The 115,343-nt window shown below is 71.0% G+C and carries 98 protein-coding genes and 1 riboswitch (2 of these 99 running past the window's edge); of the genes, 61 read left to right on the forward strand and 37 right to left on the reverse strand.

Translation table 11 applies throughout. From position 1 onward, the window contains the following. Positions 1 to 4,252, reverse strand: the 5' portion of a protein-coding gene (locus OHU35_RS31190; protein ID WP_405507622.1) for an ATP-dependent helicase. It extends 674 nt beyond the left edge of the window; the window shows 4,252 of its 4,926 coding nt (coding positions 1-4,252); it begins with the start codon at positions 4,250 to 4,252; its stop codon lies off the left edge, out of view. A gap of 125 nt (positions 4,253 to 4,377) precedes the next feature. Between OHU35_RS31190 and OHU35_RS31195 the strand changes: the two genes are divergently transcribed. The 3 genes from OHU35_RS31195 to OHU35_RS31205 are packed head-to-tail and all read left to right on the forward strand — an operon-like array spanning position 4,378 to position 6,274. Further along, positions 4,378 to 5,208, forward strand: a complete 831-nt coding sequence (locus tag OHU35_RS31195) for an AraC family transcriptional regulator (RefSeq protein WP_189721880.1) — start codon at positions 4,378 to 4,380, stop codon at positions 5,206 to 5,208. Between the two features lie 23 nt (positions 5,209 to 5,231). Then, positions 5,232 to 5,966, forward strand: coding sequence for an AzlC family ABC transporter permease (locus OHU35_RS31200; RefSeq protein WP_189721879.1), 735 nt, complete (start codon positions 5,232 to 5,234; stop codon positions 5,964 to 5,966). Further along, positions 5,963 to 6,274, forward strand: a complete 312-nt coding sequence (locus OHU35_RS31205; RefSeq protein ID WP_189721878.1) for an AzlD domain-containing protein — start codon at positions 5,963 to 5,965, stop codon at positions 6,272 to 6,274. Before OHU35_RS31200 ends, OHU35_RS31205 begins: the two co-directional genes overlap by 4 nt. Here the strand turns inward: OHU35_RS31205 and OHU35_RS31210 are convergent, their stop codons facing one another. Then, positions 6,275 to 7,219 carry a hypothetical protein gene (locus OHU35_RS31210; protein WP_359889027.1) on the reverse strand — a complete coding sequence of 315 codons (945 nt, stop codon included), beginning with the start codon at positions 7,217 to 7,219 and terminating at the stop codon, positions 6,275 to 6,277. Positions 7,220 to 7,299: 80 nt separating this feature from the next. On the opposite strand from OHU35_RS31210, the gene OHU35_RS31215 reads away from it, so the two are divergent. The 4 genes from OHU35_RS31215 (at position 7,300) to recX (ending at position 11,108) form a co-directional block, all read left to right on the forward strand. Beyond that, positions 7,300 to 7,494: a DUF3046 domain-containing protein gene (locus OHU35_RS31215; RefSeq protein ID WP_189721876.1), complete on the forward strand. Its 195-nt coding sequence runs from the start codon at positions 7,300 to 7,302 to the stop codon at positions 7,492 to 7,494. A 123-nt stretch (positions 7,495 to 7,617) separates the two neighbouring features. Next, positions 7,618 to 8,889, forward strand: a complete 1,272-nt coding sequence (locus OHU35_RS31220) for an AI-2E family transporter (RefSeq protein ID WP_359889024.1) — start codon at positions 7,618 to 7,620, stop codon at positions 8,887 to 8,889. A 236-nt stretch (positions 8,890 to 9,125) separates the two neighbouring features. Beyond that, positions 9,126 to 10,253, forward strand: a complete 1,128-nt coding sequence (recA, locus tag OHU35_RS31225) for a recombinase RecA (RefSeq protein WP_189721874.1) — start codon at positions 9,126 to 9,128, stop codon at positions 10,251 to 10,253. Positions 10,254 to 10,256: 3 nt separating this feature from the next. Beyond that, the gene (gene recX, locus OHU35_RS31230) at positions 10,257 to 11,108 is read left to right on the forward strand and encodes a recombination regulator RecX (protein ID WP_405507623.1); all 852 of its coding nucleotides are present in this window, start codon (positions 10,257 to 10,259) and stop codon (positions 11,106 to 11,108) included. Positions 11,109 to 11,151: 43 nt separating this feature from the next. On the opposite strand, the gene OHU35_RS31235 is transcribed toward recX, so the two are convergent. From OHU35_RS31235 to OHU35_RS31270, 8 genes are all read right to left on the reverse strand, one after another. Further along, on the reverse strand, positions 11,152 to 11,583 hold the full coding sequence (locus OHU35_RS31235) for a rhodanese-like domain-containing protein (protein WP_189721872.1): 432 nt from the start codon (positions 11,581 to 11,583) through the stop codon (positions 11,152 to 11,154). Beyond that, positions 11,580 to 12,134: a cysteine dioxygenase gene (locus tag OHU35_RS31240; RefSeq protein ID WP_405507625.1), complete on the reverse strand. Its 555-nt coding sequence runs from the start codon at positions 12,132 to 12,134 to the stop codon at positions 11,580 to 11,582. The genes OHU35_RS31235 and OHU35_RS31240 overlap by 4 nt, the downstream gene beginning before the upstream one ends. Before the next feature lie 96 nt (positions 12,135 to 12,230). Further along, on the reverse strand, positions 12,231 to 12,392 hold the full coding sequence (locus tag OHU35_RS31245; RefSeq protein ID WP_373307148.1) for a putative leader peptide: 162 nt from the start codon (positions 12,390 to 12,392) through the stop codon (positions 12,231 to 12,233). Positions 12,393 to 12,412: 20 nt separating this feature from the next. Further along, positions 12,413 to 14,020 carry an FAD-dependent monooxygenase gene (locus OHU35_RS31250; protein WP_359889107.1) on the reverse strand — a complete coding sequence of 536 codons (1,608 nt, stop codon included), beginning with the start codon at positions 14,018 to 14,020 and terminating at the stop codon, positions 12,413 to 12,415. A gap of 176 nt (positions 14,021 to 14,196) precedes the next feature. Beyond that, positions 14,197 to 15,093 (reverse strand): amino acid ABC transporter permease, encoded by an 897-nt coding sequence (locus OHU35_RS31255; protein WP_405507627.1) that lies wholly within the window; start codon positions 15,091 to 15,093, stop codon positions 14,197 to 14,199. Further along, complete coding sequence (locus OHU35_RS31260; protein WP_189721869.1) at positions 15,090 to 15,755, reverse strand: amino acid ABC transporter permease; 666 nt, start codon at positions 15,753 to 15,755, stop codon at positions 15,090 to 15,092. The genes OHU35_RS31255 and OHU35_RS31260 overlap by 4 nt, the downstream gene beginning before the upstream one ends. A 75-nt stretch (positions 15,756 to 15,830) precedes the next feature. After that, complete coding sequence (locus tag OHU35_RS31265; protein ID WP_189721868.1) at positions 15,831 to 16,670, reverse strand: glutamate ABC transporter substrate-binding protein; 840 nt, start codon at positions 16,668 to 16,670, stop codon at positions 15,831 to 15,833. Between the two features lie 79 nt (positions 16,671 to 16,749). Next, entirely contained in the window at positions 16,750 to 17,526 is a 777-nt protein-coding gene (locus tag OHU35_RS31270; protein ID WP_189721867.1) for an amino acid ABC transporter ATP-binding protein, read from the reverse strand. Positions 17,527 to 17,815: 289 nt separating this feature from the next. Between OHU35_RS31270 and OHU35_RS31275 the strand changes: the two genes are divergently transcribed. Beyond that, complete coding sequence (locus OHU35_RS31275) at positions 17,816 to 18,502, forward strand: response regulator transcription factor (RefSeq protein WP_189721866.1); 687 nt, start codon at positions 17,816 to 17,818, stop codon at positions 18,500 to 18,502. A 9-nt stretch (positions 18,503 to 18,511) separates the two neighbouring features. Beyond that, on the forward strand, positions 18,512 to 19,918 hold the full coding sequence (locus tag OHU35_RS31280) for a HAMP domain-containing sensor histidine kinase (protein ID WP_189721865.1): 1,407 nt from the start codon (positions 18,512 to 18,514) through the stop codon (positions 19,916 to 19,918). Here OHU35_RS31280 and OHU35_RS31285 read toward each other — a convergent pair. Then, on the reverse strand, positions 19,908 to 20,909 hold the full coding sequence (locus OHU35_RS31285) for a TAXI family TRAP transporter solute-binding subunit (RefSeq protein WP_189721864.1): 1,002 nt from the start codon (positions 20,907 to 20,909) through the stop codon (positions 19,908 to 19,910). The genes OHU35_RS31280 and OHU35_RS31285 overlap by 11 nt on opposite strands. A 98-nt stretch (positions 20,910 to 21,007) precedes the next feature. On the opposite strand from OHU35_RS31285, the gene OHU35_RS31290 reads away from it, so the two are divergent. Beyond that, entirely contained in the window at positions 21,008 to 21,412 is a 405-nt protein-coding gene (locus OHU35_RS31290) for a MazG nucleotide pyrophosphohydrolase domain-containing protein (RefSeq protein ID WP_189721863.1), read from the forward strand. A 26-nt stretch (positions 21,413 to 21,438) separates the two neighbouring features. On the opposite strand, the gene OHU35_RS31295 is transcribed toward OHU35_RS31290, so the two are convergent. After that, on the reverse strand, positions 21,439 to 22,662 hold the full coding sequence (locus OHU35_RS31295; RefSeq protein ID WP_405507631.1) for a cation:proton antiporter: 1,224 nt from the start codon (positions 22,660 to 22,662) through the stop codon (positions 21,439 to 21,441). Between the two features lie 4 nt (positions 22,663 to 22,666). Beyond that, positions 22,667 to 23,152, reverse strand: coding sequence for a cation:proton antiporter regulatory subunit (locus OHU35_RS31300; protein ID WP_189721861.1), 486 nt, complete (start codon positions 23,150 to 23,152; stop codon positions 22,667 to 22,669). A 128-nt stretch (positions 23,153 to 23,280) separates the two neighbouring features. Between OHU35_RS31300 and OHU35_RS31305 the strand changes: the two genes are divergently transcribed. Further along, on the forward strand, positions 23,281 to 24,324 hold the full coding sequence (locus tag OHU35_RS31305; protein WP_405507633.1) for a sensor histidine kinase: 1,044 nt from the start codon (positions 23,281 to 23,283) through the stop codon (positions 24,322 to 24,324). A gap of 69 nt (positions 24,325 to 24,393) precedes the next feature. Continuing rightward, complete coding sequence (locus OHU35_RS31310; protein WP_189721860.1) at positions 24,394 to 25,053, forward strand: response regulator transcription factor; 660 nt, start codon at positions 24,394 to 24,396, stop codon at positions 25,051 to 25,053. Here the strand turns inward: OHU35_RS31310 and OHU35_RS31315 are convergent. The 3 genes from OHU35_RS31315 to OHU35_RS31325 all read right to left on the reverse strand — a co-directional run bounded on the left by OHU35_RS31315 (position 25,040) and on the right by OHU35_RS31325 (position 27,707). Continuing rightward, positions 25,040 to 25,657: an ATP-binding protein gene (locus OHU35_RS31315; RefSeq protein ID WP_189721859.1), complete on the reverse strand. Its 618-nt coding sequence runs from the start codon at positions 25,655 to 25,657 to the stop codon at positions 25,040 to 25,042. The two genes, OHU35_RS31310 and OHU35_RS31315, sit on opposite strands and share 14 nt — an antisense overlap. Beyond that, on the reverse strand, positions 25,654 to 26,964 hold the full coding sequence (locus OHU35_RS31320; protein ID WP_405507634.1) for an MFS transporter: 1,311 nt from the start codon (positions 26,962 to 26,964) through the stop codon (positions 25,654 to 25,656). The genes OHU35_RS31315 and OHU35_RS31320 overlap by 4 nt, the downstream gene beginning before the upstream one ends. 95 nt (positions 26,965 to 27,059) lie before the next feature. Further along, positions 27,060 to 27,707, reverse strand: coding sequence for a bifunctional 4-hydroxy-2-oxoglutarate aldolase/2-dehydro-3-deoxy-phosphogluconate aldolase (locus tag OHU35_RS31325; RefSeq protein ID WP_405507636.1), 648 nt, complete (start codon positions 27,705 to 27,707; stop codon positions 27,060 to 27,062). Between the two features lie 93 nt (positions 27,708 to 27,800). Between OHU35_RS31325 and OHU35_RS31330 the strand changes: the two genes are divergently transcribed. The 3 genes from OHU35_RS31330 (at position 27,801) to OHU35_RS31340 (ending at position 30,965) form a co-directional block, all read left to right on the forward strand. Then, complete coding sequence (locus tag OHU35_RS31330; RefSeq protein WP_359888993.1) at positions 27,801 to 28,586, forward strand: DeoR/GlpR family DNA-binding transcription regulator; 786 nt, start codon at positions 27,801 to 27,803, stop codon at positions 28,584 to 28,586. Between the two features lie 46 nt (positions 28,587 to 28,632). Next, positions 28,633 to 30,168, forward strand: a complete 1,536-nt coding sequence (miaB, locus tag OHU35_RS31335; RefSeq protein WP_405507638.1) for a tRNA (N6-isopentenyl adenosine(37)-C2)-methylthiotransferase MiaB — start codon at positions 28,633 to 28,635, stop codon at positions 30,166 to 30,168. Positions 30,169 to 30,251: 83 nt separating this feature from the next. Beyond that, the gene (locus OHU35_RS31340; RefSeq protein ID WP_189721854.1) at positions 30,252 to 30,965 is read left to right on the forward strand and encodes a class III extradiol dioxygenase subunit B-like domain-containing protein; all 714 of its coding nucleotides are present in this window, start codon (positions 30,252 to 30,254) and stop codon (positions 30,963 to 30,965) included. Positions 30,966 to 31,079: 114 nt separating this feature from the next. Here the strand turns inward: OHU35_RS31340 and OHU35_RS31345 are convergent, their stop codons facing one another. Both OHU35_RS31345 and OHU35_RS31350 read right to left on the reverse strand, forming a co-directional pair. Then, positions 31,080 to 31,376 carry an antitoxin gene (locus OHU35_RS31345; protein ID WP_189721853.1) on the reverse strand — a complete coding sequence of 99 codons (297 nt, stop codon included), beginning with the start codon at positions 31,374 to 31,376 and terminating at the stop codon, positions 31,080 to 31,082. Between the two features lie 29 nt (positions 31,377 to 31,405). Next, entirely contained in the window at positions 31,406 to 31,678 is a 273-nt protein-coding gene (locus OHU35_RS31350; RefSeq protein WP_405507640.1) for a hypothetical protein, read from the reverse strand. A 182-nt stretch (positions 31,679 to 31,860) separates the two neighbouring features. Between OHU35_RS31350 and miaA the strand changes: the two genes are divergently transcribed. From miaA to hflX, 6 genes are all read left to right on the forward strand, one after another. Continuing rightward, a complete protein-coding gene (miaA, locus tag OHU35_RS31355) occupies positions 31,861 to 32,799 on the forward strand; it encodes a tRNA (adenosine(37)-N6)-dimethylallyltransferase MiaA (protein ID WP_189721851.1) in 939 nt (312 codons plus the stop codon). Positions 32,800 to 32,906: 107 nt separating this feature from the next. Then, positions 32,907 to 33,440, forward strand: coding sequence for a hypothetical protein (locus tag OHU35_RS31360; protein WP_189721936.1), 534 nt, complete (start codon positions 32,907 to 32,909; stop codon positions 33,438 to 33,440). Positions 33,441 to 33,492: 52 nt separating this feature from the next. Further along, positions 33,493 to 34,365 carry a diaminopimelate epimerase gene (dapF, locus tag OHU35_RS31365; RefSeq protein WP_405507642.1) on the forward strand — a complete coding sequence of 291 codons (873 nt, stop codon included), beginning with the start codon at positions 33,493 to 33,495 and terminating at the stop codon, positions 34,363 to 34,365. Positions 34,366 to 34,660: 295 nt separating this feature from the next. After that, positions 34,661 to 36,856, forward strand: a complete 2,196-nt coding sequence (locus OHU35_RS31370) for a RelA/SpoT family protein (protein WP_405507644.1) — start codon at positions 34,661 to 34,663, stop codon at positions 36,854 to 36,856. 91 nt (positions 36,857 to 36,947) lie between these two features. Next, complete coding sequence (locus OHU35_RS31375; protein ID WP_189721848.1) at positions 36,948 to 38,456, forward strand: M1 family metallopeptidase; 1,509 nt, start codon at positions 36,948 to 36,950, stop codon at positions 38,454 to 38,456. 126 nt (positions 38,457 to 38,582) lie between these two features. Continuing rightward, positions 38,583 to 40,076, forward strand: a complete 1,494-nt coding sequence (gene hflX, locus OHU35_RS31380; RefSeq protein ID WP_359888979.1) for a GTPase HflX — start codon at positions 38,583 to 38,585, stop codon at positions 40,074 to 40,076. A gap of 70 nt (positions 40,077 to 40,146) precedes the next feature. Here the strand turns inward: hflX and OHU35_RS31385 are convergent, their stop codons facing one another. Then, the gene (locus tag OHU35_RS31385; protein ID WP_189721846.1) at positions 40,147 to 41,349 is read right to left on the reverse strand and encodes a serine protease; all 1,203 of its coding nucleotides are present in this window, start codon (positions 41,347 to 41,349) and stop codon (positions 40,147 to 40,149) included. Between the two features lie 192 nt (positions 41,350 to 41,541). Beyond that, positions 41,542 to 42,765: a serine protease gene (locus OHU35_RS31390; RefSeq protein ID WP_189721845.1), complete on the reverse strand. Its 1,224-nt coding sequence runs from the start codon at positions 42,763 to 42,765 to the stop codon at positions 41,542 to 41,544. A gap of 346 nt (positions 42,766 to 43,111) precedes the next feature. Here OHU35_RS31390 and OHU35_RS31395 point away from each other — a divergent pair, with 346 nt between their 5' ends. The 5 genes from OHU35_RS31395 to OHU35_RS31415 all read left to right on the forward strand — a co-directional run bounded on the left by OHU35_RS31395 (position 43,112) and on the right by OHU35_RS31415 (position 50,141). Further along, positions 43,112 to 44,632: an aminotransferase class III-fold pyridoxal phosphate-dependent enzyme gene (locus tag OHU35_RS31395; RefSeq protein WP_405509367.1), complete on the forward strand. Its 1,521-nt coding sequence runs from the start codon at positions 43,112 to 43,114 to the stop codon at positions 44,630 to 44,632. Positions 44,633 to 44,848: 216 nt separating this feature from the next. Beyond that, on the forward strand, positions 44,849 to 46,837 hold the full coding sequence (locus OHU35_RS31400) for an IucA/IucC family protein (protein WP_405509369.1): 1,989 nt from the start codon (positions 44,849 to 44,851) through the stop codon (positions 46,835 to 46,837). A gap of 80 nt (positions 46,838 to 46,917) precedes the next feature. Then, positions 46,918 to 47,853 (forward strand): GNAT family N-acetyltransferase, encoded by a 936-nt coding sequence (locus OHU35_RS31405; protein ID WP_372498782.1) that lies wholly within the window; start codon positions 46,918 to 46,920, stop codon positions 47,851 to 47,853. A 25-nt stretch (positions 47,854 to 47,878) separates the two neighbouring features. Continuing rightward, positions 47,879 to 48,055: a hypothetical protein gene (locus OHU35_RS31410; protein ID WP_405507647.1), complete on the forward strand. Its 177-nt coding sequence runs from the start codon at positions 47,879 to 47,881 to the stop codon at positions 48,053 to 48,055. A gap of 109 nt (positions 48,056 to 48,164) precedes the next feature. Continuing rightward, positions 48,165 to 50,141, forward strand: a complete 1,977-nt coding sequence (locus tag OHU35_RS31415; RefSeq protein ID WP_189721843.1) for an ATP-dependent DNA helicase — start codon at positions 48,165 to 48,167, stop codon at positions 50,139 to 50,141. Between the two features lie 173 nt (positions 50,142 to 50,314). On the opposite strand, the gene lexA is transcribed toward OHU35_RS31415, so the two are convergent. Then, a complete protein-coding gene (gene lexA / locus OHU35_RS31420; RefSeq protein ID WP_184589888.1) occupies positions 50,315 to 51,094 on the reverse strand; it encodes a transcriptional repressor LexA in 780 nt (259 codons plus the stop codon). Positions 51,095 to 51,725: 631 nt separating this feature from the next. Here lexA and nrdR point away from each other — a divergent pair. Together nrdR and OHU35_RS31430 are read left to right on the forward strand one after the other, a co-directional pair. Beyond that, positions 51,726 to 52,286 carry a transcriptional regulator NrdR gene (gene nrdR, locus OHU35_RS31425; RefSeq protein WP_189721842.1) on the forward strand — a complete coding sequence of 187 codons (561 nt, stop codon included), beginning with the start codon at positions 51,726 to 51,728 and terminating at the stop codon, positions 52,284 to 52,286. A 164-nt stretch (positions 52,287 to 52,450) separates the two neighbouring features. Further along, the gene (locus tag OHU35_RS31430) at positions 52,451 to 55,336 is read left to right on the forward strand and encodes a vitamin B12-dependent ribonucleotide reductase (protein ID WP_189721841.1); all 2,886 of its coding nucleotides are present in this window, start codon (positions 52,451 to 52,453) and stop codon (positions 55,334 to 55,336) included. A gap of 90 nt (positions 55,337 to 55,426) precedes the next feature. On the opposite strand, the gene OHU35_RS31435 is transcribed toward OHU35_RS31430, so the two are convergent. After that, entirely contained in the window at positions 55,427 to 55,960 is a 534-nt protein-coding gene (locus OHU35_RS31435; protein ID WP_405507651.1) for a TerD family protein, read from the reverse strand. 155 nt (positions 55,961 to 56,115) lie between these two features. Between OHU35_RS31435 and OHU35_RS31440 the strand changes: the two genes are divergently transcribed. The 3 genes from OHU35_RS31440 to OHU35_RS31450 all read left to right on the forward strand — a co-directional run bounded on the left by OHU35_RS31440 (position 56,116) and on the right by OHU35_RS31450 (position 58,510). Then, the gene (locus OHU35_RS31440; RefSeq protein WP_189721839.1) at positions 56,116 to 56,721 is read left to right on the forward strand and encodes a YdbC family protein; all 606 of its coding nucleotides are present in this window, start codon (positions 56,116 to 56,118) and stop codon (positions 56,719 to 56,721) included. Between the two features lie 211 nt (positions 56,722 to 56,932). Further along, the gene (locus OHU35_RS31445; protein WP_405507653.1) at positions 56,933 to 57,592 is read left to right on the forward strand and encodes a histidine phosphatase family protein; all 660 of its coding nucleotides are present in this window, start codon (positions 56,933 to 56,935) and stop codon (positions 57,590 to 57,592) included. Positions 57,593 to 57,604: 12 nt separating this feature from the next. Further along, positions 57,605 to 58,510 carry an ADP-ribosylglycohydrolase family protein gene (locus OHU35_RS31450; RefSeq protein WP_359888950.1) on the forward strand — a complete coding sequence of 302 codons (906 nt, stop codon included), beginning with the start codon at positions 57,605 to 57,607 and terminating at the stop codon, positions 58,508 to 58,510. A 290-nt stretch (positions 58,511 to 58,800) separates the two neighbouring features. On the opposite strand, the gene OHU35_RS31455 is transcribed toward OHU35_RS31450, so the two are convergent. Continuing rightward, positions 58,801 to 60,348, reverse strand: coding sequence for an MFS transporter (locus tag OHU35_RS31455; protein ID WP_405507655.1), 1,548 nt, complete (start codon positions 60,346 to 60,348; stop codon positions 58,801 to 58,803). A gap of 187 nt (positions 60,349 to 60,535) precedes the next feature. On the opposite strand from OHU35_RS31455, the gene OHU35_RS31460 reads away from it, so the two are divergent. From OHU35_RS31460 to OHU35_RS31470, 3 genes are all read left to right on the forward strand, one after another. Next, a complete protein-coding gene (locus tag OHU35_RS31460) occupies positions 60,536 to 61,156 on the forward strand; it encodes a TetR/AcrR family transcriptional regulator (RefSeq protein ID WP_359888947.1) in 621 nt (206 codons plus the stop codon). A gap of 82 nt (positions 61,157 to 61,238) precedes the next feature. Then, on the forward strand, positions 61,239 to 61,940 hold the full coding sequence (locus OHU35_RS31465; protein WP_189721834.1) for a ribonuclease HII: 702 nt from the start codon (positions 61,239 to 61,241) through the stop codon (positions 61,938 to 61,940). A gap of 68 nt (positions 61,941 to 62,008) precedes the next feature. After that, positions 62,009 to 62,638, forward strand: coding sequence for a hypothetical protein (locus OHU35_RS31470; protein ID WP_189721833.1), 630 nt, complete (start codon positions 62,009 to 62,011; stop codon positions 62,636 to 62,638). A 233-nt stretch (positions 62,639 to 62,871) separates the two neighbouring features. On the opposite strand, the gene OHU35_RS31475 is transcribed toward OHU35_RS31470, so the two are convergent. Together OHU35_RS31475 and OHU35_RS31480 are read right to left on the reverse strand one after the other, a co-directional pair. After that, positions 62,872 to 63,486: a hypothetical protein gene (locus tag OHU35_RS31475; RefSeq protein ID WP_233878702.1), complete on the reverse strand. Its 615-nt coding sequence runs from the start codon at positions 63,484 to 63,486 to the stop codon at positions 62,872 to 62,874. 345 nt (positions 63,487 to 63,831) lie between these two features. Next, a complete protein-coding gene (locus OHU35_RS31480) occupies positions 63,832 to 65,997 on the reverse strand; it encodes a RecQ family ATP-dependent DNA helicase (RefSeq protein WP_405507658.1) in 2,166 nt (721 codons plus the stop codon). Positions 65,998 to 66,140: 143 nt separating this feature from the next. On the opposite strand from OHU35_RS31480, the gene OHU35_RS31485 reads away from it, so the two are divergent. From OHU35_RS31485 to OHU35_RS31515, 7 genes are all read left to right on the forward strand, one after another. Beyond that, a complete protein-coding gene (locus OHU35_RS31485) occupies positions 66,141 to 67,817 on the forward strand; it encodes a DUF4192 domain-containing protein (protein ID WP_405507659.1) in 1,677 nt (558 codons plus the stop codon). 680 nt (positions 67,818 to 68,497) lie between these two features. Then, the gene (locus OHU35_RS31490) at positions 68,498 to 70,366 is read left to right on the forward strand and encodes a glycogen debranching N-terminal domain-containing protein (RefSeq protein WP_405507661.1); all 1,869 of its coding nucleotides are present in this window, start codon (positions 68,498 to 68,500) and stop codon (positions 70,364 to 70,366) included. A 131-nt stretch (positions 70,367 to 70,497) separates the two neighbouring features. Then, a complete protein-coding gene (locus OHU35_RS31495) occupies positions 70,498 to 71,256 on the forward strand; it encodes an NUDIX domain-containing protein (RefSeq protein WP_184589838.1) in 759 nt (252 codons plus the stop codon). A gap of 110 nt (positions 71,257 to 71,366) precedes the next feature. After that, a complete protein-coding gene (locus OHU35_RS31500) occupies positions 71,367 to 73,727 on the forward strand; it encodes an ATP-binding cassette domain-containing protein (RefSeq protein ID WP_405507663.1) in 2,361 nt (786 codons plus the stop codon). Positions 73,728 to 73,888: 161 nt separating this feature from the next. Continuing rightward, a complete protein-coding gene (locus OHU35_RS31505; protein WP_189721827.1) occupies positions 73,889 to 74,776 on the forward strand; it encodes a FadR/GntR family transcriptional regulator in 888 nt (295 codons plus the stop codon). A gap of 429 nt (positions 74,777 to 75,205) precedes the next feature. Further along, positions 75,206 to 76,747: an RNA polymerase sigma factor gene (locus OHU35_RS31510; RefSeq protein WP_359888929.1), complete on the forward strand. Its 1,542-nt coding sequence runs from the start codon at positions 75,206 to 75,208 to the stop codon at positions 76,745 to 76,747. Positions 76,748 to 76,887: 140 nt separating this feature from the next. Next, positions 76,888 to 77,724 carry a S1 family serine peptidase gene (locus OHU35_RS31515; protein WP_405507665.1) on the forward strand — a complete coding sequence of 279 codons (837 nt, stop codon included), beginning with the start codon at positions 76,888 to 76,890 and terminating at the stop codon, positions 77,722 to 77,724. 135 nt (positions 77,725 to 77,859) lie between these two features. On the opposite strand, the gene OHU35_RS31520 is transcribed toward OHU35_RS31515, so the two are convergent. Next, complete coding sequence (locus OHU35_RS31520; protein WP_184589764.1) at positions 77,860 to 78,090, reverse strand: hypothetical protein; 231 nt, start codon at positions 78,088 to 78,090, stop codon at positions 77,860 to 77,862. A gap of 441 nt (positions 78,091 to 78,531) precedes the next feature. Between OHU35_RS31520 and OHU35_RS31525 the strand changes: the two genes are divergently transcribed. The 6 genes from OHU35_RS31525 to OHU35_RS31550 all read left to right on the forward strand — a co-directional run bounded on the left by OHU35_RS31525 (position 78,532) and on the right by OHU35_RS31550 (position 85,517). After that, entirely contained in the window at positions 78,532 to 80,655 is a 2,124-nt protein-coding gene (locus OHU35_RS31525; RefSeq protein WP_189721824.1) for a type IIA DNA topoisomerase subunit B, read from the forward strand. A gap of 299 nt (positions 80,656 to 80,954) precedes the next feature. Further along, positions 80,955 to 81,476, forward strand: a complete 522-nt coding sequence (locus tag OHU35_RS31530) for a DUF1453 domain-containing protein (protein WP_405507666.1) — start codon at positions 80,955 to 80,957, stop codon at positions 81,474 to 81,476. Beyond that, a complete protein-coding gene (locus OHU35_RS31535) occupies positions 81,473 to 82,624 on the forward strand; it encodes a sensor histidine kinase (protein ID WP_189721822.1) in 1,152 nt (383 codons plus the stop codon). The genes OHU35_RS31530 and OHU35_RS31535 overlap by 4 nt, the downstream gene beginning before the upstream one ends. Next, positions 82,621 to 83,298 carry a response regulator transcription factor gene (locus tag OHU35_RS31540; protein WP_189721821.1) on the forward strand — a complete coding sequence of 226 codons (678 nt, stop codon included), beginning with the start codon at positions 82,621 to 82,623 and terminating at the stop codon, positions 83,296 to 83,298. The genes OHU35_RS31535 and OHU35_RS31540 overlap by 4 nt, the downstream gene beginning before the upstream one ends. Before the next feature lie 69 nt (positions 83,299 to 83,367). Then, complete coding sequence (locus OHU35_RS31545; protein WP_405507668.1) at positions 83,368 to 83,928, forward strand: DUF485 domain-containing protein; 561 nt, start codon at positions 83,368 to 83,370, stop codon at positions 83,926 to 83,928. Beyond that, entirely contained in the window at positions 83,925 to 85,517 is a 1,593-nt protein-coding gene (locus OHU35_RS31550) for a cation acetate symporter (RefSeq protein WP_405507670.1), read from the forward strand. Before OHU35_RS31545 ends, OHU35_RS31550 begins: the two co-directional genes overlap by 4 nt. Before the next feature lie 36 nt (positions 85,518 to 85,553). Here OHU35_RS31550 and OHU35_RS31555 read toward each other — a convergent pair whose 3' ends face one another. The 4 genes from OHU35_RS31555 to OHU35_RS31570 form a co-directional block, all read right to left on the reverse strand. Beyond that, complete coding sequence (locus OHU35_RS31555) at positions 85,554 to 86,234, reverse strand: response regulator (RefSeq protein ID WP_189721818.1); 681 nt, start codon at positions 86,232 to 86,234, stop codon at positions 85,554 to 85,556. Then, positions 86,234 to 87,904, reverse strand: coding sequence for a sensor histidine kinase (locus OHU35_RS31560; RefSeq protein ID WP_359888913.1), 1,671 nt, complete (start codon positions 87,902 to 87,904; stop codon positions 86,234 to 86,236). Before OHU35_RS31560 ends, OHU35_RS31555 begins: the two co-directional genes overlap by 1 nt. Positions 87,905 to 88,039: 135 nt before the next feature. Further along, a complete protein-coding gene (locus OHU35_RS31565; protein ID WP_405507671.1) occupies positions 88,040 to 88,984 on the reverse strand; it encodes a sucrase ferredoxin in 945 nt (314 codons plus the stop codon). A gap of 53 nt (positions 88,985 to 89,037) precedes the next feature. Further along, a complete protein-coding gene (locus OHU35_RS31570) occupies positions 89,038 to 90,294 on the reverse strand; it encodes a citrate synthase (RefSeq protein WP_189721815.1) in 1,257 nt (418 codons plus the stop codon). Positions 90,295 to 90,404: 110 nt separating this feature from the next. Between OHU35_RS31570 and OHU35_RS31575 the strand changes: the two genes are divergently transcribed. Next, entirely contained in the window at positions 90,405 to 91,568 is a 1,164-nt protein-coding gene (locus OHU35_RS31575) for a citrate synthase (protein ID WP_405507673.1), read from the forward strand. A 260-nt stretch (positions 91,569 to 91,828) separates the two neighbouring features. Next, positions 91,829 to 92,068, forward strand: a complete 240-nt coding sequence (locus OHU35_RS31580; protein ID WP_031105624.1) for a hypothetical protein — start codon at positions 91,829 to 91,831, stop codon at positions 92,066 to 92,068. Between the two features lie 63 nt (positions 92,069 to 92,131). Here the strand turns inward: OHU35_RS31580 and OHU35_RS31585 are convergent, their stop codons facing one another. After that, the gene (locus OHU35_RS31585) at positions 92,132 to 92,689 is read right to left on the reverse strand and encodes a DUF6082 family protein (protein ID WP_189721813.1); all 558 of its coding nucleotides are present in this window, start codon (positions 92,687 to 92,689) and stop codon (positions 92,132 to 92,134) included. A 319-nt stretch (positions 92,690 to 93,008) separates the two neighbouring features. Here OHU35_RS31585 and OHU35_RS31590 point away from each other — a divergent pair, with 319 nt between their 5' ends. Continuing rightward, a complete protein-coding gene (locus OHU35_RS31590; protein WP_405507674.1) occupies positions 93,009 to 94,067 on the forward strand; it encodes a CobW family GTP-binding protein in 1,059 nt (352 codons plus the stop codon). A gap of 76 nt (positions 94,068 to 94,143) precedes the next feature. On the opposite strand, the gene OHU35_RS31595 is transcribed toward OHU35_RS31590, so the two are convergent. Beyond that, positions 94,144 to 96,600: a DNA topoisomerase (ATP-hydrolyzing) subunit A gene (locus tag OHU35_RS31595; protein WP_189721811.1), complete on the reverse strand. Its 2,457-nt coding sequence runs from the start codon at positions 96,598 to 96,600 to the stop codon at positions 94,144 to 94,146. A gap of 251 nt (positions 96,601 to 96,851) precedes the next feature. Here OHU35_RS31595 and OHU35_RS31600 point away from each other — a divergent pair, with 251 nt between their 5' ends. From OHU35_RS31600 to OHU35_RS31615, 4 genes are all read left to right on the forward strand, one after another. Then, positions 96,852 to 98,234: a pitrilysin family protein gene (locus OHU35_RS31600; protein ID WP_189721810.1), complete on the forward strand. Its 1,383-nt coding sequence runs from the start codon at positions 96,852 to 96,854 to the stop codon at positions 98,232 to 98,234. Continuing rightward, the gene (locus tag OHU35_RS31605) at positions 98,231 to 99,619 is read left to right on the forward strand and encodes a pitrilysin family protein (protein ID WP_189721809.1); all 1,389 of its coding nucleotides are present in this window, start codon (positions 98,231 to 98,233) and stop codon (positions 99,617 to 99,619) included. Before OHU35_RS31600 ends, OHU35_RS31605 begins: the two co-directional genes overlap by 4 nt. Positions 99,620 to 99,822: 203 nt before the next feature. Then, a riboswitch (cyclic di-AMP (ydaO/yuaA leader) is annotated at positions 99,823 to 99,987 on the forward strand. 12 nt (positions 99,988 to 99,999) lie between these two features. After that, positions 100,000 to 100,785, forward strand: coding sequence for a M23 family metallopeptidase (locus tag OHU35_RS31610; RefSeq protein WP_189721808.1), 786 nt, complete (start codon positions 100,000 to 100,002; stop codon positions 100,783 to 100,785). Between the two features lie 192 nt (positions 100,786 to 100,977). Continuing rightward, positions 100,978 to 101,673, forward strand: a complete 696-nt coding sequence (locus tag OHU35_RS31615; protein ID WP_189721807.1) for a GntR family transcriptional regulator — start codon at positions 100,978 to 100,980, stop codon at positions 101,671 to 101,673. A gap of 147 nt (positions 101,674 to 101,820) precedes the next feature. Here the strand turns inward: OHU35_RS31615 and OHU35_RS31620 are convergent, their stop codons facing one another. Continuing rightward, a complete protein-coding gene (locus tag OHU35_RS31620; RefSeq protein ID WP_184565564.1) occupies positions 101,821 to 102,102 on the reverse strand; it encodes an HPr family phosphocarrier protein in 282 nt (93 codons plus the stop codon). A 179-nt stretch (positions 102,103 to 102,281) separates the two neighbouring features. Here OHU35_RS31620 and OHU35_RS31625 point away from each other — a divergent pair, with 179 nt between their 5' ends. Genes OHU35_RS31625 through OHU35_RS31640 form a run of 4 tightly spaced genes read left to right on the forward strand, consistent with a single transcriptional unit; the run spans position 102,282 to position 107,634 of the window. After that, positions 102,282 to 105,104, forward strand: coding sequence for a GNAT family N-acetyltransferase (locus tag OHU35_RS31625; RefSeq protein WP_405507677.1), 2,823 nt, complete (start codon positions 102,282 to 102,284; stop codon positions 105,102 to 105,104). 51 nt (positions 105,105 to 105,155) lie between these two features. Then, positions 105,156 to 105,743, forward strand: coding sequence for a DUF5998 family protein (locus tag OHU35_RS31630; protein WP_189721805.1), 588 nt, complete (start codon positions 105,156 to 105,158; stop codon positions 105,741 to 105,743). After that, positions 105,743 to 106,939 carry an alkaline phosphatase family protein gene (locus tag OHU35_RS31635; RefSeq protein WP_189721804.1) on the forward strand — a complete coding sequence of 399 codons (1,197 nt, stop codon included), beginning with the start codon at positions 105,743 to 105,745 and terminating at the stop codon, positions 106,937 to 106,939. The genes OHU35_RS31630 and OHU35_RS31635 overlap by 1 nt, the downstream gene beginning before the upstream one ends. A gap of 44 nt (positions 106,940 to 106,983) precedes the next feature. Beyond that, positions 106,984 to 107,634: a thymidine kinase gene (locus OHU35_RS31640; RefSeq protein ID WP_189721803.1), complete on the forward strand. Its 651-nt coding sequence runs from the start codon at positions 106,984 to 106,986 to the stop codon at positions 107,632 to 107,634. Between the two features lie 16 nt (positions 107,635 to 107,650). On the opposite strand, the gene OHU35_RS31645 is transcribed toward OHU35_RS31640, so the two are convergent. Beyond that, positions 107,651 to 108,454, reverse strand: a complete 804-nt coding sequence (locus tag OHU35_RS31645; protein WP_359888891.1) for a VOC family protein — start codon at positions 108,452 to 108,454, stop codon at positions 107,651 to 107,653. A gap of 252 nt (positions 108,455 to 108,706) precedes the next feature. On the opposite strand from OHU35_RS31645, the gene OHU35_RS31650 reads away from it, so the two are divergent. Continuing rightward, the gene (locus OHU35_RS31650; RefSeq protein ID WP_359888888.1) at positions 108,707 to 109,555 is read left to right on the forward strand and encodes a sulfurtransferase; all 849 of its coding nucleotides are present in this window, start codon (positions 108,707 to 108,709) and stop codon (positions 109,553 to 109,555) included. An 89-nt stretch (positions 109,556 to 109,644) separates the two neighbouring features. Here OHU35_RS31650 and sepH read toward each other — a convergent pair whose 3' ends face one another. Then, positions 109,645 to 110,694: a septation protein SepH gene (sepH, locus tag OHU35_RS31655; protein ID WP_405507680.1), complete on the reverse strand. Its 1,050-nt coding sequence runs from the start codon at positions 110,692 to 110,694 to the stop codon at positions 109,645 to 109,647. Between the two features lie 496 nt (positions 110,695 to 111,190). Here sepH and OHU35_RS31660 point away from each other — a divergent pair, with 496 nt between their 5' ends. Then, a complete protein-coding gene (locus tag OHU35_RS31660) occupies positions 111,191 to 111,931 on the forward strand; it encodes a hypothetical protein (protein WP_405507682.1) in 741 nt (246 codons plus the stop codon). Here OHU35_RS31660 and OHU35_RS31665 read toward each other — a convergent pair. Together OHU35_RS31665 and OHU35_RS31670 are read right to left on the reverse strand one after the other, a co-directional pair. Further along, the gene (locus OHU35_RS31665) at positions 111,855 to 113,174 is read right to left on the reverse strand and encodes a D-arabinono-1,4-lactone oxidase (RefSeq protein ID WP_405507683.1); all 1,320 of its coding nucleotides are present in this window, start codon (positions 113,172 to 113,174) and stop codon (positions 111,855 to 111,857) included. The two genes, OHU35_RS31660 and OHU35_RS31665, sit on opposite strands and share 77 nt — an antisense overlap. Continuing rightward, positions 113,134 to 114,372: an MFS transporter gene (locus OHU35_RS31670; protein WP_189721797.1), complete on the reverse strand. Its 1,239-nt coding sequence runs from the start codon at positions 114,370 to 114,372 to the stop codon at positions 113,134 to 113,136. The genes OHU35_RS31665 and OHU35_RS31670 overlap by 41 nt, the downstream gene beginning before the upstream one ends. Before the next feature lie 164 nt (positions 114,373 to 114,536). Between OHU35_RS31670 and OHU35_RS31675 the strand changes: the two genes are divergently transcribed. Further along, on the forward strand, positions 114,537 to 115,343 hold the 5' portion of the coding sequence (locus OHU35_RS31675) for a ferrochelatase (protein WP_405507685.1). It continues 321 nt past the right edge of the window; 807 of the gene's 1,128 nt are visible here — the first part of the coding sequence; the start codon lies at positions 114,537 to 114,539; the stop codon falls past the right edge of the window.

A 115,343-nucleotide genomic window follows, 5' to 3' on the forward strand; every position in this document is an offset into this window, starting at 1 on the left:
CCTCGCCGCGGTCGCGGGCGTTGGACACCGCGCGCAGGCGGTCCACGGCGCCGTCCATCGCGAACTGTGCGGCACCGAGCCCCTCCACCACATAGCCGCGGCGGGCCTGGCCGCTCTCCTCGAAGACGGACAGGACGCGGTACGTCGCCGAGAACCCGCCCTCGACGCCCTCCGCCGAGACCGCGCCCCTGGTCACCACGCCGTGCCGGTCGAGCAGGGTGCGGGCGAGGGCATGGGCGCGCACCGTGGGGTCCGGCTCGTGGGACGGGAGCAGGGACCAGCGGCCGGCGACGGTCGGCGGACCGGAGCGGGACGCGGCGGGACGGGCCGCGGCCGTCAGGGAGCCGTACCGGCCGCGCGGGACCGCGCGCTTGGCGCGGTGGGCGGTGGAACCGGCCGTGCGGCCCGAGCCGAGCAGGGAGCGCATGGGGGTGAGCGTGTCGTTCGTCAGGCGGCCGGACCAGGCCAGGTCCCAGAGCACGTCGGCCAGCTGGGGATCGGTGGCGTCGGGGTGGGTGGTGGCGCGGACCTGGTCGGCGATCTGGCGGAAGAACAGGCCGTAGCCGCCGGAGAGGGTGTCCAGGACGGACTGGTGGAGGGCGGTCAGCTCCAAGGGGTGCGGGGGCGGCAGGAGCAGGGGGGCCGCGTCCGCCAGGTAGAGGGAGACCCAGCCGTCCTTGCCGGGGAGCGAGCCGGCCCCGGCCCACACCACTTCGCCCGCGGCGGTGAGCTCGTCCAGCATCCCCGGGGTGTAGTTCACGACCCGGGAGGGCAGGACGAGCCTCTCCAGGGCGGAGGCCGGCACGGAGGCGCCCTGCACCTGCTCGATGGCGCGCACCAACCCGTCGATGCCGCGCAGGGAGTGGCTCTTGCCGATGTGCTGCCACTGCGGGAGGAACTGGGCGAGCGCGGCGGGCGCCACCGGCTCCAGCTCGTGCCGCAGGGCGGCCAGGGAACGGCGGCGCAGTCGGCGCAGCACGGCCGCGTCGCACCACTCCTGGCCGATCCCGGCCGGGTGGAACTCGCCCTGGACGATCCGGCCCGCCGCGGCGAGCCGCTGGAGGGCGCCCTCGGTGACGGCCGCACCCAGGCCGAAGCGAGCCGCCGCGGTGGCGGAGGTGAACGGGCCGTGGGTGCGGGCGTAGCGCGCGAGGAGGTCGCCGAGCGGGTCCTTGACGGGTTCCGTGAACGCTTCCGGGACACCGACCGGCAGGGCTGTGCCCAGGGCGTCGCGCAGCCGGCCCGCGTCCTCGATCGCCGCCCAGTGGTCTCTGCCCGCGATCCGGACCCGGATGGCACGGCGGGCACCGGCCAGTTCCTGAGCCCACTGGGGTTCGGCGCCCCGCTCGGTCAGTTCCGTATCCGTGAGCGGGCCGAGGAGGCGGAGGAGGTCCGCGACGCTTTCGGCGTCCTTGGCGCGGCGGTCCTCGGTGAGCCACTGCAGCTCGCGCTCCAGCTCGGTCAGCACCTCCGCGTCGAGCAGCTCACGCAGCTCCGCCTGGCCCAGCAGCTCGGCCAGCAGCCGGGAGTCCAGCGACAGGGCGGCGGCGCGGCGCTCGGCGAGCGGGGAGTCGCCCTCGTACAGGAACTGGGCGACGTAGCCGAAGAGGAGGGAACGCGCGAAGGGAGACGGCTCGGCGGTCGTGACCTCGACGAGGCGCACCTTGCGAGACTCCAGGTCGCCCATCAGTTCGACGAGCCCGGGGACGTCGAAGACATCCTGGAGGCACTCGCGGACCGCCTCCAGGACGATCGGGAACGAGCCGAACTCGCTGGCCACCTGCAAAAGCTGGGAGGCGCGCTGCCGCTGCTGCCACAGGGGCGTGCGCTTGCCGGGGTTGCGGCGCGGCAGGAGCAGCGCGCGGGCGGCGCACTCGCGGAAGCGGGACGCGAACAGGGCCGAGCTGCCCACCTGGTCGGTGACGACCTGGTCGACCTCGCCCTTGTCGAAGACGACGTCGGCCGCGCCCACGGGGGCCTGTTCGGCGTCGTACTCCCGGCCCATCTTGACCGGTTCCTGGTCCAGCAGGTCCAGGCTCATCAGGTCGGCGTCCGGCAGGCGCAGCACGATGCCGTCGTCGGCGTGCATGACCTGCGCGTCCATGCCGTACCGCTCGGAGAGCTTGGCGCCGAGCGCGAGCGCCCACGGGGCGTGCACCTGGGCGCCGAAGGGGGAGTGCACCACCACCCGCCAGTCGCCGAGCTCGTCGCGGAAGCGCTCCACGACGATCGTCCGGTCGTCCGGGACATGGCCGCAGGCCTCCCGCTGCTCCTCCAGGTACGAGAGCACGTTGTCCGCCGCCCAGGCGTCCAGGCCCGCGGCGAGGAGGCGGAGGCGGGCGTCGTCCCTGGGCAGCGAACCGACCTCGCGCAGGAAGGTGCCCAGCGCCCGGCCCAGTTCGAGCGGGCGGCCCAGCTGGTCGCCCTTCCAGAAGGGCAGCCGGCCCGGCACACCCGGGGCGGGGGAGACCAGGACGCGGTCGCGGGTGATGTCCTCGATGCGCCAGGAACTCGTGCCCAGCGTGAAGACGTCGCCGACGCGGGACTCGTAGACCATCTCCTCGTCGAGCTCGCCGACCCGGCCGCCGCCCTTCTTGGGGTCGGCGCCCGCGAGGAAGACACCGAAGAGGCCTCGGTCGGGGATCGTGCCGCCGGAGGTGACGGCGAGCCGCTGGGCGCCGGGGCGGCCGGTGATCTCGCCGGTGACGCGGTCCCACACCACGCGCGGGCGCAGCTCGGCGAAGGCGTCGGACGGGTAGCGGCCGGCGAGCATGTCGAGCACCGCCGTGAAGGCGGACTCGGGCAGTGAGGCGAAGGGTGCGGCCCGGCGGACGGCTGCCAGCAGGTCGTCGAACTGCCAGGTGTCCAGAGCCGTCATGGCGACGACCTGCTGGGCCAGGACGTCCAGGGGGTTGGCGGGGACCCTGAGGGACTCGATGGCGCCGGTGCGCATGCGCTCGGTGACCACCGCCGCCTGGACCAGATCGCCTCGGTACTTGGGGAAGACGACGCCGGTGGAGACCGCGCCCACCTGGTGGCCCGCGCGGCCCACGCGCTGGAGGCCGGAGGCGACCGAGGGCGGGGATTCGACCTGGACGACCAGGTCCACCGCGCCCATGTCGATGCCCAGCTCCAGGCTGGATGTGGCGACCACCGCGGGCAGCCGGCCCGCCTTGAGGTCCTCCTCGACCAGGGCGCGCTGTTCCTTGGAGACCGAGCCGTGGTGGGCGCGGGCGATGACCTGGGGCGCGCCCTGGGCGGCTCCCGAGCCGCCCATCAGCTCGGCGGGGGAGTGGTGCTCGTCGAGAGGCTCGCCGGTGGCCCGCTCGTACGCGATCTCGTTCAGGCGGTTGCACAGGCGCTCCGCGAGGCGGCGGGAGTTCGCGAAGACGATGGTGGAGCGGTGGGACTGGACGAGGTCGGCGATCCGCTCCTCCACGTGCGGCCAGATCGACGGGCGCTCGGCGCCCTCCGAGCCGTCCGCCACCGGGGAGCCGCCCAGCTCGCCCAGGTCCTCGACCGGGACGACCACGGACAGGTCGAACTCCTTGCCCGACTCCGGCTGGACGATCTCCACCTTGCGCTGGGGCGAGAGGAAGCGGGCCACCTCGTCGACCGGGCGGACCGTCGCCGAGAGGCCGATGCGGCGGGCCGGCTTCGGCAGGAGGCCGTCCAGCCGCTCCAGGGAGAGTGCCAGGTGGGCGCCGCGCTTGGTGCCGGCGACCGCGTGCACCTCGTCGAGGATCACCGTCTCGATACCGGTCAGCGCGTCGCGCGTGGCCGAGGTCAGCATCAGGAACAGCGACTCGGGGGTCGTGATCAGGATGTCCGGCGGGCGGGTGGCCAGGGAGCGGCGCTCGGCGGCGGGCGTGTCTCCCGAGCGGATGCCCACCTTGACCTCGGGCTCGGGCAGGCCCATCCGCACCGATTCCTGGCGGATGCCGGTGAGGGGGCTGCGGAGGTTGCGCTCGACGTCCACGGCCAGGGCCTTGAGGGGCGAGACGTACAGGACCCGGCAGCGCTTCTTGGGATCGGCGGGGGGAGGGGTCGAGGCGAGCTGGTCCAGGGCGGCCAGGAAGGCGGCCAGGGTCTTGCCGGAACCGGTGGGGGCGACCACCAGCACGTCCGAGCCCTCGTGGATGGCCTGCCACGCGCCGGCCTGGGCGGTGGTGGGCGCGGGGAAGGCACCCGTGAACCAGGCGCGGGTCGCGGGGGAGAAGCCGTCCAGGGCTCGGTGCGCATTGCTGGGCATGCGTCCATCGTGCACCTCGGCACTGACAACGGGGCCCTGCGGCGGTTTGGCCTGGGCGTCTGAGCGTTGCGGGCACCGGAGACGGGTGCCCGGGTGCCTCGGGCGGGGCGGCGGACAATGGCGGTATGACAGAGCGCGCGCGGCACTGGCGGTACGACGAGCTGCCCGGGGTGGATCTGCTGCGGGCCCGGTACGTGCGGAAGACGTTCGTCCGGCATACGCACGAGAACTTCGTGATCGCGGCCATCGCCGACGGGGTGGAGGTGTTCCACCACGGTGGAGGTGACCAGTTCGCCGGGGCAGGGGCTCTCGCGCTGGTGAATCCCGACACTCCGCACACCGGGCGGGCCGGTGTGCCCGAGGGGTGGCGGTACGGGGCCGTCTATCCGTCGGTCGACGTGGTGGCGGAGATCGCGGCCGAGACGACGGCGCTGCGGGGGACGCCGGGTTTCGTCAGTCCGGTGGTGGACGATCCGTACGCCGTCGGTCTGGTGCACCAGGTGCTGCGGGCCGCCGACGAGGGCAACGCCCTGGCCGCGGACACGCTGCTGCGGGTCGCCGTGACCAGGTTGCTGCGGCTGAACGGTGGGCCCATGCCTCGGCGGGAGGTGCGGACGGCCGGGACCCGGATCGCGGCACGCGCGCGTGGGGTGCTGGAGGAGCGGATGGCGCAGCCGCCGACTCTGGAACAGCTGGCGGCTGGTCTCGGAACCAGTCCGTTCGCTCTGCTGCGGGCCTTTCGGGACGCCTACGGGATGCCCCCGCACGCGTGGCTCACGGACGCGCGAGTCCGGCGGGCGCGGCGGCTGCTGGACCTCGGGACGGCGCCCTCCGAGGTCGCCGTGGCCGTGGGGTTCACCGATCAGCCGCATCTCAACCGGCACTTCAGCCGGATGGTCGGGGTGCCTCCGGGGGCGTACCAGCGGGAGCGCAAGAACGTACAAGACCCGCGGTAGCCGCTGCTCGTAGCGTGCGGGACGTGGTGGATCGGACAGTTCTCAGAGATACAGGGACCGGTGGGAAAGCGGACCGGGCCGTCGTACGGGACGCGCTGGGCGTCGGAGTGGCCGTCGGGCTGTCCGGATTCGCCTTCGGAGTGACGTCGGCCGGCAGCGGACTCACGCTGATGCAGACGTGTGCGCTCAGTCTTCTGGTGTTCACCGGGGCGTCCCAGTTCGCCCTGGTGGGCGCGCTCGCGGCAGGAGGCAGCCCGTTCACGGCGGCCGCCGGGGCCTTCTTCCTGGGCGTGCGGAACGCCTTCTACGGCCTGCGGCTGTCGCAGTTGCTGGCCCTCCCGCGCGCGGTGCGGCCGTTCGCCGCCCATTGGGTGATCGACGAGACGGCCGCCGTCGCGCTGGCTCAGCCCACGCGGCGCGGTGCGCGGATCGGGTTCGTCGTGACCGGGCTGACCCTGTACGTCCTGTGGAATCTCACCACGCTGCTCGGCGCCCTGGGCGCCGAGGCCATCGGAGACACCGACGCGTGGGGGCTGGACGCCGCGGGGCCCGCGGTCTTCCTGGCCCTGCTCGCGCCGATGCTGAGGACCGGCACCGAGCGGGCCGTCGCCGGGCTGGCCGTGCTGCTGGGGCTCGGGCTGCTGCCCGTACTGCCCGCCGGGGTGCCGGTGCTGCTGGCCGCGCTGGCGGCGCCGGTCGTCCTCTGGGCGGACGGCCGGCGCCGGGGTGCGCCTGCTTCCGGGGAGGACGAGGCGTGAACGTCTGGATCGCCATCGGTGTGACCGTCCTCGGGTGCTACGCCGTCAAGCTGGCCGGGCTGCTGGTGCCGGCCGGAGCCCTGGAGCGGCCCGTCGTCAAACGTCTTGCCGCGTTGCTGCCCGTCGCGCTGCTCGCGGCCCTCACGGCCCAGCAGACCTTCGCCGACGGGCAGGCGCTGGTGCTGGACGCGCGGGCCGCCGGGCTCGGAGCGGCAGCCGTGGCGCTGATGCTGCGCGCCCCGTTCCTGCTCGTCGTCGCGGCGGCCGTGCTGGTGACCGCGGGGGTGCGGGCCATAGGGGCGTGGTGATCAGTCGATGGTGCGGCCGTAGGCGCTGAGGGTGCGCAGGGCCTCGATCGTCACGACCGGGCGGGCCTCCAGGGCGGGGGCCGGGGCCCAGTGACGCCATCGGACGGGCCAGCCGCCGTCCTCCTGCTGCCGGGCCATGAGGTGGTCCAGGGAGCGGGTCATCTCGTCGTCCGTGAACCACGCGCGCGCCAGGGAGCGCGGCGTCCTCGCGTAGTCGTACGGGAAGTGGTGCTCGCCGGAGGCATAGCCGGGGGAGACCGGATGCGCGTCCAGGTCGTCGGGGTCCAGGGCCACGAGGCCGTGTGCGCGTACCAGGCGGCCCAGACGGTCGGCGGCCGCCTCCGCGCGCGGGCGGTCGGGGGCGGAGTCCAGGAAGGTCACGGCTGCCTCGATCTCGTACGGGTGCGACTTCTCCAGGGACTCGACCGCCTGCCAGCAGAAGTCCGTGGCCCGGAACAGCCAGGCGTGCCACACCTCGTTGCGGTGCAGCAGCCCCACCACCGGCCCGGTGGCGAGGAGGTCGCTGGGCGGGTCGGCCATGTCCGGCACGAAGGGAGCTGTCGGATACTCGGGCCGGCCGGGAGGGATCGCCGGGAGCGCGCCGTCCGGCGTGGAGACGGACGTCAGGTAGCGGCACACGCGTTCCACGCGCTGGCCGGCGCAGCGCGCCACGGCGTCCAGGACGCGCAGGGCGTGGGCGGTGTGCAGCGGCCGGCTGACCGGGCCGCGCAGATCGGGCTCCAGCGCGTGCCCGTACCCGCCGTCCTCGTTGCGGTAGGCGTCCAGCGCCGTCTCCACCGGGTCGGCGGCGGCGCCACGGAAGTGGTGGGCGAAGAGGCGCTGCTCCAGCACGCGCGCGGTGAGCCAGACGAAGCGCTCCGCGCGCGTGACAGGGCTGTGCGGCGGGGGCGTCGGGGGGAGTGTGGAAGCTCCTGTTTCGGCCATGGGTCAGACCGTAGGGCGGAATGCGGGGCCGGCAGGCGGTCCTGGCTCAGGCCCACCCTCAGGGGCGGGATACTGGAGTCATGCGGTTGACGGTCTTCTGGCAGCGGATGGCGGAGCACTTCGGTCCGGGCTACGCCGACACCTTCGCGCGCGATCACGTGATGACGGATCTCGGCGGGCGCACCGTGCACGAGGCGCTGGACGCCGGCTGGGACGCCAAGGACGTCTGGCAGGTGGTCTGCTCGGTGATGGACGTGCCCCGGGAGAGGCGCTGACCGACCCGGCGCGGAGAGCGTCGACCGGTCGCGGCAGACGGCCGACCGCGCGCGGATCGCTGACGGGTCACGAAGATCGCAGGCGGGCAGACGGCTGTCGGTGGCGTGGGTGAGACTTGGTCCGTGGCACCCATTGACGAGACCGGGCAGGCAGCCCAGCAGTCCTCCCCCTTCGGTACGACGCCGCCGACCGGGCCCCCCGCCGCCGGCGGAACCACCGGGCCGAACGGCCGCATGCCGCGCTGGCTACCGCGCGCCATGGTGCTCGCGCTCGCCCTCGTCGCCGCGTTCCAGCTGGGCAGCTGGGCCTTTCACCAGGTCACCGGACTGCTGACCAACATCCTCATCGCGTTCTTCCTGGCGCTCGCCATCGAACCGGCGGTGAGCTGGATGGCCTCGCGCGGCATGCGCAGAGGACTGGCCGCGTTCGTCGTCTTCATCGGTGTGGTGATCGTGTCGGCGGGCTTCGTCACGCTGCTCGGTTCCATCCTCGCGGACCAGATCATCAAGATGATCGAGGGCTTCCCGGCGTACCTCGACTCCGTCATCCACTGGATCAACACACACTTCAAGACCGACCTGAAGCGCGTGGACATCCAGGAGGGTGTGCTCCGCTCCGACTGGCTGCGCAACTACGTGCAGAACAGCGCCACAGGCGTCCTGGACGTGTCCGCCCAGGTCCTCGGGGGCCTCTTCCAGATGCTGACGATCGGGCTGTTCTCGTTCTACTTCGCCGCGGACGGCCCGCGACTGCGCCGCGCGCTCTGCTCCGTCCTGCCCCCCGCCCGGCAGGCCGAGGTGCTGCGCGCCTGGGAGATCGCCGTGAACAAGACCGGCGGCTACATCTACTCGCGCGGCCTGATGGCGCTGATCTCCGGCGCGGCACACTTCGTCCTGCTGCAGATGCTGGACGTGCCCTACGCGCCCGTGCTCGCTGTGTGGGTGGGACTGGTGTCGCAGTTCATCCCCACCATCGGCACGTATCTCGCGGGCGCCCTGCCCATGCTGATCGCGTTCACGGTGGATCCCTGGTACGCGCTGTGGGTGCTGATCTTCGTCGTGGTCTACCAGCAGTTCGAGAACTACGTGCTGCAGCCCAAGCTGACCTCGAAGACCGTCGACATCCACCCTGCGGTCGCCTTCGGCTCGGTCATCGCGGGCACCGCGCTCCTCGGCGCCGTCGGCGCGCTGATCGCCATCCCCGCCATCGCCACGCTCCAGGCCTTCCTGGGGGCGTACGTGAAGCGCTACGACGTCACGGACGACCCGCGCGTGCACGGCCATCGCTGGCGGGGGGCGGGGCCGGGTCTGATAGCGCGCACGAGGCAGCTGTGGGCGCGGCGGCCAGGTGCGGAACGGCCGGAGGACGGAGGGCCCGGGCAGGGCTCCGCCTGATCTCGTCGCCGGGCCGGCCCGGTCCGGGTGTGCCGTGTGGTGCGCTTGACACCAAAATCGAACATCCATTCTTATGGAGTCTCCGGCATGGCTCAACGACGAGCATTTCGACGTACTTTGGGTGGAGAAGTGCCCGAGTTATCCACAGGCCAAACGTGCGTCGGGGCGCATTGTCAGTGGCAGGCGTTAGCGTCTTTGACGTGAAGCGATCGACTCAAGCAAATCGGGTGGAACCCATGGCAGGAACCGACCGCGAGAAGGCCCTGGATGCCGCGCTCGCACAGATTGAACGGCAATTCGGCAAGGGCGCGGTCATGCGCATGGGCGACCGGGTGAACGAGCCCATCGAGGTCATCCCGACCGGGTCCACCGCCCTCGACGTTGCCCTCGGAGTGGGCGGCCTGCCGCGCGGCCGCGTCGTCGAGGTCTACGGACCGGAGTCCTCCGGTAAGACCACCCTGACCCTGCACGCGGTGGCGAACGCGCAGAAGGCCGGAGGTCAGGTCGCCTTCGTCGACGCGGAGCACGCCCTCGACCCCGAGTACGCGAAGAAGCTCGGCGTCGACATCGACAACCTCATCCTGTCCCAGCCGGACAACGGCGAGCAGGCCCTGGAGATCGTGGACATGCTGGTCCGCTCCGGTGCCCTCGACCTCATCGTCATCGACTCCGTCGCCGCGCTCGTCCCGCGCGCGGAGATCGAGGGCGAGATGGGCGACAGCCACGTCGGTCTGCAGGCCCGCCTGATGAGCCAGGCCCTGCGGAAGATCACGAGCGCGCTCAACCAGTCCAAGACCACCGCGATCTTCATCAACCAGCTCCGCGAGAAGATCGGCGTGATGTTCGGCTCCCCGGAGACCACCACCGGTGGCCGGGCGCTGAAGTTCTACGCCTCGGTGCGCATCGACATCCGCCGCATCGAGACCCTGAAGGACGGCACGGACGCGGTCGGCAACCGCACCCGCTGCAAGGTCGTCAAGAACAAGGTCGCGCCGCCCTTCAAGCAGGCCGAGTTCGACATCCTCTACGGCCAGGGCATCAGCCGCGAGGGCGGCCTGATCGACATGGGCGTGGAGCACGGCTTCGTCCGCAAGGCCGGCGCCTGGTACACGTACGAGGGCGACCAGCTCGGCCAGGGCAAGGAGAACGCGCGCAACTTCCTGAAGGACAACCCCGACCTGGCCAACGAGATCGAGAAGAAGATCAAGGAGAAGCTGGGCGTCGGCGTGCGTCCCGAGGAGCCGGCCGCCGAGCCGGGCACGGACGCCGCGGTCTCCGCCGCTCCGGCCGACGCCGCGCCCGCGGTGCCCGCCCCGGCAGCGGCCAAGACCGCCAAGTCCAAGGCCGCCGCAGCCAAGAGCTGACCCGTGACACGACGAACCGACTGGGCGGAGTACGAGTACGCCGCCTCCGGTGCCCCACGGGGGAGGGGCACCGGAGACGACGCGGGCTCGGCCGTGGCCGGTGACGGCGAGTACGGGACCGACGGGCCGTACGGGGAGGACGAGGGACCGTACGGGGGCGGCTCCCAAGGAAGCGGCTCCCAAGGCAGCGATTCACCCGGCACAGGCTCACGCGGAGGCGGCTCACGCAGGGACGGCTCGCGTGACGGCGGGGCACGTCGTGGGCGTGGACGTCGCCGGCAGGGCTTCGGTGAGGTGATTACCGAAGACGGAGGCTCCCCCTCCTCGTCGAGGGCCGAGCAGGAGGAGCCTCCAGGGGACCCGGTCGAGCAGGCTCGGGCGATCTGCCTGCGCCTGCTCACCGGGACCCCGCGGACCCGCAAGCAACTCGCCGACGCCCTGCGCAAGCGGCAGATCCCGGACGACGCCGCCGAGGAGGTGCTGTCGAGGTTCGAAGAGGTCGGCCTCATCAACGACAGCGCCTTCGCCGACGCCTGGGTGGAGTCCCGCCACCGCGGCCGGGGGCTGGCGCGGCGTGCGCTCGCCCGGGAGCTGCGGACCAAGGGCGTCGACTCCACGCTGATCGACGAGGCCGTCTCCCAGCTCGAGCCCGAGCAGGAAGAGGAGACCGCGCGTGACCTCGTCGCGCGCAAGCTCCGCTCCACCCGTGGGCTCGACCGTGACAAGCGACTCCGCCGCCTCGCGGGCATGCTCGCCCGCAAGGGCTACTCCGAGGGCATGGCCCTGCGCGTGGTCCGGCAGGCGCTGGAGGAGGAGGGCGAGGACGTGGACTTCCTCGGGGACGAGCAGTTCTGAGATCTGCGCTGCCGGGGCGAGCCGTTCGGATGCTCCGGCGTGATCACACGACCGGAAGCCCGGACGCCTTCCACGCCTGGAACCCGCCGACCAGGTCGGTGGCCCGGTGCAGGCCCAGCTGGTGCAGGGACTGAGCCGCCAGGCTGGAGGCGTAGCCCTCGTTGCAGATCACGACGACACGCAGGGAGTGGCTCGTGGCCTCGGCGGCTCGGTGGCTGCCCTGCGGGTCGAGACGCCACTCCAGCTCGTTGCGCTCGACGACGAGCGCGCCGGGGATGAGGCCGTCGCGCTCGCGCAGCGCCGCGTAGCGGATGTCCACCAGCAGCGCGTCACCGGCCTCGGCGGCCTCGTACGCCTGCCGCGGCTCGATCCGCTCGTAGCCCGCGCGTACGCGCTCCAGCAACTCGTCGATGCCGACGGGAGGTTGGACAGCGCCGCTGCCACTGCTGCTCACCGGCTCGTGTAGGGCGCTCACTGCCAGTCCTCCGGCCGCTCGACCTGCTCGAGCCGGAGGATCGGCCCGCTGCGGCTGTAGCGGCGGATCTGCGGCAGGGGTGGGTAGTAGGCGTGGACGGAGATCGCGTGCCGCTCGAGGGACTCGTTGAGCACCTCGTGGACGTGGTGCCGGCCGAAGGCACGGCCCTGGCCGGACGACAGCCGGCGTTCCCGGTCCACACCGTCGGAGAGCTCCAGGGTCTTCCAGCCGTCGGTGGGCAGCCGCGCGGCGAGCGAGTTCTCCTTGAGCTCGCCCGACGCGGTCAGGAAGGCGCCGACGGAATCGGCGTGGTCGTGCCAGCCGGTACCCGTGCCGGGCGGCCAGCCGATCAGCCAGGCCTCGCTGCCGCCGGGCCCCTCCAGCCGCACCCAGGTGCGGCCTTCCGGGTCGAGCGGAAGGGAGTCGATCAGCTCGGTGTCGGCGGCCGTACGCCGGACGAAGTCGAAGAGATCGGCCTGCGTGGGCCCGGAAGAGGCGGAGGAGACGGACGAAGAGACAGGGGAAGGGGATGCGGAGGGGGATACAGACACGGGTGCCGTCCTGGAGGTCCTGATGCGGGTTCGCACGGAAGGCGCGTCGGCCGGCGTGGAGAGCGCGGCGCGCGCGGAGGAAAGAAGGATGCGAAGTCAGCAGGACGGGCGACACACGCAGCCCGCATAGCGGAGGAGGTCCATATGGACCCTCCGCCACAGGCGCACACAGGTGTCGGTCACGCACCGGAGTACACCACGGCCGTCCGGGCCGGTCAACTCACTGTCACCATGCGGACGCACTGTGACAGAGAGCACGTCCCCTCCGGTACCTGAGATCAGCGCGAACCGGCCGATGCACCGGCCTCTGCCTGTGCCTTCGCCGGCCCGCCCACCGCGGCCTCGGCCGCCGTGTACAGATCGGCCGGGCGCACTCCGCCCAGCGCGGTCACGAGATGCCCGTCGGGGCGTACCAGGAGCACCGTGTGCGCGGCAGCGCCCGGATAGCTCTCGGCGACCAGCAGCTCGGCGTGGTGCGGCAGTGCCATGACCGCGGCGGCGAGCTGGGGCATGATGCCGGCGCTCACCCAGTGCCTGCGCTCCCACACGCCCGTGCCAGGGGCGATCAGCACGACGAGCAGCGCGCCGCGGCCGAGCCGGTCCCGCAGCCGCACGAAGGTGCCGTCCTCCGCGGTGACCCGTACGTCGATGACCGACGAGCCGGGCGATGTCCGGACCGGGACCTCTCCTTCGAGGGGTGGGGGTGCGAGCGGCGAGTCGGCGTACGCCCCCGGCGCGCCCAGTTGGCCGTGCCCCAAGTGGCCGTCCGTGAGGAGCGAGTCGTGGCCCCGGGCCGAGCCGGGGACGTAGGAGCGCAGGCCTCCGCCGCCGCGCAGCAGGGGCAGGGCCTGGTCGGCCGCGCGGAGCCGGGCCGCCACGATCGCCCGGCGTTCGGTCTGGTAGCTGTCGAGGAGCGCCTCGTGCGGTCCGTGGTGCCAGGCCAGGGCCAGTTTCCAGGCGAGGTTGTCGGCGTCCCGCAGGCCCTCGTCCAGCCCGTGCGTGCCCAGTGAGCCGTGGAGGTGCGCCGCGTCCCCGGCGAGGAAGACGCGGTCGGCGCGCCAGCGGCGGGCCAGCCGGTGGTGGACGGTGTGCACACCGGTGTCCAGGAGCTCGTACGGCGGGGTCGTGCCGCCCGACCAACCCGCCAGGGTCTCCCGGATGCGGGTCAGCAGCAGCTCGGGGGTGACCAGGTCCTTTCCGGGCGGCAGGAGCCAGTCCAGACGCCAGACGCCGTCCGGCAGGGGGCGCGCGGTGACCTCGCCGGCCGAGGGGCCCGACATGCGCCACGGCGGCATGCGGTGCAGCAACGCCTCGTTGTACCAGGGCAGTTCCGTCCGCAGGGCCGCGACGGCGTGACGTTCCACCGCCGTACGGCCGGGGAAGCGGATGTCCTGGAGCTTGCGCACGGTCGAGCGGGGGCCGTCGCAGCCGACCAGGTAACTGCCGCGCCACCATGTGCCCTTGGGGCCGCGTGTGTGGGCCGTGACGCCCGAGGACTCCTGCTCCATGCCGTCGAGGCGGCTTTCCACCGCGATCTTGACGAGCGGTTCGCCCGCGAGGGCCGTGCGCAGGGCGTCGGTCAGCACGTGCTGGGCGATGTGCAGCGGGACGGGCTCGGTGCCGTCGAAAAAGACCTCGCGCATCACCTGCTTGCGCCGCACCGACCGCCATCCGGCCCAGTGGGCGCCGACCCGGTCCATGGGAACGCCGGTCAGCCGTTCGATGAGGGCGGTGGTGTCCTCGCGCAGTACCACGGTGCGCGACGCACGGGGCTCGTCCTTGCCCGGCCCCTCGTCGAGGACGACGCACGGCACCTCCTGACGCGCCAGCGCCAGGGCGAGCGTGAGCCCGACGGGCCCCGCTCCGACGACGATCACCGGATCCACGGCGCGGCGCCCCCTGCCCGTGGTGACGTCCTGAGGGACGTAGGTGAACACGAAGTTGGAGCAGGGTGCACGATCACAGAACGTATGCAACCCATTGCCGGTGCTTGCGTCAAGTGACCAGGGGCAGTGGCGATCATGCCACTGCCCCTGAGTATGTCATCCGGGTTGACCGAGTGTCAGATGGTGCCTCCGGTGCCGGTCCCGGTGGTGCCGGCGATCTGTGCGTCGTTCGCGCCCACGACCGCTCCCGTCGACTTCTTGGCCTGCCGCAGCCGGCGCTCGAGCCAGCTCGCGAAGGACGTGAGGGCGAAGTTGAGCGCGATGAAGATGACGGCCACGACCGTGAAGCTGGCGATGACGTTCGCGCCGTAGTAGCCGCTCATCGTGTTCGCAGAGGAGAGCAGCTCGGAGTAGGTGAGGACGGCGCCGCCGAGCGCGGTGTCCTTCACGATGACGACGAGCTGGCTCACGATGGCCGGGAGCATCGCGGTGACCGCCTGCGGGAGGAGGATCAGGCGCATCAGCTGGCCCTTGCGCAGGCCGATCGCCTGCGCCGCCTCGGACTGGCCCTTGGGCAGGGCCAGGATGCCCGCCCGGACGATCTCGGCGAGGACGGACGCGTTGTACAGCACCAGGCCGGTGACGACCGCGTAGAGCGGACGGTCGTCGGAGCTGACGTTGGTGTACTCGGCGAACAGGGCGAGGCCGAAGATCATCAGGACCAGCACGGGGATGGACCGGAAGAACTCGACCACGACCGCTGCCGGAACCCGGACCCACACGTGGTCCGAGAGGCGGGCGATGCCGAGAACCGCGCCGAGCGGCATCGCGATGATCACCGCCAGGGCGGCGGCCTTCAGCGTGTTCAGCAGACCCGGCCAGATGTAGGTGGACCAGGCCTCGGTGCCGGAGAAGAACGGTTCCCACAGGGCCCACTCCAGCTGACCCTTGTCCTTGAGGGTGCCGAACACCCACCACAGCAGGGCCGCGGCGGCGGCCACGAAGACCACCGTGAGGACGGCGTTGCGCCGCTTGGCGCGAGGGCCCTGGGCGTCGTACAGAACGGAACTCATCGCTTCACCGCCACCTTCTTGCCCACCCAACCGAGGATCAGACCGGTCGGCAGCGTCAGAACCACGAAGCCGAACGCGATGATCGCCGCGATCAGCAGCAGCTGGGCCTCGTTCTCGATCATCTCCTTCATCAGTACCGCCGCCTCGGCGACACCGATGGCGGCCGCGACCGTGGTGTTCTTGATGAGGGCGATCAGCACGTTGGCCAGCGGGACGACCGACGAACGGAACGCCTGCGGCAGCACGACCAGACCCAGCACCTGGCGGAAGCTGAGACCGATCGCCCGAGCCGCCTCCGCCTGCCCGACCGGCACCGTGTTGATGCCGGAGCGCAGCGCCTCGCACACGAAGGACGAGGTGTAGAAGATCAGGCCCAGGACGGCCAGCCGGAAGTTGATCGTCTCGACGTCATCGGCGCCGAGGGAGACACCCAGCGTCTGGTTCAGGCCCAGCGACGTGAACAGGATGATGACGGTCAGCGGGATGTTCCGCACGGTGTTCACGTACGCGGTCCCGAAACCGCGCATCAGCGGCACCGGGCCCACGCGCATGGCGGCCAGCATGGTGCCCCAGATGAGAGAGCCGACGGCGGACAGCGCAGCGAGTTGCACTGTCGTCCAGAAGGCTCCCAGCAGGTCGTAATCCTTGAGAAAGTCGAACACGATCTCCCGCGCTTCCGCGTATAGGGATGCCCCGGTGCGCCGCCCCGCAGGGCGGCGCACCCGTCAGGCGCTGCCTCAGCTCTTGATGTCGCCGATCTTCGGCGCGGGCTCGTTCTTGTAGTCGGCCGGGCCGAGGTTCTTGTCCACGGCCTTCTGCCAGGCGCCGTCGGCGACCATGGCCTCGAGGGCCTTGTTGATGTCGGCCTTGAGGTCGCTGCCCTTCTTGACGCCGATGCCGTAGTTCTCGTTGGTCAGCTTGAAGCCGCCGAGCTTGAACTTGCCCTTGAACTGCGACTGGGCGGCGTAACCGGCGAGGATGGAGTCGTCGGTGGTCAGCGCGTCGACGGCACCGTTCTGCAGACCCGGCAGACAGGCGGAGTACGTCGGGTACGGCTGCAGCTGAGCCTTCGGCGCCAGCTTGTCCTTCACGTTCTGCGCGGAGGTGGAGCCGGTCACCGAGCAGAGCTTGGCGTTGTTCAGGTCCTTCGGCGACTTGATCTTGTTGTCGTCGGACCGGACCAGCACATCCTGGTGGGCCAGCAGGTACGGGCCGGCGAAGTCGACCTTCTCCTGGCGCTCCGGGGTGATCGAGTAGGTCGCGGCGATGAAGTCGACGTCACCACGCTGCAGCATGGTCTCGCGGTCGGCGCTCTTCGCTTCCTTCCACTCGATCTGGTCCGCGTTGTACCCGAGCTTCTTCGCGACGTACGTGGCGACGTCGACGTCGAAGCCGGCGTAGCCCTGCGGCGTCTTCTGGCCGAGGCCGGGCTGGTCGAACTTGATGCCGACGGTGATCGTCTTGCCACCACCGGAGCCGGAGTCGCCGCCCGTGCTGTTGTCGCCGCCGCAGGCGGTGGCGGTGAGGGCGAGGGCGAACACGGTGGCCGAGGCGGCGGAGACCTTGCGGAGCTTCATGATGAACATCCTTTGGCTGGTGAAGAGATGCGGGCCGGCAGGGCGGCGACGCCGGTCGCGTCGCGCGCGGAGTGCGCCGTCAGTGGTGCAGGATCTTCGACAGGAAGTCCTTGGCACGGTCACTACGCGGGTTGCTGAAGAACTGGTCGGGCGCAGCCTCTTCGACGATTCGGCCGTCCGCCATGAACACCACGCGGTTTGCAGCCGATCGTGCGAAGCCCATCTCGTGGGTGACGACGATCATGGTCATGCCGTCGCGGGCGAGCTGCTGCATGACCTCCAGCACCTCGTTGATCATCTCGGGGTCGAGCGCGGAGGTCGGCTCGTCGAAGAGCATGACCTTCGGCTCCATGGCCAGCGCCCGCGCGATCGCGACGCGCTGCTGCTGGCCGCCGGAGAGCTGTGCGGGGTACTTCTCGGCCTGCGCGCCCACGCCGACCCGGTCGAGCAGGGCCCGAGCCCGCTCCTCGGCCGCCTTCTTGTCCTTCTTGCGGACCTTGATCTGGCCGAGCATCACGTTCTCGAGCACGGTCTTGTGCGCGAAGAGGTTGAAGGACTGGAAGACCATTCCGACGTCGGCCCGCAGCCGGGCCAGCTCCTTGCCCTCGTGGGGCAGCGGCTTGCCGTCGATCGTGATCGAGCCGGAGTCGGTCGTCTCCAGGCGGTTGATGGTGCGGCACAGGGTGGACTTGCCGGACCCGGAGGGTCCGATCACCACGACGACTTCACCGCGGGCGATCGTCAGGTCGATGTCCTGGAGTACGTGCAACGCGCCGAAATGCTTGTTGACGCTCTTCAGGACGACCAGTTCGCCGGTCGCGGCCAGATCTTCCTTGGCCACCGATACTTCGGTCATCGCTCTCAGGCTCCGTCCTCCTCGGTTTCGGAGGACAGTAGTAACCCTCTACGACCTGCGTCATTACATCTGAGGGGAATCTGAGCATCACGATCCGATAGCAATCGGACACGTGTCGTAGCACTTGTGAGCAGCGCTCATATCGGCCGGGTAACGGAAGCTCTCCGCAACCGGAACCCTCTTGACGCCGTCCTCATCCATCAGCGTGACTGCAATGCGTGCACGCGCGCGGGCACGCATTTCTTGTACACAGATAGATCGTACGGCCAGTGAACCGAAGGGGGACCGGATGAGACTGCTGCTCGTCGAGGACGACAACCACGTCGCCGCAGCCCTGTCGGCTGTCCTGGCACGGCACGGGTTCGACGTCACGCACGCACGCAGCGGTGAGGAGGCCCTCCAGGCACTCGTCCCCGAGAGCGACTGCTTCGGCGTCGTCCTCCTCGACCTCGGCCTGCCCGACCAGGACGGATACGAGGTCTGCGGCAAGATCCGCAAACGCACCGCCACCCCGGTGATCATGGTCACCGCGCGCTCCGACGTCCGCTCCCGCATCCACGGCCTCAACCTCGGCGCCGACGACTACGTGGTGAAGCCGTACGACACCGGGGAACTCCTCGCCCGTATCCACGCCGTGAGCCGGCGCACCTCCCACGAGGACACCTCCAGCGGCATCGAGACCGAGCTGCGCCTCGGGCCCGTGCACATAGAGCTGCCCACACGCCGGGTCAGCGTCGACGGGTCGGTGGTCCAGCTGACCCGCAAGGAGTTCGACCTGCTGGCCCTGCTCGCGCAGCGGCCCGGGGTGGTCTTCCGCCGGGAGCAGATCATCAGCGAGGTCTGGCGGACCAGCTGGGAGGGGACCGGGCGCACACTGGAGGTGCATGTCGCGTCCCTGCGCGCCAAGCTGCGCATGCCTGCCCTCATCGAGACCGTACGCGGAGTCGGCTACCGGCTCGTCGCGCCTGCCGGATAGCGGGGCCGGGTGCGCACTCGTCTGCTCCCGCTGCTGATCATCCTGATGGCGGCCGTGCTGCTCGCGCTCGGGGTCCCGCTCGCCGTCAGCCTGGCCGGGGCCCAGCAGCAGAAGGTCGTCGTCGACCGGATCGACGACACCGCGCGCTTCGCAGCCCTCGCCCAGTTCGTCACCGACTCGCCCGACGGGACCACCGGCGCGTTCGAGAACGAGCGGCTGGCCACGCTCAGCAGCGAACTCGACAGCTACTACGACGTCTACGGCATCCGCGCCGGTGTCTTCTACCGCAGCGGCAGTGCCATGGCTCATGCACCGGCCAGGTGGTCCCTGCCGGAAGAGGGCGAGGTGCGTGACGCCTTCGACGAGGCGCTGCTCAGCCGACGCAGCCACGACCCGAAGCAGGTCTGGCCCTGGCAGCGCAACAACCTCGTGGTCGCCTCGCCGGTCATCCGGGACGGTGACGTCGTCGCGGTCGTGGTGACCGACTCGCCCACCGGGCAGATGCGCTCGCGCACGCTGCACGGCTGGCTGGTCATCGGCGCGGGCGAGGGCGCCGCGATGCTGCTGGCCGTCGGCGCCGCCCTGCGGCTGACCGGCTGGGTCCTGCGGCCGGTGCGCGTCCTCGACGCCACCACCCACGACATCGCCACCGGACGGCTCAAGTCCCGGGTCGCGGCCGCCGGCGGACCGCCGGAACTCAGGCGTCTGGCCCGGTCGTTCAACGAGATGGCGGACAACGTCGAGGACGTGCTGGAGCAGCAGCGCGCCTTCGTCGCCGACGCCTCGCACCAGCTGCGCAACCCGCTCGCGGCACTGCTGCTGCGCATCGAGCTGCTCTCCTTCGAACTGCCCGAGGGCAACAAGGAGATCGCCTCCGTCCAGGCCGAGGGCAAGCGCCTCGCGCAGGTCCTGGACGACCTGCTGGACCTGGCGCTGGCCGAGCACACCGAGGCGGACCTGAGGATCACCGACATCGGCGAGCTCGCCTCCGAACGCCTCGCTGCCTGGGCCCCGACCGCCGAGGCCAAGGGCGTACACCTGGTCGGCGACTGCCCGCCCACGACCGCGTGGGCCGACCCGGTCGCGCTGTCCAGCGCGCTGGACGCGGTCATCGACAACGCGGTGAAGTTCACGCCCGAGGACCAGACCGTCGAGGTGACCGTCGCCTCCAACGGCGACACCTCCACCATCGTCGTCACCGATCACGGCCCCGGCCTCACCGACGAGGAACTGGCCCGCATCGGCGACCGTTTCTGGCGCAGCAGCCGCCACCAGAACATCAGGGGTTCGGGCCTCGGACTGTCCATCTCGCGGGCGCTGCTCACGGCGGGTGGCGGTTCGATCGCGTACGACCGTCACGAGCCGCACGGGCTGCGGGTGACGGTGAGAGTGCCGAGATCAGGCCCTACGGCTTGACGGACTGGTAGTAGCGCTGGGCGCCGCGGTGCAGCTGGAGCGGGTCGGTGTAGATCGCGGTGCGGACGTCGACCAGCTGGGCGGAGTGGACGGTCGCGCCGATGCCGTCCCGGCTGTCGATCACCGTACGGGTCAGCCACTCGGTGAGCCGGGGGTTCATGTCGCTGCGGGTGACCAGCAGGTTGGACACCGCCAGGGTCGGCACCGGGTCACCACGCTGGATGGTGGGGTAGGCCGACTCCGGCATCTTGGTGGCGCGGTAGTATCGCGTGGCACCGCCCTGGTCGTGCAGCTTGGCGACGAGCCCGGCGTCGATCGGCACGAACCGGAAGGCCGATGCCGATTTCTTGGCCAGGCGGCTGAGCCCGTCCGTGGGCAGACCGCCCGACCAGAAGAACGCGTCGAGGCCGTGCCCCAGCCGCCTGGGCCCGGTGTCGATGCCGTCCGACGAGGGCTTGATGTCCTTCTCCGGGTCGATCCCGGCGGCCTTGAGCACCCCGTTCGCGATCAGCCGCACACCGGAGTTCGGCAGTCCTATGGCCACGCGCTTGCCCCGCAGGTCCGCGACGGAGCGGATGTCCGAGTCGGGCGGTACGACGAGCTGCAGGTAGTCGTCGTACAGGCGGGCCATACCGCGCAGCCGGTCGGCGCCCGCACCGTGGTCGAGCCTGTACGTGGCGACCGCGTCCGCCGCCGCGATCGCGAAGTCGGCCTTGCCCGTCGCCACGTCCGAGACGTTCTCCTGCGAACCGGCGCTGGTCAGCAGGCGCACCCTCAGGTCCGGCATGTCCTGGTCGATCTCGGCACGCAGGAGTTCGCCGTACTCGTGGTAGACCCCGGCGCGTGTGCCCGTGCTGAAGGTGATCGCCCCGCCCGGAGGCTCCTCGGCCCAGGGGCGCAGCCACCACAGCAGCAGCCCGAGGACCAGAAGGGAGGCGGTGCCGCCCTGCAGGGCCCGGCGCCTGCCGATACGGGGGAACATCTTGGACATGCGCGAGATCCTGCCAGCCTTGGTGCCCCGCTGACCAGGGGCGGGGTCCGGCACCGGGGCGGGGAGGGGTGTCAGTGGCGGCCGCTACTGTCGTCCCCATGAGCTCCTCGCCCGCTGACCTGGTCCGTGAATTCCACCTCGCCTTCGGCCTGGACGCCCGCAGTACCCCGACGGAGGTCTCCCCGGAACTCGCCGCCCACCGCGGCGAACTCCTCGCGGAGGAGGCCGCGGAGGTCGCCGAGGTGTCGGTCCGGGGCCCGCTCGACCGGCTCGCCCACGAACTGGCGGACGTCGTCTACGTCGCCTACGGCACCGCCCTCGTCCACGGCATCGACCTCGACGCGGTACTGACCGAGATCCACCGCTCCAACATGACCAAGATCGGCCCTGACGGCAGGGTCTCCCGACGCGAGGACGGCAAGGTCCTCAAGGGCGAGCACTACGAGGCACCGGATGTGCCGGGGGTGCTGCGGAGGCAGGGGTGGGTTTCGGGCAGTGAGTAAAGGCCCCGAGGTGGCCCACCCCCCCCTCAGTCGCCCACCGGCGCCTCCGCCTCAGCCTTCCGGGGCGCGGGTTCCGGGCTGCCCTGCCGGGCCCCGCGGCGTCCGCTCCACCACATCGCCACCGGCTCCGTGTAGCGCGCCGTGAGGGGGCCCAGGACGACCAGGATGAGGACGTAGGCCGTGGCCAGGGGGCCGAGGGACGGTTCGATGCCGGCCGCGACCGCCAGGCCGGCGATGACGATCGAGAACTCCCCGCGGGCCACCAGCGCACCGCCCGCCCGCCAGCGGCCCTTGACGGAGATCCCGGCGCGCCGGGCCGCCCAGTACCCGGTGGCGATCTTCGTCAGGGCCGTGACGACGGCCAGCGCGAGGGCGGGCAGCAGGACGGGCGGGATGCTGGACGGGTCGGTGTGCAGTCCGAAGAAGACGAAGAACACCGCCGCGAACAGGTCCCGCAGGGGGCTGAGGAGGGTGTGCGCACCCTCCGCCACCTCTCCCGACAGCGCGATGCCCACCAGGAAGGCCCCCACCGCCGCCGACACCTGGAGCTGCTGCGCGACACCCGCGACCAGGATCGTCAGGCCCAGCACCACCAGCAGCAGCTTCTCCGGGTCGTCGCTGGAGACGAACCGCGAGATGAGCCGGCCGTAGCGCACGGCCAGGAACAGCACGAGCCCCGCCGCGCCCAGCGCGATCGCCAGGGTCACACTGCCGGCCATCAGCCCGACGCCCGCCACCAGTGCCGTGACGATGGGCAGGTACACGGCCATCGCCAGATCCTCCAGCACCAGCACGCTGAGGATGACCGGTGTCTCCCGGTTGCCGACCCGGCCCAGATCGCCGAGCACCTTCGCGATCACGCCGGACGACGAGATCCAGGTGACACCGGCCAGGACGACGGCGGCCACCGGCCCCCAGCCGAGCAGCAGCGCCACCGCCGCTCCCGGCAGCGCGTTGAGCGCGCAGTCGACCAGACCGGACGGGTAGTGCGTCTTGAGGTTGGAGACCAGATCGCTCGCCGTGTACTCCAGGCCCAGCATCAGCAGGAGCAGGATGACGCCGATCTCGGCGCCCGTGGCGACGAACTCCTCGCTCGCGCCCAGCGGCAGCAGCCCGCCTTCGCCGAAGGCCAGACCGGCCAGGAGGTAGAGCGGTATCGGCGAGAGCCGGAAACGGGCGGCGAACCGCCCGAGCAGGCCGAGGCCGAGAATGATGGAACCGAACTCGATGAGCAGGACCGCGGAGTGCACAGGCTCACTCCCGCCCGAGTATCGTCGCGGCGGCGTCCACGCCCTCACGGGTCCCGACGACGATCAGCGTGTCACCGCCCGCCAGCCGGAAGTCCGGCGCGGGCGACGGAATGGCCTCGGCCCGGCGCAGCACCGCCACGACCGACGCCCCCGTCTCCGTCCGCATCTTCATGTCGCCCAGCACCCGCCCGTTCCAGCGCGAGGTCGCGGCCACCTCGATCCGCTCGGCGACCAGTCCCAGGTCCGTGGTGTACAGCAGGCTCGGGCTGTGGTGGGACGGCTTCAGCGCGTCGATCAGCGAACCCGCCTCCGAGCTGGTCAGCCGCAGCGAATGCGCGCAGGAGTCGGGATCGTCGGCCCGGTACACGTTGACCGTGCGCGTGCCGTCGCGGTGCGCCACCACCGACAGATGGCGGTGTTCCCGGGTCTCCAGGTCGTACTGGACCCCGATCCCCGGCAGCGGCGTCGCCCTCAGGCGCGGAGCTGACACGTTGCTTCCCCTTTTTCGTCTTGTTTGGTTTGTTTGTCTTATTGGTGTTGCTGTGTCGGTGTCGTGAACGGTGTAGATCAACGGACGGGTCAAGTCCGCATGCTGCCATCCGCCCGTACGGTGACGACATGGGTGTTGTGACGGATATACACAGCGGCCGGTCGCCGGAAAGGGTGGAGCGGGAGGTGCCGTACGCGAAGGCCGGAAGGGGCGGATCCAGGAACGTGTCGTTGTTCTGGCGGATCTTCTCGCTCAACGCCGCGGGCCTGGTCGTGGCCACCGCGTTGCTGCTCGGCCCGGTCACCGTGTCCACCCCCGTCCTGGCGGGCGAGGCACTCGTCCTGCTCGGCGGCCTGGTGATGCTGCTGGCGGGCAACGCGCTCGTGCTGCGCTTCGGCCTCGCGCCCCTGCAACGGCTCGGCAGTTCCATGGCCACCGCCGACCTGCTGCGTCCGGGATCCCGCCCGGTGGTCGCCGGCCCGGCGGAGACGGCCGCGCTGATCGCGACGTACAACACGATGCTCGACCGGCTGGAGGCCGAGCGGGCCGCGGGCGCCGCCCGGGCCCTGTCCGCGCAGGAGGGCGAACGGCACCGGATCGCCCGCGAGCTCCACGACGAGGTCGGACAGACCCTGACCGCCGTCCTGCTCCAGCTCAAGCGCGTCGCCGACCGGGCGCCCGAGGAGCTGCGCGAGGAGGTGGGCCAGGCGCAGGAGGCGACCCGGGCCGGTCTGGACGAGATCCGCCGGATCGCCCGCCGGCTGCGCCCCGGTGTCCTGGAGGAGCTCGGGCTGGCCAGTGCCCTGCGCTCGCTCGCCGCCGAGTTCACGACCCATGGGCTGACCGTGCGCCACCACGTCACCGGCGACCTCCCCGCCCTGAACCCGGAATCGGAACTCGTCGTCTACCGGGTGGCCCAGGAAGGCCTGACCAACACCGCCCGGCATGCCGCCGCCGACCGCGCCGAACTCCGCCTCCAGCAGGTCCCCGGCGGCGTCGAACTCCTCGTACGCGACAACGGCACGGGCGTCGGCGACGCCCCGGAGGGCGCCGGCATCACGGGCATGCGCGAACGCGCCCTCCTGATCGGCGCCGCCCTCACCGTCGAACCGGCCCCTGGCCGGGGCACCGACGTACACCTGCGCGTACCGGTGACGGAAGGAGCCCGCTGATGTGTCCCCACCGGTCAGGCCGAGGAGCCCGCTGATGTGTCCCCACCCGTCAGGCCGAGGAGCCCGCTGATGTCCGCCCCCGCCCCGATCCGTGTCCTGCTCGCCGACGACCACACCCTCGTACGCCGGGGAGTGCGCCTCATCCTGGACGGGGAGCCGGACCTGACGGTCGTCGCCGAGGCCGGGGACGGTGCCGAGGCCGTCGCCCGGGCCCGGGACACCGCCGTGGACCTGGCCGTCCTCGACGTCGCCATGCCCCGCATGACCGGCCTCCAGGCGGCCCGCGAACTCTCCCGCAGGCTGCCCGACCTGCACATCCTGATCCTGACGATGTACGACAACGAGGAGTACTTCTTCGAGGCGCTCAGGGCCGGAGCCAGCGGCTACGTGCTCAAGTCCGTCGCCGACCGCGACCTGGTCGAGGCCTGCCGGGCGGCCGTGCGTGGCGAGCCGTTCATCTACCCGGGCGCCGAGCGGGCCCTCGTCCGCTCCTACCTGGAGCGGCTGCACCGCGGTGACGGCCTGCCGGATCGGGCCATCACCGAACGCGAGGAGGAGATCCTCAAGCTGGTCGCCGAGGGCCACACCTCGAAGGAGATCGGCGAACTCCTCTTCATCAGCGCCAAGACGGTCGAACGCCACCGCGCCAACCTCCTCCAGAAGCTCGGCATGCGCGACCGCCTGGAGCTGACCCGGTACGCGATCCGGGCCGGGCTCATCGAGCCGTGAGCCCGGGCTCCCTCACGTCGTCGTCGGCGAGTCCGCCCAGCGCGCGAGCGACCGCGTCCGGAGTGACACCGTCGGCCCGGTTGTCGAACACCAGGCTGTGACGGCTCGACCACCGGCACGCGTTGTCCTGGGACTTCTGCCAGAAGGCGTCCCAGTCGGCGAGCTTGGAGACGTCCCGTGCGCAGCCGCGGGCGAGGACGCGGGCCCGGGCGGTGTCGGAGTCGGTCTCTACCCGCACCACCACCGGTTCGGCGTGGCGGGGCCAGGAGTGACGCTCGGCCACTTCGGCGAGATAGTCCGGGCGGGAGAAGTACCGGCCGAACGGGGCGTCCAGGACGACCGGCCGGCCCACCGCGAGGTTGTCCCGCGCCAGGTCCAGGACGGTCAGGTACTCCAGGTCCATCACCGCCGACTGGTAGTACGGGTTGAGGTCCCGCTCGGACGGGTCCGTGCCGGCGAGCTCCAGGAGCGCCTCGGTGAAGCGGGTGCAGGCGGTGTCCTTGTCGATGTAGACCGCCCCGGTCAGCCGGGCGAGCAACCGGGCCACGGTGCTCTTTCCCGACCCGGCCGGCCCGATCACGAAGTAGGCCCGTGGAACGGTCATGTGAGGCTCTCCTTCGGGGCCCTGCGGTCCTTGACGAAGAACAGGTACGAGGAACCGCCGACCAGCAGCAGCACCCCGCCGACCAGGAAGACGAGGTTGTAGCTGCCTCCGGTGGCATCGAGGATGCTCCCGGTGACGATGGGAGCCAGCGTCGCGCCGAGGAAGCCGCCGAAGTTCTGGATGGCGCCCAGCGAGGCCACCTGGTGCGGCTCCGCGACGTCGGACGCCAGGGTCCACAGACAGCCGATCGGCACCTGCGCGGCGAAGTAGCCCACGGACAGCAGCACCATCGCGAGCGGGGTGCTCTCGACGTAGGCCACGGGCAGCACGGCGGCGGCCGCCAGGGCCGCGCCGCCGGCGATCGGGATCTTGCGCGAGGTGACGGCGGAGACTCCGCGGGCGATCAGGCGCCCGGAGAGGAAGCCGCCGAAGAGCACGCCCGCGATACCGCACAGGAACGGCAGGGACGCCAGCCAGCCGGTCGCGGTGAGGCTGAAGCCGCGGGAGGTCTCCAGGTAGCTGGGCAGCCAGGTGAGGTACACCCACACCGTGTAGAAGATGCCGAAGGCGCCGAGGACCATGAAGTACGTGTTCCGCTGCCGGAACAGCTGCCCCCACCCGGCCTTCGCCTCGGCCTCGGGCGCCGGGGTCGCGGACGCTTCGCCCATCACGGCCGCCTGCTCGCGCAGTGTCGGGTCACGGTAGACACGCAGCCACACGAGCACGAGCACCACGCCCAGCGCGCCGATGGTGACGAACATGCCGCGCCACCCGAGCAGCAGCATCAGCGTGGTGAGCAGCGGCGGGGCGATCGCGTTGGCTATCTGCGAGCCCGTGTTGACGATCGAGATCGGCAGCGCGCGCTCGTGCTGGGCGAACCACCTCTGGTTGACCTTCAGGCTGGCGGTGAAGAAGGGGGCCTCGGCGACACCGAGAGCCACCCGGGCCGCGTACATGAAGCCGTACGAACTCGCGGTCGCGGAGAGCATCGACACCAGTGACCACAGCGCGGCCGCCCAGGCGTACATGCGCTTGGGCCCGAAGCGGTCGACGAGGTAGCCGGCGGGGAGATTGGCCAGCGCGTAGGGCCAGGCGAACGCCGCGAGCAGGAGTCCCATCTGGGTGGAACTCAGGTCGAACTCCTTGGCGACGGTCGTGTTCGCGACGCTCAGGTTGGAGCGGTCGAGGTAGTTGACGACGCCGCCAATGACCAGGAGGGCGACCAGGACCCAGCGGATCCTTAGCGACCGCGGGGCGTCGGCGTCAGTTCTCTCGGGAATCTGGGCATCGGAGAGCGGTTGGGACATGGGGGGCTCCTGGGGGATCACCACAAGGGTTGGGGAGGGGGACGAGACACCGCAAGGGGCAGGAGTGGGGGGTGGGCGGAGTCGGGGCCCGGGCGTCAGGCCCGGGCTTCTTCGATGGACCGCAGGACGGTCCGGGCCGCCTCGGTCACGCGCCGGTAGTCACCGTGGGGACGGGCGGCCTTGGTCACGGAGCTTCCGACGCCGACCGCGACGACACCGGCGTCGAACCATGCCTTGACGTTGTCGGGCGAGACGCCGCCCGCAGGCATGAGCGGTGCCTGGGGGAGGGGAGCCTTGACGGTCCGGACGTACTCCGGGCCCATGAACTCGGCGGGGAAGAGCTTCACGATGTCGGCGCCCGCCTGCATCGTGTCGACGATCTCCGTCGGGGTGAAGGCACCGCTGACCGTGACGGCCTGGTAGCGGTTGGCGGCCGCGATCATCGCCGGGTTCAGATTGGGGCTCACCAGCAGGTTCGCCCCGGCCGAGACGCAGGCGTGGGCCGCCTGCTCGTCCAGGACCGTCCCGGCGCCGACGACCACTCCGTCCTTGCCGTAGCGCTCGGACAGCTTCGAGATGACATCCAGCGCGCCCGGCACCGAGAGCGTGATCTCCAGTGCGCGCACACCGCCCTCGATCGCGGCCTCGGACACGGCCAGGGCCTCTTCCGCGCTCTCCAGCCGGACGATCAGCAGGGCTCCGGTGCGGACGATCGCGTCAAGAGATTGAAACTTCGTTACCATGGCGGAACACGCTAGAACATGAATTCACATATTGTCACTAGGTCGGAAGCGGGAAGTTAATCTGATCTCCCCCACCGTTCTGGAGGAGACGTGATGGTCAGGGCACCGCTGATTCCGGAACAGCGGCACCAGGAGCTCCTGCGCCTGCTGCGGAGCACCGGCGTGCTGAGCATCCGGGAGCTCACCACGCGGCTGAACGTCTCCCATATGACGGTGCGCCGTGACATCGCCGCCCTGGAGAAGAGCGGCCAGGTCGTCTCGGTCCAGGGCGGCGTCAGGCTGGCGGACTGGACGGGGCACGCCCCGCCCCGCGAGAGGGCGTCCCGGGCCCAGTTGGAGCTTCCCCGCAAGCAGGCCATCGCCGAGACCGCGGCGGGCCTCGTCGAGGACGGCATGGCGGTCTTCCTCGACGCGGGAACGACCTGCCAGTCCACCGTCCCGTTCCTGGCCGGCCGCAAGGACCTCACCGTCGTCACCAACGACTTCCACGCCGCGATCGCCCTCTGCGGCCTTCCGGAGATCCGCGCCATTCACACCGGGGGCGAGATCGACGTGTCGAGCGGGTCGAGCAGCGGGCCGCTCGCCGCCCGGGCCATCGCCGCGCTCAACATCGACGTCTGCTTCCTGAGCGCGGGCTCGTGGGATCTGGCCCACGGCGTGACCAGTCCCTCGACCGACAAGGTGCTGCTCAAACAGACCGTGATGCGAGCGGCGACATCGGTCGCCCTGCTCGCCGACAGCACGAAGTGGGGCATCGTCGAGCGGTTCAACGTGACCCCCCTCAACGGGCTCGACACCATCGTGACCGACGACGGTCTGCCGCCCGCCGTCGTCGACCGCATCCTCGAGGAGGGGCCGTCGGTGCTGCAGGCGTCCTGAACCGGTCCGTACACGGCCCTCGCCCGGGAGCGCCTACCCTTGAGCCATGACCATCAGCAGCGACCGGAGCCCGGCAGTGGATAAGCAGACATCCAGGACATACGAAGTTCGCACCTACGGATGTCAGATGAACGTCCACGACTCCGAGCGATTGTCCGGTCTGCTGGAGGACGCGGGCTATGTGCGCGCCCCCGAGGGTTCCGACGGCGAGGCGGACGTCGTCGTCTTCAACACCTGTGCGGTGCGGGAGAACGCCGACAACAAGCTGTACGGCAACCTGGGCCACCTCGCGCCGAAGAAGGCGAGCCGCCCCGGCATGCAGATCGCGGTCGGCGGCTGTCTGGCGCAGAAGGACCGCGACACCATCGTGAAGAGGGCGCCCTGGGTGGACGTCGTCTTCGGCACGCACAACATCGGCAAGCTGCCGGTCCTGCTGGAACGCGCGCGCGTGCAGGAAGAGGCGCAGGTCGAGATCGCCGAGTCGCTCGAGGAGTTTCCCTCGACGCTGCCGACGCGCCGCGAGAGCGCGTACGCGGCCTGGGTGTCGATCTCCGTCGGCTGCAACAACACCTGCACGTTCTGCATCGTCCCGGCCCTGCGCGGCAAGGAGAAGGACCGCCGCCCCGGCGACATCCTCGCCGAGATCGAGGCCCTGGTCGGCGAGGGCGTCTCCGAGATCACGCTGCTCGGCCAGAACGTCAACGCGTACGGCTCCGACATCGGCGACCGCGAGGCCTTCAGCAAGCTGCTGCGCGCCTGCGGCAGGATCGAAGGCCTGGAGCGCGTCCGCTTCACCTCTCCGCACCCGCGCGACTTCACCGACGACGTCATCGCCGCCATGGCCGAGACGCCGAACGTGATGCCGCAGCTGCACATGCCGCTCCAGTCCGGCTCGGACCCGGTCCTGAAGGCGATGCGCCGCTCCTACCGCCAGGAGCGCTTCCTGGGGATCATCGAGAAGGTCCGCGCCGCCATCCCGCACGCGGCGATCAGCACCGACATCATCGTGGGCTTCCCCGGCGAGACCGAGGAGGACTTCGAGCAGACGCTGCACGTGGTGCGCGAGGCCCGCTTCGCCCAGGCCTTCACCTTCCAGTACTCCAAGCGCCCCGGCACTCCGGCCGCCGAGATGGAGGGCCAGATCCCCAAGAAGGTCGTCCAGGAGCGCTACGAGCGTCTCGTCGCCCTCCAGGAGGAGATCTCCTGGGAGGAGAACAAGAAGCAGGTCGGCCGCACCCTGGAGCTGATGGTCGCCGAGGGCGAGGGCCGCAAGGACGACACCACTCACCGCCTGTCCGGCCGCGCCCCCGACAACCGCCTCGTCCACTTCACCAAGCCGGACCAGGAGGTCCGCCCCGGTGACGTGGTGACGGTCGAGATCACCTACGCCGCTCCGCACCACCTCCTCGCCGAGGGCCCCGTGCTCGACGTGCGCCGCACGCGCGCGGGCGACGCCTGGGAGAAGCGCAACGCCGAGAAGGCGGGCAAGCCGGCCCAGCAGGCCGGAGTGCTGCTCGGCCTGCCGAAGATCGGCGTGCCCGAGCCGCTCCCGGTCGCGACGAGCGGCTGCGCCTTGGACTGACCGGTCCCGTCTGCGGAGACCCCCAGCCGGTTCGCCCTGCGCGGGATGCGCGCGGGTGGGTCCCCGGGGTTACCCTGCCGATCATGCTTGTCGCCGCCGCTGTCTGCCCCTGCCCGCCCCTTCTGGTCCCCGAGGTCGCCGCGGGCGCCGCACCGGAGCTGGACGCCGCGCGGGCCGCCTGCACGGACGCCCTGGGGGTGCTCGCCGCCGCCCGGCCCGACCGGCTCGTGGTCGTCGGGCCGGGGGAGAGCACCGGGCCCGAGACCTACCCGGAGGGCACACGGGGCTCGTTCCGGGGCTTCGGTGTCGATCTCGACGTAGGCCTGGGGCCGGCCGCGGGCCCGCACGGAGAACAACGGCTGCCGTACTCGCTGGCGGTGGCCGCCTGGCTGCTGGAGCGGTCCGGGTGGTCCGATACCCCGGTCGAGGGGCTCGGTGTGGGGGAAGCCCTCCCGTCCGAGAGGTGTGCCCGGACCGGACGGGACATCGCCGCACGGGCCGAGCGGGTCGCGCTGCTGGTGATGGGGGACGCCAGCGCGTGCCGGACGCTCAAGGCCCCGGGCTATCTGGACGAACGGGCGGCGCCCTTCGACGCGGAGGTGGCGCGAGCGCTCGGCGCGGCGGACGTGGCCGCCCTCATGACGCTGGACACACGGCTGGCGCACGAACTGAAGGCGTCCGGCCGGGCCCCCTGGCAGGTCCTGGCGGGCGCTGCCGAGGGCGCGGACCTCGGCGGATCACTGCTGTACGAGGACGCGCCGTACGGCGTGGGATACCTCGCGGCCACCTGGTCGTAGCCAGCGCGGCAGGGCACGGGAAACGGCGGACGGCCGGGAGCCCTTGTGCTCCGCGGCCGTCCGCCGATGTGCCCTTCAGTGGTGCGTTCAGGAACTTCAGTACGTCGATATGCCCTAGGAAGCGGGCGGTGGTCCGGCCGGCGGCGTGCTGCCACCCACGTTCGGCGGCGGAGTCGTGCCGCCCGTGTCTGGTCCTTTGCCGCCCTTGTGCGCGAGTCGGTCCACGGCGCCCTTGGCCTTGCCCGTACCCGACTGGATCTTGTCGCTGTACTTGCCCTTGGTCCTCTTGTCGACGGCATGCGCGGCCTTCTCGAGACCGTGGTGGACCTTGCCCTCGTGACGCTGCGCGAGGTCCGAGACCTTGCTCTTGGCCGGGCCCAGCTTGGCCCTCATGGTGTCCAGGAGACCCATCGCTTCACCTTCCCTCGCGCGCGGGGCGATCACGTACGGGCGCCCTCGCCGGTCTCGTTGTCGGCAGCCTTGTCGGTGGACTGCTGCTTGGGGATGTCGACGCCTTCACCCTCGGTGGCCTCGGCGGGGGCCTCGGCACTCGCCTCGGCCGCTTCCGTCGCTCCGTCGGCCCCCTTCGTCTCCGGGGCCTCGGCCGCCGCCTCCGCCTCGGGCCCGGCCTTCGCCGTGTCTGTCTGAGCCTCGGCGGCAGGCGCCTCAGGCGTGGCCTTCGACCGCCGGAGAAGTCGTGCAAAAACGCCCATATCCACTCCATACGTTACTCGTGCGGGCGAAATCCCGCGTTGCCCGGTGCGTCTGTTTGCGCGACCCGGGCCACCGCCTCTGTGATCCGGCGGCAGGAACCTCGCAACGGGCAACGACCCCGCGGCTGTGGCGTCACGTAACTCGTTCGAGAGCGGGGTTCGAGGTTTGCGAGACTGTGTCGGTGAGCAGTGCACCCCCCGCCCCCCGCGTCATCGCCGTCGTCGGACCAACTGCGGCCGGAAAGTCCGATCTGGGCGTTTTCCTGGCCCAGCGTCTCGGCGGTGAGGTCGTCAACGCCGACTCCATGCAGCTCTACCGAGGGATGGACATCGGCACCGCCAAGCTGACGCCCGAGGAGCGCGGCGGCGTCCCGCATCACCTCATGGACATCTGGGACGTGACCGTCACGGCGTCCGTCGCCGAGTACCAGCGCCTCGCCCGGGAGCGGATCGACGCGCTGCTCGCCGAGGGCCGCTGGCCGGTCCTGGTCGGCGGCTCCGGACTGTACGTGCGCGGGGCCGTCGACAAGATGGAGTTCCCCGGCACCGACCCAGAGGTCCGCGCCCGCCTGGAGGAGGAACTCACGCTGCGCGGCCCGGGCGCGCTGCACGCCCGCCTGGCCGCCGCCGACCCCGAGGCCGCTCGCGCGATCCTGCCGAGCAACGGCCGCCGGGTCGTCCGGGCCCTCGAGGTGATCGAGATCACCGGCAGGCCCTTCACCGCCAACCTCCCCGGCCACGACTCCGTCTACGACACCCTCCAGATCGGCGTCGACGTGGCCCGCCCCGAGCTCGACGAGCGCATCGCACGCCGGGTCGACCGGATGTGGGACGCCGGCCTCGTCGACGAGGTCCGCGCACTGGAGGCGCAGGGGTTGCGAGAAGGGCGTACGGCCTCGCGCGCGCTCGGCTACCAGCAGGTCCTCGCGGCGCTTGCCGGGGAGTGCACGATCGAGGAAGCGCGGGCCGAGACCGTGCGTGCCACCAAGCGCTTCGCGCGCCGTCAGGATTCATGGTTCAGGCGCGATCCGCGGGTGCACTGGTTGAGTGGGGCTGCGGCCGATCTCACAGAACTTCCGCAGCTCGCATTGTCCTTGGTCGAACGACCGGTTACAGCCTGATCACGTCATGGCATCGGGACGCCCAGGCCGTCATCCGGGCCTCCGGCGGCGTGCCATCATCGAGCTTCGATCGACCGAGTGAGTCCTAGTTGGGAGGGCGCGTGGCGATGGAGGCCGGCCCTCGCGACACCGCACACAGCACCGATCACATCACCGCTGACCGGGATGAACCGGAGCGTCTGGACGGACCGGAGCACCGGGACGGACCCGAGCAGGAGGCGGACCGTCTCAGCTCCGACGGGCCCGACGACGAGTTGCAGGGTGTGACGGACGACGGCCCCGAGCCCGACGAGATGTTCGCGGAGGAGGTCGAGGTCGAGCTGCGCCCGCAGCGCAGGCTGCGCATCTGGCAGCTCGCTCCCATCGTGGGCCTGGCCGCACTCGGCTCCCTGATGTTCGCGTTCCCGCTCGCCTTCGACTTCGGCGACAGCGGGGCCGTCATCGCCATGCTCGGACTGCTGATCTGCTCGTGCGCGGCAGGCTGGGGCATGATGGCCGCCCGCCGCGTCGGCTACACCTGGCCGGGCCTGCCGGCCCGCGGCTCCGGCCGCAGACCGGACTGGCGGGTCGCCCTCGCGTATGCCCTGGTCGTGGCTGTCGTCGTGGTCCTCGCCGTCTGGCGGGTGGCAAGGCTCCGCTAGAGCGCGTCCCCTCCCAGGGCTCTCCCGGCGGAGCGCCCCGTACGATCGAGGAATGAGCACGCGGATCGCCTTCCTCAAGGGCCACGGCACCGAGAACGACTTCGTGATCGTCCCGGACCCCGAGAACACCATCGACCTGCCCCCGGCCGCCGTCGCCGCCCTGTGCGACCGCCGCGCGGGCATCGGCGGTGACGGGCTGCTGCACGTGGTGCGGTCCGCGGCGCACCCCGAGGCCCGGCACATGGCGGCCGAGGCGGAGTGGTTCATGGACTACCGCAACGGCGACGGCTCGATCGCGGAGATGTGCGGCAACGGCGTGCGGGTGTTCGCGCGCTACCTCCAGCGCGCCGGACATGTGACCGAAGGAGACATCGCCGTCGCCACGCGCGGGGGCGTGAAGGCCGTGCACATCGCCAAGGACGGTGACGTCACCGTGGGCATGGGCAGGGCGCTGCTCCCCGAGGGCGACGTCACGGTGAGCGTCGGCGAGCGCAGCTGGCCCGCGCGGAACGTCAACATGGGCAACCCGCACGCGGTCGCCTTCGTGGATGACCTGTCCCACGCGGGTGACCTGCTCTCCCCGCCGCCCTTCAGCCCGGCCGCCGCCTACCCGGACGGTGTGAACGTCGAGTTCGTGATCGACCGCGGCCCCGGGCATGTCGCGCTGCGCGTGCACGAGCGCGGCTCGGGCGAGACCCGCTCCTGCGGCACGGGCGCGTGCGCGGTCGCCGTGGCCACCGCCCGGCGCGACGGTGCCGACCCCGCGGCCACCGGCGTTCCGGCGACCTACACCGTGGACGTCCCCGGCGGCACCCTGGTGATCACCGAGCGGCCCGACGGCGAGATCGAGATGACCGGCCCGGCCGTGATCGTGGCCGAGGGCGAGATCGACTCGGTCTGGCTGGAATCCGCCACCGGCGCGTGAGCAGGGGTCGATCGGCCCGAAACAGCCGCTCACCCTCGGCCACCCGACCCGAAACCGCCGTGAGAACCGGCCACTTGGCGGAAAAGTGACCGTCACGGTCGCGGCGTAACGGGGCACAAACCTCACATTCATCCCTCGAATGGGTGATCAGTTTCACGCTCGGCGAGAGGCGGTCAGCCGGGCGTGGTGGGCTCGGTAGCATCAAGCACCGGCCCGGACGGGGGACCGAAGCCGCCCCGTGAGCCGTGTCCGCCCTGGGGCACCCGTCCGCCGGTCCACGCAGCCGGAGGTGCCCATGAGTGCGGAGGCCACGAATTCCGTGACCCCAGGCCCGATGCCGGGTGCGGTGTCATCACCGGTGACGCCGACAGCCCCGCGCAGAAAGGCCCGCCCCCGGATCGACCTGCGCCGACTGGGCCGTGCCGCGCTGCTCGGCTCCGCCGCGCGCGACCGGCTTCCCGACGCCATCAGCCACGTCGTCGAGGCCCACCGCGCCCACCACCCCGACGCCGATCTCGAACCCCTGCGCCACGCCTACGTCCTGGCCGAGTCCTCGCACCGCGGGCAGATGCGCAAGAGCGGCGAGCCGTACATCACGCACCCGCTCGCCGTGACCCTGATCCTCGCCGAACTCGGCGCCGAGACCACGACGTTGACCGCGTCCCTGCTCCACGACACCGTCGAGGACACGGACGTGACGCTCGACCAGGTCCGCGACCAGTTCGGCGAGGAGGTCCGCTATCTCGTCGACGGCGTCACCAAACTGGAGAAGGTCGACTACGGCGCCGCCGCCGAGTCCGAGACCTTCCGCAAGATGCTCGTCGCCACCGGCAACGACGTCCGCGTCATGTCGATCAAACTCGCCGACCGGCTGCACAACATGCGCACCCTCGGCGTCATGCGCCCCGAGAAACAGGAGCGCATCGCCAAGGTGACACGTGACGTGCTCATCCCGCTCGCCGAACGGCTCGGCGTCCAGGCGCTCAAGACCGAACTGGAAGACCTGGTCTTCGCGATCCTGCACCCCGAGGAGTACGCGCACACAAGGGAGTTGATCGTCCGCAACGCCGCCCGCGCGGACGACCCGCTCGCGGAGGTCGCCGACGAGGTGCGGACCGTGCTGCGCGAGGCGGACATCCCCGCCGAAGTCCTCATCAGGCCCCGTCACTTCGTCTCCGTGCACCGGGTCTCCCGCAAACGCGGCCGGCTCCGCGGCTCCGACTTCGGCCGCCTGCTGGTGCTGGTGAGCGAGGACGCCGACTGCTACGGCGTCCTGGGCGAACTCCACACCTGTATGACGCCGGTGGTCTCGGAGTTCAAGGACTTCATCGCCGTACCGAAGTTCAACCTGTACCAGTCCCTGCACACGGCCGTCGCCCGGGAGAACGGCCAGGTCGTCGAAGTCCTCATCCGTACGCACCAGATGCACAAGGTCGCCGAGGCCGGCGTGGTCGCGCTCGGCAACCCGTACGCACCGGCCCCCGACGACCCCGCCGACGGTGAGCGCGTCGACCCCACCCGCCCCGGCTGGCTCTCCCGGCTCCTCGACTGGCAGGAGGCGGCCCCCGACCCGGACCACTTCTGGTCGACGCTGCGCGAGGACCTCGCCCAGGACCGCGAGATCACAGTGTTCCGGCCCGACGGCGGCACGATCGGCCTGCCCGAGGGGGCGACCTGTGTGGACGCCGCGTACGCGCAGTACGGCGAGGACGCGCACGCGTGCCTCGGCGCCCGGGTCAACGGCCGCCTGGCGACGCTGAGCACCGTCCTGAAGGACGGCGACACCGTGCAGCTCCTCATGGGCCAGGACCCGGCGTCCGAGCCGTCCCGGGAGTGGCTGGAGCACGCCCACACACCCGCGGCCCGGATCGCCATCCAGCGGTGGCTGACCGCCCACCCGGCGCAGGCCGAGGCCCAGCGGACCGAGGCCCGGGAGGACCGGCAGGCCGAGGAGCGCGCGGCCGCTCCCCGGCCCGCCACGGGCGACGCGTCCGGCACGGACGGGCCGGCCCCCGAGCAGACGTCCGCCCGCCCCGCCACCGGCCACGTCCTCGCCGACCTGCCCGACGCGACCGTCCGGCTCGCCGGCTGCTGTACGCCCGTACCGCCCGACGAGATCACCGGCTTCGCCGTACGCGGCGGAGCGGTCACCGTGCACCGCGTCGAGTGCGCCGCCGTGGCCCGGATGAAGGACGCGGGGCGTCCCGATGTCGGCGTGCGCTGGGGCGACACCACCGAGTGCCGGGTCACGCTGGTCGCCGAATCGTTCGTCCGGCCCCATCTGCTCGCGGACCTCACCGAGGCCATGGCCCTCGAAGGCGCCGAGATCGTCTCCGCGACCGTCGAACCCCCGACCCAGCAGCAGGTACGGCACACGTACACCGTGCAACTCCCGGACGCGGCCCACCTGCCCGCCCTCATGCGCGCGATGCGCAACGTGGCCGGCGTGTACGACGTCAGCCGAGCGCAACCGCAGACGCAGGGCGGCTGACCGGTACGGGCGACGGCCGGGCGGGTGAGCCCCGGACGGGCCGGACGCGCGCCGTCCCCATCGCGCTCGCCTGCGCTGATAGCCGTGGGGCATGCTCCTCACCCCCCAGAGCCAGGCCCCCCGTTCGCGCCGTCGGAGAACGGCTGCGGCGCTGCTCGCCTCGGCCGTCTCCGTCTGCCTCCTCGCCGCGAGTGCCCCCGTCGTCCCGCTCGGCGTCGGCGACCGCCTCTTCCCGTACCTGGGCAACCCCGGCTACGACGTGGCGTCGTACGACCTCTCCTTCACCTATCCCGGCAGCAACAGCCGGCCGCTGCGGGCCGTCACCACCATCAAGGCCCGGACGACCGCCGACCTGGACCGCGTCAATCTCGACTTCGCCCACGGCACGGTCGACTCGGTCGAGGTCGACGGCGAGCCCGCCGGGTTCGGCACCGCCGGCGAGGACCTGGTGATCACGCCCCAGGAAGCCGTACCGGACGGCACCTGGATGCGGATCACCGTCCGGCACACCAGCGACCCCGTGTCCGCCAAGGGCCGCGAGAGCGGCTGGGTACGCACCACGGACGGCCTCGCCATGGCCAACCAGGCCGATGCCGCGCACCGGGTGTTCCCCTGCAACGACCATCCCTCCGACAAGGCGATGTTCACCATCCGGGTCACCACGCCCAAGGACCTCACGGCCGTCGCCAACGGCCTGCCCGCCGGTGTGGCCAGGTCCGACGGTTCGACCACGTGGACCTACCGCACCCATCACCCCATGGCCACCGAGCTCACCCAGGTCTCCATCGGCCGCTCCACCGTCCTGCACCGCACCGGCCCGCACGGGCTGCCCGTACGGGATGTCGTACCGACCCGGGACCGCAAGGCGCTCGAACCCTGGCTGAGGAAGACCCCCGCCCAGATCGCCTGGATGGAGAAGAAGCTCGGCCGCTACCCCTTCGAGACGTACGGCATGCTCGTGGCGGACGCCTCCACCGGCTTCGAACTCGAGACCCAGACGCTCTCCCTCTTCGAGCGGGAGCTCTTCACCGAGTCCGCCTACCCGGAGTGGTACGTCGAGTCGATCATGGTCCACGAGCTGGCCCACCAGTGGTTCGGCGACAGCGTCAGCCCCCGCACCTGGTCGGATCTGTGGCTCAACGAGGGATACGCCACCTGGTACGAAGGGGAGTACGCCGAGGCGCGGGGCGGCAAGCCGATGCGGGACCGTATGAAGGCCGCGTACGGCGCCTCCGACGGCTGGCGGGCGCTCGGCGGCCCGCCCGCCGCCCCGAAGGTTCCCGAGCCCGGCCGCAAGACCGGCATCTTCCGGCACAACGTGTACGAGGGCGCGACGCTCGTCCTGTACGCCCTGCGCGAGGAGATCGGCCGCCCGGCCTTCGAACGCCTGCAGCGTGCCTGGGTCGGCCGCTACCAGGACGGCACGGCCTCCACGGAGGACTACGTCCGGCTCGCCGCCGAGATCTCCGGGCGCGACCTGAACGGCTTCTTCAAGGGCTGGCTCTACGGCGAGAAGACCCCGCCGATGCCGGGACACCCGGACTGGAAGCCTCAGGCGCCCGCGAAGGCGGATGCGCCCGCGCCGGGAGCCGCCCGATAACACGGTGACGAGACGCCCCGTGCCGTGCGACTATCGACAGGTCGGCGCGGCACGGAGCGCCGGGAATCTCCCGGACCGCTCGTGCGTTGCGCACAGTGAACGGCTTCCCAGCTACGTAAGGATCCAATGACCTCCTCTTCTTCCCCTTCCCAGGACACCAAGCGCTTCACCCAGAGCCACCCCGAGGGTCTTCGGGCCGATGCCCTGATGGAAGAGGACGTCGCCTGGAGCCACGAGATCGACGGAGAGCGGGACGGCGAACAGTTCGACCGCTCCGACCGCGCGGCCCTGCGCCGTGTGGTGGGCCTCTCGACCGAGCTCGAGGACGTCACCGAGGTCGAGTACCGCCAGCTCCGCCTGGAGCGGGTCGTGCTCGTCGGCGTCTGGACCTCGGGAACCATGCAGGACGCGGAGAACTCCCTCGCGGAGCTCGCCGCCCTCGCGGAGACGGCGGGCGCGCTCGTGCTCGACGGTGTCACCCAGCGTCGCGACAAGCCCGACGCGGCCACGTACATCGGCTCCGGCAAGGCCGAGGAGCTGCGGGACGTCGTCCTCGAGTCGGGCGCGGACACCGTCATCTGTGACGGTGAGCTCAGCCCGGGCCAGCTCATCCACCTCGAGGACGTCGTCAAGGTCAAGGTCATCGACCGTACGGCCCTGATCCTGGACATCTTCGCGCAGCACGCCAAGTCCCGAGAGGGCAAGGCGCAGGTCGCGCTCGCGCAGATGCAGTACATGCTGCCGAGGCTGCGCGGCTGGGGTCAGTCGCTGTCCCGGCAGATGGGCGGCGGCAAGGGCGGCGGCCTCGCCACCCGTGGTCCCGGTGAGACCAAGATCGAGACGGACCGGCGGCGGATCCGCGAGAAGATGGCGAAGATGCGCCGGGAGATCGCGGAGATGAAGACCGGCCGCGAGATCAAGCGCCAGGAGCGCAAGCGCCACAAGGTGCCCTCGGTCGCCATCGCGGGCTACACCAACGCCGGCAAGTCCTCGCTGCTCAACCGCCTCACGGGCGCGGGCGTGCTGGTCGAGAACGCCCTGTTCGCGACCCTCGACCCGACCGTGCGCCGGGCCGAGACCCCGAGCGGACGGCTGTACACGCTGGCCGACACCGTCGGCTTCGTCCGCCATCTGCCGCACCACCTGGTCGAGGCGTTCCGCTCCACGATGGAGGAGGTCGGCGAGTCCGACATGATCCTGCACGTGGTGGACGGGTCGCACCCGAACCCGGAGGAGCAGCTGGCCGCCGTGCGCGAGGTGATCAGGGACGTCGGCGCCACCGACGTACCCGAGATCGTCGTGATCAACAAGGCCGACGCGGCCGACCCGCTGACCCTGCAGCGGCTGCTGCGCGTCGAGAAGCGGTCCATCGCCGTCTCGGCCCGCACCGGCCAGGGCATCGACACGCTGCTCGCGCTGATCGACAACGAGCTGCCGCGCCCGTCGGTCGAGATCGAGGCGCTCGTGCCGTACACGCACGGCAAGCTGGTCGCCCGCGCCCATGACGAGGGCGAGGTGATCTCCGAGGAGCACACCCCGGAGGGCACCCTGCTCAAGGTGCGGGTGCATGAGGAGCTGGCGGCGGAGCTCGCGCCGTACGCTCCGGCGCCGGCGCTCTGACGTCTCAGCGCGCAAGCACGGCGAAGGCCCGCTCCCTGTCCGCAGGGAGCGGGCCTTCGGCATGCTTCGGTCAGCGACCGCCGTACGTCTTGCTCATGTTCTGGTAGAGCGCCTCGGCGTCACGGCCCAGCTGCGGGCCCGCCAGCCAGGTGTTGTCGGCCGGGCCGATCGATGTGTTGGACACGAGCACGGACTTGCCGTTCCGTACCCGGAACCAGCCGCCGCCGGACGAACCGCCGGTCATGGTGCAGCCGATGCGGTGCATCGTCGGCAGGGTCGGGCTGAGCGAGAACCGGCCGGGGATGTCGACGCACTTGAACATCTTCAGCCCGTTGTAGGGCGGCGCGGCCGGGTAGCCCCAGGCGCCCATCTTGCGCGCCTCGGCCGCGGAGGGGGCGGAGAAGTCCACGTCCAGCGCGGCGCCGACCGTCTCCTCCAGGGACTTGCCGCCCCGCTCGGGCTTCACGTGCAGCACGGCGTAGTCGTACGCGGCCCCCTCGCCGCCGGTCTCCGAGCCGCCCTGGATCCACTGGTTCGAGGTCGAGGCCCAGTCCGCCCACCAGTTGCCGTACGGGGCGATCTCGGTCGGGTTCGCGTTGGTCAGCTCCGCCTCGGGCTTGCCGTAGTCGTTGTAGGCGGGGACGAAGGTGATGTTGCGGTACCAGCCACCGCTGCCGCCGGCGTGCACGCAGTGGCCCGCCGTCCACACCAGGTTGGACTTGCCCGGGTGGTTGACGTCCTTGACGACCGTGCCGGAGCAGACGGCCGGGCCGTCGGGGGAGTCGAAGAAGACCTTGCCGACCGGAGCCGCGTTCCGGTGGTACGGCGTCTTCTCCGCCTGTGCCCGGACGGGCGCCGGATCCGGGTCGCTGACGCCCTGGCCGGCCGAGGCGTCCTTCGTGGTGACCGTCTTGTCGGCCTCCTTCGCGGACTGCATCCGGTCCGGCTTCCAGAGGCCCTCGATCACCGGGTTGACGAAGTCCTTGGCGTCACTGAGCCACTTGTCCTTGTCCCAGTCCTTCCAGCCCCCGTCCTTCCACTGGTCGGCGTCGATCCCGTGCTCCTTGAGCTTGCCCGCGAGCTCGGCCGGGATCTGGACCTTGCCTCCGCCGTCCGCGGCCTGCGAGGTCGTGGCGTCGGGCTTGTCGCTCGCCGAGTCCGCCGAACCGTCGCAGGCGGTAGCCGTGAGCGCCAGGGCGGCGACGAGCCCGGTGGCGGCGAGGACGGTGCGCCGTCCGCGCCTCGGCGCCGCGGACGTACGTGTGGAACGCATGGTGCGATGACCCCCGTTGGTGCGTGCATAGGTGCAGCTGCGTGCGAATGTCATGTGCTTGTCACGCAGAGGCCGCAGCGGCCTCCGATGCGCGACACCCCACTATGCCCGGGGAGTTGGGTCGGAACAGCGGTGGGCCGGTGAAGGTTTCCGTGAGTCCCCGGCCCCACCACCGCGCTGATCAGCCTGCCGTCAGCGGCCCGCGAACTTCTCGCTCACCGAGTCGTACACGCCCTTGGCCACGTCGCCCAGCCGCGGTCCGGCCAGCCAGCCCGACGTCACCGGGCCGATCGAGGTGTTGGACACCAGCGCCGGCTTGCCGTCCGGCCCCGGCGCGACCCAGCCGCCGCCCGACGAACCGCCGGTCATGGTGCAGCCGATGCGGTACATCGTCGGATCCGACGCCGTGACCGACAGCCGGCCGGGCCGGTCCTGGCACCGGAACAGCTTCTGCCCGTCGAACGGCGGCGCGGCCGGGTAGCCGATCGCCGTGACGCTCTTCGTCTTCGGTACGGCGGGAGCCTTGAAGTCGACCGGCAGCGCCGAACCGACCATCTCCTCCAGCGACTTGCCGCCGCTGCCCTTCTCCGGCGTCACATGGATGACCGCGAAGTCGTACGGAGCGCCGTCCCCGCCCGTCGAACCGCCCTGCTCGATCCACTGGTCCGAGGTCTGTGCCCAGTCGCCCCACCAGACACCGTAGGGAGCCACGTCCTCCCGGGTGGCGTTCTCCAGTTCCGCGACCGGCTTGCCGTCGTCGTTGTACGACGGCACGAACGCGATGTTGCGGTACCAGCCGCCCTTCTTGCCCGCGTGCACGCAGTGGCCCGCCGTCCACACCAGGTTGGACTTGCCCGGGTGGGCGGGGTCCTTCACCACCGTGGCCGAGCAGACGGCCGAGCCCTTGGGGGAGTCGAAGAACACCTTCCCGGCCGTGGGGGCGTTGGCGTGATACGACGGCGGCACGGCCTGCGCCTCGACGGCCTCCGGCGTGGGGTCGGTCACGCCCTGGTCACCGGCGAGGTCGCTGTCGTCCACGCCCTGGTCGGGCTCCTCGGCCTCCCGCATGCGGTCCGGGTCCCAGAGGCCTTCGATGATCGGGTTGATGTACTCGTTGGCCTCGCGCAGCCAGTCGTCCCGGTCCCAGTTCTTCCAGGCGCCGTTCTTCCACTTGTCGACGTCGATCCCGTGCTCGCGGAGCCGGTCCCTGATGTCGTCCGGGATCTTGAGCTTGCCGTCGTCGGAGGCGGTGGCGGATGCGGAGGCCTCACCGCCCGCCGCGGCGTCGCCCGACTCGCAGGCGGTGGCGGTCAGCGCGAGCGCCGAGGCGAGGGCCACGGCGGCCAGCACGGGGGAGTTCCTGCGGCGCGTCCACCCCCCTCGGCTGGTGGTGGACGACGGCCGTATGGATCGCATGATCTGACTCCCCCTGATGTGAACGAACTGGGACGAACCGGCGCCTCGGGCGGGGTGTCCGCCGAACTCACGGGGAGTTCAGGCCGACCTCACGGCGCCCGGGAACGGCACCACACACTATGCGGTGGCTGTGGGGGCGTTCCGACGGAACCGCAACAGTTCCGTCACGGAAAGGATCTTGAGGCAACCCGTAACCCGGTGAGCGGTCGGGGGTTGGTAGCGGTGGGGGGTCTGCTGTCTGTGTGCGGTCCTCTGTGCCCGTGCCCAGTGGGAGGTCAGGGAAGTCGTGGCGGAAACCACCCGTGGGGGATGTGCGTCAGAGGAGGCCGTTGTGGGGCGTACGCCGGTGAAAACCCTCCCCGGTGATGCGGTCGACGACGACACGGCGCCGGGAACGCGCGTCGCACAGGAGGGGATTCTGCGCCGCCAGTCCGCGCGCGAGTCAGCGGCCCGGACCTATGCCCGGGCCCTGCCGATCGTCCCGGTGCGGGCGCGAGGACTGACCATCGAGGGCGCGGACGGCCGCCGCTACCTGGACTGCCTCTCGGGCGCCGGCGCGCTCGCGCTCGGGCACAACCACCCTGTCGTCCTGGAAGCCATCCGCAAAGTCCTCGACTCCGGCGCACCCCTGAACGTCCTCGACCTGGCCACCCCCGTCAAGGACGCCTTCATCACCGAGCTGTTCCACACCCTGCCGCCCGGACTCGCCGACCGGGCCCGTGTGCGCTTCTGCGGACCGGCCGGCAGCGACGCCGTGGAGACCGCCTGCGAACTCGTCCGGGCGGCGACCGGGCGGACCGGCCTCATCGCGTTCACCGGCGCCTGCCACGGAAGAACCGCCGGGCAGCACGACGCGCACACGGGCGCCCACGACGTACGGGTCACCCGCCTGCCCTACCCGCAGGACTACCGCTGCCCGTTCGGAGTCGGCGGCGAGACCGGGGCCGACCTCGCCGCCCGCTGGACCGAGTCCGTCCTCGACGACCCCAGGTCGGGCGTGCCGCTCCCCGCCGGGATGATCGTCGAGTCCGTCCAGGGCGAGGGCGGGGTGATCCCCGCACCGGACGCCTGGCTGCGGCGCATGCGGCAGCTCACGGCCGACCGGTCCGTCCCGCTGATCGTCGACGAGATCCAGACGGGCGTAGGGCGGACCGGCGCTTTCTGGGCGGTGGAACACAGCGGAGTGACCCCCGATGTCATGGTCCTCTCCAAGGCCATCGGAGGCAGCCTGCCGCTGGCCGTCGTCGTCCACCGCGACGACCTCGACACCGGGGAACCCGGCGCCCCCACCGGAACCTTCCGCGGCAACCAGCTCGCCATGGCCGCCGGCACGGCAACCCTCGCCCACGTCCGGCAGAACCGCCTCGCCGAGCGCGCGGCGACTCTCGGTGCGCGCATGCTGAGCCGACTCCGAGACCTGGCCCGGGAGTTCCGCTGCGTAGGAGATGTGCGGGGGAGGGGACTGATGATCGGCGTGGAGTTCGTGGATCCCGAAGGGGAAGCCTTGGGCGTCGGGCGGGTTCCCGGGGCTGAGCCAGATGGTGACTCTGTCGGCGGTGGGTCTGGGGCACGCTGCCGGGACGACGTGGGGGAGGCACCCTCCGGCTCGTGGCCATCGGTGATGCCGGACCGAGCGCGCCGGCCCCTTCCCGCCGCCCCCGAACTGGCCGCCGCGGTCCAGCGGGAGTGCCTGCGGCGCGGCCTCATCGTCGGACTCGGCGGCCGTCACGCGAGCGTCGTACGACTGCTGCCGCCGCTGACGATCACCGACGAACAGGCGGCCGCCGTACTGGACCGCCTGGCCGACGCCGTCCGAGCGGCTGCTCGGTGCCATGGGGGCGCGGCAACTGCGCGGAATACGCAGTGAGCCTCCATGCCGCGCTTGTTCACGCCGTGAGCTTCGACGCCGTGCAGGTTCACGTCATGAGCCCGCATGCGGTGAGGCCGCTTGCCTTGAGCCCTCGGGCTCCCACCAGCGAGCCGAGCGGAAGTCCTCGGCTCGCATCCCCGACCGTACGCCCCTGAACCACCCCATGAGGTACCCGTGTTGAACGCCATCCCCGATCCCGACGAGCACGCCACCATGCAGGGAGAGGGTTCCGTCGACGTCCGGCTGCCGGGTGCGTCAGTGGAATCGGCGGTCCCTGGTCAGAGGCCCGGGTCACCGCCCGCCGAGGGGCTGAACGCCGACCCTGTCACCGACCTCCTGGACCACCCGGACCCGCACATCGCCGCCCAGGCAGCCGCTGTGGAGAACCTGCTGCGCTGCTGGGTGCGTGAGAACAACCAGCCCGCCCCCGCCGACGGGATCCTGCGCATCCCCCTTCCCGCCAGCGGCACGGCCCTCCTCGCCCCGGTCCGCTACTGGTCCCCGACGGGCTGGCACCGCTTCGGCCTGCCGCAGCTCGCCGACGCCCCTGACCACGCCCCGCCGGCCGATGCCGTCACGGTCGCCGCCCTGCTCACCAGAGAGACGTTCGCAGAAAGCCGCGAGGTCGGCCCCGGCATCGGCCCCGACATCGGGCTCGTCCACGAGTCCGGTCTCACCGGTGCCCGTGCCTCGGCGGTCGGCGTCGCTGCCCGCGCCGGCCTCGACGGCGTCGCGCTGGTCGCGGGTGTCGCCGATTCCCTCCGCCGTGTCGCCGCCTTCGTCAGCGATCGCCGGGAACATCCGGCCGACGACCCTGACCTCTTCCTCGCCGCGGAGCAGGCACTCGTCCTCGGACACCCCTTGCATCCGTCCCCGAAGAGCCGCGAGGGCCTCTCCGAGACCGAAGCCCGGCTGTACTCACCCGAGTTGCGCGGTTCCTTTCCTCTGCACTGGATGGCTGTCGCTCCCGCCGCCCTCGCCACCGGCTCCGCCTGGACCGAACGCGGCCGCCCTGTCCCCGCCGCCCGGCTCACCGCACGCCTGGCCGGCACCGGCCTGCCACTGCCGGACGGGTACGCCCTGGTGCCCCTGCACCCCTGGCAGGCGTGCGAGGTCCGGCACCGTCCTGATACGGCAGCCCTGCTGGAATCGGGACTGCTCCGTGACCTCGGCACTCACGGCTCTCCCTGGCAGCCCACCTCCTCCGTACGAACCGTCTATCGAACCGATGCCCCCGCGATGCTCAAGCTGTCGCTGGGCCTGCGTATCACCAACTCCCGCCGCGAGAACCTCCGTAAGGAACTCAACCGGGGCGTCGAGGTCCACCGCCTGCTCCGCAGCGGCCTCGCGCAGCAGTGGCGTGCCGTGCATCCGGGCTTCGACATCGTGCGCGACCCGGCCTGGCTGGCTGTCGACGATCCCGATGGCGCCCCATTGCGCGGACTGGACGTGGTGATCCGCCACAACCCGTTCGCGCCGTCCGACGACGTCTCCTGTGTCGCCGGACTCGTCTCGCCGCGCCCGAGCTCCCCGGCTCGGCCGGATGCCGTTCCGGACCGCCCGGAGACACACGGCCCAGTACTTCGGTCCAGGCTGGCCGAGGTCGTCACGCGTCTCGCCCGCCAGACCGGCCGACCGCGCGGAGCCGTTTCCGCCGAGTGGTTCCTGCGCTACCTCCAGCACGTCGTGCGCCCCGTTCTGTGGCTGGACGCCGAGGCCGGCATCGCCCTGGAAGCGCACCAGCAGAACACCCTGCTCCTGTTGGACGCCGAGGGCTGGCCCACGGGTGGCCGCTACCGCGACAACCAGGGCTACTACTTCCGCGAGTCCCGGCGCGAGGAACTCGATGCCCGGCTGCCCGGCATCGGAGAGCAGAGCGACACGTTCGTCCGTGACGAGGTCGCCGACGAGCGCTTCGCGTACTACCTGGCCGTCAACAACGTACTCGGCCTCATCGGCGCGTTCGGCTCCCAGGGACTGGCCGACGAGCGGCTGCTGCTCGCCGCCTTCCGGCGCTTCCTCGGAAACGTCGCCTCCGGTCCGGCCCGGCTGCGCACGTCGCTGCCCGCCCGCCTGCTCGACTCACCGGTCCTGCGCTGCAAGGCCAACCTGCTGACCCGGCTGCACGGCCTCGACGAACTCGTCGGCCCCGTCGACACCCAGTCCGTCTACGTCACCATCGCCAACCCCCTGCACTCCTGACCACCCTGACCGTCCCTGACCACAACCGACCTCCTTCATCGCTGAGGACGTGCCGCCCCCCTTACTGAGAGGAGCGTTCGGTGCCCTTCGCCGACCCCATCACCGACCCCGGCACCGCTGTTCCCGTCACGGCCGACCTCGGCACTGATGCCGGCTTCAACGCCCCCTTCGGTGCCCGTTGCTGCGCCGGTTCCGACGCCGACCCCCGCAGCGGAGCCGATGCGCATCCCGGTGCGGGTGCCGGCGCGGATGCCGGTGAGGGGGACGCGGGTGAGGGCGGGCAGCGCGGCGAGGACACGATGGACCTGAGGCTCCCGGACGATCTCATCGCCCTCGTCGCGGACGACGCGTCCGACCGTCACGGAGCACGGTGGCGGGACCAGGAGGCGGCTCAGCGCTCCGTCTCCCTCACCGCGACCCGTGGCACTTCGCCCGTCCCGACTGAGGCCGACCTCCTCGACCGCGTCGCCGAGTGGGGTCCGGCCCACACATCCGCGGGTGTCTTCCACCTCGTCCCCGTGCGTGTCGACCGTGATCTTCCGCTCATCAGCCGCTGGATGAACGACCCGGCCGCGGCGTTCTGGGAGCTGTCCGGGCCGCAGAACGTGACCGAGGACCACCTGCGGGCCCAGATCGCCGACGACGGACGCAGCGTCCCGTGTATCGGCGTGCTGGACGGAGCGCCGATGAGCTACTGGGAGATCTACCGGGCGGATCTCGACCCGCTGGCCCGCCACTACCCCGCCCGGCCTCACGACACGGGACTCCACCTCCTCGTCGGTGCTGTCGCCGGCCGAGGGCGTGGCCTGGGCGGTCTGCTGTTGCGAGCCGTGGCCGATCTCGCTCTCGCCCAGCGGTCCTCCTGCGCACGCGTCATCGCGGAACCCGACATTCGCAACACCCCCTCCATCGCCGCTTTCCTGACCGCCGGCTTCCGGTTCTCCGCCGAGGTCGACCTGCCCGCCAAGCGGGCCGCCCTCATGGTCCGAGACCGGTCTCTTCGGCATCTGCTGTAGCGCTGTGTCATCGCGCCATCACTCATTGAACGCGGTGCGTGACGCTGCGGTTCCCGCGAGCCGCACTGATTTCTCGATCAGTTCGACGCTCTTCCTGCTCTTCCTGTTCGACGATCTCTTCGCGGATCTCTCCGCACTTCTGCAAGGGCCGGTCGGGGTCCGCTACGACCTGCTCTGTCTCAACGGGCCACGGCCCACCTGATCCATCCCGCCCGTCCCATCCCTGCCGAGGAGCCCAAGGTCTTGATCCCGTCCCCCGCCCCCGCCTTGATCACCCGTTTGTCAGTGCCGGGTCGTAGGGTGGTCGCGCTATGACGAAGCCCTCACTCCCCGAACTCCTGCATGCTGCCGTCACCGCCGTCGGCGGTACGGAGCGCCCCGGTCAGGTGACCATGGCCGAATCCGTCGCGGAAGCGATCGACGGCGGCTCCCACCTGCTGGTCCAGGCCGGCACCGGCACCGGAAAGTCGCTGGGCTACCTGGTGCCCGCGCTCGCGCACGGGGAGCGTGTGGTCGTCGCGACCGCCACCCTGGCCCTGCAGCGCCAGCTGGTGGAGCGCGACCTGCCGAGAACGGTCGAATCGCTGCACCCCCTGCTGCGCCGCCGTCCGGAGTTCGCGATGCTCAAGGGCCGGTCGAACTACCTGTGCCTGCACCGTCTGCACGAGGGTGTCCCGCAGGACGAGGAAGAGGGCCTCTTCGACCAGTTCGAGGCGGCCGCGCCCACCAGCAAGCTGGGTCAGGACCTGCTGCGGGTGCGCGACTGGGCGGACGAGACCGAGACCGGGGACCGTGACAACCTCACGCCCGGCATCTCGGACCGGGCCTGGGCCCAGGTGTCGGTGTCGTCGAGGGAGTGCCTGGGCGCCTCGAAGTGCGCCTACGGAGCGGAGTGCTTCGCCGAGATGGCCCGCGAGCGGGCCAAACTCTCCGACGTCGTCGTCACCAACCACGCGCTGCTCGCCATCGACGCCATCGAGGGCGCCCCGGTCCTTCCGCAGCACGAGGTGCTGATCGTCGACGAGGCCCATGAGCTGGTCTCCCGGGTCACCGGAGTCGCCACCGGCGAGCTCACCCCCGGCCAGGTCAACCGCGCGGTGCGTCGCGCCGCGAAACTCGTCAACGAGAAGGCGGCGGACCAGCTCCAGACCGCCTCCGAGGGGTTCGAGCGGCTGATGGAGCTGGCGCTGCCGGGCCGGCTCGAGGAAATCCCCGAGGACCTCGGCTACGCACTCATGGCATTGCGCGACGCGTGCCGCACCGTCATCTCCGCGATCGGCGCGACCCGCGACAAGTCCGTCCAGGACGAGGACGCCATCCGCAAGCAGGCGCTGGCGTCCGTGGAGAACGTGCACGACGTGGCGGAGCGGATCACGAACGGCTCCGAATGGGACGTCGTCTGGTACGAGCGCCACGACCGCTTCGGTGCCTCCCTGCGCGTCGCTCCCATGTCCGTCTCGGGCCTCCTGCGGGAGAAGCTCTTCGCCGACCGCTCCGTGGTCCTGACGTCCGCGACGCTGAAGCTGGGCGGCGATTTCAACGGCGTCGGTGCCTCCCTCGGCCTCGCCCCCGAGGGCACGGAGGGCGACGACCTCCCGAAGTGGAAGGGCATCGACGTCGGCTCGCCCTTCGACTACCGCAAGCAGGGCATCCTGTACGTCGCCAAGCACCTGGCGCGCCCCGCGCGGGACGGCGATCGCGCGGACATGCTCGACGAGCTCACAGAGCTGATCCAGGCGGCGGGCGGCCGCACCCTGGGCCTGTTCTCCTCGATGCGGGGAGCCCAGCTGGCCGCCGAGGAACTGCGCTCCCGGATCCCGGAGTTCCCGATCCTCCTCCAGGGCGAGGAGACGCTCGGCGAGCTCATCAAGAACTTCGCGGCGGACCCGAAGACCTGTCTGTTCGGCACGCTGTCGCTGTGGCAGGGCGTGGACGTACCCGGGCCCAGCTGCCAGCTGGTCGTGATGGACAAGATCCCGTTCCCGCGGCCCGACGACCCGCTGATGAGCGCCCGCCAGAAGGCCGTGGAGGACGCGGGCGGCAACGGCTTCATGGCGGTCGCCGCCACTCACGCCGCGCTCCTCATGGCCCAGGGCGCCGGCCGTCTCGTACGGGCATCGGGCGACCGGGGTGTGGTCGCCGTGCTGGACCAGCGGCTCGCGACGGCCCGGTACGGGGGCTATCTGAAGGCGTCGATGCCCGACTTCTGGTTCACGGCCGACCGCAATCAGGTGCGGAAGTCGCTGGCGGCGATCGATGCGGCGGCGCAGCAGACGGAAGCCGGATGAGTCTCGGGGGTCGGTCCGCGGCGGCGGAGCCACACGCCGACCCCCACCACTCAGCCTCAGGCTGACCCGCGGATACCGGGCCCGGACAGCACAGGGCCCCGGAACCGGCGCAGAGGTCCCGGGGCCCGGTCAGAGGGCGGGCCCGCTGGGCCCACCCGACGCGGTGCGTGGCGTCAGACGCGGCGCAGTACGGCCACCACCTTGCCGAGGATGGTCGCGTCGTCGCCGGGGATCGGCTCGTAGGCCGCGTTGTGCGGCAGGAGCCAGACGTGGCCGTCCTCGCGCTTGAAGCGCTTGACGGTGGCCTCTCCGTCGAGCATCGCGGCCACGATGTCGCCGTTCTCGGCGACCGGCTGGCGGCGAACCGTGACCCAGTCGCCGTCGCAGATCGCGGCCTCGATCATCGAGTCGCCTACGACCTTCAGGACGAACAGCTCACCGTCGCCGACGAGCTGGCGGGGGAGAGGGAAGACGTCCTCGACGGACTCCTCGGCGAGGATCGGGCCACCGGCGGCGATGCGGCCGACCAGCGGGACGTACGACGCGGCCGGCTTGCCCGCGGTGTCCGTGGGCTGCACGGAGGCGGCCTGGTCCGAGCCGCGTACCTCGTACGCGCGCGGGCGGTGCGGGTCGCGGCGCAGGAAGCCCTTGCGCTCCAGTGCCATCAGCTGGTGTGCGACGGAGGAGGTGCTGGAAAGGCCGACGGCCTGACCGATCTCCCGCATCGACGGCGGGTAGCCGCGCCGCTGCACTGAGTCCCTGATGACCTCGATCACGCGGCGTTGGCGGTCGGTGAGTCCGGAGCTGTCCGCCCGGATGCCGGGAGGTCGTCCGGGCAAGGAACGCTTGTGCCCCTCCGGGTTCGTGGCTTCATTCATCGCGTGCACCGGCTCGAGTCGGCTCTGGGAGCGGTCCTGGGCAGTGATGGTGGCACTGTCTGCGGTGGTGGTCACGTCGGCCCCTCTCGATGGTCTCCCTGCTGGACAACGGTAGTTGGTTTCGAAAGGTTGCGCCAAACACGCGTTCGAGTGAAAAATCGCGAATCGACTGACGCGATCATGTGTCCGGGTGTATTGGCTACCGCGTTGCCTGGCGGGCAAAAGGGCCCATTGCTGTACTCTTCACCGCCGGGGTGATCGTCTGTGGACTGTTGCCCCAGTCTGCCATCCGGCATTCCCCTGCCCTGGGATCGGCCCTCATCTGTGCGGGAGTCCCACGCCCCCTCCTCGCGGCGCCCACGGTATCTCCGCATGTGCCGTAGCGATACGGCCGTGCGCCAACGGATGCCGCCGCGTGCGAGTGGCGCGTGCGATCGGGGGTGAACAGCGGGGCGGCAGTGTGCGGTGAAGGCGGCCGTGATGCGGTCTGCCGCGCCCCACCTGCGTCTACGCGTGCGACACGCGTGCACGGCGTGGATGTATGAGCCAATCCCCACATCTAGTGGTTGGATTGCAGCAGCAGCCCACAAGTTGTGGTCCCCCGGGTCTCAGTGCCCATGGTCATCGCCTATGCTTGGGACTGCTTCGTGGGGCGCAAGAGGCCCGGCGAGGCTATTGAGTCTGCTGTGAGGAGGGTTGGGAGTTCATGCACTGCCCCTTCTGCAGGCACCCCGACAGCCGTGTCGTCGACAGTCGTACGACCGACGACGGCACGTCGATCCGCAGGCGCCGCCAGTGCCCTGACTGCTCCCGTCGTTTCACGACCGTGGAGACGTGCTCGCTCATGGTGGTGAAGCGGTCCGGAGTCACCGAACCCTTCAGTCGCACCAAGGTCATCAATGGGGTGCGCAAGGCGTGCCAGGGACGGCCCGTCACCGAGGACGCGCTCGCCCAGCTCGGCCAGCGGGTCGAGGAGGCGGTGCGGGCCACCGGAAGCGCCGAGCTGACCACCCACGACGTGGGGCTGGCCATTCTCGGCCCGTTGCAGGAGCTCGATCTCGTCGCCTATCTGCGATTCGCCTCCGTCTACCGGGCGTTCGACTCGCTCGAGGACTTCGAGGCGGCCATCGCGGAACTGAGGGACGGGACGGGACCCCCCGACGCGGACGACGGCGACCGCGAGGACACGGGTGCGGGGAGCCAGGAAGACGACCGCGGGCCCGGAGGGACGACACAGGTCCCCGAGCCCGCAGGCGCCGCCGACTGACCGGCGGGCCGGACCCGGACGGCAGCTCCGGGCCCGGCCGGGCGGCGGCGATGTGAAGACCTGTTGCGGGCGATGTGAGTGGGTGCCCGCAACACCAGACAGAACACCGTGCCACGGGAACAACGGGGCACTTCAGGGCGTTTTCGCCCGTACAGGGAGGCGGCATGACAGAGACGGCGAGCGGTCCGGCACGGAGTTCCCGCGCCAAGGGCACCAAGGCGAACAAGGGCCTGCGTATCGAGCGCATCCACACCACCCCTGGGGTCCACCCCTATGACGAGGTGGCGTGGGAAAGCCGTGACGTCGTCATGACCAACTGGCGCGACGGCTCGGTCAACTTCGAGCAGCGCGGCGTCGAGTTCCCCGACTTCTGGTCGGTGAACGCGGTCAACATCGTCACCAGCAAGTACTTCCGCGGTGCCGTCGGCACCCCGCAGCGCGAGACCAGCCTCAAGCAGCTGATCGACCGCATCGTGAAGACGTACCGGAAGGCCGGAGAGGACCACAAGTACTTCGCCTCTCCCGCCGACGCCGAGATCTTCGAGCACGAGCTGGCGTACGCCCTCCTGCACCAGATCTTCAGCTTCAACAGCCCTGTCTGGTTCAACGTCGGCACCAAGCAGCCGCAGCAGGTCTCCGCCTGCTTCATCCTGGCCGTCGACGACTCCATGGAGTCGATCCTCGACTGGTACAAGGAAGAGGGCATGATCTTCAAGGGCGGCTCCGGCGCCGGCCTGAACCTCTCCCGGATCCGCTCCTCCAAGGAACTGCTGTCCTCCGGCGGAAACGCCTCCGGCCCGGTCTCCTTCATGCGCGGCGCCGACGCCTCCGCAGGAACGATCAAGTCCGGTGGTGCCACCCGCCGTGCCGCCAAGATGGTCGTCCTCGACGTGGACCACCCGGACATCGAGGACTTCATCGAGACCAAGGTCAAGGAAGAGGAGAAGATCCGCATCCTGCGGGACGCGGGCTTCGACATGGACCTGGGCGGCGACGACATCGCGTCCGTCCAGTACCAGAACGCCAACAACTCGGTCCGCGTGAACGACGAGTTCATGACCGCGGTCGAGCAGGGCGGCCAGTTCGGGCTGCGCGGCCGGATGACCGGCGAGGTCATCGAGGAGGTGGACGCCAAGGCGCTCTTCCGCAAGATCGCCGAGGCCGCGTGGGCCTGCGCCGACCCCGGCATCCAGTACGACGGCACCATCAACAACTGGCACACCTGCCCCGAGTCCGGCCGGATCACCGCGTCGAACCCGTGTAGCGAGTACATGCACCTGGACAACACGTCCTGCAACCTGGCCTCGCTGAACCTGATGAAGTTCCTCAAGGACGACGGCAAGGGCAACCAGTCCTTCGAGGCCGAGCGCTTCCAGAAGGTCGTCGAGCTGGTCATCACCGCGATGGACATCTCGATCTGCTTCGCCGACTTCCCGACCCAGAAGATCGGCGACAACACGCGGGCGTTCCGCCAGCTCGGCATCGGCTACGCCAACCTCGGCGCCCTGCTGATGGCCACCGGCCACGCCTACGACTCCGACGGCGGCCGTTCCCTCGCCGGATCCATCACCTCGCTGATGACCGGTACGGCCTACCGGCGCTCCGCCGAACTCGCCGCGGTCGTCGGCCCGTACGACGGCTACGCCCGCAACGCCGACGCTCACAAGCGCGTCATGAAGCAGCACTCGGACGCCAACGACACGGCCGTCCGCATGGACGACCTGGACACCCCGGTGTGGGCCGCCGCCAGCGAGGCCTGGCAGGACGTGGTGCGCCTCGGTGAGAAGAACGGTTTCCGTAACTCCCAGGCGTCCGTGCTCGCCCCGACCGGCACCATCGGCCTCGCGATGTCCTGCGACACCACCGGTGTCGAGCCCGACCTCGCGCTGGTCAAGTTCAAGAAGCTGGTCGGCGGCGGCTCGATGCAGATCGTCAACGGCACCGTGCCGCAGGCGCTGCGCCGCCTGGGCTACCTGGAAGAGCAGATCGAGGCGATCGTCGCCCACATCGCCGACCACGGCAACGTGATCGACGCCCCGAGTCTCAAGCCCGAGCACTACGAGGTGTTCGACTGCGCCATGGGCGAGCGGGCCATCTCTGCGATGGGCCACGTCCGCATGATGGCCGCGATCCAGCCGTGGATCTCCGGCGCCATCTCCAAGACGGTCAACATGCCGGAGTCGGCGACCGTCGAGGAGGTCGAGGAGATCTACTTCGAGGCCTGGAAGCTGGGCGTCAAGGCGCTCGCGATCTACCGCGACAACTGCAAGGTCGGCCAGCCGCTCTCCGCCAAGAAGAAGGAAGAGGCGAAGGCCGAGGAGCCCGCAGCCGTCGAGGCCAAGGTCGAGAAGGTGGTCGAGTACCGCCCGGTCCGCAAGCGCCTCCCGAAGGGACGTCCCGGCATCACCACGTCCTTCACCGTCGGCGGTGCCGAGGGCTACATGACCGCCAACTCCTACCCGGACGACGGTCTCGGCGAGGTCTTCCTGAAGATGTCCAAGCAGGGCTCGACCCTCGCGGGCATGATGGACGCCTTCTCCATCGCGGTCTCCGTGGGCCTCCAGTACGGCGTCCCCCTGGAGACGTACGTCTCGAAGTTCACGAACATGCGCTTCGAGCCGGCCGGCATGACGGACGACCCGGACGTGCGGATGGCTCAGTCGATCGTCGACTACATCTTCCGCCGCCTGGCGCTGGACTTCCTGCCCTTCGAGACGCGCTCCGCGCTCGGCATCCACTCCGCCGAGGAGCGTCAGCGTCACCTGGAGACCGGTTCGTACGAGCAGAGCATCGGCGATGACGAGGTCGACGTCGAGGGTCTGGCCCAGTCGGCGCCGCGCGCCCAGGAGCTGAAGGCCGTCACCGAGCCGAAGAACGAAGTGGCGGCCCAGCCCGCCCCGCAGCAGGCCCACACCAGTGCCGAACTGGTGGAGATGCAGCTGGGCATCCAGGCCGACGCCCCGCTGTGCTTCTCCTGCGGTACGAAGATGCAGCGCGCCGGTTCGTGCTACATCTGCGAGGGCTGCGGCTCGACCAGCGGCTGCAGCTGATGCCGAGCGCCTGAGCCGATGACGGAGGGGCACCGCCTTTGGGCGGTGCCCCTCTCGTCGTCACGGGCCGCGGATGTCACGGCATGGTGCTCATGCCCGGCGTGCCGCACCCATCGTCCTGGTGAAGGCCACGGGGTCGCCCTCGAAACCACGCAGGCCGGGGTGGAAGGCCCAGGGACCGGAGCCGTCCCGGACGAACTCCGCGACCGTCGCGGCCGTCGCCCCCAGGACACCGCCGAAGTCGTCCTCCGCGAGGACCGTGTACCCCTCGCGGATGCGCAGGCCGGGGTTGACCACGCTGACGAAGGTGCGCTCCGCCGGGCGCTGCTGGATGACGACACCGACGACCACGCGCGCGTACCGGGCGTCGAGCCGGTCGAGTTCTAGCGTCATGACCTCGTCGTAGCCGAAGCCCTGGCCGTCCTTGCTGTCCCGGTTGAGGTAGATGGTGCCGTCGGGGGAGCGGCTGTCGAAGTGCACCACATAGGCGGGATCGCCCTGCGGGTCGTCCGCCAGGTACGTCGCCGCGACGAGGTCCAGATCGGTGGACGGCTGCCCCGCCGGACTGGGATCCCACCTCATCGCGATCTCGATCTTGCTCAGTCCCTTGTTGAGCCCGTCCACCAGAGTCCCCTTTCCGGTACCGACCCGCCTGTTCGCCCCAACTGCCGGGCGCTTACGACTGTTTGTCCATCCTGCCACGCGTGCGGGTGCGCGCGTGGAGGAGCGGTCCGGCCGAGAGTGACCGGCGCCACGCTCCGTGGCCTTACCATGGCGCGGTGCTGGTCAAGTGGATTCGCTGCACCGTGGTGGACCGCCGCGGTTTCGAGCGGGGGCAGCGGAAGTGGGCGGGGCTTCTGGGGGAGCCGGGGTTTCGCGGGCAGGGGGGTGGCTGGAGCCGGGGGCGGCCGGACGTGGCGCACATATTCGCGTTCTGGGAGAGCCGCGCCTTCTACGACTCCTTCATGGCGCGGTCCCACGACCGGCTGGCGTCGGCCCAGTCGGGCACCTTCAAGGACGCCCAGGTCAGGCTCTTCGACTACCGCTTCGACGTGAAGACCGGCTTCGAACCGCGCTTCACGGACGCCGACCTGCTGCGGGTGGCGCTCTGCCGTGTCCACGAGGCGCGGGCCGAGCATTTCGTGCTGATGCAGGAGAAGGTCTGGAACCCGGCGATGGCCGGCTCTCCCGGCATGGTGCGCGGGCTGTTCGGCGAGGCGCCCGGGCACGAGTTCCTGGTGCTGTCGATGTGGCGTTCGGACGCCGAGCACGGCAAGTACCGCACCGAGCGCGTGGAGCGGCTCGCCCTGAGGGCCCAGACGGAGGCGGACGTGGCGGCGCTCACCGGGGACATCGTGGGCATGGAGTCGAGCTGGACCGTCTGACCCGGCCGACCCGGAAGTCTGACCTTCGAGGACGAGGTCGCCGAGCTTGACCCGCTGTGGGAGTGGTCCGATTCGAAACGGTCTGGACGGATTGGTTCCGGTCGGCGATGGGCGTGACCTGTGTGACCTGTGGTGCAGGATCTGTGTGACCTACGCTGTATGGGTGGGGTATGAGTGCTGCGCAAGCGCTCACCCGATCTAGGGTCTTGGCATGGCACGACCACGGCGCATCGTCCTTGTCCGGCACGGCGAGTCAACGGGCAATGTTGATGACTCCGTGTACGAGCGTGAACCCGACCACGCCCTGGCTCTGACCGAACGGGGTCGGCGGCAGGCGGAGGCGACGGGAGAGCGGCTGCGCGAACGGTTCGGCGGTGAGCGCGTCAGTGTGTACGTCTCCCCGTACCGCCGTACGCACGAGACGTTGCGTTCCTTCCATCTCGACCCCGAGTTCATACGCGTACGCGAGGAGCCCAGGCTGCGCGAGCAGGACTGGGGCAACTGGCAGGACCGGGACGAGGTCCGTCTCCAGAAGGCCTACCGGGACGCGTACGGCCACTTCTTCTACCGCTTCGCCCAGGGCGAGTCCGGAGCCGATGTCTACGACCGGGTCGGCGGCTTCCTGGAGAGCCTGTTCCGCAGTTTCGAGGACCCCGACCATCCGCCGAACGTCCTCATCGTGACCCACGGTCTGGCCATGCGGCTGTTCTGCATGCGGTGGTTCCACTGGACGGTCGCGGAGTTCGAGTCACTGTCGAACCCGGGGAACGGTGAGGTGCGGATGCTCGTTCTGGGAGACGACGGCAAGTACACCCTCGACCGGCCGTTCGACCGCTGGCGAGATCCCGAACCCTACGGGATCACCGGATAGAGTGGCAGGGCGATGACCGCTGACTCCTCCCCCGACGGGCGCCTGGACCGCGCCCTGGCCAGCCTGCGCGGACTGTCCGTCGGGGACGCCCTGGGTTCCCAGTACTTCGTGCCGGTGAACTACCCGCTGCTGAAGCGCCGCGAGGTGCCGTCCGGGCCGTGGCAGTGGACCGACGACACGGAGATGGCCGGTTCCGTCGTCGCCGTCCTGGCCGCCCACCACCGCGTCGACCAGGACGCCCTGGCCCGTTCCTTCGCCGAGCACCACGACTTCGACCGTGGCTACGGCCCCGCGGTCAACCGACTGCTGCGACTCGTCCGGGAGGGCGGGGACTGGCGCGAACTCGCGGCCGGGCTCTTCAACGGACAGGGGTCCTGGGGGAACGGCGCCGCGATGCGGATCGCCCCGCTGGGCGCTTGGTACGCGGGTGATCCGGAGCAGGCGACTCACCAGGCGGAGATCTCGGCCTACACCACCCACCAGCACCGCGAGGCGGTCGTCGGTGCGATGGCCGTCGCCGCGGCCGCCGCCTTCGCGGCCGCCCCCGGCGGGCCGCCCGGCCCCGAGGCCCTCCTCGACGGGGTCATCGACCTGGTGCCGAAGAGCGCGGTGGGCGCGGGGCTGCGCCGGGCCCGGGACATGCTCGACTACGGCGACCCGGCCACGGTGGCGGCGGTACTGGGGTGCGGTCGGCGCACGACCGCCCATGACACCGTGCCCTTCGCCCTCTGGTCGGCGGCGAGAAGCCTCGGTGACTACGAGCAGGCGTTCTGGACGACCGCGCAGGTCGGCGGGGACGTCGACACCACCTGCGCAATCGTCGGCGGCGTGATCGCCGCGGGCAAGGTCGGAACACCGCCCGCCGAGTGGGTGGGTCGGACGGAACCGCTCCCGGACTGGGTGCCTGCGTCGGCCTAGCGGCAAGGCTCTTTCACCTCTTCGGGAACTCTCCGTACATCGCGGGAACTCTCCGTAATCGCCCACTCGTTGTCGTGACATCCGCTGTGCGAGCCGGCAGGGCACGCGGGCACCGGAGTGGAGCGATGGGGGTGAACATGGGCGTCCTGCTCGCGGTTCTGATCCACTGGTGGGGCGCTCTCTCGCGCCGTCCGCGAAGCGAACCGGTCGCGAACCGGCCCGACAGCCGCCGCCAGGCAAATGGCACGCCCGTCGGCGAGCTGCCGGAGCCGGCTCGCGACGCTGTTGCGTCAGCCGAGTCCCGGCCCGGCCGACCCGGCGAGTGCCTCCAGGTCACTCTTGCGGACCCGGATCACCAGCCAGGCCGTGGCCAGGGCGAGGACGGCCATCGCCGCGGCCGGGATGAAGGCTGTCGAGATGCCCTGGGCCAGCACCTCGTGCCCCCACGGTGCGGGCAGTTGCTGCGTACGGGCGAACTCGGCCTTCTGCTCCGCGGAGCCCTCGGCCATGAACTGCGGAAGTTGCTTCTCCGCCTCGTCCCGGGTCGCCGTGCCGAAGACCGTCGTCAGGATGGCCAGGCCCAACGATCCGCCCACCTGCTGCGTCGTGTTGAGCAGCCCGGAGGCGGCGCCCGCCTCGTGCGGGGCGACACCGGAGACGGCGGTGAGCGTCAGCGTCACGAAGTTCAGCCCCATACCGAAGCCGAACACCAGCATCGGACCGAGGACTCCGCCGACGTAGGAACTGTCGGAGCTGATGAGCGCCTGCCAGGCCAGTCCGATCATCGCGAGCGCCGAGCCCGCGAGCATGAACGGCTTGGGACCCAGCACCGGCAGGAACCGCTGCGACAGACCCGCGCCGAGCGCGATCACGACCGTCACGGGCAGGAAGGCGAGCCCCGCCTCGATCGGGCTGTAGCCGAGTACGTTCTGCACGAACAGCACGATGTAGAAGAACATCCCGAACATCGCCGCGGCCAGGCTCAGCATGATCACGTACGTGCCGGAGCGGTTGCGGTCGGCGAACATCCGCAGCGGGGTGATCGGTTCCTTGGCCCGGGACTCGATGATCCCGAAGGCCAGCAGCAGGATCACCGCGGCGCCGAAGGACCCGATGGTGAGACTGTCCCGCCATCCCTCGTCCGCAGCACGGATGAAGCCGTAGACGAGGGACGCCATCCCCGTGGTCGAGGTCACCGCACCCGCGATGTCGAACCGGCCGGTGTGCCGAACGGACTCGTTGATGTAGAGCGGTGTGAGCACGGCGATCAGCACGCCGATCGGTACGTTCACGAAGAGCACCCAGCGCCAGTCGAGCCACTCGGTGAGCATGCCGCCGGCGAGCAGGCCGATGGCGCCACCGCCCGCCGACACCGCGGCGAAGACCCCGAAGGCCCGGTTGCGCTCCGGACCCTCGGGAAACGTGGTGGTGATGAGCGCCAGCGAGGTGGGCGACGCGATGGCGCCCCCCACGCCCTGCAGGACCCGTGCGGCCAGCAACTGCCAGGGCTCCTGGGCGAGCCCGCCGAGCAGCGAGGCGAGGGTGAACAGCAGGATGCCGGTCATGAAGACCCGGCGGCGGCCGAGGATGTCACCGGCCCGGCCGCCGAGGAGCAGCAGACCGCCGAAGGTGAGTGTGTAGGAGCTGACGACCCAGGTGAGGTCGGTGGTGCTGAACTTGAGCGCGTCTTGAATGTGCGGGAGCGCGATGTTCACAATTGTCGCGTCGAGTACCACCATGAGTTGGCAGGCGGCGATGACGGTGAGTGCGATGCCGGGATGTCCCTCCCGGCGGGCCGCACCTGGCTTCTGGTCCTGGAGCAATGGAGAGGTTGTCACTATGGGTCCCCCACGAGTGCGTTAGTGAACGCTTGCGTTCACTGCCGCGTCAAAGGTAATGAGTCCCGGACAGTGAACGCAAGCGTTCACTCGTGGCGTCGTCGTTCGGCATGTCCCCCTCTGTCGCCGTGCGGCACGCCCTCACATCCCCGAAATCCCCGCTTCTCTGTTCGTTGGAGAGAGTCAGATGGTTACCCCGAGCTGGGCGGACGCCCCCGCTCAGACAGCCGCCCGCCGCCGCGGCGCCGTGCTCGAGCGAGCGATCCTCGACGCCGCACTGGACCAACTCAGCACCGTCGGCTGGAACGGCCTGACGATGGAGGGCGTCGCCGCCGGCGCCCAGACCGGCAAGGCCGCGGTCTACCGGCGCTGGCCGTCCAAGGAGGACCTTGTCGCCGACGCTCTGCGTGCCGGTCTGCCGCGTTTCGACGCGGCACCCGACGAGGGTGGGGTGCGTGAGGACCTCTTGGCGCTGTGCCTGCGAGCCCGGGATGCGATGTTCTCCCGCCCCGGTGTCGCGCTTCGCTCGGTGATTCACGAATGCGACACGACGCAGGCCGAGAGGTTTCATGCCGTGATCTTCGAGGGGGTCGTGGAGCCCACCATCCAGATGCTGCGGGAGGTCATCGAGCGCGGAATCCAGCGAGGGGAGGTGCGTTCTGACGCTGCGAACGGCTATGTCTTCGATGCCATTCCGGCGATGATGATGTACCGCTCCAAGATGTGCGGCTGCGAATGGCGGGATCATGAAATCGAGGAGATGATCGACCAGTTGATGGTTCCGCTGCTGCGGCCGAGCGGCTCCTGACAAGGGCCCGCGAAGGGTGTGACGCCGCCAGGGTGGGCCAGGGTGTCGCGGGCGCTTCCGGGCGGCGTAACCTAGGTGCGCCATGCCGTACGAACCACCTACTCACACCGTCGAGCGCTCCCTTCGAGCCACGACCGGAGCGAAGATCGTTGCAGGTGTCGACGAGGTGGGGCGCGGCGCGTGGGCCGGTCCTGTCACCGTCTGCGCGGCGGTCACCGGACTGCGCCGGCCGCCCGAGGGCCTCACGGACTCGAAGCTGCTCACCATCAAGCGGCGCACCGAACTCGCCGAGACACTGCGGACGTGGGTGACGTCGTACGCCCTGGGTCATGCCTCCCCGGAGGAGATAGACGAACGGGGTATGACGGCCGCGCTGCGGCTCGCGGCGGGACGTGCGCTGGATGCCCTGCCGGTCCGTCCGGACGCGGTCATCCTCGATGGCAAGCACGACTATCTCGGTGCGCCCTGGCGGGTCCGTACGGTGATCAAGGGCGACCAGTCCTGCGTGGCGGTAGCAGCGGCATCGGTGATCGCCAAGGTTCAGCGCGACAAAATGATGGCCGAACTGGGTATCGACCATGCAGACTTCGGCTTTGCGGACAACGCCGGGTATCCATCTCCCGTGCACAAGGCCGCACTGGCGGAGCGGGGCCCCACCCCCTACCACCGGTTGTCATGGGCGTATCTTGATGCGCTGCCCCAGTGGCGGCACCTCAAGAAGGTCCGCAGCTGGGCGGACGGAAGTGTTCCGGAGATCGAGGGTCAGCTCGGCTTCGATTTCTGACGGTTTCGTTCGCACGCATGCGCCACCCGCCGACGCGGGCCGTACCAGCGTTTGATAAATATCAACTCATGCCTCTCATTCCCGAGGAGCCTCAGATTCACGAGAGTGCCCAGGGTCCCCGCGCCACTCCGGCCAGCAGCCGCACCGCGCCGACCCCCCGTCCCGTACCCGGCCCCCGTCCCGCGGCTCCGTCGCGTCCCGGTCGTCCCGGCCCTCTCCGGCCCGCGCCGCCGGTGCAACGTACGCCGCGTGACACAGCCGCCACGCCCGGTCCGTCCGGGCCCGCCGCCGGTGCCGCCGCTCCGGCCGCCCCGCAGATCCAGCTGATCCCGGCTTCCGCTCAAGGCGCGCTCGACGCCGCCGAGGAGGCCGTGGACCTGCTCCTGGACGCGGGTCGCGCCCCCAGCGACGTCCTGGTGATCACGACCGGCGAACAGCACCCGTGGGCCACCCACGAGCTGTCCTTCGGTGAAACCTCCTACTGGGCCCAGCACGACGCCCGTGACGACGTCTTCTACACGGACGCCACCATCGCGGCCCGCGCCGCGTCGCGTCCGGTGGTCGTGGTCGCCGTCAACGGCGGTTCCGAGGCCGTAGCCGCGAGCGCGCTGTCCCTGGCCCACTCCCGGGCGAACACCCTGCTGATCGTCTGCGGTGACCCGCAGCAGATCAACTCGGTGCTGGGCGCGGGCGTCTGAGCCACTTCCTCAGCGTCCGGTCGGGCGCTGGGGAGGGCTTCAGGCGCCGCTACGGCGACGCCGCAGGGTGGGCGGTTCGGCATGCCCGGAGGACTGGACGCCGTGACTGCGTACGGGCCTTGCCCGGTTGGGGAGCGCCTTCCGCGGCACTGCGTGAGTCGGCACACGAGCTCGTATGCCGTGCGTTGGGGCACGGCACAGCGGCCCGTGCGAAACGGTCTGGCCAGAGGGCTTCAGCGTGCCGCCGCTGCGCGGCGCAGGACCTCCGAGGCGGCGCCGCCGGTGCGCGGCAGCGGTGGCGCCGCCTCGGACATGGCGAACGGCTCCGGTGCCGAGGCCGAGTGGGGGCGGCGTCCGCCGCGGCCCTCGCCGAGGACTTGCCAGCCGTCACGCGTCAGCGTGATGTACGCCCCGCAGCGCAGGCCGTGCAGGGTGCAGGCGTCGCGCAGGCCCCACATCCACGCGCCGTCCTCCTCCGTCCAACGCGCGTCGCCCTCACGGCAGTAGAGCAGCACCGCGGTCCGCACCGGGGTGCGGCGCCGCAGATCGTGCGGGATGATCCGGCGCAGCTGCGCGAGCAGCACGTTGCGGAACATCCAGCCGTCGGCCGGGGCCTGGCGGCGTACGAACGAGGCGCTCGCCCGCAGGCGCTCGTCCGGGTCGAGCACGGCGACGACAGCGGTCGCCGGCTGCGGGTGGTGCCGGGCATGCAGTCCGCTGACGACCTCACGGGGGTCGCGCAACAGTGGGATCCCGGCGGCGGCCCATTCCGCGGGTTCGAGCAAGCGGTTGGCGGAAGCGGCGGACGTCGACGCCGCTGCCGAGGCCGGAGCGAATCCGAAGGTCACGGTCCTCCCTTCGGCTACGCGCCCACACTGCGGGCGAGGTCGGATTCCTGGGAGCGCGCACCGCAGCGAAGCCCTACCGGATCGGCGGGCGCGCCGTGCGGGAGCGGACCTCAATTCTTCCTGTCGAACTTGAATGCGGCAACGAGCAATTGAGGCCGTCGACCGTTATCAGATGATGCGCGGCTAATATCCCTACGCAGTGCGCCACCGGGCCACCCATGGGGCGTTCGAGCACGACACGTTCGTACGTCACGGGGGCGTGCGGCGTCCAGAGGTGTGCGCACGTGGTCAGGCGGCGGGTGCCCTGTGATCCGGGGCGGACACCTTGCTCCGGAGCATCGGTCGTCAGCCCTGCAAGGCCAGCACGAGCGGCAACACCCCCTGCGCACCGGAGCGTCGGAGCATGCGAGCCGCGACCGCGAGGGTCCACCCGGTCTCCGTGTAGTCGTCCACGAGGAGGACCGGGCCCTGGGCCTCGGCCAGGGCGGAGGCGAGAGCGGGCGACACCGTCAGAGCGCCGTCGAGTGCCTTCAGCCGCTGGGCGCTGTTGCTCCGGGAACCCGGGTGCGCGTCGCCGGTGTACTCGATGGCACCCAGCAGCGGCAGTCGGCCGACTTCCGCGATGCGCGCTCCCAGGGAGTGGATCAACGCGGGGCGGGTGCGGGATGCCACAGTGACGACGCCGACCGGGCGCGGCTGGGCGTCCGACGTGCCGGAAGCCCAGCCGCCGGGACCCTTGGCCCAGTCGGCCAACACGCTCACCACCGCCTTCGCCACGTCATCCGGGACGGGCCCGTCGGGGGCCTGGGGTGCGAGCAGGGGCCGCAGCCGATTGCCCCAGCCGATGTCCGACAGACGCCCCAAGGCGCGTCCCGATGCGGCCTGTTCGCCGGCCGGGATACGTCCCTTGAGGTCCACTCCGATCGCCGGCAGCCCTGTGGGCCACATACGGCGGGGCTCCACCTCGACACCCGCTCGGCCCAGGTCCACGCGCGCGGCGTCGAGTGCCTCCTCGGACGTGTCGGCGAGGAAGCGCGGGCCCGTGCAGTTGTCGCAGCGACCGCACGGCTTGGCCGCCTCGTCGTCGAGCTGGCGCTGCAGGAACTCCATGCGGCAGTCCGTCGTCGACGCGTACGCGCGCATGGCCTGCTGCTCGGTCTCCCGCTGACGTGCCACCCACGCGTACCGCTCGGCGTCGTACGTCCACGGCTGCCCGGTCGAGATCCAGCCGCCCTTGACCCGCTTGACCGCACCGTCCACGTCGAGAACCTTGAGCATGGTCTCCAGACGGGAGCGGCGCAGTTCCACCAGAGGTTCCAGAGCGGGCAGTGACAAGGGCTTCTCCGCGTGCGCGAGGAGATCGAGCGTGCGGCGCACCAGGTCTTCCGAGGGGAAGGCGAGGGACGCGAAGTACTTCCAGATCGCCTCGTCCTCCTTGCCCGGGAGCAGGAGCACCTCGGCGTGCTCCACACCGCGTCCCGCGCGGCCCACCTGCTGGTAGTAGGCGATGGGGGAGGAGGGAGAGCCGAGGTGCACCACGAAGCCCAGATCGGGCTTGTCGAAGCCCATGCCGAGCGCGGAGGTGGCGACCAGTGCCTTCACCTTGTTGGCGAGCAGGTCCTCCTCGGCCTGCTGACGATCGGCGTTCTCCGTCTTGCCCGTGTACGAGGAGACCGTGTGCCCGCGCTGCCGGAGAAAGGCGGTGACCTCCTCGGCGGCGGCCACGGTGAGCGTGTAGATGATCCCGGAGCCCGGTAGTTCGTCGAGGTGCTCGGCGAGCCAGGCCATCCGATGCGCGGCGTCCGACAGCCGCAGCACGCTCAGGCTCAGGCTGTCGCGGTCCAGCGGGCCCCGCAGCACGAGGGCGTCCGAGCTGCCGCCGGTGCCGAGCTGTTCCGCGACGTCGGCCGTCACACGCGCGTTGGCGGTGGCCGTGGTCGCGAGCACCGGCACACCGGGCGGGAGGTCGGCGAGCATGGTGCGCAGCCGGCGGTAGTCCGGCCGGAAGTCGTGGCCCCAGTCGGAGATGCAGTGGGCCTCGTCCACCACCAGGAGCCCGGTGGCCGCCGCGAGCCGGGGCAGCACCTGGTCCCGGAAGTCCGGGTTGTTGAGCCGCTCCGGACTGACCAGCAGGACGTCCACCTCACCCGCGGCGATCTCGTCCTGAACGGCCTCCCACTCCTCGGTGTTGGAGGAGTTGATGGTCCGGGCGTGGATGCCGGCGCGGGCCGCCGCCTCGACCTGGTTCCGCATGAGAGCGAGCAGCGGGGAGACGATCACCGTCGGACCGCTGCCCTGCGCCCGCAGCAGCGAGGTCGCCACGAAGTAGACCGCGGACTTGCCCCAGCCCGTGCGCTGAACGACCAGGGCACGTCGTCTGTCGGCGACCAGTGCCTCGATCGCCCGCCACTGGTCCTCGCGCAGCCGGGCCGCTCCCGAGACGTCCCCGACGAGACGGGCGAGAACCGTGTCGGCTGCCGCCCGGAGATCCGCGTTGCTCGTGTGCTCCATGCGTTCCATGAAACAGGACGGCAGTGACAACGGGAGCGGTGCACCGGGAGACACGAGTGCCGGGAAGCTCCTAATGACGTGTCCCTGATTGAAGTTATCCACAGGGCAAACCGGAGGTTTGTATTCCGCGAGATCGTCTCCGCATGACGAACCACAGCGAAGCGACTGGATCCCCTGAAAACGGCGACATCAGCGGGCCCGACGCACCAGGCAGGCACGAGGACGGTGGACAGCAGAAGCGGGAGCCGAACGCGGGCGACCCGGCCGGACTGCACGCCCCCGTCCCCGCGCACGACAGTCACGGCGGCGAGCATCAGGTCACCCTGCGCACCCCGGCCGAACTGGCCGATGCCCTGCCGTATCTGCTCGGGTACCGCCCTGAGGACAGCATCGTCCTGGTCGCCCTGCACGACAGGGACGGACGCGGACGGTTCGGAGGGCGGGCCCGGCTCGGTATCCCCGCCAACGCGGACGACTGGCCGTCCGCAGCCGGACAACTGGCCCACGGCCTGGTGACGGGCAGCGAGCGCCGAGGGGCCAGGCCCGAGTCGATGGTCGCCTTCCTCTGCCAGGAGCCGCAGAAGGGCGAGTCCGGGCAGCAGGTCATGGAGCGGCTGAGGCCGCTGGCCCAGAGGCTGCGCGTCGAGTGCGGTTCCCGGGACGTGGTGGTGGTCGAGGCGCTGTGCATCTCGGAGGGTCGCTACTGGTCGTACTGCTGTGACAACGCGGCATGCTGCCCGCGCGAGGGAGCCCCCATGGGTCTGCCCGGCACCTCCGTGCTGGCCGCCGCGGCCACCTACGCGGGGATCCAGGTGCGCGGCACGCTGCGGGAGCTACGGGCCCGGCTGCTGCCTTGGGAGAACGCCGCCGCCCTCGAACAGGAGGCCGCCCTCGACACCGCCAGCATGACGCTGGTCCCGAGGCTCCTGGACGAGGTGGGCCGCGCCTCCGTGGCCGACGAGACGCTGGAACTGGCCGGGAGGGTCCTGGACCGCTTCGCCGAGGCGCGGCCCGTCTCCGGCATGCTTCTGGCGGACCTCCGCGACGACGAACTTCTCGGGTACGACGAGGCCGCCCGGTTGATCCTGGGTCTCCAGGACCGTGCGACCCGCGACCGCGCGGCCGAGTGGATGGAGGGCGACGAGGCCGCACGCGCCCTTCGTCTCTGGCGGACGCTGGCCCGCCGCTGCGTCGGCCCCTACGGCGAACATGCCGCTGCGCCCCTCACTCTCGCGGGCTGGGTCGCATGGTCCACCGGCGACGAACTGGAGGCCCGGGAAGCCCTCGCCATGGCCCTGGGCGCGGATCCCGACTACCTGTTCGCCCGCCTCCTGCACCAGGCTTGCAACGAAGGCCTCGACCCGGAGTCGATCCGCACCTGCCTGCGAGCGGAGCGCGAAGGCCGTGGGCGAGCGGTGGTCGACCACGCCATGATCCGTGCGCACGTTGCCGAGGCTGTCGGGCGAGAGACAGTGGTGCCACAGCCCGACCCCGACCCCACGCCCACAGCGGCGCCCTCACGCCGTCGCCGCCGCTCCCGTTCCGCCGGTGCTCCCGACACCGCCTCCGGCCGTACCCGTGCCGGCCGTGACACGAGCACGCCTACTTCGCTCGGGCGTAAGCCGGCAGGCACCACGCGCCCTGCCGGTGCCGCGGAAGCCGGCATGCGCCCCGAGCGTGCGACGACGGGTCCCGCGCGATCCGGCAGTGCGCGCTCGGGCGGCACGCGTGCGCGCACCCCACGGAAAGCAGCCATGCCCTGTCGGGACACGGGTCAGGAAGGCGTGCAGCCCGGCCACGGTACGGAGGGGGAGGAGTGACCCATCGCCCCCACCCGCCGCGTGGCCTTGACGCGCAAGGGCCGGGGCACGGGCGTGACTCGGAGGACGTCCACGGCGTTCACCTGAGTGGCGGAACGCCTGAACGGGGTGTGACGCCGCACCGCCCCTGCCCCGTCGGAGCCTTCCGGCACCGGCGCCGAACCCGATCGAGGCGCACAGAGCGCAGAGGAAGCCTTCCCATGCATCAGCCGACTCCGCCCTCCTCCGCTGCCGGCGACCGCCGCGCCACAGACGGGCCCCCACCACCCTTCGCGCCGGGCCTCGGCCTGTCCGGGGGCGGAGCTCCCCCGTCGGGGGACCAGGATGCCCCTCCGCGACCAGTGGTCCGTGTCGACGGTTACGGGCCCAGGTTCCCTGGAGGTGCCTCACACGTCTCGCCGCCCACCGGTCCGGACTCTCGCTCCCCCTCGCCGCCGGGGCCGGGCCGTTCGTCGCCCCGATGGGCGGGCCAGAGCCGTCGCCCCGGATCCACGTCTGGGTACGGCTCAGCCGCACCGCCCTCGGCTCAAGGCCGGGCGCCGGCGCCCCCGGGGCACGAGCCTCCGCCCCGGGGTGCCACGATCCCCGGACTGCGCTGGTCCGCAGACCTGCCGCCCGCCCACACCGCGATGATCTGTGTCGCCCTTCCCGGCCTGGCCATCTCGACGGCGGAAGGGCAGATGACCGGCAGAGGGCTGGAAGGGTTCTATCGCGGCGGCCGGCGCGTGCTCTCCCGGTGCGAGATCCGCGTGGGCGGACGGGAACCCCTCGCGGTGCAGGCCCGCATGGCCTCGGCCGACCGCGCCAGGTTCGTGGGCACGCTCCGCACGTCCCCGCAGGCCGGCCCGGACCCGGACGTGGTCGTGGAACGCAACCGCTTCGCGGACGGCACGGAGCGGATCACCCTGCACAGCGCGGCTCCCCGCCCGATGCGCCTGCCGGTGGAGGTGGTCCTGGGCACGGACCTGGCCGATCTCGGTTCGATCGCCTCGGGCACCGCGGGACCCGAACTTTCCGCCAGCGTTCACGGCTCCGGCCTGCGCTGGTCCTGCCCCATCGGCAACGCGTCCGTGACGGCTGAACCGCCTCCTTCGGACGCCCTGGCCTCGGCCGGGCTGCTGCGGTGGGAGCTCGACCTGCCGCCGGGCGGAAGCAGAAGTGTGGAACTGCGGGTGCGGCCGGACGGTGCCGGGCCTCTCCGAGCCGTGGGCCGCGCCGCGACCAGCCCTCTGGCCGCGGCGTGTGCGGAAGGCGACGACCCCAGAGTCTCCGCCCTGTTGCAGACGAGCATCGAGGACCTCCAAGCCCTCTTGCTGCGTGACTCCGCGAACCCCGCCGACACCCATCTCGCGGCCGGGGCACCCTGGCGCTGCGGTCTGGCACCCGCCGACGCGCTCGTCGCCGCCCGGATGGCCCTGCCGCTCGGCACCGGCCTGGCAGCGGGGACGCTGCGGATCCTCGCCCGGACCCAACTCACCGGCCCGGGACCGCAGTCCGGGATGATCCCCGGCCCGAGACGGGACGCCGGGCCGTACCTTCCGCCGCAGTGCACCGGTACGGAGGCCACGCTGCTCTTCCCCGTACTGCTCGCCGAAGCCCGACGCTGGGGCCTCGGCGAACAGGAGACGGAGGAACTGCTGCCCGCCGCCGAGCGCTGCCTGACCTGGCTGCGCACCGCCGTGGGCGACGACGCGTACCTGCGCGACCCACACCCTGGCGGAACCATCCGCTGCGAGACACAGGCTCACGCCCACCGTGCCGCACTGCTCGGTGCCGATCTGCTCGACGCCTGCGGCCGTACCGGCGGAGCGGCGCTCCGGGAGTGGGCACAGGCATTACGGCCCGCGTTCCGGGAGGACTTCTGGCTCGACGACCGCGGGGGCGGCCGGCCCGCGGCAGCCCGTGCCCCGGACGGCAGGCCCGTGCCTCACCTGGGCGCGGCCGCCGTCCACCTCCTCGACACCGGCCTGCTGGGCGGGGGCGCGGTGGCACCCGGTCTGCTCGACAAGGTCCAGACCGAGAAGCTCGCCCGGCTGCTCGGCAGCCCCGTCATGGACTCGGGCTGGGGCCTGCGTGGACTGGGCGCGAAGGAACCGGGGTTCAATCCGTTCGGCCACCGCGCCGGGGCAGTACGGATCCAGGAGACGGCACTCGCCGTCGCCGGTCTGGCCGCCGCAGGCTACGAGAAGGAGGCGAGCTCGCTGCTGCGCGGCGTACTCGAGGCCGCCGAGACCTTCGCCCATCGCCTGCCCGAGATGTACGCGGGGGAACAGCGCACGGAAGGCAGCGCTCCCCTCCCGCACCCGGCGGCCTGCCGCCCCGCGGCCGCCCCGGCGGCGGCCGGAGTCCTGCTGCTCACCACGCTCGCCGGCATCCGTCCCGACGCCCCGGCCGGGACTGTCACCCTGCGTCCTGTGCGCAGCGCACCCCTGGGCGAGGTCGGCTTCACGGGACTGCGCGTGGCGGGCGCCCCGTTCTCCGTGCGGGTCAGCCGGCTCGGCCTCATCATGGTCGAGGAGGCGGCCGACGGACTGCAGCTGGGGGCCTGACCTGCCATGACAGATCACCGTCGGATCATTGGGAATCGACAGTGAAGCCCATACCCGACCGAAGTGGATCAGTAAGCGAAGCGAGCCGCGAAGGGAGTGTTTATCGTCAGGCAGACGACTATGATCGCCGCATGCCCTACGACCCGTCAGCGTTTCCGCCCTTCGCCGTCACCGTGGACCTGGTCGTACTGACCGTGCGTCGCCATGCCCTGTGCGCGCTGGCGGTACGGAGGGGCGAACCACCGTTCCAGGGGCGTTGGGCGCTCCCCGGCGGTTTCGTACGGGCCGACGAGGACCTGGCACAGGCCGCGGCGCGCGAGCTGGCCGAGGAGACAGGGCTGCGCGTCCACGACCCGGCCGTCCCCGCCCAGGACAACGGCGCGCACTTGGAGCAGCTCGCCACCTACGGCGACCCCAAGCGGGACCCCAGGATGCGGGTCGTCAGTGTCGCCCACCTCGCCCTCGCTCCCGACCTGCCCGCTCCCAGGGCGGGCGGCGACGCCAGCAACGCGCGCTGGGCTCCGGTCGAGGAGCTGCTGCAGCAGGGCGGTTACGGGCGTGATGCCGAGCCGGTCGCCCCGCTCGCGTTCGACCACGCGCAGATTCTGGCGGACGGAGTGGAGCGAGCCCGCTCCAAGATCGAGTACTCGTCGCTGGCCACAGCTTTCTGCCCGCCCGAGTTCACGGTCGGAGAGCTGCGGCGTGTCTACGAGGCGGTGTGGGGCGTGGCGCTCGATCCGCGCAACTTCCACCGCAAGGTCACGGGCACTCCGGGCTTCCTGGTGCCCACCGGTGGGACGACCACCCGCCAGGGCGGCCGCCCGGCACAGCTCTTCCGGGCAGGTGGCGCGACGCTGCTCAACCCTCCGATGCTGCGCCCCGAGGTGTGACGCCTGACCCGGAACGCGACGCGCCCGCAGCCCGGACAAGGGTGATTGCCCTACCAGAGACGGCCTCGCGCTGCCCGAAAAAACGGACATAGCGCGCTATCTTGCTGTGAGTGATCCAGGCCTTCGGACTGACCAGCAACCCTCGCAAAGAGCTTCCGCCCGCGGCCGACGACGTCTCCTTCGAGGCGCGAGCGGGCCGCGTCACCGCGCTGCTCGGAGCACCGGGCGCCGGCAAGACGACAGTCCTCAGGCTCATGCTCGAGCTCCAACAGGGCCGTGGCATCACCTACTTCCGGGGCCGCCCGCTGCATCGCATCGCCCATCCCTCGCGCGAGGTCGGCGTGCTGCTGGGCGACGTACCGGGGCACCCGGCCCGCACGGTCCGTGGTCATCTGCGCATGCTGTGTGCCGCCGCGGGGGTTCCGGTCCGGCGCTCTGACGAAGTCCTCGAGGCGGTCGGACTCGTGAGCCTGCGCGACGAACGCCTCGGTGCCCTCTCGCGCGGCATGGACCGCCGCCTCGGCCTGGCCTGCGTCCTGCTGGCCGACCCACACACGCTCGTCCTCGACGATCCGGCCGACGGGCTCTCCGTCCGCGAGGGCAGCTGGCTGCACGGCATGCTCCGCGCACACGCCGGCCATGGTGGCACGGTCCTGTTCACCACCGCCGACCCCAAGGAGGCCGCGCGCACCGCAGACCGCGTCGTCACACTGGAGCAGGGCAGGCTCGTGGCCGACCAGGAGGCCGCGGAGTTCTCGCGCACCCGCCTGCGTCCCCGTGTGGCCGTACGCAGCCCGCATGCAGCCCGTCTGGCGGCTCTCCTGGCCAAACAGGCGCGCACCGCGCAGCGCTCCGTCGAAGTCGTACGAGAGGGCGACAACCGCCTCTCCGTGTACGGCAGCACCTGCGCGGACGTCGGGGAGACCGCGTTCCGCCACGGCATCGTCGTCCACCAACTCGCTGACGAGATCGGCGACATGGGCCCCGGTGCGGGAGCTGTGCAGCCAGGTGAGCCGCACAGCGAGCGTAGTGAAGGCCTGGTCGAATCGGGGCCACCGGCGGACGAGCGACAGCGGGCCGGCACGGCGCGAGCCTCCGCCGTCGAGCCGGACCATGACAGCGTCGAGCCGGACCACGACAGCGTGGAGCCGGAACATGACAGAGCCGAGCCGGAGGGCGCCAGTGCCGAGCCGGAGCGAGTCCCTGCCCAGCCGGGGCACGTCACCAACGCCCTCTGGCCGACCGCCGCGCCCCGGGCCGATGAGCCGGAGCCCTCTCTCGGCGCGTCGACGCCGACCGCAGCGGACCCCTTGGCCATCGCCCCTGAGGTGCGCCCCACCCTCGAGCTGAAGCCTGCCGCTGAAGTACCAGAATCACCCGCTGGCGAGCCGCGGCCCGCGTCCGGCCGCGCGCAGCCCTCCCGTGAGCTGCGCCCCACCCTCGAGCTGAAGTCTGCCGCTGACGCACCGGAACCAGCCGCCGGCGAGCCGCGGCCCGCGTCCGGCCATGCGCAGCCCGTCGCCGAGCCGCAGGAGCGCCCAGAGGTGCCCGCGGCCTGCCACCCGAGCAATGCCGCCGCCCCTCCCCAAGAGGAGGCGATCGCCCCCTCCCCGCGACCTGCGCCGCACCCCGTTGAAGCCCGCTTGGCTCGCGCCCTCGACGCACTGCCCCCTCTGCCGCCTCCCATCTCCGTCCGCCCCGCCCCCAGTCCGCTCCGCCCCCTTCGCTACGAGATCCGCCGTGCGGCCGGGATCGGCACCGGCTTTCTCACCGGGGCCGTTGTGCTCGTGGTGTCCGCCGTGACTGCCGTCGTGCTCGCCCGTATCGGGCATACCCCGCAGCCGCGCCTGCTGGCCGCGTGGCCGCGGGAGCTGCCCCTGCCGCCCGCGGCGCTCGGCGCGGGACTGCTCGGCGCGCTGGCCTTCGGTGACGAGTTCCGCCACCCCGCCCTGGCCGCGGACCGCGGCACCGTGCCCCGCCGGCTGGGGCTGCTGGCCGCCAAACTGCTCGTCGCCTCGGCCACCGCGCTGCTGCTGGCCGTCCTCACCGTCGGCTGCGACACCGAGGTGCTCTATCTCGTCTACGGACGGGAGCTCGCGCAGGTTCCCGCCGACTGGCTGCCGTTGAGTGCGAGTTGGATCGGTCTCGTCATCGGTTGTGCCTGGGCGGGAGTACTGGCCGCCGGAGTCTTCCGGTCCACTACGGCAGGCCTCGCCGCGGTGGCTGCCGTACCCCTCCTCGTCGTACCCGTCGTGCACAAGGTCCTGGACGGACCGTCCGTTCGAACCGCGGCCGGACTGCCCATGCGGCTGCGAGAGGTCCTCGTACCGCGGTGGCCCTTCGGGGGAGAGCGTTACCTGGAAGCCGCGCTCGGGGTGCTGTCCCAACCCGTCGGCGGCGCAATGACGTTGTCGCTGACCGCGCTGCTCTGCGCGTACCTGCTCGCCACGCTGCGGAGCAGGTTCCGCTGACGACTGTCCGTAACCCCCCGTCCAGCCATGCGCACAACTCCCCTCAGAACGCCCATTTCTTTCCGATAAGGCGTCAATTGCGACGGGGTGAGCGATCACCCTTTCGTGTGCTTTTCACCAAAGACCTCAAGGGAGTTGGAGAGGGCGCCGACAAAGGATGCGTGAGTACCCTTGCGCACACCATGATGACCGCCGCCCGCTCCGCTGACTCCGGCCTCGCGAGCCCGGGCGAACTCGACCGCTACCCGTACGCCGAGGCGCCCGCCGTCGACCGCGTCGGGGTCTCTGCCTGGGACGGCGCGGACCCCGAGCTGGGCCGTGTGGGCCGACGCGCCGCGGGCAGCCGCGGACGCGGGCTGCACGGCCAACTCGTCCAGCAGCTGGGTCAGATGATCGTCTCCGGCGACCTGGGCGCCGACCGCCCGCTGGTGCCCGAGGAGATCGGCCAGCGCTTCGAGGTCTCCCGCACCGTCGTCCGCGAGTCGCTCCGCGTCCTGGAAGCCAAGGGTCTGGTGAGCGCCCGCCCGAACGTCGGCACGCGTGTGCGCCCGGTCAGCGACTGGAACCTCCTGGATCCGGACATCATCGAGTGGCGGGCCTTCGGGCCGCAGCGTGACGACCAGCGCCGCGAGCTGAGCGAGCTGCGGTGGACGATCGAGCCGCTCGCCGCCCGCCTCGCCGCCGGCCACGGGCGCGAGGACGTCCAGCAGCGCCTGGTCGACATGGTCGAGATCATGGGGCACGCGATGGCCCAGGGGGACGCGCTCACGTTCTCCCGCGCCGATTCCGAGTTCCACTCGCTGCTCATCCAGGTCGCGGGCAACCGCATGCTGGAGCACCTCTCGGGAATCGTGTCCTCGGCCCTCCAGGTCTCGGGCGGTCCGGTCACGGGCTGTGACCGGCCGAACGAGGCGTCGCTGGCGCACCACGGCCGCATCTGTGACGCCCTCGCCGCCGGTGACGGAGCCGCGGCCGAGACGGCGATGCGCCAACTCCTCACGGTCCACCCCGAGGTGGAACGGGTAGTGCCCGCCCCGCGCGAGCACTGACCGCGTTCCGCGGGCGGCGCGGTCGGGTGTGCCACCCCCCTCCTGTGGTAGCGCCCGATCGATGAACCGCCTCCCGTCGGACCCCGCAGGATCCTTGGCGATCCTGCGGGGTCCGACGGCGCGAAGGGGGCCGCCCATCCGCCGCAGCGGTAAGGTCACGTCCAGGAGTGACAGCTTCTATCCGTATCTGACCGTTTTTATTCGCTTACGGGGTGTGACTCGGGCCACGCGGATTGGGCGTAACGCTCGCGGGAAGAACGCGATGACCTAAGAGGTGACAGCCGCGGAGGGAATACGGGCGCCGTTCACGGCGCTGTGCATCTTCCCGGCCCCCGCCCGCGCCGTCGGCCCATCCCCAAGCCGGCGGTCGGCTCCTGTCCACTATGGACGGGGCCGGAAGCCGTTTTCCAACGTTCCGAGAGGTTGTTCGTGTCGGCCAGCACATCCCGTACGCTCCCGCCGGAGATCGCCGAGTCCGTCTCTGTCATGGCGCTCATTGAGCGGGGAAAGGCTGAGGGGCAGATCGCCGGCGATGACGTGCGTCGGGCCTTCGAAGCTGACCAGATTCCGGCCACTCAGTGGAAGAACGTACTGCGCAGCCTCAACCAGATCCTCGAGGAAGAGGGTGTGACGCTGATGGTCAGTGCCGCAGAGCCCAAGCGCACCCGAAAGAGCGTCGCAGCGAAGAGTCCCGCCAAGCGCACCGCCACCAAGACGGTCGCGGCCAAGGCGGTGACCACCAGGAAGGCCACCGCCACCGCCACGCCGACGGCGCCCGCCGCCGAGCCCGCCGTCGAGGACGAGGCGCCCGCCAAGAAGGCAGCCGCCAAGAAGACGACCGCCAAGAAGGCGGCCGCGAAGAAGACCGTCGCCAAGAAGACGGCGGCCAAGAAGACCAGCGCCAAGAAGGACGACGCGGAACTCCTCGAAGAGGAGGTGCTCGAGGAGGCAGCCCCCGGCAAGGCCGGTGAGGAGCCCGAGGGCACGCCGGAGAACGCGGGCTTCGTGCTGTCCGACGAGGACGAGGACGACGCGCCCGCCCAGCAGGTCGCCGCAGCCGGCGCCACCGCCGACCCGGTCAAGGACTACCTCAAGCAGATCGGCAAGGTCCCGCTGCTCAACGCCGAGCAGGAGGTCGAGCTCGCCAAGCGCATCGAGGCCGGTCTGTTCGCCGAGGACAAGCTGGCCAACGCCGACAAGCTCGCCCCCAAGCTCAAGCGCGAGCTGGAGATCATCGCCGAGGACGGCCGCCGCGCCAAGAACCACCTCCTGGAGGCCAACCTCCGTCTGGTGGTCTCCCTGGCCAAGCGCTACACCGGCCGCGGCATGCTCTTCCTGGACCTCATCCAGGAGGGCAACCTCGGTCTGATCCGCGCGGTGGAGAAGTTCGACTACACCAAGGGCTACAAGTTCTCCACGTACGCCACCTGGTGGATCCGTCAGGCGATCACCCGCGCCATGGCTGACCAGGCCCGCACCATCCGTATCCCGGTGCACATGGTCGAGGTCATCAACAAGCTCGCGCGCGTCCAGCGCCAGATGCTCCAGGACCTGGGCCGCGAGCCCACCCCGGAGGAGCTGGCCAAGGAACTCGACATGACCCCGGAGAAGGTCATCGAGGTCCAGAAGTACGGCCGCGAGCCCATCTCTCTGCACACCCCGCTGGGCGAGGACGGCGACAGCGAGTTCGGTGACCTCATCGAGGACTCCGAGGCGGTCGTCCCGGCCGACGCGGTCAGCTTCACCCTCCTCCAGGAGCAGCTGCACTCCGTTCTGGACACGCTGTCCGAGCGCGAGGCGGGCGTCGTCTCCATGCGCTTCGGTCTCACCGACGGTCAGCCGAAGACCCTCGACGAGATCGGCAAGGTCTACGGCGTCACGCGCGAGCGGATCCGCCAGATCGAGTCCAAGACCATGTCGAAGCTGCGCCACCCGTCCCGTTCGCAGGTGCTGCGCGACTACCTCGACTAGTCGCCGGTCGTACGACGCGGAAGGCCCGGTCTCCCTGAGGGGACCGGGCCTTCGCCGTGCCATGTCTCCCCGGGGGTGCGGCGCGGCGCAGGGTGGATCACTCTGGGTGCTCAGTGAACACCACGGAGTGAGGAGTGCGTATGCGTGGTCGCCTTGCCCGGGCCCTGGCCCGACCGCTGGTCCTGGCAGCCGCGGCAGTCGCCATATCAGTGGCCTCCAGCGCCCCTGTGGCCGCCGACAGCGTGGTCATAGGCGGTTTCCCTGTCGAAGTGTCCGAGAGCCCGTGGGCGGTCGCCCTGTCCAGCCGTGACCGGTTCGGAGGTAGGCGTGCGGGGCAGTTCTGCGGGGGCGTGGCGGTCGGACGCAGCACGGTGCTCACCGCCGCCCACTGTCTGGACAAGGAGGTCTTGGGCGTAGCGCCGGAGCGCGTGCGTGACCTCAAGGTCATAGCGGGTCGCACAGACCTGCTCTCGGACCGCGGCGGCCGGGAGATCGCCGTGCGGCGTTCCTGGGTGAACCCGGCGTACGACGGTGTCAGCAACTTCGGGGACTACGCCGTACTCACCCTGGCCGAACCTCTGCCTGCCGGCTCGGTCATCGGTATGGCGGCCGACGGTGATCCCGCCTACGCGGTGGGCGGGACTGCGACGGTGTACGGGTGGGGCGACACCTCAGGTGCCGGCGAGTATCCGAACAGTCTGCGCGCCGCGCGTGTGCGCGTGCTCTCCGACGAGCTCTGCGAGGACGCCTATCCGGGCGGATCCGACGGCACGTACGAAGCCGAGAGCATGCTCTGCGCGGGGGAGAGGGAGGGGGGCCGGGATGCCTGCCAGGGCGACAGCGGAGGGCCGCTGGTGGCCCGGGGGCGGTTGATCGGGCTCGTGTCCTGGGGGATCGGCTGTGGGCGGGCCGGCAGCCCCGGGGTGTACATGCGTGTGTCCGACATCGTGCGGACGCTCGGCTGGACACGGGGGTGAGACGAGACTCGAAGGGCGTCCGGCGGAGCCTGGGTGGGCTTGTGGAGACGAGGACGGGCGGCTGCCTCTGCTCTCAGAGGCAGCCGCCCATTCACCGGCCTGTGCCGGGCTGGCTCGTCGTCGGAACGCGAGGTGTCAGCGCTCTTCTTCGGAGGCGGTCGCGGGAACGGTCGTGAGCCGCTCCGTCTCGTCCTGTATCTCAGCGGCGATCTTCTTGAGTTCCGGCTCGAACTTGCGACCGTGGTGGGCGCAGAAGAGCAGTTCTCCGCCGCTGAGCAGGACGACGCGCAGGTACGCCTGGGCGCCGCAGCGGTCGCAGCGATCAGCGGCCGTCAACGGGCTCGCGGGGGTCAGAACAGTAGTCACGTCGCCTCTTCTCTAGCTCGACGAGCTGTCGTACCAGGGTCAACATCCAACCAGCCATAAAACGTTCCCGCTCGTGGCTTTTCCTCGAAAAAATCTTGCGAGGCGGCTGTCTGCTGCCGGTTGGCGGCGAATGTGCCGTATTGCGTGTCTATGTGTCTTACGGGGCTTCGCGTTGTATCGGTGGTCGGTCCTCCCGGCTGGGTTGCCGGTTGTTCATGAGGACGTGCCCGGAGCCTAAATGGTTCATGCCTGGAAGGGAACGTGATGTGTACTTCACTCCATCGAGGGATCGAACACGCATGCGAGCCTGGACTAGTCTGAGTCTCTGACGAGGGTGGCGTTACAACGGCTCTACCAGGCCTCGGTACCCTCTCACCGGTGACTGAAGCCGCGCCCTTACCCACGAGGGCCCCATCTGAAATTCAGCGAGGAGCGAACCGCGTGACCGCCGAAACGTCCGTGCCGTCCACAGCTCTGCTGGCAGGAGCAGACCGGGACGGATCCAACTACACCGCGCGGCACCTGCTCGTCCTTGAGGGGCTCGAAGCCGTGCGCAAGCGCCCGGGCATGTATATCGGGTCGACCGACAGCCGCGGTCTCATGCACTGCCTCTGGGAGATCATCGACAACTCCGTCGACGAGGCCCTGGGCAACTACTGCGACCACATCGAGGTCATCCTCCAGGACGACGGATCCGTCGAGGTCCGGGACAACGGCCGGGGCATCCCGGTCGACGTCGAGCCCAAGACCGGCCTCTCCGGTGTCGAGGTCGTCATGACCAAGCTGCACGCCGGCGGCAAGTTCGGCGGCGGCTCGTACGCCGCCTCCGGCGGCCTGCACGGCGTCGGCGCTTCCGTGGTGAACGCCCTCTCCGCCCGCCTGGACATCGAGGTGGACCGCAACGGGCACACCCACGCCATCAGCTTCCGGCGCGGCGTCCCGGGCGCTTTCGCCGGGAACGGCCCCGACGCCAAGTTCGAGGCCAAGGGCGGGCTGCGCAAGGCCAAGAAGATCCCGAAGAGCCGCACCGGCACGCGCGTGCGGTACTGGGCCGACCGCCAGATCTTCCTCAAGGACGCCAAGCTCGCCCTGGAGACGCTGCACCAGCGCGCCCGCCAGACCGCGTTCCTGGTGCCCGGCCTGACCATCGTCGTGCGCGACGAGTACGGGCTCGGCGAGGGCGGCAGCAAGGGCGAGGAGTCCTTCCGCTTCGACGGCGGAATCAGCGAGTTCTGCGAGTACCTGGCCAACGACAAGCCGGTCTGCGACGTCCTCCGCTTCTCCGGACAGGGCACCTTCAAGGAGACGGTCCCCGTCCTGGACGACCACGGCCAGATGACGCCCACCGAGGTCACTCGCGAGCTCGGCGTCGACGTCGCGCTGCGCTGGGGCACGGGATATGACACGACGCTCAAGTCGTTCGTGAACATCATCGCCACCCCCAAGGGCGGTACGCACGTCGCCGGTTTCGAGCAGGCCGTCGCCAAGACGATGAACGAGGTGCTGCGTACCAAGAAGCTCCTGCGCGTCGCCGAGGACGACATCGTCAAGGACGACGCCCTGGAAGGCCTCACAGCGGTCGTCACGGTGCGCCTCGCCGAGCCACAGTTCGAGGGCCAGACCAAGGAGGTGCTCGGCACCTCGGCGGCCCGCCGGATCGTGAACAACGTGGTCGTCAAGGAGCTCAAGGCGTTCCTGACCTCCACAAAGCGGGACGCGGCGCAGCAGGCCCGTGTCGTGCTGGAGAAGGCTGTCGCCGCGGCCCGTACGCGCATCGCCGCCCGTCAGCACAAGGACGCGCAGCGGCGCAAGACGGCCCTGGAGTCCTCCTCGCTGCCGGCCAAGCTCGCCGACTGCCGCAGTGACGACGTCGACCGCAGTGAACTGTTCATCGTCGAGGGCGACTCCGCGCTCGGTACGGCGAAGCTCGCCCGGAACTCCGAGTTCCAGGCGCTGCTGCCGATCCGGGGCAAGATCCTCAACGTTCAGAAGTCGTCCGTGACGGACATGCTGAAGAACGCCGAGTGCGGCGCGATCATCCAGGTCATAGGAGCCGGATCGGGCCGGACCTTCGACATCGACACGGCTCGCTACGGCAAGATCATCATGATGACCGACGCCGACGTCGACGGCTCGCACATCCGCACCCTGCTCCTGACCCTGTTCCACCGCTACATGAGGCCCATGGTTGAGGCCGGCCGCGTCTTCGCGGCGGTGCCGCCGCTGCACCGCATCGAGATCGTCCAGCCGAAGAAGGGCCAGGACAAGTACGTCTACACGTACTCGGACCGGGAACTGCGCGACAAGCTCATGGAGTTCCAGAGCAAGGGCATCCGCTACAAGGACTCGATCCAGCGATACAAGGGTCTCGGAGAGATGGACGCCGACCAGCTGGCCGAGACGACCATGGACCCGCGGCACCGCACGCTGCGCCGGATCAACCTCTCCGACCTGGAGTCGGCCGAGCAGGTCTTCGACCTGCTGATGGGCAACGACGTCGCGCCGCGCAAGGAGTTCATCTCCAACTCGGCGGCGACACTGGACCGGTCGCGGATCGACGCGTAGCCGCTGCGCCGGGCTGTGGCCGGGCAGGGGCGGGGCGTCGGTGACCGCCGTGAACCGCTCGTGGACATCGCTGTGCCGCCCTGGTTCAGGTGCGGCACAGCGATGTCCTCATGAGGCGTCCGGACCCGCCCCCGGCCTTGCCCGAGGTGTCTCTCCACCCGTGGGTGGAGAGATGCCCGGTCTGGGATCCACCCGTGATCCACCCTGGCTCCGATCCTGTGACCTGGCGATTTCCGTAGCGTCGAAGGCGTCGGTGGCACCCGCTGCCGGCAACCCCCTTCTCGCTCACGGAGGTCGTGATGTCCGGGCTCGCCGACGCGTTGGTGATCGTGGCCGTTGCCGTCGTGGTGATCGCCCGTCAGTTCCGCGCGAGCCGGATCGACAGCGAGCGCCGCTGGTGGCTCCTGCCCGCGATCCTGGCCGTCGTCGCGCTGCGCGAGCCCGGAATACTCGATCCGCATCACCACACGGCCTCGGTGCTTCTGCTCGGCGCGGAACTGCTCGTCGGCCTGGCCACCGGAGCCGGCTGGGCCTGGACCACCCGCATATGGGCAGAGCAGGACGGCACCGTGTGGAGCAAAGGCAGCATGGCGAGCGCCGCCGTCTGGGGCGTCGGCATCGGACTGCGTGTCGGCCTCTTCGCGCTCGGTGCCGCGGTGGGCGTTCACCAGGACAGCTCGGCCCTGCTGTTGGGCCTGGCCGGAACCCTCCTCGTCCGAGCCGGAATCCTGGCCTGGCGCGGTCAGTCGCGCCCTGCCTCGAACAGGAGCGGGGCGTACCGTGAAAGTACGGCCCGACCTGCGGGGAAGGAGCGGGTGTGAAGGAGAACGCCTGGACGCGCTGGCCTTCCCGGGAGGCGCTCAGCCGCGAGGGAATCTCACGCTCCCGCTGCATGCTGGCCTGGACGGTGAGGGCCCTGGTCCTCGGCCTGTTGCTGTGGGGTGCCTTCAACGACGGCCATGCGGGCGGCTGGAGGGCGGCTGCCGGCGTCGGCGGAGTGCTGCTGGCGGCACTGCTCGCCTGGGCCTTCTTCCGGACCACACTCCAGCACCGCCTGTGGCCGTCGTTGGCATCGCTCGCGCTGCTCCAGGGTCTTGCCGTCGCGGCCCATCTGTCGGGGTTCGAGGTGGCGGCACTGGTCATGTGGTGCGGGTGCGCCGTCTCGGCACTGGAGCGGCTTCCTCCGGCGGTCGCCCTCGCCGCAGCCGGCGTGGCACTTGGTTCGTACGGGGCCGTCAACAACGACGACATATTGACGGCCGTGGTCACCGGACTCGGCATCGCCCTCGCCGGATACACGCTGCGTCTCGACGCCGAGGCCCGTGGCAGCGCCCAGCGGCTGCTCGCACAGGAGCGGGCCGCACGCGCCGCCGAGGCGCAGACGGCCGCGCTCGCGGAGCGGGCCCGCCTGGCGCGGGAGATCCACGACGTGCTGGCACACAGCCTCTCGGCCCAGCTCGTGCACCTGGAGGCAGCCCGGCTGCTGATCGAGCGAGGAGGGGAACGGGAGCAGGTGCTCGAACGAGTGGTGGCGGCACGCGAGATGGCGCGGGGCGGACTCTCCGAGACCCGGCAGGCGCTCTCGGCCCTGCGTGGGGAGCTGACCCCGCTGGAGGACTTCCTGAATCAGTTGGTGGGTTCGGCCGACGGCGCCGAGATCACCATCACGGGTGAACGCAGGGCGCTGCCGGCCGAGGCTTCGCAGACCGTGCGCAGAGCCGCCCAGGAGGCTCTGACGAACGTCCGCAAGCACGCTCGGGGCGCCAAGGTGCGCCTGCGGCTCGACTACCGTCCGCACGAAGTGACCCTCGACGTACGGGACTCGGGCGGCTCGCCGGGCGACCTGACCTGGACGGGCGCCGGGTACGGTCTGCTGGGCATGCGGGAGCGGGCCGAGCTGCTGGGCGGCTCGCTCGAGGCCGGGCCGGGCGAGGAGGGGTTCGTGGTGACGTTGAAGGTGCCGGTATGACGCAGGAGGCCGAGCGGAAGCCCGCTCGGGTGGTGGTCGTGGACGACCAGACCGTGGTGCGGGAGGGCATCGTGATGCTGCTCGGTCTGCTGCCCGGGATCGAGGTGGTCGGCGCCGCCGGAGACGGTGAGGAGGCGGTGAGGCTCGTCGCCGAACTGGCCCCGGACGTGGTGCTGATGGATCTGCGCATGCCCCGCTGCGACGGAGTGGAGGCCACCCGCAGGATCCGCGCGCAGCACCCCGGGACGCAGGTCGTGGTGCTCACGACGTACGCGGACGACGAGTCCCTGTTCCCTGCACTGGCTGCCGGAGCGCGCGGCTATCTCACCAAGGACGCGGGCGGAGACGAGATCGTGCGGGCCGTGCACAGCGTGCTGTCCGGGCAGGCGGGGCTCTCGCCGAGCATCCAGAGGCGGCTGCTGGAGCGCCTGGCGGAGCCGAGGCCGGCGGCGCCTGCTGAGATTCCGGACGGGCTCACCGTGCGGGAGACGGAGGTGCTGGTCCTCATCGCCGACGGGCTCAGCAACCAGGAGATCGGCCGCAGACTGCATGTCTCCACCGCGACCGTGAAGACCCATATCAACAACCTCTTCGCCAAGGCGGGGATCAAGGACCGTGTCCAGGCGGTGCGTTACGCCTATCGCAAGGGTCTGGTGCGGCCACCAGCGGGTTGAGTCACCTGAAGGGGTGAAGAGACAAGGGAAGAAGAGTCGGGGATCTTCCCGTTCTGTCCATCCTTGGGCATGCAGCCAAGCAAGGGCCGTCCCCGCGGAAGCGGGGCCGGTAAGGAAAGTTGGGTCGAGTCTCTCGACGCTCATGACCCGGTCCCGGCCGAAGAGGCCGGGAACCTCAGGTACGACGACCCCTGGTACGACGCCCTCGCCTCCGGCTGGGGCGAGTCGGCCGGTGCCGGAGTGCCCGCTCCGGCGGTGGTGCCGTCGGCGCGAGGGGAGGGCGAGACCGGGGCCGCGCCGGGCGAGGTGTACCTGGAGGTGCAGCGCAGCGCCGCCTTTCAGGAGGTGCGGCGGCGGTACCGGAGGTTCGTGGTGCCGGCCTTCGTGGCCTTCTTCGCCTGGTACGTGGGTTACGTCGTTGCTGCCACGACCGCGCCGGAGCTGATGGCCCGGCCCGTGGCGGGAGCGGTCAACGTGGCGATGGCCGCGGGGCTCGGGCAGTTTCTGACCACGTTCCTGCTCACCTGGGCGTACGCCCGGCACGCGCGGCTGCGCAGGGACCGGGCGGCGCTGGAACTGCGCTGGGACACACAGGAACTGACGCGCGGCGCGAACGGCGGTGTCTCGTGACCGGGGAACACCAGACGCTGGCGCTGCTGTTGTTCAGCGCGTTCGTCGCGGTCACGCTGGCGATCACGACGTGGGTGAGTCGTAAACGGCGTGGTTCGGCGGAGGAGTTCTACGCGGGCGGGCGGCTCTTCTCGCCCATGGAGAATGGTTTTGCCCTCGCCGGCGACTACATGTCGGCGGCCTCCTTCCTGGGGGTCACCGGGCTCATCGCGCTGTTCGGCTACGACGGGTTGCTCTATGTCGTCGGGTTCCTCGTGGCCTGGCTGGTGGTGCTGTTCCTCGTCGCCGAACTGGTGCGCAACTGCGGCCGGTTCACACTCGCCGATGTCGTGGCGGCGCGGATGAGGGAGCGGCCGGTACGCATCGCGGCGGGAACCTCCTCGGTCACCGTGTCCGTTCTGTATCTGGTGGCGCAGATGGTCGGCGCGGGCAGCCTGGTGGCGCTGCTGCTGGGGGGTACGAGCGAGGCGGCGCGGGCCTGGACGGTCATCGGTGTGGGCGCGCTCATGGTGATCTATGTCTCGTTGGGAGGGATGCGGGCGACCACGTGGATTCAGATCGTCAAGGCCGTTCTGCTGCTCGGCGGCACCATCGCGCTGACGGTGCTCGTCCTGATGCGATTCCACGGCGACCTGGACCGGCTGCTGCTCACGGCGGCCGAGCGCAGCGGGCACGGGGAGGCGTTCCTGGCGCCCGGGCTGAAGTACGGCGGGGACTGGACCGCTCGCTTCGACTTCATCAGTCTGGGACTGGCCCTGGTGCTGGGTACGGCCGGGCTGCCGCACATCCTGTCCCGTTTCTACACGGTGCCCACCGCGCGCGCCGCACGCCGCTCGGTCGTTTGGGCGGTCGGACTCATCGGCGGCTTCTACCTGATGACGATCGTGCTCGGCTTCGGCGCCGCCGCCATCGTGGGGCCGGCCGCCGTACGCGGGTCGAACGCGGCCGGGAACACGGCGGTTCCGCTGCTGGCGCTCGATCTGGGCGGCGGTGCCGGGTCCACGGGGGGAACGGTTCTCTTCGCGATCGTCGCCGCGGTGGCGTTCGCCACCATCCTCGCCGTGGTCGCCGGGATCACGCTCGCGTCCTCGGCCTCGGTGGCCCACGACCTGTACGCGTCCTTGCTGCGCCCGGGCGCCAAGCCGCGCAGTGAGGTGGCGGTGGCCCGCGTCGCGGCCGTCGGAGTGGGCCTGGTGGCGATCGCCCTCGGTCTGCTGGCGCGGGATCTCAACGTGGCGTTCCTGGTGGGTCTCGCCTTCGCCGTCGCCGCGTCGGCGAACCTTCCGGTGCTGCTCTACTCCCTGTTCTGGCGCGGCTTCACGACACGTGGCGCCGTGTGGGCCGTCTACGGCGGTCTCGTTCCGGCCGTGGTGCTCGTGGTGCTGTCACCCGTGGTCTCGGGCAGCCCGGACTCGCTGTTCCCGGCCGTCGACCTCCAGTGCTTCCCGTTGCAGAACCCGGGCCTGGTCTCGATCCCGCTGGGCTTCCTCGCGGGCTGGCTGGGCACGGTCACCTCGGCGGAGGTCCCGGACGAGGCCAGGCACGCGGAGACCGAGGTGCGCTCGCTGACCGGGGCGGGAGCAGCGTAGGGGCGGTGCCCTCCCCCCCCGCCGGACCGCTTCGGACTAGGCGCGGGTCGCCCACACGTAACGGTGTTCCGGGCGGCCCGCGTCCCCGTACTTGAGGGTCAGCCTGGCCCGTCCCGTGCGCTCCAGGAGCTTCAGGTAGCGCTGGGCGGTCTGACGGCTCACCCCGGTGCGCTCGGCGATCTCCTGGGCGGACAGGGGCCCGTCGGCGTGCATCAGGGACTGACGGACCAGCTCCGCGGTGGTGGGGGAGTGCCCTTTGGGCAGATCGGGCTCCGACGGGGTCGACAGCGCCCCGAAGATGCGGTCCACCTCGGCCTGCTCGGCCTCCCCGCCGCCGTCGAGGGTGCGGCGCAGCTCCGCGTACGCCTCCAGCTTGGCGCGCAGGCCGGCGAAGGCGAACGGCTTGACCAGGTACTGCAGCGCGCCCTGCCGCATCGCCGCCTGCACGGTGGACACGTCCCGGGCCGCCGTCACCATGATCACGTCGGTCTGGTGGCCACGCCGCCGCATCTCCTGGACGACCGCCAGCCCCGTCTCGTCGGGCAGGTAGTGGTCCAGGAGCACCAGGTCCAGCCCGGGCAGCGTCTCCAGCTGGAGCAGCGCCTCGGCGGCGCTGTGGGCCTCGCCCGCGACATGGAAGCCCGGCACCTTCTCGACGTAGGCGGCGTTGACCCGCGCCACTCTGGTGTCGTCGTCCACGACCAGGACCTCGATCATCACGACTCCTTCTTGGCGGTCTGCGGAGCTGACGGCACGGTCAGGGCCGGTTCGGGGCCCGGCTCGGTGAGCGCCTCGGGCAGGACGACGGTGAACTCCGCGCCCCCGCCGTACGCCTCGTCGACGGTCGCGCTGCCACCCTGCCGCTCGGCGAGCCTGCGCACCAGGGAGAGGCCGATGCCCCGCTCGCGGTGCGCCGGCGGCTTCTTCGTAGACCATCCCGCGGTGAAGATCAACTCCCGGTGCTCCGGCGGGATTCCCGGGCCCGTGTCGCGCACCCGGAGGATCGCCGTACGGCCTTCGGCGCGCAGTTCGACCTCCACGCGCGCGTGCGGCTTGCCCGCCACGGCGTCGAGGGCGTTGTCCACCAGGTTGCCGACGACGGTCACGAGCCCCTGAGGGTCGATCAGCCGGTCGGGCAGCCGGGTCCGGTCCGACACCCACAGGGCGACGCCCCGCTCGGCCGCGACGGTCGCCTTGCCGACCAGCAGGGCGGCGAGCAGCGGGTCCTCGATCCGCTCGGTGACCTGCTCCGCGGTGGCCCGGTGATCACCGACGACTTCGCCGACGAACTCGACGGCGTCGTCGTACATCTCCAGTTCGAGCAGCCCCAGGAGCGTGTGCATACGGTTGGCGTGTTCGTGGTCCTGGGCGCGCAGGGCGTCGATCAGACCACGGGTGGAGTCGAGTTCGCGGCCCAGTTGCTCCAGCTCGGTGCGGTCGCGCAGGGTGGCCACGGCGCCGCCGTCGTCGGTGGGCATGCGGTTGGCGACCAGCACGCGCTGGCCGCGCACGGTGAGGAGGTCCGTGCCGGTCACGCGCCCGGCCAGCACATCGGACGTGCGGCCCGCGCCCAGCGCCTCGTCCGGGGAACGGCCCACCGCCGCGTCGCCGATGCTCAGCAGCCGCTGCGCCTCGTCGTTGAGGAGACGGATGCGGCCGGTGCGGTCCAGGGCGACGACGCCCTCCCTGATGCCGTGCAGCATCGCCTCGCGTTCCGACAGGAGTGCCGCGATGTCGGAGAAGGCCAGGTCCCGGGTCTGCCTGTGGACCCGCCGGGAGATGAGCCACGCGGCCATCGCACCGACCGCCAGGGCGCCGCCGGCGTAAGCGAGCAACCCCGGGATCGCGTGGATCAGCCGCGCCCGGACGCTGTCGTAGGCGATGCCGACCGAGACGGCGCCGACGACGGAGCCGTCGCTGTCGCGCAGCGGCACCTTGCCCCGGGCGGAGCGGCCCAGGGTGCCACTGTCGATCTCCATGACCTCCTTGCCGGCCAGAGCCTGGCCGGGGTCGGTCGAGACGATGCCGCCGATCTGCTTCTTGTCGGTGTGCGACCAGCGCACACCGCGCCAGTCCATCACCACGATGTACTCGGCCCGGGTGGCCTTCCGGATCCGCTCCGCCTCCTGCTGCACCGGACCGTTCGGGGAGGGAGGGGTGTCCCTCAGGTCCTGTGCGAGATCGGGCTGCTGGGCGGTCGTCTGCGCGATCGCGAGCGCGCGGCGCATCGCCTGGTCGTCCAGCTGGTTGCTCAGAGGCGCGAGGAACAGCCCGGTCGCGAGGACCGCGACTCCCGCGGCGATCGCCACCTGCATCAGCAGCACCTGCGAGAACACCCGCCGCGGGAGGCCGAGGCGCAGGCGGCGGGCGGGGGGAGTGGGGCTCATACCCAAGACGGTACGTGCGGCTGCCTACCTGCCGTAACGGGTGTGGCGTGGATCTCTTGATCAATGCTTGCGAAGGCGGGACCGAGCGCAGGTGGCATCAACACTTGATCGGGACGGTGCCGCCCCGGAGGCCGGTCAGCTCGCGAGCGCCGTCGTCACCCTCATCTCGCGCACCGCCACGACGTCCATCCGCGCGGGCGAACCGAGGACGGACGCGCCGCAGCTCTCCGGGCGGGGCGGCAGAGCAGCCCCCTGGGCCACCTCTACCTGCCAGCGGCGCCCGTCGGTGTGGGCGACGGTCACCTCCCAGCGCGGGGCAGCGCCCGACATCCGTACGACGCTCAGCGCCTCCGCGGCATACTCGCCGGTCCCGGTACGCACGGCGAGCTCGGCCGCCTGACCGGGCCGTTCCCAGGCCGAGCTGCCTCGGCAGCCCTCGACGACGATCCGCCCCTCCCCGGCGCCGTGCAGGACCTCCTTGAGGGTGTGGGCCTCGGCCCGGCCGTACGCGTATCCGTACGGCAGCACGAGCACCGTCGGGGAGAAGCGGTGGCCACCCAGATGGGTGACCTCCCAGACGCCCTCGACCCCCGACGTGGCGAGCTCGGCCGCGAGGGGCCGGCCCAGGAGGGCACAGCAGCGGTCCCGCTTGCCGTTGGTGCAGACGAGGGCGAGCGGATCACCGTCGTGGGGCCGGCCGCCGAGGACCGCGTCGAACGTGTGGTGGTCGCCCCGGCCGAGCGCGGCGAAGTCGAGATCGAGCAGCTGCTCCGGGTCCGAGGTCGTGGCGCCGTGCAGCCACACGTTTCCCGGAACGGTGTGGGCCGCGTACACCCGGCGCGAGGCGGGCATACGGCGGTCCGCGTGGCGCCCGGGGCGGCGGATGAGCACGATCCGCACGCCCGTGTCCTTCGCGGCCGCCTCCAGGGCACGGCCCAGCGCGGGGTCCAGGTGGCTCGAGGTGAGCGCCTTGGCACCCCACGGACCGGGCTGTTCCAGCAACAGCCAGGTCCTCGCGGTGGCCGCGGTCGCCGAAACGGGCTCGTCGAAGTCCAGGGAGACGCTCGTGCACGTACTCACACAGGTGAGCCTAACCTGAGTTAACCCGTGGCGACGTCCGGGCCCGCCCTGTCCTACTCCGGCAGTGGCTGAGGCGGCTTCGGACCCGTGTAGAGGCCGCTCGGGCGCATGCGCAGCGGGCGTTCGCCGTACTCCTCCAGGGCGTGAGCGATCCAGCCCGCCGTACGGGCCACGGCGAAAATCGTCTCGCCCGCGGTCGAGGGCATGCCGCAGGACGTGGTGAGCACGGCGAGCGCCAGGTCGATGTTGGCGTGCAGCGGGGCGTGGCGGGCGGTGGTCTCGACGATGTCGCGGGCCGCGAGGAGGGCGGGCTCCGCGCGCGGGATCTGTTCCAGGAGGGTGAACAGGGCACGCGCGCGTGGGTCCTCGCCCGGGTAGAGCCGGTGGCCGAGTCCCGGGATACGGCGGCCGGCGCGCAGCTCGTCCGCGATCACGGGCGCCGCGTCGCCCTGGTCGAGCACGTCGAGGAGCAGCCGGTGGGCGAGCCCGCTGGCCGCGCCGTGCAGCGGACCCTCGATCACGCCCAGCCCTGCGGAGACCGCCGCGTAGGCGTGGGCACGGGCCGACGCGGCGACGCGCACCGCGAGCGTGGAGGCGGCCAGGTCGTGGTCGACGAGGAGGGCGAGCGCGGCGTCCAGGGCGCGCAGGGAGGCCTCGTCGGCATCATGCCCGGACAGCCGGGTCCACAGGCGGTGGGCCAGAGGGCCCTCGTCGCGGCGGTCGGGCCTCACGAGTGGCAGAGCGGCGACGAGCGTCGGAATGAGCGTGCGCGCCGTGCCGAGCACGGCCTCCTCGGACAGGTCGAACCGCAGCGGGTCGGCGGTCGCGGCGGCGATCGTCGCGACGCGCAGCAGATCGGTGGGCGCGGCGTGCTCGGGCAGTGCGTCGACGGCGCGGCGGGCCACGGCCACAGAGGCGGGGGGCGCGGTGAACGTGCCGCCCGGGTGCATCCGGCCGGTCCACAGCCACTCGGCGACCTCCTCGTACGTGTGCCGTGCTGCCAGGTCCACGGCGTCCACACCGCGGAAGTAGTAGCGGTCGCTCTCGATGAGCGTGATGCGGGTCCGTACGGACAGCTCACCGCCCGATCCGGAACCGCCCGCACTCTCCCGCCTGCTGCGCCGGGCGAGCGCCTCGACCTCCCCGGCGTCGAAGGTGCTGCCCCGGCCGCCGGTCACCCGCCGGCTGCTGAGCTGACCGCGGCTCACATACGCGTACACGGTCTCCGGCTTCACACCGAGCAGCTCGGCGGCCTCCTTGGTGCTCAGCCGCCTGTCCGCGTCGCGGGGGACGGGTTCTTGATCGCGCATGGGGGTCACCGTATCCGCCTAGCGGCCCATTGATTGATGTATTGATTGAATCAATATTGACACAACTAAAGTCAATCATGGACAGTCGAATCAAGTCCAGGGAGGAAGACATGTCCGTCAACAGGTCCGCAGCCACTCTTCTCGACGTGCCACGGGGACTCGCCGGGGTCGTCGTCACCGACACCCGGATCGGCGACGTCCGCGGTCTCGAGGGCTTCTACCACTACCGGCAGTACTCGGCCGTCGACCTCGCGCGGACCCGCGGCTTCGAGGACGTCTGGCACCTGCTCGTGCACGGCGAACTGCCGGACGCCGAGCGGAGCGCGGCCTTCGCGGCCGAGACCGCCGCGCTGCGGCGGCTCCCCGACGAGGTGCGAGCCGCTCTGCCGGCCATAGCGGCGGCCGGCGGGCGCTCCGGCCCGCTCGCCGGAATGCGTACGGCGCTGTCGCTGCTGGGTGCGGCGAAGGGGTTCCGCCCCGTGTACGACGTCGACGCCGGGCGGCGCCTGCGGGACACGCTCGAGGCAGCCGCCGCCGTGCCCACCCTGCTCACCGCGCTGCACCGGCTGGGGCAGGGGCTCGAACCCGTGGAGCCGCGCGAGGACCTGTCGTACGCGGCGAACTACCTCTACATGCTGACCGGATCGGTACCGACCGAGCGGCACGCGCGGGCGATCGAGCAATACCTGATCTCAACCATTGATCACGGATTCAATGCTTCAACCTTCACGGCCCGGGTCATCGCGTCGACCGGTGCGGACGTGGCGGCATGCCTCGCCGGTGCGGTGGCGGCGCTGTCGGGGCCGCTGCACGGAGGTGCTCCCAGCCGCGCGCTGGACACCCTGGACGCGATCGGCACCCCGGACCGGATCGACTCCTGGGTGCGTCAGCGGGTGCTCGCGGGGGATCGCATCATGGGCTTCGGCCATGCGATCTACCGCACGGAGGACCCGCGGTCCCGGATGCTGCGTGAGGTCGCCCAGGCGTTCGGCGGGCCGCGCGTGGACTTCGCCGTGGAGGTCGAGCGTCACGTCGAGGCGATCCTGGCGGAGCTGAAGCCCGGCCGTGAACTCCACACCAACGTCGAGTACTACGCGGGCGTGGTCATGGAACTCTGCGGCCTGCCCCGAGAGATGTTCACTCCGACCTTCGCCGCCGCGCGCGCGGTGGGCTGGAGCGCCAACATCCTGGAACAGGCGGAGGACACGAAGATCATCAGGCCGGTGGCGCGATATGTGGGGCCGGAGGCGCCGGTGTCCGTACCGACTGCATAAACGGCCACAACTGCCATATACGGGCTGATGATCGATTCTTCGCTGCCTTCCGTCACTCTTGCGGATGTTCTCCAGGATCGCGCGTGGCTCCACCCCCGCGGGTGATAAAACAGGGCCGCAAAGATGCCTTGCTTCCTTGGGGTGCGGGGGCGGACTGTGCGCGTGCCGCACGGCGATCAAGGCTTGGGCCTGCGAGGATGCCACCGCTCGCGCGGCCGCGGGCGCAGGCGCTTGTGCCTTGAGAACAGAGGAATGCAACAGTGAGTCAGATCATCCGCCGCCTTGGTGTCGCTCCCCGCTATCGAGGCAGTACCGGTGGCGGGACATGTCCCGACATCTTTGAATTGGCCGACGGGAACTTCGCGGTCATCGGCACGGATGTCACTGACTCGCTCGACACCCAGCTGCCCGACGATGCCGGACGCGCCGACTATGAACGCATCGTCGTCATCACCCGGGAGACCCTGGTCAAGGCGAAGAAGGACATCCCCGACGCCTAGTGATGTCGTCGTAGTGAAGGAGTCGGCCCGGCTCGGCGCTGCCGCGTGGGCCGGCTTCTCCCGTCATGGGTCGGTGGGAGGCTCGCCGACCACCCACCACTCATCGGTGTCCGCTTCCTCGAGTTGCAGTAGCAGGTCGTCGACGAGCCGGCCGAGTTCCGCCTCCTCGGTGCCCGTGAGACTCGCGCGCTGTTGCTGGGTCGCGTACCAGTACTCCCTGACGATCGGGTTCTGGAAGATGCCCCGGACGTGCTTGAAGAACTCGTCCCTTCCCATGTTGCCGATGCGGTAGTAGCAGAGCAGGTTGGTGTACAGGGCGTTGGCGAAGAGGTACTGCCGACGCCGCTCAGGGGTGACGGGCCTCTCGAAGATGTCCAGGACCTCGGCGAGTTCGGTGTCGTCGATCGCCTTGCTCAACAGCTCCCAGTGCTGCCGCTGCTGCCTGGCCAGATTGGACCGCTGCTGCGTACGGGCATGCTGTTCCAGCTGGTCCAGGCGTTCGTGCAGGGTGTCCATCGCCTGCTTCTGTGCCGCCATGGCGACGAGAGCGCCGGCCACCATGCCGAGGCCGGCCGCGGCAGCGGAGCGCAGTCCCTGTATCCCAATATTCCGTGTGGCCATGTCAACCCCCGAGTCAGGCGGCCGTCCGCCGGTCGTCGGGATGCGGGTCGACTGGAGGGGACCGGCGAGCAGTGGGCGGCGCTTGCCGTCTCCCAGAGTGCCGAGCGGCTCTGATCGGCGGGGAGGCGGAGAGGCGGCGCACGGAGGGAAGCGAGGGTCGCACTCCGGCGCCTTGCCGAACGTCTGCCCCGCAAGTGCTGCTAACAATCGTTCACTTCGGCGCGATTCTTGCGGCTCGTATCCTGGGTCGGCATTCATTCTTCGTCCCTGTGCCGAGAACGCGAGCCGGTGCACGCGTCGGCGTGAAAGAGGTCGCACGGTGAGCCAGCCGAGCCCGAGTCCGCGGCAGATCCCGGTCGTGATCCTGGCCGGATTCCTCGGATCCGGAAAGACCACGCTGCTCAACCATCTCCTCCACCGCAGCGGAGGCAGCCGGATCGGCGCGGTCGTCAATGATTTCGGGGCCATCGAGATCGACGCGATGGCCGTCGCGGGCGCGCTCGGCGATTCGACCGTCTCGCTCGGCAACGGATGCCTGTGCTGCGCCGTCGACGCCGGCGAACTGGATCTCTATCTCGAGCGGCTCACGGAGCCGTCCCTCGGCATCGACGTCATCGTCATCGAGGCCAGCGGTCTCGCCGAGCCGCAGGAACTCGTGCGCATGGTGCTCGCGAGTGAGGATCCGGGGATCGTGTACGGCGGGCTCGTCGAGGTGGTCGACGCCGCCGAGTTCGACGACACCAGGACCAGGCATCCCGAGATCGACCGGCATCTCGCGCTGGCCGATCTCGTCGTGGTCAACAAGCTCGACCGGGCGGAGGACGGCGAGCGCGTCCTCGGGCTGGTCCGGTCCCTCGTCGACCGCGCGGCCGTCGTCCCGGCCACCTACGGCCGGATCGACCCCGAGTTCCTCTTCGACTGCCGGCCGAGCGAGGAACGCGTCGGGCAGCTGTCCTTCGACGACCTGCACGAGACCGGCGCGGACGGCCATGCCGGGCATCTGCACAGCGCGTACGACAGCCTGTCGTTCGTCTCCCGGGAGCCCCTCGACCCGCGCCGGCTGATGGAGTTCCTCGACAGCCGGCCCGAGGGGCTGTACCGGATCAAGGGGTACGTGGACTTCGGCCCCCACGACGTCCGGAACCGCTACGCCGTCCACGCCGTCGGACGGTTCCTGCGCTTCTACCCGGAGCCCTGGCCGCCGGGCGACGAACGCCTCTCCCAGCTGGTCCTCATCGGCTCCGGGATCGACACCGCCGCCCTCGACAAGCAGCTCGACGCGTGCCGGAGCGAGGCCCCACACGCCGACGAGCACGGCATGTGGGGCGTCCTGCGGTACGTACCGGGCACCGAGGAGGATCTCGCGGACCCTGCCTAGGCCGACCGGACCCTGCCTTGGCCGACCGGACCCTGCCCAGGCCGGCCGGACCCTGCCCAGGCCGGCCGGAGCCCGCCTACACCGGCCCCGCCACCACCCACACGGTCTTCGCCAGGGACACCCCCGAGCCGTCCCGCCGCGGGTCGATCTCCGGGAGGTCGACCGGAGTGCCGTTCTTCTGCGCGGCGAGGGCCGGGACCGGGCCCGCCCAGGCCAGGGACAGGCAGTCCTCGCCCTTCAGGAACCGCTGGCAGCGGACGCCGCCCGTGGCGCGGCCCTTGCGCGGGTACTGGTCGAACGGGGTCAGCTTGGCCGTCGTCTGGACGGAGTCGTCCAGCGTGCCGCGCGAGCCCGCGACGGTGAAGACGACGGCGTCCGCTGCCGGATCCACCGCCGTGAAGGAGATGACCTTCGCGCCCTCGGTGAGCTTGATGCCCGCCATGCCGCCCGCCGCGCGGCCCTGGGCGCGGACCTGCGCGGCCGGGTAGCGCAGCAGCTGGGCGTCGTCGGAGATGAAGATCAGATCCTCGTCGCCGGTCCGCAGTTCCACCGCGCCGACGATCCGGTCGCCCTCCTTGAGGGTGATCACCTCGAGCTCTTCCTTGTGGGACGGATAGTCCGGCACCACGCGCTTGACGACGCCCTGTGCCGTGCCGATCGCCAGGCCCGGCGACGACTCGTCGAGGGTCGTCAGGCAGATCACCGTCTCGTCGTCCTCCAGGGAGACGAACTCCGCCAGCGGGGCGCCCCCCGCGAGGTTCGGCGTCGACAGCGACTCGGGGAGCTGGGGCAGGTCGATCACGTTCAGCCGCAGCAGCCGGCCCGTCGAGGTGACCGCGCCCACCTCGCCACGGGCGGTGGCCGGCACAGCCGAGACGATCACGTCGTGCTTCACGCGCTCGGCGCCGGCGTCCTCCGCGAACGGCTCGCCGTTCGCCGTACGGGCCAGCAGACCCGTCGAGGACAGCAGCACCCGGCACGGGTCGTCGGCCACCTGGAGCGGCACGGTCGCGACCGGGGTGCCGCCCGCCTCCAGCAGGTCCGTACGCCGGTCGGTGCCGAACTTCTTGGCGACGGTTGCCAGTTCGGAGGAGACCAGCTTGCGCAGCTCGGCGTCCGAGTCGAGGATCCGGGTCAGTTCCTCGATCTCCGCGGTGAGCCGGTCCTTCTCCGTCTCCAGCTCGATGCGGTCGAACTTGGTGAGACGGCGCAGCGGCGTGTCGAGGATGTACTGCGTCTGCACCTCGCTCAGCGAGAACTGCTCCATCAGTCGCTGCTTCGCCTGCGCGGAGTTCTCACTGGAGCGGATGAGGCGGATGACCTCGTCGATGTCCAGCAGGGCCGTCAGCAGGCCCTCGACCAGGTGCAGCCGGTCGCGCTTCTTGCCGCGGCGGAACTCCGAACGCCGCCGTACGACGGTGAAACGGTGGTCGAGGTAGACCTCCAGGAGCTCCTTGAGGCCCAGCGTGAGCGGCTGGCCGTCGACCAGGGCCACGTTGTTGATGCCGAAGGACTCCTCCATCGGCGTCAGCTTGTACAGCTGTTCCAGGACCGCTTCCGGCACGAAGCCGTTCTTGATCTCGATGACCAGGCGCAGGCCGTGCTGGCGGTCGGTGAGGTCCTTGACGTCGGCGATGCCCTGGAGCTTCTTCGAGCCGACCAGGTCCTTGATCTTGGCGATCACCTTCTCCGGGCCGACCGTGAAGGGCAGCTGGGTGACGACGAGGCCCTTGCGGCGGGCCGTCACGGTCTCCACGGCGACGGTCGCCCGCATCTTGAACGTGCCGCGGCCCGTCTCGTACGCGTCCCGGATACCGGGCAGGCCGACGATGCGGCCGCCGGTGGGCAGGTCGGGGCCCGGGACGTGCTTCATCAGGGCGTCGAGATCCGCGTTCGGGTACCGGATCAGGTGGCGGGCGGCCGCGATGACCTCGCGCAGATTGTGCGGCGGCATGTTCGTGGCCATACCGACGGCGATGCCCGAGGCGCCGTTGACCAGGAGGTTCGGGAAGGCGGCGGGCAGGGCCACCGGCTCCTGCTCCTGGCCGTCGTAGTTGGGGTTGAAGTCGACGGTGTCCTCGTCGATGGAGTCCGTCATCAGGCTCGTGGCCTCGGCCATCCGGCACTCGGTGTACCGCATGGCGGCGGGCGGGTCGTCGTTGCCCAGCGAGCCGAAGTTGCCGTGCCCGTCGACCAGGGGGACGCGCATCGAGAAGGGCTGGGCCATGCGCACGAGGGCGTCGTAGATCGACGCGTCGCCGTGCGGGTGCAGCTTGCCCATCACCTCGCCGACGACGCGGGCGCACTTGACGTACCCGCGCTCGGGGCGCAGGCCCATCTCGCTCATCTGGTAGACGATGCGCCGGTGCACCGGCTTGAGGCCGTCGCGTGCGTCCGGCAGGGCGCGGGAGTAGATGACCGAGTACGCGTACTCGAGGAAGGAGCCCTGCATCTCGTCGACGACGTCGATGTCGAGGATCCTCTCCTCGTACGAGTCGTCGGGCGGCGGGGTCTTCGTGCTGCGGCGGGCCATCGCTGCCGGCTCCTTGCCTCTGCGATCCGGATCTGACGCCGACCATTGTGGACCGCCGCACTGACAACCGGGACCAGGACCCGGTCTCTGACGTCTGCCGCGCCGTCCGGGCCCGGCACGGCGGGTCACCGAATCTCGCTCTCCGCGTACGCCCCCGGGAACTTCACCAGCGCTTCGCGCGCTTGCATACAGTGGCAGGACCGGCAGGAATCCGCGGTTGGAACGACCGCACCGCGATCGAAGGGACGTACATGCCCATGGGTCACACGGCCACAGCCCAGGCAGGCTCCGGGGGCCTGACAGCGACCGAGCACCGCCTGGCCAACGGCCTTCGCGTGGTGCTCTCCGAGGACCACCTGACCCCGGTCGCGGCGGTGTGCCTCTGGTACGACGTCGGCTCGCGCCACGAAGTCAAGGGGCGTACCGGCCTGGCTCACCTTTTCGAGCATCTGATGTTCCAGGGTTCCGCCCAGGTGAAGGGCAACGGCCACTTCGAGTTCGTCCAGGGCGCGGGCGGCTCGCTGAACGGCACCACCAGCTTCGAGCGCACCAATTATTTCGAGACCATGCCCGCCCACCAGCTGGAGCTCGCCCTCTGGCTGGAGGCCGACCGCATGGGCTCACTGCTGTCCGCGCTCGACGACGAGTCGATGGAGAACCAGCGGGACGTCGTCAAGAACGAGCGCCGCCAGCGCTACGACAACGTCCCCTACGGCACCGCCTTCGAGAAGCTGACCGCCCTCGCCTACCCGGAGGGCCACCCCTACCACCACACCCCGATCGGCTCGATGGCCGACCTGGACGCCGCGACCCTGGAGGACGCGCGGGCGTTCTTCCGCACCTACTACGCGCCGAACAACGCCGTGCTCTCCGTGGTCGGCGACATCGACCCGGAGCAGACCCTGGCCTGGATCGAGAAGTACTTCGGCTCCGTCGCGGGACACGACGGCAAGCCCGCGCCGCGTGACGGCACGCTGCCGGAGACCATCGGCGAGCAGCTGCGCGAGGTCGTCGAGGAGGAGGTCCCGGCGCGCGCCCTGATGGCCGCCTACCGGCTGCCTCACGACGGCACGCGCGCGTGCGACGCGGCCGACCTGGCCCTCACCGTCCTCGGCGGCGGCGAGTCCTCCCGGCTCTACAACCGCCTCGTACGGCGGGACCGTACGGCCGTGGCCGCCGGCTTCGGCCTGCTGCGGCTCGCCGGGGCGCCCTCCCTGGGCTGGCTGGACGTGAAGACGTCCGGTGACGTGGAGGTGCCGGTCATCGAGACCGCCATCGACGAGGAGCTCGCCCGGTTCGCCGAGGAGGGCCCCACGGCCGAGGAGATGGAGCGCGCCCAGGCCCAGTTGGAGCGCGAGTGGCTGGACCGGCTGGGCACGGTCTCCGGCCGAGCCGACGAACTGTGCCGGTACGCCGTGCTGTTCGGCGACCCGCAGCTCGCCCTGACCGCCGTGCAGCGCGTGCTGGACGTCACGGCGGAGGAGGTCCAGGAGGTCGCCAAGGCCCGCCTGCGGCCCGACAACCGCGCGGTGCTGGTCTACGAGCCCGTCGCCGACGAGGCCGGCGAGGACGCCGACACCATCGAGGACACCGCAGCCGCGGCCACGAACGAGAACGAGGAGGCGGCCAAGTGACCGAGCTCGCCACGATGGACTTCCACCCCCGGCCCCAGGCGGGCGAGGCCAAGCCCTGGGCCTTCCCGGCCCCCGAGCGCGGCACGCTCGACAATGGCCTGACGGTGCTGCGCTGCCACCGCCCCGGCCAGCAGGTCGTCGCCGTGGAGGTGCTGCTGGACGCCCCCCTGGACGCCGAGCCGGCCGGCCTCGACGGTGTGGCCACGATCATGGCGCGGGCCTTCTCCGAGGGCACCGACAAGCACTCCGCCGAGGAGTTCGCCGCCGAGCTGGAGCGCGCCGGCGCCACGCTCGACGCGCACGCCGACCACCCGGGCGTCCGGCTGAGCCTGGAGGTCCCCGCTTCCCGGCTCGCCAAGGGCCTCGGCCTGATCGCCGACGCCCTCAGGGCGCCCGCGTTCGCGGACAGCGAGGTCGAGCGGCTGGTCAACAACCGCCTGGACGAGATCCCGCACGAGCTGGCCAACCCCGCCCGCCGTGCCGCCAAGGAGCTCTCCAAGGAGCTGTTTCCGGCGGGCTCGCGCATGTCGCGGCCCCGGCAGGGCACCGAGGAGACGGTCGCCGCGATCGACTCCGCGGCCGTACGCGGCTACTACGAGAAGCACGTCCGCCCGGCGACGGCCACCGCCGTGGTCGTCGGCGACCTCACCGGCATCGACCTCGACGCGCTGCTCGGCGACACGCTGGGCGCCTGGACCGGCTCCTCGGCCGAGCCGCGGCCGGTGCCGCCGGTGACCGCCGACGACACGGGCCGTGTCGTCATCGTGGACCGCCCGGGCGCCGTCCAGACGCAGCTGCTGATCGGCCGGATCGGCTCGGACCGGCACGACCGCGTCTGGCCCGCCCAGGTGCTCGGCACGTACTGCCTCGGCGGCACCCTCACCTCCCGCCTGGACCGCGTCCTGCGCGAGGAGAAGGGCTACACCTACGGCGTGCGGGCGTTCGCCCAGGTCCTCAGGTCCGCCCCGGACGGGACCGGTGCCGCGATGCTCGCCATCAGCGGCTCCGTGGACACGCCCAACACCGGCCCCGCCCTTGAGGACCTCTGGACGGTGCTGCGCACCCTCGCCGCCGAGGGGCTGACCGACGCCGAGCGGGACGTCGCCGTGCAGAACCTGGTCGGCGTGGCGCCGCTCAAGTACGAGACGGCGGCGGCCGTCGCGAGCACGCTGGCGGACCAGGTCGAGCAGCACCTGCCCGACGACTACCAGGCCGCGCTGTACCGGCAGCTCGCCGCGACCGGCACCGTGGAGGCCACCGCGGCGGCCGTCAGCGCCTTCCCGGTGGACCGTCTGGTGACCGTCCTCGTCGGCGACGCGGCGCAGATCAAGGGCCCCGTGGAGGCCCTCGGCATCGGCGAAGTCGCCGTAGTCGCCGCCGAGTAGCGGGAGACGAGCGCCACGCGCGCGTAGGGGCCCTGGTTGTCTTCTAAGGCGCCAGGGCTCCTTTATGTCCGAATTGGTGCGGGAGTTGCCTGTCTGCCCTGTGGGATGCGCTACAAAAGCCGGGATCCGTTTGGGAATTGAAAGTGGCGCCGCTTAGCGTCGTCCGGGCTGTTCGTCAGGCAGTGCGCCGCACCCGCGGCACCGGACAGTCATCGCCGAGTCCCCGTACGGCGCGAGCCAGGGGAGCCGGGGACCCACCGTAGTCCCTGGGGTGAATCGGACGCCCGCGCGAGTCGCGAGGGGGTCCGTAGGAGACCTTCCTGCTCCGAACCCGTCAGCTAACCCGGTAGGCGAGAGGGAAGGAAAGGACCAGCCACCACATGGCGTTCACGCGCGCCACCGGGAAGCACCGTCGTCCCAGCCGGATCCAGCGCCGCACGGCCCGCGCCGCGGGTGTCGCGGCCCTCGCCACCACCGGTGTCGTCGGCACCGTGGCCGCCCCGGCCTTCGCCGCGGAGCCCGCTGTCGAGCAGACGGGCCTCACCCCGGTCGTCACCATGGGCGACACCGTGGCCCAGAAGATCGACGCCCAGGCCGTCGCCCAGAAGCAGGCGGCCGAAGAGGCCGTCGCCAAGAAGAAGGCCGAGGAGGCCGCCCGCGAGCGCGCCGCCGAGGCGGCCAAGGAGGCCAAGGAGCGGGCCGAGAAGGCCCGCGAGGCCAAGGAGCGCGCCGCCCGCGAGGCCGAGCGCAAGCGCCTCAACACCTTCGTGTCCCCGATCTCCGGCTCGTACGTCTCCACCGGCTACAAGACCGGCGGCGCCGTCTGGTCCTCCGGCAGCCACACCGGTGTCGACTTCCACGCCTCCAGTGGCACGGCCGTCCACTCGGTCGGCATGGGTGAGGTCGTCGAGGTCGGCTGGGGCGGTTCCTACGGCAACCAGGTCGTGATCAAGATGAACGACGGGACGTACACCCAGTACGGCCACCTGTCGTCCAGCAGCGTCTCGGTGGGCCAGAAGGTCACCCCCGGCCAGCAGATCGGCCTGTCCGGCGCGACCGGCAACGTCACCGGCCCGCATCTGCACTTCGAGGCCCGCACCGGCCCCGAGTACGGCTCCGACATCGACCCCGTCGCCTACCTCCGCTCGCACGGCGTGAACGTCTGAACATCCGACGGCGACTGTTCTTCCCGAAAGCCCCGGCTCCCCGAGCCGGGGCTTTCGGCGTTCGCCACGGCCGACTGTCCAAAAAATATCCCTGATTTCCTGCCTGCCGTCGGAAATTCCGGCTCATTGCAATAGAGTCACGGAACACGCGTCGCCAGTCGACGTTTCACGGGGATTAAGGGGAGGTCGGTCATGCGTATTCCCGCGCACTCGGTGTGCACGGCCATCCGGGACGACATCGTCGCGGGTGTCTACGAGCGCGGCAGCCGGCTCACCGAGGAACTCCTCGCGCGCCGCTACGGCGTCTCGCGCGTCCCCGTCCGGGAGGCCCTGCGCACCCTGGAGGCCGAGGGCTTCGTGGTCACCCGGCGGCACGCGGGCGCGTGCGTCGCCGAACCCACCGAGCAGGAGGCCGCCGACCTGCTGGAGATGCGCATGCTGCTGGAGCCGCTGGGTGCCGCTCGCGCCGCCCAGCGCCGCACCGAGGCCCATCTGAAGGTGCTGCGCGGCCTGGTCAGGCTCGGCCAGGAGCGCGCCCGCCGGGGCAACAGCGACGACCTGCGCTCTCTGGGCGGCTGGTTCCACGAGACGCTCGCCCAGGCCTCCGGCAGCCCCGCGCTGACCTCGATGCTCACCCAGCTCCGGCACAAGATCGCCTGGATGTACGCCGTGGAGGCGCCGGCCGGACCCGTGGAGTCCTGGGCCGAGCACGGCGCGATCGTGGACGCGGTGGCGCGCGGGGACAGCGAGCGCGCGCGGGCGGTCACGGCGCTGCACACCGAGCGCGCGACGGCCGCGCACCGGCTGCGTTTCGGCTCCGCCGGGGAGCGCGCCGAGCGTGTGAGGAACTCGCAACATGCCGTAAACACGGCAAGCCTGCGGCATTAACACAGGAGCCGTATACAAAGAGTGGGTAATTCGCGGGGGATTATTTCTGCTGCCCGCCAGCAAGGAATTCACGGGAAAGACGAAGAGCTCGCCCGATGAATTCGGACGAGCTCTTCAGGGTGCGCCGGGTCAGGCGCGGGGAAATACTCAGACGGTCTCGGGAAGCTCCTCGAGCCCCTCGGAGACCAGCTTGGCCAGCCGGTCCAGGGCGACGTCCGCGCCCTCGGCGTCGGAGGCGAGGACGATCTCCTCGCCGCCCTGGGCGCCCAGGCCGAGGACGGCCAGCATGGAGGCCGCGTTGACGGGGTTGCCGTCTGCCTTGGCGATCGTCACCGGGACGCCTGCGGCCGTGGCGGCTCGGACGAAGATGGAAGCGGGGCGGGCGTGGAGGCCCTCGGCCCAGCCGACGTTGACGCGGCGCTCAGCCATGTGTTGCTGCCCTTCGGTGTTCAGGGTTGTCTAGACCAGTTTCCCATAACGTGAAGCTGTGCCGGAGCGGTCCTGATGACCCGCCCCGGGGTGCCGTCGGATCGCGGCCTCGACCCGACTGACGCCCTCCACAGACTGCCTCGCGCCCGCGGTCAGGCGCTAGCCGTACGCTGGGGCGCATGCAGACCTCGCCGGACCGGCACGAGTATCCCGCCCACTGGGAAGCCGACGTGGTGCTGCGCGACGGTGGTACCGCGCGCATCCGGCCCATCACCGTTGATGACGCCGATCGCCTGGTCAGCTTCTACGAGCAGGTCTCCGACGAGTCGAAGTACTACCGCTTCTTCGCGCCGTACCCTCGCCTGTCCGCCAAGGACGTCCACCGCTTCACGCACCACGACTTTGTGGACCGGGTGGGACTCGCGGCCACGGTCGGCGGCGAGTTCATCGCCACCGTACGCTACGACCGGATCGGCGCGGACGGAACGCCCGCGTCGGCACCTGCCGACGAGGCCGAGGTCGCCTTCCTGGTCCAGGACGCCCACCAGGGCCGCGGCGTCGCCTCCGCCCTGCTGGAGCACATCGGCGCCGTCGCCCGGGAGCGCGGCATCCGCCGCTTCGCCGCCGAGGTGCTGCCCGCCAACAACAAGATGATCAAGGTGTTCACGGACGCCGGGTACACCCAGAAGCGCAGCTTCGAGGACGGCGTGGTCCGTCTGGAGTTCGACCTCGAACCCACCGACCGCTCCCTCGCCGTGCAGTACGCGCGCGAACACCGCGCCGAGGCCCGGTCCGTGCAGCGGCTGCTCGCGCCCGGCTCGGTCGCCGTCATCGGCGCCGGGCGCACACCGGGCGGTGTGGGCCGCAGCGTCCTCGGCAACATCCGCGACGCCGGGTTCACCGGCCGCCTGTACGCCGTGAACAAGGCCCTCCCCGAGGAGCAGAAGGAGCTCGACGGGGTGCCCGCCCACCGCTCGGTGCGCGACATCGACGGCCCGGTCGACCTCGCGGTCGTCGCCGTACCGGCCGAGTACGTCACCGAGGTCGTCACCGAGTGCGGCGAGCACGGCGTGCAGGGGCTCGTCGTGGTCTCCGCCGGGTACGCCGAGAGCGGCCTGGAGGGGCGCGAGAGCCAGCGCGCACTCGTGCGGCACGCGCGCACGTACGGCATGCGGATCATCGGGCCGAACGCCTTCGGCATCATCAACACCTCCCCGCGGGTGCGGCTCAACGCCTCCCTCGCCCCCGAGACGCCCCGCCCGGGCCGGATCGGCCTGTTCGCCCAGTCCGGCGCCATCGGCATCGCCCTGCTGTCCCGGCTGCACCGCCGCGGTGGCGGCGTCACGGGCGTGACCGGCGTCTCCACCTTCGTCTCCTCCGGCAACCGGGCCGACGTCTCCGGCAACGACGTACTCCAGTACTGGTACGAGGACCCCGACACCGACGTCGTCCTCATGTACCTGGAGTCCATCGGCAACCCGCGCAAGTTCACCCGCCTCGCCCGCCGGACGGCCGCGGCGAAACCGCTGGTCGTGGTCCAGGGCGCGCGGCACGGAGCCGCTCCCCAGGGGCACGCCGTCCGGGCGACCCGGCTGCCGCACGAGACCGTCTCGGCCCTGCTGCGGCAGGCCGGCGTCATCCGCGTCGACACCATCACCGACCTGGTGGACGCGGGCCTGCTCCTCGCCCGCCAGCCCCTGCCGGCCGGGCCCCGGGTGGCGATCCTCGGCAACTCCGAGTCGCTCGGCCTGCTCACGTACGACGCGTGCCTCGCCGAGGGCCTGCGGCCGCACCCCCCGCAGGACCTGACCACGGCCGCTTCCGCGGCGGACTTCCACGCGGCCCTCTCGCGCGCACTGGCCGACGACCGGTGTGACGCGGTCGTCGTCACGGCCATACCGGCAGTGGGGGAGGTCTCGGTCGCGGACGCGGCCCTCGCCGATGCCCTGCGCTCGGCATCGGCCGCCGCCCCGGCCAAGCCCGTCCTGGTCGTGCACGTGGAGCTCGGGGGCCTGGCCGAGGCCCTGTCCGCGGCGGCGAGCACGGCACCACAAGCAGAGTCGGGCATTCCCCCGCAAACCACCCCTAGTGCGTCGCCCGCCGAAGAGCGACCCCCCACTGTCGAGGCCCCCGACGGCACCCACCTCATCCCCGCCTACCCCGCCGCCGAGCGCGCCGTCCGCGCCCTCGCCCAGGCCGTCACCTACGCACAGTGGCGACGCGACGCCGCCGACCCCGGCAAGGTGCCCGAGTACGAGAACATCGACGAGCGGGGCGCCGCCGCGCTGATCGACGGGCTGCTCGCGCGCGGGCAGGGACTCACGCTCGGCACGGAAGAGACCTGCGACCTGCTCGGCCACTACGGCATCCATGTCCACCGCGCCCTGCCCGCCCCGACCCCCGACGCCGCCGCCGAGGCCGCCCGCACCCTCGGCTACCCCGTGGCCCTCAAGGCCACCGCCCCGCACCTGCGCCACCGCGCCGACCTGGGCGGCGTCCGCCTCGACCTCACGGACGAGGATCAACTGCGCCGCTCGTACACCGAGTTGACCGAGCTGTTCGGCGCACCGGACGAGCTGCGCCCCGTGGTGCAGCGGATGGCGCCGCGCGGCGTGGACGTCGTCGTACGGGCCGTCATCGACCCCGCGGCCGGAGCCGTGCTCTCCTTCGGGCTCGCCGGCGCCGCCTCACAGCTGCTCGGCGACACGGCACACCGGCTGATCCCGGTCACCGACCGGGAGGCGAGCTCGCTGGTGCGGTCGATCCGCACCGCACCCCTGCTGTTCGGCTGGCGCGGCTCCGCGCCGGCCGACACCCGCGCCCTGGAGGAGCTGCTGCTGCGGGTGTCCCGCTTGGTGGACGACCACCCCGAGGTCGTCGCGGTCACGCTGGAGCCGGTCGTCGTCGCCTCGCACGGCCTGAGCGTCCTGGGCGCCTCCGTCCGCCTCGCCACACCGCCCGCCCGCGACGACCTCGGCCCCCGGACCCTCCCCGCGTACTGACAGGGGGCGAGCTGTGCCTCGCAGTCGGTGGGCCCCCGTAGGATGGGCGTCATGGCCAAGACCAGTACGACGACCCAGGGGCTGCGGGCGGCGATCGAGCGCAGCGGCTACTACCCGGCCCTCGTGGCCGAGGCGGTGGAGGCCGCCGTGGGCGGCGAGCCCATGCGGTCGTACCTGGTCCACCAGGAAACGACGTTCGACCAGAACGAGGTGCGGCGGCATGTGACGGTGCTCGTCCTCACCGACAACCGCTTCATCGTCAGCCACACCGACGAACAGGCCGCCGACACCACCTCCCCGACGCCGTACGCCACGACGTCGACGGAGTCCGTGAAGATCGGCCGCATCTCGTCGATCGTGGTCAGCCGGGTCGTCGCCAACCCGGAGTCGTACAAGCCGGGCACCCTGCCCCGCGAGGTCGTCCTCACCATCGGCTGGGGCGCCGTCTCCCGCATCGATCTGGAGCCGGCCGCCTGCGGCGACCCCAACTGCGAGGCGGACCACGGCTACACCGGCAACTCGACGGCGGACGACCTCAGCCTGCGCGTCAGCGAGGCCGGGGACGGACCGGAGACCGTGCGCCAGGCACTCGCCTTCGCGCAGGCCCTCTCCGAGGCGACCGCGGACACCACCCGCTGATGGCACAGCCCGATACGGCCTGGGACCACCACCCCGAACCGCTCGCCGTCGCCTCCGCACCGGTCCCCGAGTACGGCAGCGGCTCCCTCGCCGACCTGCTGCCCACCCTGGCCGCCGGCCTCGGCGTGCCGGGGATGAGCGCCGCGATCTCCGAGCTGACCCCCGCCGACCGGAACTGTGTGTTCCTGATCGACGGCCTCGGCTGGGAGCAGCTGAGGGCGCACCCCGAGGACGCCCCGTTCATGACGTCCCTGCTCGCCACCTCGCGCGGCGGCACCGGGCGCCCGCTCACCGCCGGCTACCCGGCGACCACCGCGACCTCCCTCGCCTCCGTCGGCACCGGCCTGCCGCCCGGCGCGCACGGCCTGCCCGGCTACACCGTGCGCAACCCGGACACCGGCGAGCTGATGAACCAGCTGCGCTGGCAGCCGTGGGCCCCGCCCGGCCCCTGGCAGCCGTACCCGACGGTGTTCCAGCTGGCGCACGAGGCGGGCGTGCACGCCGCGCAGGTGTCGTCCCCGACCTTCGAGAACACCCCGCTGACCAAGGTCGCGCTCAGCGGCGGAACGTTCCTCGGGCGGCTGCCCGGCGAGGACCGCGTCGACCTGGCGGCCGAGCAACTGGCCGCGGGCGACCGCTCCCTGGTGTACACGTACTTCGCCGAGGTCGACGGCGCCGGCCACCGCTTCGGCGTCGACTCCGACGCCTGGCGCGGCCAGCTGATGTACGCCGACCGCCTGGTCCAGCGCCTCGCCGAGCAACTGCCGCCGCGCAGCGCCCTCTACGTCACCGCCGACCACGGCATGATCGATGTGCTCTTCGACGAAGAGCACCGCATCGACTTCGACGAGGACTGGGAGCTGAGCGCCGGAGTCGCCCTGCTCGGCGGCGAGGGCCGCGCCCGGCACGTGTACGCGGTACCCGGTGCCGCCAACGACGTCCTGACCTGCTGGCGCGAGGTGCTCGGCGAGCAGTTCTGGGTCGCCTCCCGCGACGAGGCCATCGCGGCGGGCTGGTTCGGCCCGCGGATCGACGAGCGGGTGTACGGCCGGATCGGCGACGTGGTCGCCGCCGCCCGGGACGATGTCCTGATCATCGCCTCCCAGCGGGAGCCGAACGAGTCGGCGATGGTCGGCAACCACGGTTCGATGACCCCTGCCGAGCAGCTGGTCCCCCTGCTCGAAGTACGCTCCTGACGTCCCGCCCCATCCCCGCTTCACCGAAAGGTGCTCACCTTCCCATGCCCGAGCTGGTGTTCTTCTCCGGAACGATGGACTGCGGGAAGTCGACGCTGGCTCTCCAGATCGAGCACAACCGCTCGGCGCGCGGTCTGGCGGGCATGATCTTCTCGCGCGACGACCGCGCCGGCGAGGGCAAGTTGTCCTCCCGCCTGGGCCTCGTCACGGACGCGGTGGAGGTCGAGGACGGGCAGGACCTCTACGCCTACCTCGTCGACCACCTCTCGCAGGGTGGCCGCGCGGACTACGTGATCGCCGACGAGGCGCAGTTCCTCGCGCCGGAGCAGATCGACCAACTCGCGCGCGTGGTCGACGACCTGGGCCTCGACGTCTACGCCTTCGGCATCACGACGGACTTCCGCTCCAAGCTGTTCCCCGGTTCCCAGCGGCTGGTCGAACTGGCCGACCGGGTCGAGGTGCTCCAGGTCGAGGCCCTGTGCTGGTGCGGCGCCCGCGCCACGCACAACGCCCGCACCATAGGCGGCGCCATGGTCGTCGAGGGCGCCCAGGTGGTCGTCGGCGACGTCACCCACTCCGCCGACGAGGTCGGGTACGAGGTCCTGTGCCGGCGTCACCACCGCCGCCGGATGACCGCGGCGACGGCCCGCGCGGCGGCCCTGTCACCGGATGTGCTGCCGATGTCGTCCGCCTGACCGCCCCGGCGGTACGTCAGCGCTGCGGCTGCAGCAGAGCGAACAGCGCCCCCTCCGGATCCGCCACGGTCGCCACCCGGCCGTGTGCGGTGTCGTGGACCGGCTTGAGGACGTGTCCGCCCAGGTGGACGAGATGATCCAGCGTGTCGTCGACGTCGGCGACCTGGAAGTACGTCACCCAGTGCGGGCCCCGGTCGCGCGGCAGGGCCTGCCCCAGGCCGTGGATGCCGGCGACGGGCTCGCCGCCGCGGAGCAGGGTCACGTAGTCGAAGTCGGCGGAGACCACCGGCTCCTCCTCGTAGCCGAACACCGTCTGGTAGAACTTGGCGACGCTCGCCGACTCGAAGGTCAGCAGCTCGTTCCAGGCGGGCGTCCCGGGGACGCCCGAGATGGCGATGCCGAGGTGCTCGGCGGCCTGCCAGATGCCGAAGACCGCGCCCGAGGGGTCGGAGCCGATCGCGAGGCGGCCGGCGTCTGAGGCGTCGAGCGGCCCGACGCCGATCGTGCCGCTGCAGCTGCGCACCGTCTCGGCCGTCAAGTCCGCGTTCCGGGAGGCGAAGTAGGGGGTCCACGCGATGGGCAGCTGGCGGTCGGGCGGCAGCTGGCCGAGGCCCGCGACCTCGCGCCCGTCGAGCAGCGCACGCACATACGGGCCGAGTTGCTGGGGGCCGGGCCGGAACTCCCAGCCGAACAGCGCCCCGTAGAACTCCTCGGTCGCGGCCAGCCCGTGCACCATCAGGCTCACCCAGCAGGGCGTGCCGGGCGCGTGCCGAGCGGGCGTTTCGCCGTTCGGGCCGGCGGACCCCCGTGCGTCGGTCATTGTCACTCTCTTCTCGGCCTCGCGGTGGCCGTGCTCTCCGCAGCCCTCGTGGGGCCCGCCCTGTGGGGCGACCCGTGTCCGGGAGAATGCCCGATGTGCGGGGCGCTGTCCCTTGCGGCGCGCTTATCGGCAGGTGTCGTTCAGCTGTACAGCACGTGCTCGTTCCCGTACACCACGTGATCGTCCCGGTCCGGCCGAGCAGAGTAGCCGGACACGGACGGCTCGGCCACCCCCGTGCGCGAGGATGGGGCCATGAACGCCATCATCTCCGCATCCGACCTCGCGAACGATCTGACGGGCGCCAACCCGCCGGTCCTGCTCGATGTCCGCTGGCAGCTCACCGCGGCCAAGGCGGCGGGTGAGCCGCCGTACGACGGCCGGGCCGACTACGAGACAGGGCACCTGCCCGGTGCCGTCTTCGTCGACCTGGACCGGGAGTTGGCCTCCGCGCCGGGCGAGGGCGGCCGGCATCCACTGCCCGACCTCGCGCACTTCGGCGCCGCGATGCGCCGGGCGGGCGTGTCGTCCGGAACGCCGGTGGTCGTCTACGACGGCGGCCAGGGCTGGGCGGCCGCCCGGGCGTGGTGGATGCTGCGCTGGACGGGTCACCCGGACGTGCGGGTCCTCGACGGCGGGTTGCCGGCCTGGGAGGGGTCCCTGGACAAGTCCGTGCCCGCCCCGGCGGAGGGCGACTTCGTGCCCGAGCCTGGGACGGGGCTGCTCGACGCCGACGCCGCCGCGGAGTTGGCGCGGTCCGGGGTGCTGCTGGACGCGCGGGCGGGGGAGCGGTATCGGGGCGAGGTGGAGCCGATCGATCCGGTGGCCGGGCACATTCCGGGCGCGGTGTCGGCGCCCACCACCGAGAACGTCGGGGCGGACGGGCGTTACCGCTCAGCACAGGAGCTGCGGGAGCGCTTCAAGGGGCTCGGGGTGTCCGAAGGTTCGCGGGTCGGCGTGTACTGCGGGTCGGGGGTGTCGGCGGCCCATGAGGTCCTGGCCCTGGCGGTCGCGGGCATTCCGGCGGAGCTGTACGTGGGGTCGTGGTCGGAGTGGTCCTCGGACCCGGACCGGCCGGTCGCGGTGGGGCCGGACCCCCAGTAGCCCGGAGTGCGCAGAGGGCCGCGCCCGGAAGGCGCGGCCCTCATGTCCGTACGGCCGGCGTCAACGCCGTGTGACGCGGCTGCTCCTGGCTACTCTTGCTTCTTGCGCCGCGTCCCGAACACGATCTCGTCCCAGCTCGGGACGGCGGCTCTGCGACCCGGACGGACACCGTCGGCCTCGGCCTGGCGGTCGGTGGAACCGATGAGCCGGTCGCGGTGGGCGCCCACGGAGCGCGGCATGAGGACGTCCGCGTAGGCGGAACCGGCCGAGGCGGCGGGGGCCGGGGGCTCCTCCTCCTCGGGCTCGACGACGAGAGGCTCCTCCTCATCGGGCTCCGGCGCCGGGCGCTCCGGCACCACCAGGTCGCCACGGAAGCTCGGCACCGCCTCCAGCAGGCTGGTCAGCGAGTCCCGCTCGCCCGTGGCAGCCGTGCTCTCCTCGAGCGGTTCGGACGCCTGCGCGGGCAGGGCGGGCCGCTCACGGTCGGTGGGCCGGTCCAGCGGCCGGTCGCGCGGCAGCCGGGCGATCCGCGGGACGAACGGGAAGCTGGGTTCGGGCGCGGCCAGGTCGTCGGACTCGCCGATGAGCATGCGCGCCTCGTCGTCGACGGCCTGGACGAGTCGCCGGGGCGGGTCGTAGGTCCAGCTCGCAGAGTGCGGCTCACTGGCGACGCGGTAGACCAGCAGGACCTCCCACGTGCCGTCGTCGCGACGCCACGAGTCCCATTGGACGGTGTCCTTGTCGACGCCGCGCACCATCAGCCGTTCCTGCACGGCCTCGCCCAGCGGGGGACCGGAGTTCTCGCCGGGGCGGCGGACCGGGGTCTTGCGGGCCCGCTCGGCCATGAACGCACGCTCGGCGAGCACCGGGCCCTCGAAGCGGCGCACCCGGTCGACGGGGATGCCTGCCATTTGCGCGACCTCTTCCGCGGTCGCGCCGGCTCGTATACGCGCCTGGATGTCGCGGGGGCGGAGGTGGCTCTCCACCTCGATCTCGATCTGGCCGAGGCGGGGACGGTCGCCGCGCACGGCGGCACGGAGACGTTCGTCGATCGGAAGCGTGTACTCCGTGCTGTCCGCAGCCTTCAGCACCAGCCGTGTGCCGTCATTCGAGACGGCCACGACACGCAGTTCGGGCATGGGGACCTCCCGGGTGGTGCCTGCCGACGTCACGTGCGTCGCTGCTTCCGCTAGTCGAGTGTGGCCTGCCCGGGTGCAGCCTGCCACAACCTTGCCGAGTTGCCCGGCGTGTCGGGCACGGGCCCTGGATCGCCGTTATGGCACGGTTACCTATTCGCAACGCTAAGTGACGAACTCTGTCACCCTGTGCAACTAGCCCCCTCCCGGCGGTCCTTAAAGGCCCCGTACACCCTGGTGGGAGACCGGACCCAGGGCTCGCCACAGTACTCCATTTGGGCCACGTGCGTGGATTGGCGCGCCGCCCAACTTCTGGCAAGAGGGGGGACTTGGTCGCCCCATGCCCCCAATTCGTGATCTTGAACGTGGGGAAGTTCACGTAATCACCAGAAACGGAACTATCGGTTTCGGTCGCCCGTCCCCTTCTTGTGCAGTTGAACGACCGTGTACGGGAAAGGCAGGCAAGATCCGGGGATGCGTGAAAGGCCCGATGGTGTCGATGGAGCGAGCGATCCGGAGACGGAGCTTCGGGGTCTACGGCACGATCCTCGGCGCCGGCGTCGTCAGTGTCGTCGCCACCTGCGGCGGCTCCCTGTTCCAGCACTTCTTCAAGCAGACCGGCGAGCAGATCCGCGGCGCCACGACCGTGCCTTCCAGGGCGGCGGCCGCGCCTGCGGAACAAGCGCCTCCGGCGCCCGGCGAGTTCACCGAGGGGACCGTCTACCGCGCCCGGGTCAGGGGATGGAAGCGGCCGGTGCTCGCGGCGGCCATGGTCTTCGGCGTCACGATGGCCGGAATCACCACCTACGAACTGGTCGCGGGTCACAACCTCAGCGGCGGACGCAGCACCACCGTCGGCGACGCCTTCTCCGGTGGGGGCAATGCCACGTCGGGCTCTGGGGGTTCGGGCGGCCGCGGTTCGGGGGGTCCCGGGACCTCCGACGACTCCGGGACTGCCGACGACTCCGGGGGCTCCGATTCCGGCGGCGACACCACGATGCCCGGCCCGTCAGGCACGGGCGAGGGCACCGGCACCGGCGCACCGCAGGGTGAGGACACTTCGCCCTCTCCCGGCGACGCCACCGGTACGGCGCCCGGCCCGACGCCCACGCCGAGCGACGAGGGGCGTGAGGATCCCGGGGGCACAACCCCCAGCGCGTCGCCTACGCCCCCAGAACCCGCCGCAAGTAGTCGTTCTGGAACCGCCGATCAGGGTCGAGACGGTCCCGCAGCGCCGTGAACTCGCCGAAGCGCGGATACACCCGGGAGAAGTACTCGGCGTCCCTGGTGTGGACCTTGCCCCAGTGCGGACGGCCCTCGTGGGCCGTGAAGATGCGCTCGGCCGCGGTGAAGTACCGCTGGTAGGGCGTGCCCTGGAACATGTGGACGGCGATGTACGCGGTGTCACGGCCGGAGGCGGTGGACAGCGTGATGTCGTCGGCGGGAGCGGTGCGCACCTCGACGGGGAAGCTGACCCTCAGGCCGGAGCGGTCGACCATGGCCTTCAGCTCGCGCAGCGCGTCGCCGACGGCCGCGCGCGGAACGCCGTACTCCATCTCCACGAAGCGCACCCGGCGCGGAGACGTGAAGACCTTGTAAGGGATGTCGGTGTAGCTCCGCGCGGACAGGGCCTTGCTGGAGATCTGCGCGATCGCGGGGATCGTGGCGGGCGCCGCGCGGCCGACCCAGTTGGCCACCTGGAAGACGCCGTTGGAGAGGAACTCGTCCTCGAACCAGCTCTTGAGCTGCGGCACGGGCTTCTCGGGACCCGCGCTGCGGTTGTTGCGCTTGGTGTTGGTGCTGCCGGTGTGCGGGAACCAGTAGAACTCGAAGTGCTCGTTCTCGGCCCAGAGTTCCTCGAAGTCGGCGAGGACCTGGTCGAACGGCATCGGTTCCTCGCGGGCCGTGAGCAGGAAGACCGGCTCTACGGCGAACGTGATCGCGGTGACGATGCCCAGCGCGCCGAGGCCGAGACGGGCCGCGGCGAACACCTCCGGGTTTTCCTTCTCGGAGCAGCTGAGCACCGAGCCGTCGGCGGTGACCAGCTCCAGACCCCGGATCTGGGCGGCGATCGAGCCGGAGTCGCGGCCCGTGCCGTGCGTGCCGGTGCTGGTGGCGCCGGAGACGGTCTGCTCCATGATGTCGCCCATGTTCGTGAGCGACAGACCCTCGCGCGCGAGGGCCATGTTGAGCCTCTTGAGCGGAGTGCCGGCCTCCACCGTGACCGTCATGTTCTCGCGATCAATGCCGCGTATGCCGGTCAACAGTTGAGGGCGGATCAACACACCGTCCGTCGCGGCTATGGACGTGAAGGAGTGCCCGGTGCCGACGGCCTTCACCCTGAGGCCGTCCTCGGCGGCCTGCCGCACGGCGGCGGCCAGCTCGTCGACGGAGGCCGGGGTGACCTGCCGCGCGGGACGCGCGGAGACGTTGCCGCCCCAATTACGCCACGTGCCGTTCTTTCCGTTCGCTGTGCTGCTCAACGGAGCCTCCCCGACCCGGAGCCGGCCGTTTGAGCCGGCGGAATCCCAGGAAACCCACCGCGACCGCGACGGCCCCGGCCACCGCCGGAACCCCGTACCCGGCACGTGCCCCGGCCGCGTCGATCACCCAGCCGGCCGCGGAGGAGCCGAGTGCGACCCCCACCGCGAGCCCGGTGCTCACCCAGGTCATGCCCTCGGTGAGCTGCGCACGTGGTACGTGCTCTTCGATGAGGGACATCGTCGTGATCATCGTCGGAGCGATGGACAGTCCCGCAACGAACAGCGCCACGGCCAGAAACGGCAAGTTTCCGACCAGTAGGAGGGGGATCATACTCACGGCCATGGCGCACACGCCCAGCAACCACCGACGTTCCGGCGCCCCGGCGAAGTGCAGGAGCCCGAAGATCATGCCCGCCACGCAGGAACCCGCCGCGTACAGCGCGAGGACGATGCTCGCGGCGGCCTTGTGCCCCTCCTCGTCGGCGAAGGCCACGGTGACCACGTCGACCGCCCCGAAGATCGCCCCGGTCGCCACGAACGTGGCCACCAGGACCTGAAGGCCCCGCGCGCGGATCGCCGTACCGCCGCCGTGCCGCTCGCGCGGGTGCGGCACGGGCTCGGTGGCGCGCTGCGCGGTCAGCCAGAAGACGCCGGCCGCCAGGAAGCAGGCGGCGAGCAGCGGACCGGCCTGAGGGAACCAGGCCGTGGACAGGCCGATGGAGATGATCGGCCCGAAGACGAAGCACACCTCGTCCACCACGGACTCGAAGGAGTACGCGGTGTGCAGCTGCGGCGTGCCCCGGTACAGCGCCGCCCAGCGGGCCCGGATCATCGCGCCGACGCTCGGTACGCAGCCGATGCCCGCACACGCCACGAACAGCACCCAGTCCGGCCACCCGTAGTGCGCCGCGAACAGCAGCACGGCCGCGGCGGTCAGCGAGAGCAGCGTCGCCGGGCGCAGCACCCGCCGCTGCCCGTACTGGTCGACCAGCCGCGAGACCTGCGGTCCTGCCACCGCGGCGGCCAGTGCGATGGTCGCCGACAGGGCACCGGCCAGGCCGTACCGCCCGGTGAGCTGGGAGACCATCGTGACCACGCCGATGCCCATCATCGACAGCGGCATCCGGCCGAGGAAGCCCGCGGCGGAGAAACCCTTGGAGCCCGGAGCTGCGAACAGGGCGCGGTAGGGGCTGGGCAACGGGGTCTCCGAAGGGCTCAGTAAGCTGCGAACGCAGTCGAGACAGCTTACGTCCGGGAACACCCCGTGGCACCCGTTCGGCCCAGCCCGGATCCGCCCCGGTTGCCGCGCAGGTGTCACCCCGCCGTTTCCCGGGTGTCAGTGCAGGGTGGCAGGATCGACCCATGCCAGACGCGCGCGATGTCACCCCCTACGACGCCCTGCTGCTGCTCTCCTTCGGCGGCCCGGAAGGCCCGGACGACGTGGTCCCGTTCCTGGAGAACGTGACGCGCGGGCGCGGCATCCCCAAGGAACGCCTCAAGGAAGTCGGGCAGCACTACTTCCAGTTCGGCGGGGTCAGCCCCATCAACGACCAGAACCGCGCCCTGCTGGACGCCCTGCGCAAGGACTTCGCCGACCACGGCCTCGACCTGCCGGTCTACTGGGGCAACCGCAACTGGGCGCCGTACCTGACGGACACGCTGCGCGAGATGGTCCGCGACGGCCGACGTCGCATTCTGGTCCTCGCCACCAGCGCCTACGCCTCGTACTCGGGCTGCCGCCAGTACCGCGAGAACCTCGCCGACGCGCTCGCGGCCCTGGAGAGCGAGGGCCTGGAGCTGCCCGGGGTCGACAAGCTGCGGCACTACTTCAACCACCCGGGCTTCCTGGAGCCCATGATCGACGGGGTGCTCCGGTCCCTCGCCGAGCTCGACGAGGACGTCCGGGACGGGGCGCACCTCGCCTTCTCGACCCACTCGATCCCGACGGCCTCCGCCGACACCTCCGGGCCCCTCGAGGACCACGGCGACGGCGGCGCCTACGTCAGGCAGCACCTGGACGTGGCGAAGCTCATCGCGGACGCCGTCCGCGAGCGCACCGGCGTCGACCACCCCTGGCAGCTCGTCTACCAGTCCCGCTCCGGAGCCCCGCACATCCCGTGGCTGGAGCCCGACATCTGCGACCACCTGGAGGAGCGGCACGCGGCCGGT

Origin of the sequence: Streptomyces purpurascens (assembly GCF_045040895.1) — a bacterium.
Lineage (GTDB): Bacteria > Actinomycetota > Actinomycetes > Streptomycetales > Streptomycetaceae > Streptomyces > Streptomyces purpurascens.

Bases quoted from the DNA above. Each gene is read 5' to 3' on its own strand.
- OHU35_RS31195 (WP_189721880.1), top strand. From the start codon at position 4,378: ATGACAGAGCGCGCGCGGCACTGGCGGTACGACGAGCTGCCCGGGGTG.
- OHU35_RS31210 (WP_359889027.1), bottom strand. From the start codon at position 7,219: ATGGCCGAAACAGGAGCTTCCACACTCCCCCCGACGCCCCCGCCGCAC.
- OHU35_RS31215 (WP_189721876.1), top strand. From the start codon at position 7,300: ATGCGGTTGACGGTCTTCTGGCAGCGGATGGCGGAGCACTTCGGTCCG.
- recA (WP_189721874.1), top strand. From the start codon at position 9,126: ATGGCAGGAACCGACCGCGAGAAGGCCCTGGATGCCGCGCTCGCACAG.
- OHU35_RS31255 (WP_405507627.1), bottom strand. From the start codon at position 15,093: ATGAGTTCCGTTCTGTACGACGCCCAGGGCCCTCGCGCCAAGCGGCGC.
- OHU35_RS31265 (WP_189721868.1), bottom strand. From the start codon at position 16,670: ATGAAGCTCCGCAAGGTCTCCGCCGCCTCGGCCACCGTGTTCGCCCTC.
- OHU35_RS31270 (WP_189721867.1), bottom strand. From the start codon at position 17,526: ATGACCGAAGTATCGGTGGCCAAGGAAGATCTGGCCGCGACCGGCGAA.
- OHU35_RS31275 (WP_189721866.1), top strand. From the start codon at position 17,816: ATGAGACTGCTGCTCGTCGAGGACGACAACCACGTCGCCGCAGCCCTG.
- OHU35_RS31285 (WP_189721864.1), bottom strand. From the start codon at position 20,909: ATGTCCAAGATGTTCCCCCGTATCGGCAGGCGCCGGGCCCTGCAGGGC.
- OHU35_RS31290 (WP_189721863.1), top strand. From the start codon at position 21,008: ATGAGCTCCTCGCCCGCTGACCTGGTCCGTGAATTCCACCTCGCCTTC.
- OHU35_RS31305 (WP_405507633.1), top strand. From the start codon at position 23,281: ATGGGTGTTGTGACGGATATACACAGCGGCCGGTCGCCGGAAAGGGTG.
- OHU35_RS31310 (WP_189721860.1), top strand. From the start codon at position 24,394: ATGTCCGCCCCCGCCCCGATCCGTGTCCTGCTCGCCGACGACCACACC.
- OHU35_RS31315 (WP_189721859.1), bottom strand. From the start codon at position 25,657: ATGACCGTTCCACGGGCCTACTTCGTGATCGGGCCGGCCGGGTCGGGA.
- OHU35_RS31320 (WP_405507634.1), bottom strand. From the start codon at position 26,964: ATGTCCCAACCGCTCTCCGATGCCCAGATTCCCGAGAGAACTGACGCC.
- OHU35_RS31325 (WP_405507636.1), bottom strand. From the start codon at position 27,707: ATGGTAACGAAGTTTCAATCTCTTGACGCGATCGTCCGCACCGGAGCC.
- OHU35_RS31330 (WP_359888993.1), top strand. From the start codon at position 27,801: ATGGTCAGGGCACCGCTGATTCCGGAACAGCGGCACCAGGAGCTCCTG.
- miaB (WP_405507638.1), top strand. From the start codon at position 28,633: ATGACCATCAGCAGCGACCGGAGCCCGGCAGTGGATAAGCAGACATCC.
- OHU35_RS31340 (WP_189721854.1), top strand. From the start codon at position 30,252: ATGCTTGTCGCCGCCGCTGTCTGCCCCTGCCCGCCCCTTCTGGTCCCC.
- OHU35_RS31345 (WP_189721853.1), bottom strand. From the start codon at position 31,376: ATGGGTCTCCTGGACACCATGAGGGCCAAGCTGGGCCCGGCCAAGAGC.
- OHU35_RS31350 (WP_405507640.1), bottom strand. From the start codon at position 31,678: ATGGGCGTTTTTGCACGACTTCTCCGGCGGTCGAAGGCCACGCCTGAG.
- OHU35_RS31360 (WP_189721936.1), top strand. From the start codon at position 32,907: ATGGAGGCCGGCCCTCGCGACACCGCACACAGCACCGATCACATCACC.
- dapF (WP_405507642.1), top strand. From the start codon at position 33,493: ATGAGCACGCGGATCGCCTTCCTCAAGGGCCACGGCACCGAGAACGAC.
- OHU35_RS31370 (WP_405507644.1), top strand. From the start codon at position 34,661: ATGAGTGCGGAGGCCACGAATTCCGTGACCCCAGGCCCGATGCCGGGT.
- OHU35_RS31375 (WP_189721848.1), top strand. From the start codon at position 36,948: ATGCTCCTCACCCCCCAGAGCCAGGCCCCCCGTTCGCGCCGTCGGAGA.
- hflX (WP_359888979.1), top strand. From the start codon at position 38,583: ATGACCTCCTCTTCTTCCCCTTCCCAGGACACCAAGCGCTTCACCCAG.
- OHU35_RS31385 (WP_189721846.1), bottom strand. From the start codon at position 41,349: ATGCGTTCCACACGTACGTCCGCGGCGCCGAGGCGCGGACGGCGCACC.
- OHU35_RS31390 (WP_189721845.1), bottom strand. From the start codon at position 42,765: ATGCGATCCATACGGCCGTCGTCCACCACCAGCCGAGGGGGGTGGACG.
- OHU35_RS31400 (WP_405509369.1), top strand. From the start codon at position 44,849: ATGCAGGGAGAGGGTTCCGTCGACGTCCGGCTGCCGGGTGCGTCAGTG.
- OHU35_RS31415 (WP_189721843.1), top strand. From the start codon at position 48,165: ATGACGAAGCCCTCACTCCCCGAACTCCTGCATGCTGCCGTCACCGCC.
- nrdR (WP_189721842.1), top strand. From the start codon at position 51,726: ATGCACTGCCCCTTCTGCAGGCACCCCGACAGCCGTGTCGTCGACAGT.
- OHU35_RS31430 (WP_189721841.1), top strand. From the start codon at position 52,451: ATGACAGAGACGGCGAGCGGTCCGGCACGGAGTTCCCGCGCCAAGGGC.
- OHU35_RS31445 (WP_405507653.1), top strand. From the start codon at position 56,933: ATGGCACGACCACGGCGCATCGTCCTTGTCCGGCACGGCGAGTCAACG.
- OHU35_RS31450 (WP_359888950.1), top strand. From the start codon at position 57,605: ATGACCGCTGACTCCTCCCCCGACGGGCGCCTGGACCGCGCCCTGGCC.
- OHU35_RS31460 (WP_359888947.1), top strand. From the start codon at position 60,536: ATGGTTACCCCGAGCTGGGCGGACGCCCCCGCTCAGACAGCCGCCCGC.
- OHU35_RS31465 (WP_189721834.1), top strand. From the start codon at position 61,239: ATGCCGTACGAACCACCTACTCACACCGTCGAGCGCTCCCTTCGAGCC.
- OHU35_RS31470 (WP_189721833.1), top strand. From the start codon at position 62,009: ATGCCTCTCATTCCCGAGGAGCCTCAGATTCACGAGAGTGCCCAGGGT.
- OHU35_RS31480 (WP_405507658.1), bottom strand. From the start codon at position 65,997: ATGGAGCACACGAGCAACGCGGATCTCCGGGCGGCAGCCGACACGGTT.
- OHU35_RS31485 (WP_405507659.1), top strand. From the start codon at position 66,141: ATGACGAACCACAGCGAAGCGACTGGATCCCCTGAAAACGGCGACATC.
- OHU35_RS31490 (WP_405507661.1), top strand. From the start codon at position 68,498: ATGACCGGCAGAGGGCTGGAAGGGTTCTATCGCGGCGGCCGGCGCGTG.
- OHU35_RS31495 (WP_184589838.1), top strand. From the start codon at position 70,498: ATGCCCTACGACCCGTCAGCGTTTCCGCCCTTCGCCGTCACCGTGGAC.
- OHU35_RS31515 (WP_405507665.1), top strand. From the start codon at position 76,888: ATGCGTGGTCGCCTTGCCCGGGCCCTGGCCCGACCGCTGGTCCTGGCA.
- OHU35_RS31530 (WP_405507666.1), top strand. From the start codon at position 80,955: ATGTCCGGGCTCGCCGACGCGTTGGTGATCGTGGCCGTTGCCGTCGTG.
- OHU35_RS31540 (WP_189721821.1), top strand. From the start codon at position 82,621: ATGACGCAGGAGGCCGAGCGGAAGCCCGCTCGGGTGGTGGTCGTGGAC.
- OHU35_RS31545 (WP_405507668.1), top strand. From the start codon at position 83,368: ATGCAGCCAAGCAAGGGCCGTCCCCGCGGAAGCGGGGCCGGTAAGGAA.
- OHU35_RS31555 (WP_189721818.1), bottom strand. From the start codon at position 86,234: ATGATCGAGGTCCTGGTCGTGGACGACGACACCAGAGTGGCGCGGGTC.
- OHU35_RS31560 (WP_359888913.1), bottom strand. From the start codon at position 87,904: ATGAGCCCCACTCCCCCCGCCCGCCGCCTGCGCCTCGGCCTCCCGCGG.
- OHU35_RS31570 (WP_189721815.1), bottom strand. From the start codon at position 90,294: ATGCGCGATCAAGAACCCGTCCCCCGCGACGCGGACAGGCGGCTGAGC.
- OHU35_RS31575 (WP_405507673.1), top strand. From the start codon at position 90,405: ATGTCCGTCAACAGGTCCGCAGCCACTCTTCTCGACGTGCCACGGGGA.
- OHU35_RS31585 (WP_189721813.1), bottom strand. From the start codon at position 92,689: ATGGCCACACGGAATATTGGGATACAGGGACTGCGCTCCGCTGCCGCG.
- OHU35_RS31595 (WP_189721811.1), bottom strand. From the start codon at position 96,600: ATGGCCCGCCGCAGCACGAAGACCCCGCCGCCCGACGACTCGTACGAG.
- OHU35_RS31600 (WP_189721810.1), top strand. From the start codon at position 96,852: ATGCCCATGGGTCACACGGCCACAGCCCAGGCAGGCTCCGGGGGCCTG.
- OHU35_RS31610 (WP_189721808.1), top strand. From the start codon at position 100,000: ATGGCGTTCACGCGCGCCACCGGGAAGCACCGTCGTCCCAGCCGGATC.
- OHU35_RS31615 (WP_189721807.1), top strand. From the start codon at position 100,978: ATGCGTATTCCCGCGCACTCGGTGTGCACGGCCATCCGGGACGACATC.
- OHU35_RS31620 (WP_184565564.1), bottom strand. From the start codon at position 102,102: ATGGCTGAGCGCCGCGTCAACGTCGGCTGGGCCGAGGGCCTCCACGCC.
- OHU35_RS31625 (WP_405507677.1), top strand. From the start codon at position 102,282: ATGCAGACCTCGCCGGACCGGCACGAGTATCCCGCCCACTGGGAAGCC.
- OHU35_RS31630 (WP_189721805.1), top strand. From the start codon at position 105,156: ATGGCCAAGACCAGTACGACGACCCAGGGGCTGCGGGCGGCGATCGAG.
- OHU35_RS31635 (WP_189721804.1), top strand. From the start codon at position 105,743: ATGGCACAGCCCGATACGGCCTGGGACCACCACCCCGAACCGCTCGCC.
- OHU35_RS31640 (WP_189721803.1), top strand. From the start codon at position 106,984: ATGCCCGAGCTGGTGTTCTTCTCCGGAACGATGGACTGCGGGAAGTCG.
- OHU35_RS31645 (WP_359888891.1), bottom strand. From the start codon at position 108,454: ATGACCGACGCACGGGGGTCCGCCGGCCCGAACGGCGAAACGCCCGCT.
- OHU35_RS31650 (WP_359888888.1), top strand. From the start codon at position 108,707: ATGAACGCCATCATCTCCGCATCCGACCTCGCGAACGATCTGACGGGC.
- sepH (WP_405507680.1), bottom strand. From the start codon at position 110,694: ATGCCCGAACTGCGTGTCGTGGCCGTCTCGAATGACGGCACACGGCTG.
- OHU35_RS31660 (WP_405507682.1), top strand. From the start codon at position 111,191: ATGGAGCGAGCGATCCGGAGACGGAGCTTCGGGGTCTACGGCACGATC.